At 63.0% G+C, this 112707-nt stretch carries 104 protein-coding genes (2 of these 104 only partly in view); 42 read left to right on the top strand and 62 right to left on the bottom strand.

What is annotated here, in order from left to right:
* From AC1DSJ_RS19845 to AC1DSJ_RS19830, 4 genes are all read right to left on the bottom strand, one after another.
* Nucleotides 1-658: the 5' portion of an alpha/beta fold hydrolase gene (locus AC1DSJ_RS19845; protein ID WP_441371977.1), read on the bottom strand. 230 nt of this gene lie to the left of the window's left edge; the window shows 658 of its 888 coding nt (coding positions 1-658); its start codon is at nt 656-658; the stop codon falls past the left edge of the window.
* 91 nt (nt 659-749) lie between these two features.
* Nucleotides 750-1415: a 3-isopropylmalate dehydratase small subunit gene (gene leuD, locus AC1DSJ_RS19840; protein WP_441371976.1), complete on the bottom strand. Its 666-nt coding sequence runs from the start codon at nt 1413-1415 to the stop codon at nt 750-752.
* Entirely contained in the window at nt 1412-2833 is a 1422-nt protein-coding gene (gene leuC, locus AC1DSJ_RS19835; RefSeq protein WP_441371975.1) for a 3-isopropylmalate dehydratase large subunit, read from the bottom strand. The genes leuD and leuC overlap by 4 nt, the downstream gene beginning before the upstream one ends.
* Nucleotides 2834-3018: 185 nt before the next feature.
* Complete coding sequence (locus AC1DSJ_RS19830; protein ID WP_054420735.1) at nt 3019-3999, bottom strand: tripartite tricarboxylate transporter substrate binding protein; 981 nt, start codon at nt 3997-3999, stop codon at nt 3019-3021.
* A gap of 135 nt (nt 4000-4134) precedes the next feature.
* Here AC1DSJ_RS19830 and AC1DSJ_RS19825 point away from each other — a divergent pair, with 135 nt between their 5' ends.
* Together AC1DSJ_RS19825 and AC1DSJ_RS19820 are read left to right on the top strand one after the other, a co-directional pair.
* Nucleotides 4135-5058, top strand: coding sequence for a LysR family transcriptional regulator (locus AC1DSJ_RS19825; RefSeq protein WP_441371974.1), 924 nt, complete (start codon nt 4135-4137; stop codon nt 5056-5058).
* 174 nt (nt 5059-5232) lie between these two features.
* A complete protein-coding gene (locus AC1DSJ_RS19820) occupies nt 5233-5490 on the top strand; it encodes a helix-turn-helix domain-containing protein (protein ID WP_441371973.1) in 258 nt (85 codons plus the stop codon).
* A gap of 178 nt (nt 5491-5668) precedes the next feature.
* Here the strand turns inward: AC1DSJ_RS19820 and AC1DSJ_RS19815 are convergent, their stop codons facing one another.
* The 3 genes from AC1DSJ_RS19815 to AC1DSJ_RS19805 form a co-directional block, all read right to left on the bottom strand.
* On the bottom strand, nt 5669-6310 hold the full coding sequence (locus tag AC1DSJ_RS19815; RefSeq protein ID WP_342066378.1) for a flavin reductase family protein: 642 nt from the start codon (nt 6308-6310) through the stop codon (nt 5669-5671).
* Between the two features lies 1 nt (nt 6311).
* Nucleotides 6312-7118 carry a GntR family transcriptional regulator gene (locus AC1DSJ_RS19810; protein WP_441371972.1) on the bottom strand — a complete coding sequence of 269 codons (807 nt, stop codon included), beginning with the start codon at nt 7116-7118 and terminating at the stop codon, nt 6312-6314.
* A 155-nt stretch (nt 7119-7273) separates the two neighbouring features.
* The gene (locus AC1DSJ_RS19805) at nt 7274-8203 is read right to left on the bottom strand and encodes a polysaccharide deacetylase family protein (RefSeq protein WP_441371971.1); all 930 of its coding nucleotides are present in this window, start codon (nt 8201-8203) and stop codon (nt 7274-7276) included.
* A 359-nt stretch (nt 8204-8562) separates the two neighbouring features.
* Here AC1DSJ_RS19805 and AC1DSJ_RS19800 point away from each other — a divergent pair, with 359 nt between their 5' ends.
* The 3 genes from AC1DSJ_RS19800 to AC1DSJ_RS19790 are packed head-to-tail and all read left to right on the top strand — an operon-like array spanning nt 8563 to nt 13148.
* Nucleotides 8563-9753: an ABC transporter substrate-binding protein gene (locus AC1DSJ_RS19800; protein WP_054420740.1), complete on the top strand. Its 1191-nt coding sequence runs from the start codon at nt 8563-8565 to the stop codon at nt 9751-9753.
* A gap of 27 nt (nt 9754-9780) precedes the next feature.
* Complete coding sequence (locus tag AC1DSJ_RS19795) at nt 9781-10659, top strand: branched-chain amino acid ABC transporter permease (RefSeq protein WP_476760372.1); 879 nt, start codon at nt 9781-9783, stop codon at nt 10657-10659.
* Nucleotides 10659-13148 carry a branched-chain amino acid ABC transporter ATP-binding protein/permease gene (locus AC1DSJ_RS19790; protein ID WP_441371970.1) on the top strand — a complete coding sequence of 830 codons (2490 nt, stop codon included), beginning with the start codon at nt 10659-10661 and terminating at the stop codon, nt 13146-13148. The genes AC1DSJ_RS19795 and AC1DSJ_RS19790 overlap by 1 nt, the downstream gene beginning before the upstream one ends.
* 86 nt (nt 13149-13234) lie before the next feature.
* On the opposite strand, the gene AC1DSJ_RS19785 is transcribed toward AC1DSJ_RS19790, so the two are convergent.
* Entirely contained in the window at nt 13235-14239 is a 1005-nt protein-coding gene (locus tag AC1DSJ_RS19785; RefSeq protein WP_427944966.1) for an Lrp/AsnC family transcriptional regulator, read from the bottom strand.
* Nucleotides 14240-14321: 82 nt separating this feature from the next.
* Between AC1DSJ_RS19785 and AC1DSJ_RS19780 the strand changes: the two genes are divergently transcribed.
* Nucleotides 14322-15641 carry an MFS transporter gene (locus tag AC1DSJ_RS19780; protein WP_054420744.1) on the top strand — a complete coding sequence of 440 codons (1320 nt, stop codon included), beginning with the start codon at nt 14322-14324 and terminating at the stop codon, nt 15639-15641.
* A gap of 75 nt (nt 15642-15716) precedes the next feature.
* Nucleotides 15717-17147, top strand: coding sequence for an amidase (locus tag AC1DSJ_RS19775; RefSeq protein WP_441371969.1), 1431 nt, complete (start codon nt 15717-15719; stop codon nt 17145-17147).
* A gap of 82 nt (nt 17148-17229) precedes the next feature.
* Here the strand turns inward: AC1DSJ_RS19775 and metK are convergent, their stop codons facing one another.
* On the bottom strand, nt 17230-18393 hold the full coding sequence (gene metK / locus AC1DSJ_RS19770; protein WP_054420746.1) for a methionine adenosyltransferase: 1164 nt from the start codon (nt 18391-18393) through the stop codon (nt 17230-17232).
* 275 nt (nt 18394-18668) lie between these two features.
* On the opposite strand from metK, the gene AC1DSJ_RS19765 reads away from it, so the two are divergent.
* The 5 genes from AC1DSJ_RS19765 to xerC are packed head-to-tail and all read left to right on the top strand — an operon-like array spanning nt 18669 to nt 23140.
* Nucleotides 18669-19541, top strand: coding sequence for a lysophospholipid acyltransferase family protein (locus tag AC1DSJ_RS19765; protein ID WP_054420747.1), 873 nt, complete (start codon nt 18669-18671; stop codon nt 19539-19541).
* Nucleotides 19542-19573: 32 nt separating this feature from the next.
* Nucleotides 19574-20464: a lysophospholipid acyltransferase family protein gene (locus tag AC1DSJ_RS19760; RefSeq protein ID WP_175170345.1), complete on the top strand. Its 891-nt coding sequence runs from the start codon at nt 19574-19576 to the stop codon at nt 20462-20464.
* Nucleotides 20465-20496: 32 nt separating this feature from the next.
* Nucleotides 20497-21408 carry a diaminopimelate epimerase gene (dapF, locus tag AC1DSJ_RS19755; RefSeq protein WP_441371968.1) on the top strand — a complete coding sequence of 304 codons (912 nt, stop codon included), beginning with the start codon at nt 20497-20499 and terminating at the stop codon, nt 21406-21408.
* A 4-nt stretch (nt 21409-21412) separates the two neighbouring features.
* Entirely contained in the window at nt 21413-22090 is a 678-nt protein-coding gene (locus AC1DSJ_RS19750; RefSeq protein ID WP_441371967.1) for a DUF484 family protein, read from the top strand.
* A 60-nt stretch (nt 22091-22150) separates the two neighbouring features.
* Nucleotides 22151-23140, top strand: coding sequence for a tyrosine recombinase XerC (gene xerC / locus AC1DSJ_RS19745; RefSeq protein WP_427944957.1), 990 nt, complete (start codon nt 22151-22153; stop codon nt 23138-23140).
* Between the two features lie 4 nt (nt 23141-23144).
* Here the strand turns inward: xerC and AC1DSJ_RS19740 are convergent, their stop codons facing one another.
* From AC1DSJ_RS19740 to AC1DSJ_RS19720, 5 genes are read right to left on the bottom strand one after another with little or no spacing between them, the layout of a single operon-like run.
* Nucleotides 23145-24233: a nickel/cobalt transporter gene (locus AC1DSJ_RS19740; RefSeq protein WP_441371966.1), complete on the bottom strand. Its 1089-nt coding sequence runs from the start codon at nt 24231-24233 to the stop codon at nt 23145-23147.
* Nucleotides 24224-24907, bottom strand: coding sequence for a DUF1007 family protein (locus tag AC1DSJ_RS19735; RefSeq protein WP_427944955.1), 684 nt, complete (start codon nt 24905-24907; stop codon nt 24224-24226). Before AC1DSJ_RS19735 ends, AC1DSJ_RS19740 begins: the two co-directional genes overlap by 10 nt.
* Nucleotides 24868-25920 carry a metal ABC transporter substrate-binding protein gene (locus tag AC1DSJ_RS19730; RefSeq protein WP_441371965.1) on the bottom strand — a complete coding sequence of 351 codons (1053 nt, stop codon included), beginning with the start codon at nt 25918-25920 and terminating at the stop codon, nt 24868-24870. Before AC1DSJ_RS19730 ends, AC1DSJ_RS19735 begins: the two co-directional genes overlap by 40 nt.
* 19 nt (nt 25921-25939) lie before the next feature.
* Nucleotides 25940-26806: a metal ABC transporter permease gene (locus AC1DSJ_RS19725; protein WP_054420754.1), complete on the bottom strand. Its 867-nt coding sequence runs from the start codon at nt 26804-26806 to the stop codon at nt 25940-25942.
* Nucleotides 26803-27525 carry a metal ABC transporter ATP-binding protein gene (locus tag AC1DSJ_RS19720; RefSeq protein WP_054420755.1) on the bottom strand — a complete coding sequence of 241 codons (723 nt, stop codon included), beginning with the start codon at nt 27523-27525 and terminating at the stop codon, nt 26803-26805. Before AC1DSJ_RS19720 ends, AC1DSJ_RS19725 begins: the two co-directional genes overlap by 4 nt.
* A gap of 438 nt (nt 27526-27963) precedes the next feature.
* Between AC1DSJ_RS19720 and AC1DSJ_RS19715 the strand changes: the two genes are divergently transcribed.
* From AC1DSJ_RS19715 to hslU, 5 genes are all read left to right on the top strand, one after another.
* Nucleotides 27964-28467, top strand: coding sequence for a Fur family transcriptional regulator (locus AC1DSJ_RS19715; protein WP_342066390.1), 504 nt, complete (start codon nt 27964-27966; stop codon nt 28465-28467).
* 363 nt (nt 28468-28830) lie between these two features.
* Nucleotides 28831-29952, top strand: coding sequence for a CobW family GTP-binding protein (locus tag AC1DSJ_RS19710; protein WP_175170351.1), 1122 nt, complete (start codon nt 28831-28833; stop codon nt 29950-29952).
* 125 nt (nt 29953-30077) lie between these two features.
* Nucleotides 30078-30542, top strand: a complete 465-nt coding sequence (dksA, locus tag AC1DSJ_RS19705; RefSeq protein WP_006216410.1) for an RNA polymerase-binding protein DksA — start codon at nt 30078-30080, stop codon at nt 30540-30542.
* A 132-nt stretch (nt 30543-30674) separates the two neighbouring features.
* Nucleotides 30675-31214 carry an ATP-dependent protease subunit HslV gene (gene hslV, locus AC1DSJ_RS19700; protein ID WP_006216412.1) on the top strand — a complete coding sequence of 180 codons (540 nt, stop codon included), beginning with the start codon at nt 30675-30677 and terminating at the stop codon, nt 31212-31214.
* A gap of 82 nt (nt 31215-31296) precedes the next feature.
* The gene (hslU, locus tag AC1DSJ_RS19695; protein ID WP_441371964.1) at nt 31297-32631 is read left to right on the top strand and encodes an ATP-dependent protease ATPase subunit HslU; all 1335 of its coding nucleotides are present in this window, start codon (nt 31297-31299) and stop codon (nt 32629-32631) included.
* A gap of 267 nt (nt 32632-32898) precedes the next feature.
* Here the strand turns inward: hslU and AC1DSJ_RS19690 are convergent, their stop codons facing one another.
* Nucleotides 32899-33204 carry a copper-binding protein gene (locus tag AC1DSJ_RS19690; RefSeq protein WP_006216414.1) on the bottom strand — a complete coding sequence of 102 codons (306 nt, stop codon included), beginning with the start codon at nt 33202-33204 and terminating at the stop codon, nt 32899-32901.
* Nucleotides 33205-33416: 212 nt separating this feature from the next.
* Between AC1DSJ_RS19690 and AC1DSJ_RS19685 the strand changes: the two genes are divergently transcribed.
* The 5 genes from AC1DSJ_RS19685 to rfbC are packed head-to-tail and all read left to right on the top strand — an operon-like array spanning nt 33417 to nt 37414.
* Nucleotides 33417-33971 carry a cob(I)yrinic acid a,c-diamide adenosyltransferase gene (locus tag AC1DSJ_RS19685; RefSeq protein WP_441371963.1) on the top strand — a complete coding sequence of 185 codons (555 nt, stop codon included), beginning with the start codon at nt 33417-33419 and terminating at the stop codon, nt 33969-33971.
* 48 nt (nt 33972-34019) lie between these two features.
* The gene (rfbB, locus tag AC1DSJ_RS19680) at nt 34020-35081 is read left to right on the top strand and encodes a dTDP-glucose 4,6-dehydratase (RefSeq protein ID WP_054420761.1); all 1062 of its coding nucleotides are present in this window, start codon (nt 34020-34022) and stop codon (nt 35079-35081) included.
* Between the two features lies 1 nt (nt 35082).
* Complete coding sequence (gene rfbD, locus AC1DSJ_RS19675) at nt 35083-35991, top strand: dTDP-4-dehydrorhamnose reductase (RefSeq protein WP_441371962.1); 909 nt, start codon at nt 35083-35085, stop codon at nt 35989-35991.
* The gene (rfbA, locus tag AC1DSJ_RS19670) at nt 35988-36872 is read left to right on the top strand and encodes a glucose-1-phosphate thymidylyltransferase RfbA (protein ID WP_054420763.1); all 885 of its coding nucleotides are present in this window, start codon (nt 35988-35990) and stop codon (nt 36870-36872) included. The genes rfbD and rfbA overlap by 4 nt, the downstream gene beginning before the upstream one ends.
* Complete coding sequence (gene rfbC / locus AC1DSJ_RS19665) at nt 36872-37414, top strand: dTDP-4-dehydrorhamnose 3,5-epimerase (protein ID WP_175170354.1); 543 nt, start codon at nt 36872-36874, stop codon at nt 37412-37414. Before rfbA ends, rfbC begins: the two co-directional genes overlap by 1 nt.
* Here the strand turns inward: rfbC and lipA are convergent, their stop codons facing one another.
* Complete coding sequence (lipA, locus tag AC1DSJ_RS19660) at nt 37415-38425, bottom strand: lipoyl synthase (RefSeq protein WP_342066395.1); 1011 nt, start codon at nt 38423-38425, stop codon at nt 37415-37417.
* A gap of 327 nt (nt 38426-38752) precedes the next feature.
* Here lipA and AC1DSJ_RS19655 point away from each other — a divergent pair, with 327 nt between their 5' ends.
* Entirely contained in the window at nt 38753-39565 is an 813-nt protein-coding gene (locus AC1DSJ_RS19655) for a substrate-binding domain-containing protein (RefSeq protein ID WP_441371961.1), read from the top strand.
* A gap of 76 nt (nt 39566-39641) precedes the next feature.
* Here the strand turns inward: AC1DSJ_RS19655 and AC1DSJ_RS19650 are convergent, their stop codons facing one another.
* From AC1DSJ_RS19650 to AC1DSJ_RS19605, 10 genes are all read right to left on the bottom strand, one after another.
* Nucleotides 39642-40361, bottom strand: coding sequence for a tetratricopeptide repeat protein (locus AC1DSJ_RS19650; RefSeq protein ID WP_441371960.1), 720 nt, complete (start codon nt 40359-40361; stop codon nt 39642-39644).
* Nucleotides 40348-41115 carry a lipoyl(octanoyl) transferase LipB gene (gene lipB, locus AC1DSJ_RS19645; RefSeq protein ID WP_441371959.1) on the bottom strand — a complete coding sequence of 256 codons (768 nt, stop codon included), beginning with the start codon at nt 41113-41115 and terminating at the stop codon, nt 40348-40350. Before lipB ends, AC1DSJ_RS19650 begins: the two co-directional genes overlap by 14 nt.
* 11 nt (nt 41116-41126) lie before the next feature.
* Complete coding sequence (locus tag AC1DSJ_RS19640; RefSeq protein WP_006216435.1) at nt 41127-41399, bottom strand: YbeD family protein; 273 nt, start codon at nt 41397-41399, stop codon at nt 41127-41129.
* 161 nt (nt 41400-41560) lie between these two features.
* Nucleotides 41561-42427 (bottom strand): D-amino acid aminotransferase, encoded by an 867-nt coding sequence (locus tag AC1DSJ_RS19635; protein WP_427946061.1) that lies wholly within the window; start codon nt 42425-42427, stop codon nt 41561-41563.
* A gap of 130 nt (nt 42428-42557) precedes the next feature.
* Nucleotides 42558-43820, bottom strand: coding sequence for a D-alanyl-D-alanine carboxypeptidase family protein (locus AC1DSJ_RS19630; RefSeq protein WP_156336314.1), 1263 nt, complete (start codon nt 43818-43820; stop codon nt 42558-42560).
* Between the two features lie 153 nt (nt 43821-43973).
* Nucleotides 43974-44630 carry an alpha/beta hydrolase gene (locus AC1DSJ_RS19625; protein WP_054420769.1) on the bottom strand — a complete coding sequence of 219 codons (657 nt, stop codon included), beginning with the start codon at nt 44628-44630 and terminating at the stop codon, nt 43974-43976.
* Nucleotides 44631-44664: 34 nt separating this feature from the next.
* Complete coding sequence (locus AC1DSJ_RS19620; protein ID WP_441371958.1) at nt 44665-45366, bottom strand: ABC-type transport auxiliary lipoprotein family protein; 702 nt, start codon at nt 45364-45366, stop codon at nt 44665-44667.
* On the bottom strand, nt 45363-46319 hold the full coding sequence (locus tag AC1DSJ_RS19615) for an MlaD family protein (RefSeq protein ID WP_054420771.1): 957 nt from the start codon (nt 46317-46319) through the stop codon (nt 45363-45365). The genes AC1DSJ_RS19620 and AC1DSJ_RS19615 overlap by 4 nt, the downstream gene beginning before the upstream one ends.
* Entirely contained in the window at nt 46306-47145 is an 840-nt protein-coding gene (locus tag AC1DSJ_RS19610; RefSeq protein WP_054420772.1) for an ABC transporter ATP-binding protein, read from the bottom strand. The genes AC1DSJ_RS19615 and AC1DSJ_RS19610 overlap by 14 nt, the downstream gene beginning before the upstream one ends.
* Complete coding sequence (locus AC1DSJ_RS19605; RefSeq protein WP_441371957.1) at nt 47145-48275, bottom strand: MlaE family ABC transporter permease; 1131 nt, start codon at nt 48273-48275, stop codon at nt 47145-47147. The genes AC1DSJ_RS19610 and AC1DSJ_RS19605 overlap by 1 nt, the downstream gene beginning before the upstream one ends.
* A gap of 95 nt (nt 48276-48370) precedes the next feature.
* Between AC1DSJ_RS19605 and AC1DSJ_RS19600 the strand changes: the two genes are divergently transcribed.
* Genes AC1DSJ_RS19600 through AC1DSJ_RS19590 form a run of 3 tightly spaced genes read left to right on the top strand, consistent with a single transcriptional unit; the run spans nt 48371 to nt 50202 of the window.
* Nucleotides 48371-49222 (top strand): biotin--[acetyl-CoA-carboxylase] ligase, encoded by an 852-nt coding sequence (locus tag AC1DSJ_RS19600; RefSeq protein ID WP_054420774.1) that lies wholly within the window; start codon nt 48371-48373, stop codon nt 49220-49222.
* The gene (locus AC1DSJ_RS19595) at nt 49219-50025 is read left to right on the top strand and encodes a type III pantothenate kinase (RefSeq protein ID WP_054420775.1); all 807 of its coding nucleotides are present in this window, start codon (nt 49219-49221) and stop codon (nt 50023-50025) included. The genes AC1DSJ_RS19600 and AC1DSJ_RS19595 overlap by 4 nt, the downstream gene beginning before the upstream one ends.
* 12 nt (nt 50026-50037) lie before the next feature.
* Nucleotides 50038-50202, top strand: a complete 165-nt coding sequence (locus AC1DSJ_RS19590; protein WP_346552598.1) for a hypothetical protein — start codon at nt 50038-50040, stop codon at nt 50200-50202.
* Nucleotides 50203-50281: 79 nt separating this feature from the next.
* On the opposite strand, the gene AC1DSJ_RS19585 is transcribed toward AC1DSJ_RS19590, so the two are convergent.
* Nucleotides 50282-51574: a 3-deoxy-D-manno-octulosonic acid transferase gene (locus AC1DSJ_RS19585; protein WP_441371956.1), complete on the bottom strand. Its 1293-nt coding sequence runs from the start codon at nt 51572-51574 to the stop codon at nt 50282-50284.
* A gap of 1 nt (nt 51575) precedes the next feature.
* Nucleotides 51576-52613, bottom strand: coding sequence for a lipopolysaccharide heptosyltransferase I (gene waaC / locus AC1DSJ_RS19580; RefSeq protein ID WP_054420777.1), 1038 nt, complete (start codon nt 52611-52613; stop codon nt 51576-51578).
* 300 nt (nt 52614-52913) lie between these two features.
* Between waaC and wecB the strand changes: the two genes are divergently transcribed.
* Nucleotides 52914-54035, top strand: a complete 1122-nt coding sequence (wecB, locus tag AC1DSJ_RS19575) for a non-hydrolyzing UDP-N-acetylglucosamine 2-epimerase (protein ID WP_441371955.1) — start codon at nt 52914-52916, stop codon at nt 54033-54035.
* A gap of 68 nt (nt 54036-54103) precedes the next feature.
* Here wecB and AC1DSJ_RS19570 read toward each other — a convergent pair whose 3' ends face one another.
* The 11 genes from AC1DSJ_RS19570 to AC1DSJ_RS19520 all read right to left on the bottom strand — a co-directional run bounded on the left by AC1DSJ_RS19570 (nt 54104) and on the right by AC1DSJ_RS19520 (nt 67769).
* Entirely contained in the window at nt 54104-56761 is a 2658-nt protein-coding gene (locus AC1DSJ_RS19570) for a glycosyltransferase (RefSeq protein WP_441371954.1), read from the bottom strand.
* Nucleotides 56762-57024: 263 nt separating this feature from the next.
* On the bottom strand, nt 57025-58065 hold the full coding sequence (gene galE / locus AC1DSJ_RS19565) for a UDP-glucose 4-epimerase GalE (protein WP_441371953.1): 1041 nt from the start codon (nt 58063-58065) through the stop codon (nt 57025-57027).
* 31 nt (nt 58066-58096) lie between these two features.
* The gene (locus AC1DSJ_RS19560) at nt 58097-59182 is read right to left on the bottom strand and encodes a glycosyltransferase family A protein (protein WP_441371952.1); all 1086 of its coding nucleotides are present in this window, start codon (nt 59180-59182) and stop codon (nt 58097-58099) included.
* The gene (glf, locus tag AC1DSJ_RS19555; protein WP_441371951.1) at nt 59179-60357 is read right to left on the bottom strand and encodes a UDP-galactopyranose mutase; all 1179 of its coding nucleotides are present in this window, start codon (nt 60355-60357) and stop codon (nt 59179-59181) included. The genes AC1DSJ_RS19560 and glf overlap by 4 nt, the downstream gene beginning before the upstream one ends.
* 4 nt (nt 60358-60361) lie before the next feature.
* A complete protein-coding gene (locus tag AC1DSJ_RS19550; RefSeq protein ID WP_441371950.1) occupies nt 60362-61549 on the bottom strand; it encodes a glycosyltransferase family protein in 1188 nt (395 codons plus the stop codon).
* A 92-nt stretch (nt 61550-61641) separates the two neighbouring features.
* Nucleotides 61642-62613 carry a class I SAM-dependent methyltransferase gene (locus AC1DSJ_RS19545; RefSeq protein WP_441371949.1) on the bottom strand — a complete coding sequence of 324 codons (972 nt, stop codon included), beginning with the start codon at nt 62611-62613 and terminating at the stop codon, nt 61642-61644.
* On the bottom strand, nt 62610-63920 hold the full coding sequence (locus AC1DSJ_RS19540; protein WP_441371948.1) for an ABC transporter ATP-binding protein: 1311 nt from the start codon (nt 63918-63920) through the stop codon (nt 62610-62612). The genes AC1DSJ_RS19545 and AC1DSJ_RS19540 overlap by 4 nt, the downstream gene beginning before the upstream one ends.
* The gene (locus AC1DSJ_RS19535; RefSeq protein WP_441371947.1) at nt 63910-64737 is read right to left on the bottom strand and encodes an ABC transporter permease; all 828 of its coding nucleotides are present in this window, start codon (nt 64735-64737) and stop codon (nt 63910-63912) included. The genes AC1DSJ_RS19540 and AC1DSJ_RS19535 overlap by 11 nt, the downstream gene beginning before the upstream one ends.
* 23 nt (nt 64738-64760) lie before the next feature.
* A complete protein-coding gene (locus AC1DSJ_RS19530; RefSeq protein ID WP_441371946.1) occupies nt 64761-65534 on the bottom strand; it encodes a glycosyltransferase family 2 protein in 774 nt (257 codons plus the stop codon).
* A 1-nt stretch (nt 65535) separates the two neighbouring features.
* Nucleotides 65536-66699, bottom strand: a complete 1164-nt coding sequence (locus tag AC1DSJ_RS19525) for a glycosyltransferase family protein (protein WP_441371945.1) — start codon at nt 66697-66699, stop codon at nt 65536-65538.
* Nucleotides 66642-67769: an MraY family glycosyltransferase gene (locus AC1DSJ_RS19520; RefSeq protein WP_441371944.1), complete on the bottom strand. Its 1128-nt coding sequence runs from the start codon at nt 67767-67769 to the stop codon at nt 66642-66644. The genes AC1DSJ_RS19525 and AC1DSJ_RS19520 overlap by 58 nt, the downstream gene beginning before the upstream one ends.
* A 544-nt stretch (nt 67770-68313) precedes the next feature.
* Between AC1DSJ_RS19520 and AC1DSJ_RS19515 the strand changes: the two genes are divergently transcribed.
* The 3 genes from AC1DSJ_RS19515 (at nt 68314) to AC1DSJ_RS19505 (ending at nt 71254) form a co-directional block, all read left to right on the top strand.
* Nucleotides 68314-68883 (top strand): SRPBCC family protein, encoded by a 570-nt coding sequence (locus AC1DSJ_RS19515; protein WP_391565088.1) that lies wholly within the window; start codon nt 68314-68316, stop codon nt 68881-68883.
* Between the two features lie 98 nt (nt 68884-68981).
* Nucleotides 68982-70334, top strand: a complete 1353-nt coding sequence (locus AC1DSJ_RS19510; RefSeq protein ID WP_054420795.1) for an MFS transporter — start codon at nt 68982-68984, stop codon at nt 70332-70334.
* A 47-nt stretch (nt 70335-70381) separates the two neighbouring features.
* The gene (locus AC1DSJ_RS19505; RefSeq protein WP_175170378.1) at nt 70382-71254 is read left to right on the top strand and encodes a DMT family transporter; all 873 of its coding nucleotides are present in this window, start codon (nt 70382-70384) and stop codon (nt 71252-71254) included.
* Here AC1DSJ_RS19505 and clsB read toward each other — a convergent pair.
* The 12 genes from clsB to AC1DSJ_RS19445 form a co-directional block, all read right to left on the bottom strand.
* On the bottom strand, nt 71251-72462 hold the full coding sequence (clsB, locus tag AC1DSJ_RS19500) for a cardiolipin synthase ClsB (RefSeq protein WP_441371943.1): 1212 nt from the start codon (nt 72460-72462) through the stop codon (nt 71251-71253). The two genes, AC1DSJ_RS19505 and clsB, sit on opposite strands and share 4 nt — an antisense overlap.
* Nucleotides 72459-73325 carry an endonuclease/exonuclease/phosphatase family protein gene (locus tag AC1DSJ_RS19495; protein WP_054420798.1) on the bottom strand — a complete coding sequence of 289 codons (867 nt, stop codon included), beginning with the start codon at nt 73323-73325 and terminating at the stop codon, nt 72459-72461. The genes clsB and AC1DSJ_RS19495 overlap by 4 nt, the downstream gene beginning before the upstream one ends.
* Before the next feature lie 114 nt (nt 73326-73439).
* Nucleotides 73440-75227, bottom strand: coding sequence for an aspartate--tRNA ligase (gene aspS / locus AC1DSJ_RS19490; protein ID WP_054420799.1), 1788 nt, complete (start codon nt 75225-75227; stop codon nt 73440-73442).
* Between the two features lie 40 nt (nt 75228-75267).
* Nucleotides 75268-75933, bottom strand: coding sequence for a DUF502 domain-containing protein (locus AC1DSJ_RS19485; RefSeq protein ID WP_054420800.1), 666 nt, complete (start codon nt 75931-75933; stop codon nt 75268-75270).
* A gap of 15 nt (nt 75934-75948) precedes the next feature.
* Nucleotides 75949-76266 carry an FmdB family zinc ribbon protein gene (locus tag AC1DSJ_RS19480; protein ID WP_441371942.1) on the bottom strand — a complete coding sequence of 106 codons (318 nt, stop codon included), beginning with the start codon at nt 76264-76266 and terminating at the stop codon, nt 75949-75951.
* 211 nt (nt 76267-76477) lie between these two features.
* Nucleotides 76478-77761 (bottom strand): putative Na+/H+ antiporter, encoded by a 1284-nt coding sequence (locus AC1DSJ_RS19475; protein WP_054420802.1) that lies wholly within the window; start codon nt 77759-77761, stop codon nt 76478-76480.
* Nucleotides 77762-77918: 157 nt separating this feature from the next.
* Nucleotides 77919-78815, bottom strand: a complete 897-nt coding sequence (locus AC1DSJ_RS19470) for a DUF6999 family protein (RefSeq protein WP_054420803.1) — start codon at nt 78813-78815, stop codon at nt 77919-77921.
* A complete protein-coding gene (locus AC1DSJ_RS19465) occupies nt 78812-80803 on the bottom strand; it encodes an iron-containing redox enzyme family protein (protein ID WP_441371941.1) in 1992 nt (663 codons plus the stop codon). The genes AC1DSJ_RS19470 and AC1DSJ_RS19465 overlap by 4 nt, the downstream gene beginning before the upstream one ends.
* A 33-nt stretch (nt 80804-80836) precedes the next feature.
* Complete coding sequence (locus tag AC1DSJ_RS19460) at nt 80837-81742, bottom strand: fatty acid desaturase (RefSeq protein ID WP_082386896.1); 906 nt, start codon at nt 81740-81742, stop codon at nt 80837-80839.
* On the bottom strand, nt 81726-82502 hold the full coding sequence (locus tag AC1DSJ_RS19455) for a sterol desaturase family protein (protein WP_054420806.1): 777 nt from the start codon (nt 82500-82502) through the stop codon (nt 81726-81728). The genes AC1DSJ_RS19460 and AC1DSJ_RS19455 overlap by 17 nt, the downstream gene beginning before the upstream one ends.
* Before the next feature lie 134 nt (nt 82503-82636).
* Complete coding sequence (gene dapA, locus AC1DSJ_RS19450) at nt 82637-83530, bottom strand: 4-hydroxy-tetrahydrodipicolinate synthase (RefSeq protein WP_441371940.1); 894 nt, start codon at nt 83528-83530, stop codon at nt 82637-82639.
* Between the two features lie 384 nt (nt 83531-83914).
* Nucleotides 83915-84400: a GAF domain-containing protein gene (locus tag AC1DSJ_RS19445; RefSeq protein ID WP_054420808.1), complete on the bottom strand. Its 486-nt coding sequence runs from the start codon at nt 84398-84400 to the stop codon at nt 83915-83917.
* Between the two features lie 158 nt (nt 84401-84558).
* Here AC1DSJ_RS19445 and AC1DSJ_RS19440 point away from each other — a divergent pair, with 158 nt between their 5' ends.
* From AC1DSJ_RS19440 to AC1DSJ_RS19420, 5 genes are all read left to right on the top strand, one after another.
* Entirely contained in the window at nt 84559-85761 is a 1203-nt protein-coding gene (locus tag AC1DSJ_RS19440) for an aminotransferase-like domain-containing protein (RefSeq protein WP_054420809.1), read from the top strand.
* A 133-nt stretch (nt 85762-85894) separates the two neighbouring features.
* Complete coding sequence (ubiA, locus tag AC1DSJ_RS19435; protein ID WP_054421359.1) at nt 85895-86821, top strand: 4-hydroxybenzoate octaprenyltransferase; 927 nt, start codon at nt 85895-85897, stop codon at nt 86819-86821.
* 242 nt (nt 86822-87063) lie between these two features.
* On the top strand, nt 87064-87468 hold the full coding sequence (locus AC1DSJ_RS19430; RefSeq protein ID WP_441371939.1) for a DUF1090 domain-containing protein: 405 nt from the start codon (nt 87064-87066) through the stop codon (nt 87466-87468).
* A 316-nt stretch (nt 87469-87784) separates the two neighbouring features.
* Nucleotides 87785-88177 (top strand): DUF4148 domain-containing protein, encoded by a 393-nt coding sequence (locus tag AC1DSJ_RS19425; RefSeq protein WP_082386897.1) that lies wholly within the window; start codon nt 87785-87787, stop codon nt 88175-88177.
* Between the two features lie 200 nt (nt 88178-88377).
* A complete protein-coding gene (locus tag AC1DSJ_RS19420; protein ID WP_175170383.1) occupies nt 88378-89496 on the top strand; it encodes a saccharopine dehydrogenase family protein in 1119 nt (372 codons plus the stop codon).
* A 73-nt stretch (nt 89497-89569) separates the two neighbouring features.
* Here AC1DSJ_RS19420 and glcC read toward each other — a convergent pair whose 3' ends face one another.
* Nucleotides 89570-90334 (bottom strand): transcriptional regulator GlcC, encoded by a 765-nt coding sequence (glcC, locus tag AC1DSJ_RS19415; RefSeq protein ID WP_054420813.1) that lies wholly within the window; start codon nt 90332-90334, stop codon nt 89570-89572.
* Between the two features lie 239 nt (nt 90335-90573).
* Between glcC and AC1DSJ_RS19410 the strand changes: the two genes are divergently transcribed.
* The 3 genes from AC1DSJ_RS19410 (at nt 90574) to AC1DSJ_RS19400 (ending at nt 94596) form a co-directional block, all read left to right on the top strand.
* The gene (locus AC1DSJ_RS19410; protein ID WP_441371938.1) at nt 90574-92748 is read left to right on the top strand and encodes a malate synthase G; all 2175 of its coding nucleotides are present in this window, start codon (nt 90574-90576) and stop codon (nt 92746-92748) included.
* A 127-nt stretch (nt 92749-92875) separates the two neighbouring features.
* On the top strand, nt 92876-93493 hold the full coding sequence (locus tag AC1DSJ_RS19405; RefSeq protein ID WP_054421360.1) for a TetR/AcrR family transcriptional regulator: 618 nt from the start codon (nt 92876-92878) through the stop codon (nt 93491-93493).
* 245 nt (nt 93494-93738) lie between these two features.
* Nucleotides 93739-94596: a cysteine hydrolase family protein gene (locus tag AC1DSJ_RS19400; protein WP_441371937.1), complete on the top strand. Its 858-nt coding sequence runs from the start codon at nt 93739-93741 to the stop codon at nt 94594-94596.
* Nucleotides 94597-94686: 90 nt separating this feature from the next.
* Here AC1DSJ_RS19400 and AC1DSJ_RS19395 read toward each other — a convergent pair whose 3' ends face one another.
* From AC1DSJ_RS19395 to AC1DSJ_RS19375, 5 genes are all read right to left on the bottom strand, one after another.
* Nucleotides 94687-95289 (bottom strand): TetR/AcrR family transcriptional regulator, encoded by a 603-nt coding sequence (locus tag AC1DSJ_RS19395; RefSeq protein ID WP_342066409.1) that lies wholly within the window; start codon nt 95287-95289, stop codon nt 94687-94689.
* Between the two features lie 128 nt (nt 95290-95417).
* The gene (locus AC1DSJ_RS19390; RefSeq protein ID WP_054420817.1) at nt 95418-95726 is read right to left on the bottom strand and encodes a DUF4148 domain-containing protein; all 309 of its coding nucleotides are present in this window, start codon (nt 95724-95726) and stop codon (nt 95418-95420) included.
* 102 nt (nt 95727-95828) lie between these two features.
* Nucleotides 95829-96137, bottom strand: coding sequence for a DUF4148 domain-containing protein (locus AC1DSJ_RS19385; protein ID WP_054420818.1), 309 nt, complete (start codon nt 96135-96137; stop codon nt 95829-95831).
* Nucleotides 96138-96493: 356 nt separating this feature from the next.
* Nucleotides 96494-97225: a class I SAM-dependent methyltransferase gene (locus tag AC1DSJ_RS19380; RefSeq protein WP_441371936.1), complete on the bottom strand. Its 732-nt coding sequence runs from the start codon at nt 97223-97225 to the stop codon at nt 96494-96496.
* Between the two features lie 51 nt (nt 97226-97276).
* Complete coding sequence (locus tag AC1DSJ_RS19375) at nt 97277-98254, bottom strand: helix-turn-helix domain-containing protein (RefSeq protein ID WP_054420820.1); 978 nt, start codon at nt 98252-98254, stop codon at nt 97277-97279.
* Between the two features lie 245 nt (nt 98255-98499).
* Between AC1DSJ_RS19375 and AC1DSJ_RS19370 the strand changes: the two genes are divergently transcribed.
* Nucleotides 98500-100722, top strand: coding sequence for a TonB-dependent siderophore receptor (locus AC1DSJ_RS19370; protein WP_441371935.1), 2223 nt, complete (start codon nt 98500-98502; stop codon nt 100720-100722).
* 62 nt (nt 100723-100784) lie between these two features.
* Here the strand turns inward: AC1DSJ_RS19370 and AC1DSJ_RS19365 are convergent, their stop codons facing one another.
* On the bottom strand, nt 100785-101951 hold the full coding sequence (locus AC1DSJ_RS19365; RefSeq protein WP_476760371.1) for a mandelate racemase/muconate lactonizing enzyme family protein: 1167 nt from the start codon (nt 101949-101951) through the stop codon (nt 100785-100787).
* A gap of 112 nt (nt 101952-102063) precedes the next feature.
* On the opposite strand from AC1DSJ_RS19365, the gene AC1DSJ_RS19360 reads away from it, so the two are divergent.
* Nucleotides 102064-102963 (top strand): LysR family transcriptional regulator, encoded by a 900-nt coding sequence (locus tag AC1DSJ_RS19360; RefSeq protein WP_441371933.1) that lies wholly within the window; start codon nt 102064-102066, stop codon nt 102961-102963.
* Nucleotide 102964: 1 nt separating this feature from the next.
* On the opposite strand, the gene AC1DSJ_RS19355 is transcribed toward AC1DSJ_RS19360, so the two are convergent.
* From AC1DSJ_RS19355 to AC1DSJ_RS19345, 3 genes are all read right to left on the bottom strand, one after another.
* Entirely contained in the window at nt 102965-105772 is a 2808-nt protein-coding gene (locus AC1DSJ_RS19355) for a two-partner secretion domain-containing protein (RefSeq protein WP_441371932.1), read from the bottom strand.
* Nucleotides 105773-105978: 206 nt separating this feature from the next.
* The gene (ssb, locus tag AC1DSJ_RS19350; protein WP_046802916.1) at nt 105979-106500 is read right to left on the bottom strand and encodes a single-stranded DNA-binding protein; all 522 of its coding nucleotides are present in this window, start codon (nt 106498-106500) and stop codon (nt 105979-105981) included.
* 325 nt (nt 106501-106825) lie between these two features.
* On the bottom strand, nt 106826-108010 hold the full coding sequence (locus tag AC1DSJ_RS19345; RefSeq protein ID WP_441371931.1) for an MFS transporter: 1185 nt from the start codon (nt 108008-108010) through the stop codon (nt 106826-106828).
* Between the two features lie 179 nt (nt 108011-108189).
* Here AC1DSJ_RS19345 and uvrA point away from each other — a divergent pair, with 179 nt between their 5' ends.
* Both uvrA and AC1DSJ_RS19335 read left to right on the top strand, forming a co-directional pair.
* Nucleotides 108190-111048, top strand: a complete 2859-nt coding sequence (uvrA, locus tag AC1DSJ_RS19340) for an excinuclease ABC subunit UvrA (protein ID WP_346552560.1) — start codon at nt 108190-108192, stop codon at nt 111046-111048.
* Between the two features lie 120 nt (nt 111049-111168).
* The gene (locus AC1DSJ_RS19335; protein ID WP_054420827.1) at nt 111169-111831 is read left to right on the top strand and encodes a glutathione S-transferase family protein; all 663 of its coding nucleotides are present in this window, start codon (nt 111169-111171) and stop codon (nt 111829-111831) included.
* Nucleotides 111832-111864: 33 nt separating this feature from the next.
* On the opposite strand, the gene AC1DSJ_RS19330 is transcribed toward AC1DSJ_RS19335, so the two are convergent.
* Nucleotides 111865-112707: the 3' portion of a deoxyguanosinetriphosphate triphosphohydrolase gene (locus AC1DSJ_RS19330; RefSeq protein ID WP_175170406.1), read on the bottom strand. Its footprint extends 285 nt past the window's final position; only the last 843 of its 1128 coding nucleotides appear in the window; its start codon lies off the right edge, out of view; it ends in the stop codon at nt 111865-111867.

The raw sequence follows: 112707 nt of genomic DNA, 5'->3' as shown, positions 1-112707 counted from the left end.
CCAGCGTGGCGGACGCGCGGTAATCTTCGCAGATGCCGGTTGCCCAGCCGGGCAATTGCGCCGCGCGTTCATATTCCGCCATCGCCTCCGCGGAAAAATGCGCCAGGCCGCCGGGCCGGCCGCCCATTACCGAACGCAGGTAGAACACCGGATCATGCTCGATCATCGTTTCCGGGCCGGGCGCGGGCTGGATCAGCCAGAACCAATGGAAGTACGCCTGCGCGAATGCGCGCGTCGTGCCTTCGTACATGTCCAGCGTGGGCGCGATGTCCAGCAGCATCATGCGCGACACGGCGCTGGCATGGTCCAGCGCCATCCGATGCGCCACGCGCGCACCGCGATCATGCGCCAGCACGTCGAAGCGTTCGTGGCCCAGCGCACGCATCAGCCCGACCATGTCGGCCGCCATCTCGCGCTTGGAATGCGCCGCGTGGTCCGGCGAGGCGGCGGGCTTGGTGCTGTCGCCATAGCCGCGCAGATCCGCCGCGATGCACGTGCGATGCCGCGTCAGTTCGGGCCACACGCGGTGCCAGATGGCATGCGTTTGCGGATGGCCGTGCAACAACAGCAGCGGCGGCCCCGACCCGTCGATGCGCGCGGCGATGTCCATGCCATTGGCCGGAATGCGGCGCACGGGCAAGTCGAAGAATGCGGTCATGGGGGAAGTCTCCTTGTGCGTCAGGGGCGCGCAGCGTTCAGGGTTGTACGGCGTCAGTGTCGTGCAGCGTGAAGGTCGTGCAGCGTCAGGGTCATGCGGCATTCAGGCGGTCGCGCACCGTGCGCGCCACATCCTTCATCCACGGGTGGCGCGCCCAGTGGGCGGCTTCGAAGCGTTCCACTTCGGGCAGTTGCAGCAGCGACGCGCCCACCATGTCCTGGCCTTGGGCGAACATGCGGCGATGGCGCTCGGGCAACGCAAAGCTTGCCGTCCAGCCATCCGCCGCACGAATCTGCCCTGCCATCACGTCGATGGCCACGCGGTTGCCAGCCGGTTGTTGAGAATCAGACACCCCGACATTGGACACCCGCTCGAGCAAGGCGTCGACCTCGGCGGCGGGCAGGCTCACCAGCAGCAGGCCATTATTCACCGCATTGAAGTAGAAGATCTCGCCGAAGCTGGGCGCGATCACGGCGCGGATGCCGAACTGCTGCAAGCCCCACACCGCGTGCTCGCGGCTGGAACCGCAGCCGAAGTTAGGCCCCGCCACCAGCACGGACGTGCCGGCATACGCGGCCTGATTCAGTACGAAGCCGGGGCGCGGCGCGCCGTGCTCGTCAAAGCGCAAGTCGTACAGCAGGCCACGGTCCAGCCCCGCCTTGTCGATGATGCGCAGAAACTGCTTGGGCATGATCTGGTCAGTATCCAGATTGGAAAACGGCAGCGGCGCGGCGATGCCTTCGATCAACGGATTCATTTGGCTTGCTCCCATTCACGGACATCGACGATGCGGCCGGCCAACGCGGCGGCGGCGGCCATCGCCGGGCTCATCAAATGCGTGCGCCCTGCCCGCCCCTGACGGCCTTCGAAATTGCGGTTGGTGGTGGACGCGCAGCGTTCGCCGGGGCGCAGCACGTCGTCGTTCATGGCCAGGCACATCGAACAGCCCGGCTGGCGCCATTCGAAGCCCGCTTCCATCAACACGGCCGCCAGCCCTTCCGCTTCGGCCTGCGCCCGCACCGCGCCCGAGCCCGGCACGATCATCGCGCGCACGCCCGCCGCCACCTTCCTGCCGCGCGCCAGCCCCGCCACCACGCGCAAGTCTTCAATGCGGCCATTGGTGCAAGAGCCAATGAACACGCGGTCAATCGGCACGCCGGCAATCGGCGCGCCGGGCGCAAGGCCGATATAGTCCATCGCCTTTTCCAACGCCAGCCGGGCCAGTTGATCGGGCTCGGCCTGCGGGTCCGGCACGTGGCCCGTCACCGGCATGGCCTGATCGGGGCTCGTGCCCCAGGTAACGAACGGCGCGATGTCCGTGGCGTTAAACACGTGTTCCACATCAAAGGATGCATTCGCATCGGTGCGCAGCGTGGCCCAATACGCGCGCGCCTGCGCCAGCAGTTCGCCATGCAGCTGCGGCGCGTGCGCGGTGACGTAGGCGTCGGTGGTCGTGTCCGGCGCGATCAGCGCGGCGCGCGCGCCCGCTTCCACCGTCATGTTGCACAGGGTCATGCGGCCTTCAGCGGACAGGGCGTCGATGGCGTCCCCACAGAACTCCACCGCATGCCCGCGCGCGCCCTGCGCGCCGATTCGATGCACAACATAAATGACGAGGTCTTTGGCCGACATGCCCGCCCCCAACGCGCCGTCCACGCGGATGCGCATGTTGCGCGCCACGCGATACACGAGCGTCTGCGTGGCCAGGATGTGCTCCACCTCGGACGTGCCGATGCCGAAACCCAGCGCGCCCAACGCGCCATACGTCGTCGTATGGCTGTCGCCGCACAGCACCACCATGCCGGGCAAGATCATGCCGTGCTCGGGCGCGATCACATGCTCGATGCCTTGCAGCGGGTCGGTCGTGTCGAACAGCGCGATGTGCTGCGCGTCGCAATTGCGTTTCAGGTTCACGGCCTGGCGCGCTGAGGCATCGTCCGCAATCACGCGCAGCGCGGGCGCCACCGGATGCGTGGGAATGATGTGGTCCACCACCGCCATCTGCTGGCCTGGGCGCAGCACGTTCCTGCCGCGCGCAGCCAGGCCGCTGAAGGCTTGCGGGCTGGTGTATTCATTCATGATGTGCAGATCGACGTACAGCAGAATGTGCTCGTCATCGATGCGGGCCACCTCATGGCTGGCCACCAGTTTGTCGTACAGCGTCATGCCGGGCATGTCTTGCTTCCTTGAATGGGGCGCCCGCGGCGGCGGCGGGCGGTCTTTCGGTTGCTGGTTGCGGCTGTTGCTGCCGTCGCTTGTTGCGGTTGCTTATTGCGATTGCTTTGTGCGGTTGCTTGTTGCGATCACTCGTTGCCGTCGCTTATTTGCGATTGCCTGTCGCGGTTGCGCCGCCGCTCCGCTTAGTTCGCCTGGATGCCAGCATCCTTCACGACGCCCGCCCAGCGCGTCATTTCAGCGGCCACCATGTCGTCCGTTTTGGCGGGGGTGGAGATCAGCGGATCGAAACCTTCCTGCTGCATGCGCGCCTTCAGCGCAGGCGACTGCAACGCTTCGGCCAGCTTCGTGTTCAACGTGTCGATCACCGCTTGCGGCGTACCGGCAGGCGCGCTGACGACAAACCACGTGTTGAACTCGTAGCCCGGCAAGCCGGACTCCGCGATGGTCGGCACGTCCGGCAGCAAGGGCGAACGCGTCGTGCCCGTTACGCCCAGCGCCCGCAGCTTCTTGCCATCCACCTGCGGCTTGGCGGCGGACAGCACGGGAAAGCTCATCTGCACTTGCCCGCTGATGGTGTCGACCATGGCGGGGCCGCCGCCCTTGTACGGCACGTGCAGAATCTGCGTCTTCGAGACCGACTTGAACAATTCCGCAGCCATGTGGAACGTGCTGCCCGTGCCAGCGGAACCGAAGCTCAGCTCATTGGCGGGCCGCGCGCGCACATAGGAAAGCAGTTCGCTCACATTGGCGACGGGCAACGCGTTCGTCACCGTCAGCACGTGTTGCGACGTGCCGACCGTGCCCACCGAACGCAGATCCTTCGTCGTGTCGAACGGCATGTCCTTGAACAGCGCCGGGTTGATCGCCAATGACATCGTGTTGATCGCCAGCGTGTAGCCATTGGGCTGGGCGCGCGCCACGGCGGCCATGCCGATGTTGCCGGACGCGCCCGCGCGGTTCTCGACGATCACGCTTTGGCCCAACGCACGGCCCCACGCTTCCGAGATCAGCCGCGCGGCAATGTCCACGCTACCGCCGGGCGCAAAAGGCACGACGAGCGTGACTGCACGTTCGGGAAAATTGTTCGCGGCGGCTGCCGGTACGGCCCAACAGGATGCGGCGACGGCCGCGCAGAACGCGCGGGCCAAGGGTTTGATCTTCATGGTTCGGGTCTCCTCGGTTGGCCACGTGGATGTGGCTCTATATCGGTGAACCCAGTGTATAAGCGGGTTTAATTCTTATAATTCCCGTTCAAACTAAATCTTTATTAAATTAGATTTATCAATCAGGCTTGCGCCATGGATGCCCTTTCCGATCTCGCCTTCTTCGCGCTCGTGGTCAAACACGGCAACCTGTCGGCCACCGCGCGCGAACTCGGCCTGACGCCGCCCGCCATCAGCGCGCGGCTGGCCCGGCTGGAGCAGCGCCTGGGCGTGCGCCTCTTGAACCGCACCACGCGCCGCGTCAGCGTCACCCAGGAAGGCGAGCTGTATCTGGCGGAAGGCGGACGCATCCTGGCGGATCTGGAAGCGCTGGAACGGTCGGTCTCAAGCGCCCGTGCCCAACCCCAGGGGCTGCTGCGGCTGAACGCCACTTTCGGCTTCGGCCGTGCGCACATCGTGCCGGCCGTCTCGGACTTCGCGCGCCAATATCCTGACGTGGAAGTGCTGATGCGCTTAACCGACCGGCCGCTGAACCTGATCGAAGAAGGCTTCGACGTGGCCGTGCGCTTCGGCGACCTGCCCGACGCCCGCCTGACCGCCCGAAAAATTGCCTCCAACCGGCGGCTGCTGTGCGCATCGCCCCGCTACCTGGACACCTATGGCGAACCGCGCACGCCCAGTGATCTGCAACGCCATCGCTGCATCGTCGTACGCGAGAACGACGTCGCCTACGGCACCTGGCGGCTGGAATCCGGCCAACGCGCCGAGACGGTCAAGGTGCGCGGCCCCGTCAGTTCCAACGACGGCCAAAGCGCACTGGAATGGGCGCTGGACGGCCACGGCATCGTCATGCGATCCGAATGGGAAACCGCCGCCTATTTGCGCGAGGGCCGGCTGCGCGAAGTGCTGACCGATTGGCGCACACCCCCCGCCGACATCCACGCGCTCTATCCCGAACGATTGAATCTACCGGCCAAGACGGTGGCGTTCGTGGAGTTCCTGTCCCAACGCTTCGCGCGGCATCTCAGGGCGCCGGGCGGGTCGGGGGGGATGTGGTGATGATCAGGGGAATTTTTGTAGCCTTTGGGCCTCAAAACTAATGTATTTTCTGTTTTTGGTGGCCTTTGGGACACAAATCGAGCCCTTCATGTCGTCTTAGATTTCAACGCGATTGTGTCCCACGGGCCACAAAAATAGTAGACTCAACACATATTGATGCCCAAGGGCTACAAAATGACCACACTTGGCGACGTTGCGGAGATGCTGAGGTCGGCCCGAAAGGAAAGCGGCCTGACCCAGGAAGAAATGGCCCGGCGCGCGGACGTCGCCCGGACGACGCTGGCGCGCATGGAGAACCTGGCCCGCAACGACATGAGCGTGTCGGCGCTTGTCCGGCTGCTCGAGGCGGCGGGCTACGACATCAAAGTCGTTAAGGCTGGACATCAGCGCACCTTGGACGACATCCTGGCTGAACAGCGGCGCGGGGACTAAGCCATGAAACTCGATGTGCATGTGCTGGGCCGTCAAAGCTCGACGAACGATGCCGTGGACTCGATGCCGCGATCGCCAACGCTGGATATGAAGCGGCGGACGCCCCGATGGACACCGTGCGAGTCATCGGGCGATCTGAAGGGCTAGCCGCGCCAAAACGCGCATGGCCCCCCGCGTCTTAAATCTCATCAATCGCCGTACTCGCCGTCGCGCCCGCCGGCGCGTCCCCTGCGCCGATCGCGTAGCGGTCGCGCGTGGTGACGTAGAAGCTGGCGCCGAAGCGGCCCACTGGAAAGTAATCCTGTAGACGCACGCGCCAGGTTTCCGTGTCGATCAGGCCGTCGCGCGCGTGCAGCCAGCGCACCTGGCCGATGAAGATCTGGCGGCTGGCGGTTTCCATGGTTTCGTAGAGCGTGCATTCGAATGCCACGGGCGCTTGCACGATGCGCGGCGGCTTGACGTGGTGGCTGGGCGCGGCGTCCAGGCCCGCGTGGGCCAGTTCGCTGACGTCCGCCGGCAGGCGGTCGCCGCAGCGGTGCATTTTTTCCGCCATGGCTTCGTCGGTCAGGTGCACCACGAATTCCTTGTCGCGGGCGATGTTGCGCGCCGTGTCCTTCAGGCCGCCGTCTTCCAGCCGGTTGATGCTGACCATGACAATCGGCGGGTCTTCGCCCAGCATGTTGAACATGCTGAAGGGCGCCGCGTTGACCACGCCGGTTTCCGACAAGGTGGTGATCAGCGCGATCGGGCGGGGCACGATCAGGCTGGCCATCAGCTTGTAGCGCTGGTATTCGGTGATTGCGTCGAAGTCGATTTCCATATCAGGCCAGTCCCAGCATCTGGGCAAGGGTTTGCGCGGGTTGCGGGCGTTCAAGGCTGATACGCCGCTCCAGGTCCGCAAGGTGGTTGTCATTGATCTTCACGGCCTCGGCCACGTCGCCGCGTTCCATCAGGTCGACGATCAGCACGTGCTCGCCGTGTTCGCAGGCGGCGTTGCCGGGCGGCTCGTACAGCGCCACGATGAGCGAGCAGCGCGACACCAGTTCGGCCAGATAGCCGTGCAAAATGGCGTTGCCCGACAGCTCGCCCAGCCGCACATGAAAGGCGCTGGCCTGACGCGCCCATGCGGGTTGGCCGGCGCGATGCAGCAAGGCATGTTCGTCGCGCAACTGCTTGCGCAGCGACGCGTAGTCGGCCTTGGTGGCGCGCGCCACGGCCAGCGGCAGCAGCGCCGCTTCCAGCGCACGGCGCGCCTGGAAGATCTGGCGCGTGTCTTCGGGCGTGGGCTCGGCCACCACGGCGCCACGGTTGTGATGCAGGTCCACCACGTGCTCGTGCGCCAGACGTTGCAAGGCCTTGCGCGCCACGGATCGCGACACGCCAAACAAGTCGCAGATGGCGGCCTCGGGCAGCTTTGTGCCGGGGGTCAGCCGCTGGCTCATCACGCTTTCGTAGACGGCCTCGCAGATGCGGCGCTCCATGTCGCTGTCGGGCGTGCCGTCGGCGGGGCCGGCGTCGCGCGGGGCAGCGGACGCGACGCTGGTGCGTTCCATAACGGCAGACTCCACGGCGATCTTGCTGCGGGGGGCAGGCTTGGCGCGGGGTTTGGCGGGGCTTCGGCTGGGCATGCTGAACTCGAAAAGGTTAAACGGGTGCGGCGGTTAAACGGGTGCGGCAGTGAGACGGGTACGGCTGTTGAACGGGTAAGGCAGTTAACCGGGTAAGACAGTTAACCGGGTACGGCGGCGGGATCGTTCGGCGCCGGCCGGGTAGCGGCCAGGCCTCATAGCGCAGCAATCACGCCCGCTGGCAGGCTGTCGACATGACGGCAGATCTCACCCGGCGTGGTGAACCAGATCTCGCCCCGGTCGCGCGCGGCGGCCAGTGGCGCCAGCGCGCGGCGCAGGTGCCGCAAGCGGTACGGCTGCCCGACGATATACGGATGCAGCGCAATGCCCATGACCAGCGGCTGGCGGGTGGCCTGCACGCGCATCTCTTCGAACTGGTCAAGAATCATATCGGCAAAGTCGCGCGCGTCCATCTTGCGCCCCATGATCATCGGGATGTCGTTGAGCTCTTGCGGATACGGAATGGCCCAGAGGTCGCCCGCGCGGGTGCGCATGCGCATCGGCTGGTCGTCATGGCACCAATTCAGCGTGTAGCGGTAGCCGGCTTCGGCCAAGAGATCGGGCGTGGCTCGGCTTTCCGAAATCCATGGCGACAGCCAGCCGGCGGGCGCGCCACCCGTGTGCTGACGGATACGGTCGCGGCAATGCGCAAGCAGCGCGCTTTCCTCGGCCTCGGGCAGGCCGCCCTGCCGGTGCGCGTTGCTGTAGCCGTGGCCGATCAATTCATCACCGCGCGCGAGGAAGGCGTCCATCAGGCCGGGGCAGTGGTCATACAAAGCGGTGTTGATCAGCACGCCCGCGGGCAGGCGCAATTCGTCGAACAGTTCCAGGCAGCGCCACGCGCCCACGCGGTTGCCGTATTCGCGCCAGGCGTAGTTCAGCACGTCGGGATGCGGGGATGCCGGCCCCAGCTCGGCGCCCAGCCCTTCGCCAAACGCGAAGTGTTCGATGTTGAACCCCAGGTACACGGCCAGACGCGCGCCGTTCGGCCAGGTGTAGTCGGCCCGGCCAGAGATGGGCTGGTAGGCGAAGCGGCCATGGCAGGCCAGGGGCTCGGGCGTCCAGGCGGAGCCGGGTGCGGACATTGCCCCGGGAATCGACCCGGGAATCGACCCGGGCATAGACCCGGGCATAGACCCAGCCATCGAGGTGGACATCGCCCCGGACGCATCGGCACGCCCCGGATTAGTGCTTGAAAGCAAGGATGGATTCATTTTGGTGCAAATCCTGATGCATGATTGTTAACAAAATTTCTGCTGCTTTGAAAACAAAATTTGGCGTTGACGCACACAAAGTGCAGGCAAAACACGCCGCATCCCCCTGGTAACGCCGTGATCGCCGCAACCTGCGGCCGGGCCGGATCAGGTGGCATGGATCTTGCATGGGGTAGGCAAGCAGCACTTAACCCCATGCAAGATCCGTTCCACTTTTCCAGGAGTGCCCGATGGTCCCGACCCGCCGTTCCTTTCTGCTTCGCGCCACCGCCGCCGCCCTCTTCACGGCCGGCCTCGCCCTGCAACCGGCGCTTGCCGCCGACCCCATCAAGATCGGCTTGATCACCGCGCTGTCGGGCGAGTCGGCCCGCGCGGGCGAAGCGCTGACGCGCGGCATGACCATCGCCATCGACGAAATCAACGCCAAGGGCGGGCTGTTGGGTGGCCGCCAGATCGTGCTGGTGCGGCGCGACGACGAAGGCAACCCCGCCAAGGGCATGGCCGCCGCGCGCGAACTGATCTTCAAGGAAAAAGTGGCCGTGCTGTTTGGCGGCCTGGACACGCCGGTGTCGATGGCCATCGTGCCCATCGTGAATCAGGAGAAGGTGCCTTTCATGGGTCCGTGGGCGGCCGGCACGGCCATCACGCAGAACAAGGGCAACCCGAACTTCGTGTTCCGCGTGTCGGCCATGGACGAGATCGTCGACAGCGCCATGGTTCAGTACGCGCAAAAGACGTTCCAAACCGCCAAGCCCGGCATGATTCTGGTGAACAACCCCTGGGGCGAATCCAACGAGAAAGGCCTGAACGCCGCGCTTGCAGCCGCCAAGGTCACGCCCGCAGGCGTTGAAAAATTCCAGCCCAACGACCTGGACGTGGTGCCGCAGCTAAGCCGCCTGAAGGCCGCAGGTGCGGACACGCTGTTCCTGGTGGGCAACGTGGGCCCGTCGGCGCAAGTGGTGAAGTCGTTGGACCGCATGGGCTGGAAGGTGCCGATCGTGTCGCACTGGGGTCCTGCGGGCGGCCGCTTTACTGAGCTTGCCGGCCCCAACGCCAAGAACGTGCACTTCGTGCAGACCTACAGCTTCTTCGGCAAGCAAGGGCCGGTGGGCGACAAGGTGATGCAAGCGCTGAAGACCAAGTATTCGGACATCAAAGGCCCGCAAGACATCACGCCCGCCGTCGGCGTGGCCAACGCGTATGACGGCATGCAGCTGGCGGCGCTGGCCATCGCGCAGGCCGGCTCGACCGATGGCGACGCGGTGCGCCAGGGCTTCTACAAGATCGGCAAGTACGACGGCCTGATCAAGACGTATGAGCAGCCCTTCACGCCGGCCTCGCACGATGCGCTGCGCGAGAACGACTATGTGTGGACGCAGTTCATCGACAACCGCATCCTGCCCGTCAAGGGCGCGCAGTAAATCAGCTGAATCACGCGGGAGACGCGCATGTTGTTGATGTCCGCCATCGTCAGCGGCCTGGGTCTGGGAAGCATGTACGGACTGATGGCCCTGGGCTTTTACCTGACCTACGCCGTATCAGGCACGGTGAACTTCGCCCAGGGCAGTTCCATGATGCTGGGCGCCGTACTGACCTACACGTTCGCGCAGACGCTGGGCTGGCCGCTTGCGCCCGCCTTGCTGGTGGCGCTGGCGCTGTGCGGCGTGTATGGGCTGGTGGTTGAGCGGCTGGCCGTGCGGCCATTCGCCAGCCGTGGCTCAAATGCGTGGCTGATGTCCACGGTGGCGCTTGGCATCGTGCTGGACAACGTCGTGATGTTCACCTTCGGCAAGGAACCGCGCAGCCTGCCGTCGCCGCTTGCGCAAGCGCCGCTTGAAATCGGCGGCCTGGGGCTGGGCATCTACCCGCTGCAACTGCTGATTCCGATCGTAGGCCYGGTGCTGGCGGCGGCGCTGCATACCTTGTCGCGCCGCACGCGCTGGGGCGTGGCGCTGCTGGCGGTAGTGCAGAACCCGAACGCGGCGCGGCTGATGGGCATTCCCGTGCGCCACGCCATCATGGCCGCCTTTGCCGTGTCCACGCTGTTTGCAGGCGTGGCGGGCGCGCTGGTTGCGCCGCTGTTCAACGTGCAAGCGGACATGGGCACGCTGTTCGGGCTGAAGGCCTTTGTGGTCGCCATTCTGGGCGGCATCACCAGCGCCTGGGGCGTGATGATCGCGGGCCTGCTGTTTGGCGTGGTCGAAGCGCTGATCACCGTTGCCCTGGGCTCCGGATACACCCAGATCATCAGCTTCACGCTGGTGATCGTCATGTTGGCCGTGCGTCCGAATGGACTGTTCGGACGCGCCGATGTCAGGAAGGTCTGATGAATAAGCGACTTGCATCACGCTGGCTGCCGCTGGCGATTTACGCGCTGCTGGCCGTGGCGGGCCTGGCCCTGGCGGCCACCGTCAACGGCTATTACGTGTTCGTGCTGGGCAACGTGGCGCTGCTGGCGCTGGCCGGCATCGGGCTGAATGTGCTGCTGGGGCTGACCGGGCAGATGTCATTCGGCCACGCGGGCTTCTACGCCATCGGCGCCTATACCGTCGCCATTCTGACGGGGCAGGCGGGCTGGAGTTTCTGGCTGGCCTGGCCCGCAGCCGCATTGGTGGCGGGCGCGTTTGGCTTGCTGCTGGCGCTGCCCGCGCTGCGCGTGAAAGGGCCGTACCTGGCGATGATCACCATCGCGTTCGGCTTCATCGTCGAGCACGCGCTGATTGAAGGCGGTGACGTCACCGGCGGACAGAACGGGCTGATGGGCATCGTGCAGCCAGAATTCGCGGGCATTGGCGGCGATCGCGGCGTGGCGATGCTGGCCATCGTGGCCGTGTTCGTGGCGCTGGCGGCGTACGCGCTGCTGTCGCGTGGCACGTGGGGCGCGGCGATGCGCGCCGTGAAAGACAGCGAGACGGCCAGCGAATCCATCGGCATCAATCCGCTGACGGTCAAGGCCGTGGCGTTCATGGTGTCGGCGGCGGTGGTGGGCTTGGCGGGCGGGCTCTACGCACCGCAGGCCGGCATGATCACGCCGCACAACTTCAACTTCATGCAGTCCATCCTGTTCGTGCTGGCGGTGACGCTGGGCGGCGCGGGATCGCTCGCCGGTCCCTTGCTGGGCGCGGTGGTGGTGGGGCTGCTGCCGGAAATGCTGTCCAGCCTGGAGGAATACCGGCTGCTGTTTTTCGGCGCTTTTTTGCTGGTGGTGCTGTGGGCTGCGCCGGATGGCGTGGCCGGCTTGTTGTCGCGGTGGCGGCGCTACTCGGACACACATGCGCTGGCGCCACGCCAAGGCGGCATGGCCATGGGCGCACGCCCCCGCGGCGTGTTGCGCGCCGATGCCTTGACCATGACGTTTGGCGGCGTACGCGCGGTGCAGTCGGTGTCGTTCAGCGTGCCGCCCGCTGCCGTGACAGCGTTGATTGGCCCGAACGGTGCGGGCAAGTCCACCGTCATCAACATGCTTAGCGGCTACTACCAGCCCACCAGCGGCGCGGTGGCGCTGGGCGACGCGCCCTTGGCCGCACTGCCCGCTTACCGGGTTGCGCGCAGCGGCATCGCCCGCACCTATCAAACGTCGCAACTGTTCGACACGCTAAGCGTGGAAGACAACGTGGCGCTGGGCATGGTGCGCGGCCGGCTGGGCGGGCTGCTGGCGTCGCGCCGCTTTCTGGCGCCGGACGTGCGCGAACGCGCGCGCGCCCTGCTGGCGTTCTGCGGCTATGAAGGCGCGCTGGACACGCCCGCCGCCGACCTGCCCCATGTGGACCGCCGGCTGGTGGAAATTGCGCGCGCGCTGGCCACCGATGCCGACATTCTGCTGATGGACGAGCCCGCCGCCGGCCTGTCGCGCGAAGACAAAACGCGCCTGGCCGGCCTGCTGCGGCGCATCGCCGAGGCGGGTGCGGGCGTGCTGCTGGTAGAGCACGACATGGCGCTGGTGATGGGCGTGTCGGATCACATCGTCGCCATTGATGCCGGGCGCGAATTGGCGCAAGGCACCCCCGCCGAGATTCAACAATCGGCCGCCGTTCGTCAGGCGTATCTGGGCGATGAAAGCGCCCGGCGCGCGCCCGCCGCGCGGCAACGTGCGGCAGGAACGGCCATCGCGCCCGAGGTGCTGGGGGTGGGCAACCTGGTGACCGGCTATGGCGCGAACCCCGTGCTGCACGGCATCGACCTGCAAGTGCGCCAGGGCGAAATGGTGGCGCTGCTGGGCGCCAATGGCGCGGGCAAGTCGACGTTGATGCGCACGCTGGCGGGGCTGCATCGGCCCGTGCAAGGCGGCATGCATTTGCAGGGCTTGGAACTGAATGGTCTTGCCGCCGACCGCATCGTGGGGCGTGGGCTGGTGCTGGTGCCGGAAGGCCGGCAGGTGTTCCCGGGCTTGAGCGTGCTGGACAACATCCGGCTGGGCGCCTTCCTGCATCCCCAAGACCGCGAGGCGCGCGTCGAAGAAATGCTGACGCGCTTTCCGCGCTTGCGCGAACGGCTGCATCAACGCGCGGGCTTGTTGTCGGGGGGTGAACAGCAGATGCTGGCGATTGCGCGCGGGCTGATGTCCAAGCCTGTAATCCTGCTGCTGGACGAACCGTCGCTGGGGCTGGCGCCGAAGATCATCGATGAATTGTTCGAAGCGCTGGACCGCTTGCGCGCCGAGTCGATGACGATCTTGCTGGTGGACCAGATGGCCGCGCTGGCGCTGTCGCTGGCCGACCGCGCGTATGTGCTGGAATCGGGCCGTGTGGCGGCGCAAGGCACGGCGGAAGAGATCGCGCAGGACGGGGCGCTGGCGCGGGCGTATCTGGGGGCATGAGATCGGGGCGCTGTCCCCTAAGCATTGCGCCCCTAAGCATTGCGCCCCAAGCATTGCCCCCCAAGCATCGCCCCCATCAGCGCACATCAGCCCTCGTCCGCGCCCAGCCGCGCGCCGGCGCGCACGATGCCGCAACGCTTGTGGGCGCGCATCACCACGCCGACTTCGCTGTTGAGCACGCCGTCCAGCTCGCCCAGACGGCGCGTCACCACTTCCCACAAGTGCAGGCTGTCGCGGCACAGCACGTGCCAGAACAATTGCGACGCGCCGCTGGTGCCGAACAGGCAGCGCGTGTGCGGGTCCAGCGCCAGATGCGCGGCCAGCGCATCCACCGCTTGCGGGCGCACCTGCACCGAGATCACGGCTTCCACGGGAAAGCCGACCAGCGCGGGTTCGACTTCCACACGAAAGCTCAACGCGCGACGCTCCACCAGATGCTGCAACAGCCGCTGCGCAGTCGGTTCGCTGACGTTGGCCTGCTCGGCCAATTCCGCGAGGCTGGCGCGCCCATCGCGCATCAGATGCGCCACCATGCGCTGCTCGGGCTCGGTCAGCGCGACGGGTGGCGACGCGGATGGCGTCTCGACCACAGCGTCCGGTTGCGCCTGAATGCGCCATTGCCCGGCGCGGCGAAACGGCCGCAAGACGAGGCGCGCTTCCACATGCTCGACCCCATCAATCGACGGCAGCACGCGGGTCACGACGTCGGGCAGGTCGGCCGCGTCCGCCAAGGTCAGCTCGGCCATCAGATCGGCGGTGCCGGCCAGCGTGACGACCAGTTGGCAGATGTCCAGCCGCGCCAGTTGATCGGCCACATCCGGCACGCGGCCTGACCGGCAGCGCACCCACGCATGCAGCACCACGCCCTGGCCCATGGCCAGCGGATCAGGTTCGGCAATGACGCGCAGCGCGTCGGCGTCCATCAGGCGGCGGATGCGGCGCGCCACGGTCCGCTCGGCAATGCCGGTGGCCGCGCCCAGCTCGCGCCAGGAAGCGCGGGGGTCTGACTGCAACGCAATCAGACAGGCCAGATCGGTGTCATCGAGCGCTGGCATTAGGGGCTTACCCTTACTTGACGTGACCATATTCATTAATCTAACGTTCGCGCATTGATAAAAACACAAAATTAAACGGTCTTTTTGACCAAAAATAAATTCTTATTTTGAGGACGTCATGAGCAGCCCATCCGCGACCTTGCGCAGCAAGCAAGGGGCAAGCGCCGCGCCCGCCAGCGCTGCGCCCGTATCCCGCGCCCGCACCATCCTGGCCGGTAGTGTAGGCAATGCGGTCGAGTGGTTCGATTGGACCATCTACGCCTCGTTCGCCATCTTCTTCTCAAGCCAGTTCTTCCCGCCGGGCAACGAAACCACCGCACTGCTGGCCACGTTCGGCATCTTCGCCGTGGGCTTCTTCATGCGGCCGGTTGGCGGCTGGGTGCTGGGCATTTTCTCTGACCGCTACGGCCGCAAAGCCGCGCTGGGCCTGACGATTCTGATGATGGCGGGCGGTTCGCTCATCATCGCCATCACCCCCACCTACGCCACGATCGGCCTGGCCGCCCCGCTGCTGCTGACCGGCGCACGCCTGTTGCAAGGCCTGTCGCTGGGCGGAGAGTATGCCTCGGCCACGACCTTTCTGGCGGAAATGGCGCCGCCTGAGAAGCGCGGTTTCTATTCCAGCTTTGTGTTCTTCAGCGCCGCCGTCGGCATTCTGGCCGCGTCCGCCGTGGGCTGGATTCTGACGTCGACGCTCACCAAGGCCGACATGGCGTCCTGGGGCTGGCGCATTCCGTTCCTGCTGGGCGCCTTGGGCGGCCTGGCCGGCATGTGGATTCGCCGCGCCATCCCGGAAACCGAAGCGTTCTCGCACGCCAAGAAGGCCGGCGTCGAAAAGCAGCCGCTGCGCACGCTGCTGCGCGACCACCCGCGTGAAGTGCTGCGCATCGTGGGCTTCTCGGTGCTGACCACGTTCGCGTTCTACATCTTCGTGGCCTACGTGCCCACCTACGCCATCCGCCAGGTAGGCGCCGACCCCAAGACCGCGTTCGCCGCCAACACCGTCGCGCTGATCGTCTTCATGGTGGTGCAGCCGCTGTTCGGCATCTTGTCCGACCGCATCGGGCGCAAGCCGCAGCTGATTTTCTTTGCCGCTGGCTACCTGGTGTTCTTCTATCCGGTGATGACGACGCTTGGGCCGTCCTTCGGTTCGATCCTGGCGGTGGAATTGTTCGGCCTGGTGCTCTACGCCATGTACACGGCGATTGCGCCGGCCATCATGTCGGAGCAGTTCCCCACCAGCGTGCGCGCCGTCGGTATCGGCACGCCGTACAACCTGGTTGTTGCGCTGCTGGGCGGCACCACGCCCTACCTGCTGACCTGGCTGCAAAGCAAGGGCATGGAGCGCTGGTTCTTCTACTACGTGCTGGCGGGCGCCGTGATCACGCTGATCACCTTCATCCGCATGCCCGAAACGAAGGGCCAGACGCTGAAGTAAAACGATCAAGCACCCCGTGTAAACGCTTTCCGGCTGCGCCACGGCCGGAAGGCTTTTTCTTTTTCCATGAGATCCATGCCAGAACAAGACCACACCGCCCTGCATTTCCGAGACGCCCGCGAACTTGCCCGCGCCATCCGCCAACGCGAACTGACATCGCGCCAGGTCACCACGCACTTTCTGGACCGCATCGAACGTGCGGCCCCGCTTGCCGCCTACAGCGAGATCACCGCGGAACGCGCGCTGGCGCAGGCCGACGCCGCCGACCGCCTGCAAGACGCGGGCCTGTTGATGGGGCCGTTGCACGGCGTGCCGGTGGCGGTGAAGGACAGCATTCAATGGCAAGGCACGCCCACCACCGGCGGCTCGCAGACCCGGCGCGGCGTCATCAGCGGTGAAACGTCGACGGCGGTGCGCGCCTTGTCGGCCCAGGGCATGGTGATTCTGGGCAAGACGCGCATGACGGAGTTCGCGTTCGGGCTGTCGGGCCAGAATCCCACCCAAGGCACGGCGCGCAATCCCTGGGATGCGAAGGTCGCCCGCGCGCCGGGCGGGTCTTCCAGCGGCGCGGGCGTGGCCGTGGCGGCCGGCCTTGCGCCGATTGCGCTGGGCGGCGATACCGGCGGTTCGGTACGCGCGCCGGCGGCCTTGAACGGACTGGTCGGCTACAAACCGTCGTCCGGGTTGATCAGCCGCGCGGGCTGCCTGCCGCTGTCAGACACGCTGGACGTGCTGGGCCCGATTGCCCGCAACGTGGCCGATGCCCGCCTGCTGGCGCAATTGCTGGCCGGCCCCGATGTGGACGACGCGGCCACCTTGGCCTTGCCCGCCGCCCGCTTCACCGCGCTTCGGCATCCTGCCGCCCGCCGGCCGAATGCGGTCGCCGTGCTGGCGCCGGAAGCCTGGCCCGCAGCGCTGACCGAAGCGGGCCTGCAAACCTGGCACCAGGCGCAAGAACAGCTGGCAGCGGCCGGGCTCACGCCCACCGCGTGGCACCCGCCCGCCGGTCTGTCGTTCTCGCGCATGGCCGACGACAACTCGCTGGTGCTGGCCTACGAGGCCTATCGCTACTACGGCGCGCTGGCGGAAAACCCCGCCGCGCCCTTGTGGGAAGTGGTGCGGGCGCGCATCGCGGCGGGCGGCCGGATCGCGCAAGCCGATTACGAAGCGGCGCTGCTGCGGCGCGCAGCCGACATGGCTGCCTTCGCCAGCGCCATGCAGGGGCAGGACGCCTTGCTGATGCCCGCGTGCGACCAGGCCGCGCAAGCGCTGGACGAAGACGATGTGCGCCATGTGGGTCTGGGCAAATTGCTGCGCCCGGCCAATTTCCTGGGCGCGGCCGCCATCGCGTTGCCTGCGGGATTCGACGCCGAAGGCATGCCCGTGTCGGTGCAACTGCTGGCCCCCGCGGGAGGCGACGCCGCCTTGCTGGATTGCGCGGCGGTGCTGGAACCCGTGCTCGCGCCAGTGGCGCGCGTGCCGGATCTGTCGTCGTGGGGGTTGTGAACACTCCGGCGCTATAAAAAAAGCCCCTGCAAAAATTTTGCAGGGGCTTTTTGCCGTGAAGACTCGCCTTGCGGCGCCTTCTTTACAGCGCTTTCTTCAGTTCCTGAACCTTGTCCGTGGCTTCCCACGAGAATTCCGGCTCGGAACGGCCAAAGTGGCCGTAGGCGGCGGTCTTGGCGTAGATCGGGCGCAGCAGATCCAGCATGTTCACGATGCCCTTCGGACGCAGGTCGAAGTGTTCGCGAACCAGCTTGGCGATCTGGTCGTCAGGGATGACGCCGGTGCCTTCCGTGTACACGGTGATGTTGATGGGTTCGGCCACGCCGATGGCGTAGCTGACCTGCACCTGGCACTGACGCGCCAGGCCGGCGGCCACGATGTTCTTGGCCACGTAGCGGGCGGCGTAGGCGGCCGAACGGTCAACCTTGGACGGGTCCTTGCCCGAGAACGCGCCGCCACCGTGGGGGCATGCGCCGCCGTAGGTGTCGACGATGATCTTGCGGCCGGTCAGGCCGCAATCGCCTTGCGGGCCGCCGATAACGAAGCGGCCGGTCGGGTTGACCAGGAACTTCGTGTTCGGCGTGATCAGGCCTTCGGGGAAGCTCGGCTTGATGATGTCTTCGATCACCGCTTCGCGGATGGTGTCCTGCGTGACTTCCGGCGCGTGCTGGGTCGACAGCACCACGGTGTCGACTTCCGCCGGGCGGCCGTCGATGTAGCGGAAGGTCACTTGCGACTTGGCGTCCGGGCGCAGCCACGGCAGGCGGCCGTCTTTGCGCAGTTCGCTCTGGCGCTGCACGAGGCGGTGCGCGTACCAGATCGGAGCCGGCATCAGGTCGGGCGTTTCATCGCACGCGTAGCCGAACATCAGGCCTTGGTCGCCCGCGCCCTGGTTCAGATAGTCTTCCGAGCTGCGGTCCACGCCTTGGGCGATGTCCGGCGATTGCTTGTCATAAGCAACCAGCACGGCGCAACCCTTGTAGTCGATCCCGTACTCGGTGTTGTCGTACCCGATGCGGCGGATGGTGTCCCGCGCAACCTGGATGTAGTCGACGTTGGCGGTAGTGGTGATTTCACCGGCCAGAACGACCAAGCCCGTGTTGCACAGCGTTTCGGCTGCGACACGCGCGTTGGGGTCCTGCGTGAAGATGGCGTCCAGAATCGAGTCGGAAATCTGATCGGCAACCTTGTCGGGGTGCCCTTCAGAGACGGATTCGGAAGTGAAGAGAAAATCGTTATTGGCCACAGATGCGTCCTTAGTGTCCGGCTTGACCGGCTCATAGGTTCACGAGGCGCGTTGCACCCCGGAATGCATGTCATACGCTATCTGGGTGCGACGCTTTAGCGGATTTGGCATGGGCCGCGCATAGCGCTGTGCCCTTGCCGTCGCCCCGCAAGTTGTCGGTTAACTCGGCGACTGAGCGGATTTTAAGCGAAAATGCCGGTCTTATGCTCGCGCCGGGGGTGTAAACATATTCCTGAACACCGGCATGACCCTGCCCGTCCTTATCCATTTGCCGCATGCTGCTCGCTCTGTTCCGCCTTTTTGCCGCCTTGCCGCTACCCGTTGCGCACGCCATCGGGCGCGCGGCCGGGCTTGCCGTGTACGCCTGGCCGGGCAAGTACCGGCGCAGGCTTCAGGCCAATGCGGCGCAGGCCGGCTACCCGGGCGCGGCGTTCGCCCGCCATGCAGCGGCCGAAACCGGCGCGATGATTCTTGAGAACCCGCGCGTCTGGTTCAAGAACGAGCAAAGCCTGGCCCAAGTGGTGTCGGACGATAACGACGTGGTCGCGTCCGCCCGGGCCGAAGGCCGCGGCATTCTGTTTTTGACGCCGCACCTGGGCTGCTTCGAGATCACCGCCCGCTACCTGGCCCGCCAGATGCCCATGACGGTGATGTTCCGCCCCCCGCGCAAGGACGTGCTGGCGCCACTGCTTGAGACGGCGCGCAACAGTTCGGCCGTCAACGCCGTGCCGGCCACCATGCAGGGCGTACGCGAATTCGTGCGGGCGCTGCGCCGGGGCGAGTCAGTCGGCATGCTGCCCGACCAGGCGCCCAGCGTGGGCGACGGCGTGTGGGCGCCGTTTTTCGGCCGTCTGGCCTACACGATGACGCTGCCCAGCAAACTGGCGACGCAAACCAATGTGCCAATCATCCTGACCGCCGGCGAACGCCTGCCCAAGGGCCGGGGCTGGCGCATCCATTACGTCCGGGTGCCGGAACCGCTGCCGGCCGAGCCTGAAGCCCAAGCCGCCCTGATCAACGCCGCAATGGAAACGCTGATCCGCCGCTGCCCCGAGCAATACCTGTGGAGCTACAACCGCTACAAGACCCCGCGCGGCGCGCCCCCGGCGCCCGACACCGCCCCGGCTTCACCGCCCCCGGCCCCCTGACGCCACGGCCGCCCGGTCTTTTTCCCCACACGATGAACAATTCAAAAACTCGCACGCTGGTCACTCTGTTGAAATGGTTCGGCCGCATCAAGCCGTCCACGCGTCTGCGCATCGGCGCCGTCCTGGGGTGGCTTGCCCCGCGGCTGGCCAAGTCCCGCGCGCGCATCGTGCGCCGCAATCTTGAACTCTGCTTTCCCGATCAGCCCGAATCCGTGCGTGAGAAATGGGTAGCGGACCATTTCCGCGCGCTGGCGCAGTCCATCGTCGACCGGGGCGTGCTCTGGTACGGCACCCCCGAGGCCGTCAAGGACATGGTCACGCAGACCGGGGCCGACCGCATCAATGCGCTGATCGCCGAGGGCCGCCGGGTGATTCTGCTGGCGCCGCACTTTATCGCGATGGACGCCGCCGGCACCCGCCTGACCATGGAAGTGCCCAGCTCCGCCTCCATGTACACCCCGCAAAGCGACCCGCACATTGATGCCGTCGTGGCGGCCGGACGCGCCCGTTTCAACGAAGTGTTCCTGGTCAGCCGCAAGGACGGCGTGCGCGACCTGATCCGCCATCTGCGCGCGCCCCGCCCGGTGTATTACCTGCCCGACATGGACTTCGGCCGCCAGGGTTCGGTGTTCGTGCCGTTCTTCGGCGTGCAGGCGGCCACGTTGCTGGCCACCGCCCAGCTCGCCAAGAAATGGGACGCCGCCGTGCTGCCCATCGTGGGTTTCTGGAACCCGGATACCGGCCGCTACCATATCGATGTGTTGCCGCCGCTTGAGAACTTCCCGGGCGATGCGTCGCTGGAAGACGCCACAGCGCGTCTGAACCGCGAGCTGGAATCCTGGGTGCGCCGCTGCCCCAGCCAGTACTACTGGGTGCACCGCCGCTTCAAGACCCGTCCCCCGGGCGAACCCAAACTCTATTGAGGCCTGGCGCTCGGCCGCCGGCCGCCCAAATAATGGGCGATAATCGCCGGATGAACTGGAACTTCACCAAAATGCATGGCGCGGGCAACGACTTTGTCGTGCTCGACGGGGTCCGCCAGACCATCGACATGACGCCCGAACGGGCGCGCGCCTTGGGCGACCGGCACTTCGGCATTGGCGCCGACCAGATCCTGCTGGTCGAACGCGCCACCCGTCCAGACGCTGATTTCCGCTATCGCATTTTCAATTCCGACGGCAGCGAAGTCGAACACTGCGGCAACGGCGCGCGCTGCTTCGTGCGCTTCGTGCACGAGCAAGGCCTGTCAGACCGCAACCCGCTGCGCGCCGAAATCGCCACCGGCATCCTCGTCCTGGACGAAGGCGACGACGAACAGGTCACCGTTGAAATGGGCAGCACCCGCTTCGACCCCGCCGCGCTGCCATTCGACACCACCGGCCTGGCCTCGCAACGCGAAGGCGAAGACACGCTCTGGGAGCTGGACCTTGACGCGCCCGCGGGCGTCGCCAACAAGGTGCTGCTGTCCGCCGTGGCCATTTCCAATCCGCACGCGGTGCAGGTCGTCGACAACGTCGACACCGCGCCTGTCGGCATCCAGGGCCCGCTGATCGAAACCCATCCGCGCTTTGCGCGCCGCGTCAACGCGGGCTTCATGCAAATCGTTGACCGCCACAACATCCGCCTGCGCGTCTTCGAACGCGGTGCGGGCGAAACGCTGGCCTGCGGCACGGGCGCCTGCGCCGCGGTGGCTGCCGGCATCCGCCGCGGCCTGCTGGAATCGCCCGTGCGCGTGCAAACGCGCGGCGGCGTGCTCACCATTGCCTGGAACGGCGAACAACTGCGCATGACCGGCCCGGCCGAATCCGTGTTCACGGGGCAGGTCGACATCGACAAGCTCGTCTTCTCCATGGCGCTGAATCGCTGACCCTATGACTGATACCACCTTCACCGCCCAGGACATCGCCGCTTTCCTGCAAGACCACCCCGGCTTCTTCGACGAACACGCCGACGTGTTCGCCGCCATGCAGGTGCCGCATCCGCACGGCACGCGCGCCATCTCGCTGGGCGAGCGCCAGATTCTGACGCTGCGCGAACGCAACCGCGAACTGGAATGGCGCCTGCAAGAACTCGTGCGCAACGCCACCGCCAATGAAAGCATCGGCACGCATGTGGCCAAATGGTGCAGCCGCCTGCTGTCTGAAAACGACCCGCAGCGCGTGCCGGGCGAAATCGCACTGGGTCTGGCCGAACAATTCGAACTGAACCACGTGGCGCTGCGCCTGTGGGACTTGTCGGAATTGCCCGCCACCGGCTACGGCGAACCCGTCTCGCAAGACGTGCGCACGTTCACCGACAGCCTGAAGACGCCTTACGTCGGCACCGACACCGACTTCGAAGCGGCCGGCTGGCTCGACAGCAAGCCGAGGTCGCTGGCGCTGGTGCCGTTGCGCCTGGAAGCGGACGGCGCGGCCGTCGGCCTGCTGGTGCTGGGTTCTGACGATCCCGAGCGCTTCACGCCCGAAATGGGCACGGCGTTTCTGGAATCCATCGGCCAACTGGCCTCCGCAGCGCTGCATCGTTTGAACCCGGCCTCGCCGAAGGTCTGACGCAGCAGCATCTATCGCATCGGATCTCTCCCAACGGGTCTACCTCAACGACGAGCGGACATGAACCAGGCACCGGACAGCACTACTCAAGACGCCACGCCGCTGCCTGATCCAATGCACGCCTGGCTGCGTCATCTGGAAACCAACCGCCGTTATTCGCCCCACACGTTGGACGGCTATCGGCGCGAGCTGCATTTCCTGCGCGACCTTGCCGACCGCGCCCGCCTGCCGCTGGACAAGATCGCCAACGGCCACATCCGGCAATTCGTGGCGCGCCTGCACGCGCAGGGCCGCGGCCCGCGCAGCCTGGCCCGAACGCTGGCCGCCTGGCGCGGCTTCTATCAATGGTGGGCGCCATCCATCGACCTGGCAGGCAACCCCGTGGCAGGCGTGCGTGCCCCCAAGGCACCGCGCGGCTTGCCCAAGGCGTTGTCCGTGGAACAGACGCAGGCGCTGCTGGACCGGCCGCCCGCCAAGGTCGCCAACGAACCCGCCGCGCTGCGCGATCAGGCGATGCTTGAATTGCTGTATTCCAGCGGCTTGCGGCTGTCGGAACTGGTGGGGCTGGACTTGCGCTACACACGGTCGGCCGACTATGAATCGCGCGGCTGGTTAAAGCTGGACGAAGCCGAGGTCGAAGTGCTGGGCAAGGGCGGCAAGCGCCGCTCGGTGCCGGTGGGTCAGGCAGCCATTGCCGCCTTGCAGAAGTGGATCGCGGTGCGGCCACAGCTGGCGCCGCCCAACCCCGCCCCGCAAGATGCCGCCGCGCTGTTCCTGGGCGCGCGCGGCAAACGCATTTCGCCACGCGTGGTGCAGCTGCAATTGGCGCAGATCGCGCAACAGGCGGGGCTGCCCACCCACGTGCATCCCCACGTTTTGCGCCACAGCTTCGCCAGCCATGTGCTGCAATCGGCGCAAGATCTGCGCGCGGTGCAAGAGATGCTGGGCCACGCCAATATTTCTACCACTCAGGTCTACACCCGGCTGGACTTCCAGCATCTGGCGAAGGCTTACGACCAGGCGCATCCGCGCGCCGGCCGCAAATCCTGAGCGCCTAGCCGCCCCCGGCCACCATGCCGCCCAGCAGCATGACGCCCAACAACAGCACCGCCAACGCCGCCAGCGCCTCAACGCCATAACGCAAGCGCGCCGCGCCCGCGCTGGACAAGCGGTTGCCGATACGCGTGGCCGCGCCGCCCGCGGCCACCGCCAGACAAGCCAGCGCCGCCACCGTCAACCCGGTGCCCAGCCCCATCGCCAACGCCGACGCAACGCCCGCCAGAAAAAAGCCTTGCGACAAGGCGAACACCAGCACGATCAGCGCGCCACTGCACGGACGCAATCCCACCGCCAGAATGGCCGACCCGGCGCGGCGCCAATTCAAGGCGCCCGCCACCTGATCAGGGGCGGGCACATGCGCATGGCCGCAACCGCAATCGTGATCGTGATCGTGATTGTGATGGTGTTGATGGTGGTGATGAATATGTGCATGCGGCGTAGGCGCATGCACGGCAATCGCACGCAACGCCGCGGCGCCCTTCAACGCCGGCTCTGCGGCGGGCGTCGCCGCAACCGGCTCACGCCGGCGGCGCAGCAACGGCCGAATCGCCTTGATCCACACCAGCCACGCACCCAGCAACGTCACCAATGCATAGGACGCCAGCTCCAGCCAACGCGTGGCCTGGTTCATCGTGGCAGCGGTGGCGTTGAACACCACCGCCAGCACCGCCACCATTGCAATCGCCACCAGCGCCTGGATCAGCGCGGACGCCAAGGCCAGCAGCGCACCGTTGCGCGCCGTCTGCCGGTTGGCCAGCACGTAGGAAGAGATCACCGCCTTGCCGTGCCCGGGTCCCAGCGCATGAAACACGCCATACGCGAATGACAGGCCGATCAACGTCCACGCCGCGCCGCCTTCCGCTTGCCAGGCACGCACCGCGCCCGTCAGCTGGCGATAGAAATGGCTTTGCCAGACTGACACTTGCCCGAAGAAGCTGGCCAGCCAGCCCGGGCCACCCATACCCGCGCTGCTTTCCGGCACGCCAAAAGGATGCGCACCTTGCGCCGCCGCCGCGCCCATGCCGCCCAGCAGCAGCACCGCCGCCAGCCACAGCATCGCGGGATGACGCCGCGCTACGGGCATCGCACCTCGATGCGGTGCGTCAGCCCCTTGGTGATGGCAAAGAGTTCGTCCGGCAACGCGTCCGGATCGGCCGGGATCGCGGCCAATTGCTGCATGGTCTTCCAATCCAGTTCCTTGGGCTTGCGGTAGGCGGACGTGCACGCGGCGGCCTCCGGGCCGCCCAGCGACACCGCGCCCTTTTCATCAAAGGCGTACGCCACGAAATAGGTGGGATCGTAAATATCCACCTGCGCGCCGTCCGCGCCCGGCGCCACGGGCGTGGCCAAGGGCAAGGTGAACGACAGCGTCAAGCGCGTGGTCTTCGGATTCCAGTCAACACGCGCATCGCGCGGCGCGGCAAACGCGGCCATCTTGCCGTCGACCGTCACGCGGGTGAAGTAATGCGAAATCGGTTCACCCAGCGCCGTCATCCAGTCGTTCGCCATGCCCTTGAGCGTATCGGCGGACAAGGAGCCGTCCTTGCCCTTCTTCAGGCCTTGCGTGGCGTAGGCGCCGAACATTTCATCAAATAGCCAGACCTGGCGCACGGCCGTGATGCGGTGCTGCGCATCGACGTCGATAACCGCGCGGGCGTCGATCCACATATGCGGGTGCGCGCTGGCGGCACCGGCCGCCAGCAGTGCCGTCGCGGCGGTCAGGGCTGCAAGGCCGCGGCGAGCTGACGTACGTTCCATTCAAACATTTCCAGATAGGTAGCGCCGGGCTGTCCGGGCTTGGACAGCGCATCGGAATAAAGCGTACCACCCACCTTGGCGCCGGTCTCGCGTGCAATCTGCTGCACCAGTTTCGGGCTGGTGATGTTCTCGATGAACACCGCCGGCACCTTGTCACGCTTGACCTGTTCGATGATGCGCGCGACTTCGCCGGCAGACGGTTCGGCGTCCGTTGACACGCCCATCGCCGAAATGAACGTCACCCCATACGCATCGCCGAAATACCCGAAGGCGTCGTGGGACGTCACGACCTTGCGGCGCTCGGCGGGAATGGCGCCGAACGTCTGTTTTGCGCGGGCATCCAGCGCTTCAAGTTTGGCGATGTAGGTGGTGGCGCGCTGGCGGTACGCGTCGGCGTGCGCGGGGTCGGCAGCGGCCAGACCCTCGGCCACGTTGCGCGCGTAGATCACGCCGTTGGCCAACGATTGCCAGGCATGCGGGTCCGCGTCGCCGTGGTGATGATGGCCGTCTTGCTGACCGTCTTTGTGGCCGTCTTTGGGGCCGTCCTTGGGGCCGTCTTTGTGATCCTCTTTGTGATCATGATCATGATCATGATCGTGGCCGTGATCATGGTCATGCTCGTCGTGCTTGTCGCCATGCCCATCGCCCGCGAACTTGCGCGGCGTGATGCCTTGCGAGGCCACCACGGTCTGGCCCGCAAAGCCCGATGCCTTCGTCAGCTTGGGCAGCCAGGTTTCAAACTCCAGCCCATTCACGAACAGCACGCGCGCGGCGGACAGCTTCTTCGCGTCGCCCGGCGTGGGTTCGTATTCGTGCGCGTCGCCGTCCGGCCCCACCAGCGTCGTCAGGCTCACGTCGTTGCCTCCCACCTCGCGCACGATGTCGCCCAGGATGGAAAAACTGGCCACGGCCTTCAGCGGCTCGGCGGCATGCGACACGCCGAACACGGCCGACAGGCACACGCCAGCCATGGCCAGCAACGCGCGCCGGCGCAGCGGCAGATTGGAACGCATAACGAATCTCCTTGGGAAGTCAGGCCGGACGCATGCCGCGCCGGGCCCGCAGCAGCCCGCCTTGCGGGCCGCCAACGATGGAAAACAGATAGCAGACGCCGGCCGCCAAAATGATCGACGGCGAGGCCGGCACGTTGAAGTGATAGGACACAAGCAACCCGCTCGCGGACGCCAGCACGCCGAAACTGGCCGCCAGCGGAATCTGGCGAGCCGCCGACCGCACCCAGAACCGGGCGGCCGCGGCGGGCAGCATCATGATCCCGACGACCATCAAAGTGCCCAGCACCTGGAAGCCCGCCACCAGATTGACAACCACCAGCACCAGGAAGCCCATGTGCACCCACCCGCCCCCGCCGCCGCTTGCGCGCAAGAAGCCCGGGTCCAGGCATTCGGCGACCAGCAGCCGGTAGATGGCCGCCAGCACTACCAAGGTCACGCTTGCCGTGATGGTCACCAGCAGCAGCGACGCGTCATCCAGGCCCAGCACCGTGCCGAACAGCACATGCAACAGATCCATGTTCGAGCCGCGCAACGACACCAGCAGCACGCCCAGCCCCAGCGAGATCAAATAGAAGGCCGCGAAACTGGCGTCTTCACGCAGCGGCGTCAGCCGTGCGACCAAGCCGGCCAGCAGCGCGACCGCCAGGCCGGTGGCGATGCCGCCCAGCATCATCGCGCCCAGCGACAAGCCCGACAGCAGGAACCCCGCCGCCACCCCCGGCAAGATCGCGTGCGACATCGCGTCGCCCATCAGGCTCATGCGCCGAAGCACCAAAAACACGCCCAGCGGCGCGGCGCCCAGCGACAAGGCGCACGCGCCCGCCAGCGCGCGCCGCATGAAGCCGTAATCCAGAAAGGGCGAGACCACCCATTGCGCCAAGCTCATGCGTAAGCCCTCGCGTGCCATTGCCGCGCGGTCTTCAGATGCGCGTCGTTCAAGGTATCGGCCGTGCCGCCCCAGGCCACGACCGAGCCGGACAGCAACAGGCAATCGGGGAAGTGATCCCGCACCAGATCCAGGTCGTGCAGCACGGCGATCACGGTGCGGCCCTGGCCGTGCAAGCCGCACAGCAGGGCCATCAAGTCGTCGGCGGTATGGCTGTCGACCGCGGCGAAGGGTTCGTCCAGCAGCAGCACGGGCGCATCCTGCACCAGCATCCGCGCGAACAACGTGCGCTGCATCTGCCCGCCCGACAGCGTGTCCACGCCGCGCGCGGCGGCATCGGCAAGACCAACGGTTTCCAGCGCATCCATGCAGCGGTCGAGTTCATCGTTGCGATACCGGCGCCATCCGCCCACGCGGCGCCACGCGCCCATGGCGACCAGGTCCAGCACCGAAACGGGAAACGACCGGTCCAGCTCCGCCGCCTGCGGCAGCCATGCCAGCTCCGACCGCCCCGCGCCGCTGATGCGCACGCTGCCGGTCATGGGGCGCAGCACACCCATGATGCCTTTGATCAACGTGGATTTGCCCGCCCCGTTGGGCCCCACCACGGCCGTCATTCCACCGGCGGCGAAGCGCCCCGACACCGACTTCAGTGCGGGGTGACCGTGCCAGCCGAACGAGGCGTCCGACAGTTCAATCGTGACTGGCGACGCGCTCATCGCGGCCACCAGTCCAAGGCCCAGCCGGTCAGCGCCCACAGCGAAGCGGCCGCCACCAGGGCAAAAGCCATGCGGCGCCAGGCGGAAACCAGAAAAGCGGAACGGGGCGCGGTGTGACGAGGCGCCGTGCAACGAGGCGGGGTGCTTTGCCGGGAAGCGGCGCCGGGCCGCGCAGGCAGAAGCGAGAAATGAGACATGGAAAACGTAACGACGAAAGGCGAGGGACGAAGGGGGGAAGACAAGAAACCAAGATCGAAGACGAAGGCCGAAACCCGAAGGAATGCGACGGCGCCGACGCTCGGAATCGCAGTTTTAATATGTTATATCATAACTAATTGCGCTTGAATCCGCCCACCTCGCCCGCATATCCATGTTTTCTGCTACCTTCCAGGCATCTCGCGCGCGTCGCGCGCGTCTTCCATTCAGATAAAGCCCGCCATGCCCGCTCCGCCCCGTTCCCCCCGCAGCGACACCGTCGGCGCCCAGCTCAGCGTCGCCGAGACGTTGTGCGAACAGCGCGGACGCCGCCTGACGCCCATCCGCCGCAAGGTGCTTGAGCTGCTGCTGCGCCACGGGCGCAGCCTGAAGGCCTATGAATTGCTGGACGCCATGCGCGCAGTGCACCCCGGCGCCGCGCCCCCTACCGTGTACCGCGCGCTGGACTTCCTGATGGACGAAGGCCTGATCCACCGCCTGGACGCCGTCAACGCCTGGAGCGCCTGTCACGACGCAGGCGGTGCACCGCACGATCTGCTGGTGGTCTGCACCGGCTGCGGCGCCGTGGCCGAAGTGTCCGACCCCGCCATGAGCCGCCAATTGGCCGAACGCGTCGCCCAAACGGGTTACGCCCTGGCCACGCACGAAACCGAAATTCGCGCGTTGTGTCCCCAATGCCAGCAGAAGCAACCCGCTGACGCCGGCCATCAGCACCATCATCACTAAGTCCTGATCCGCCGGACGGGTGTGTCCGCCGGCGCATCATCCGGATTTCAAAACCGTCATTCCATCGCCGTCATGCGCCCGCCTGACCCCGGCGCATGACGCTCTTGAAATCCGGCAGACCGCCCCAAAATAGTGATATCGCCCGATACTTGACGGTGTACAGCCGCGATCCGGACGGCTATGGCCCCTGGGTTGACCCGGGGTTTGCCCCCTGCCCCCGACTGTGCTGTAATCCTGCGTCCGGCCGCTATTGGCGGCCTTCGCAGCCTGTGGCAAACCTCATCCTGCACGGGAAAATCCCCTGTCAGGCCTGTGGGTTGAATGCCTAGACTTCAGCCTTGACCTCACGCTAGCAGCTTCGCCATGAACACCCCGCGCAGTTTGGACAAAATGGTTCCCGTCACCATCCTCACCGGCTTTCTCGGTGCGGGCAAGACCACCCTGCTCAAACGCATCCTGACCGAATTCCACGGCCGCCGCGTTGCGGTCATCGAAAACGAATTCGGACCGGAAAGCATCGACAACGACCTGCTCGTGCAAGACAGCGATGAAGAAATCATCGAACTGTCCAACGGTTGCGTCTGCTGCACGGTGCGTGGCGACCTGATGCGCACCCTGTCCGAGCTGCGCGTCAAGCGCGAAGCTGGCGAACTGAATTTCGAACGCGTCATTCTTGAGACGACCGGCATGGCCAACCCTGGCCCCGTCTGCCAGACGTTCTTCATGGATGACGACATCGCCGAGTACTACCGCCTGGATGCGGTGGTGACCGTGGTCGACGCCAAGCACGGCATGTCCACGCTCGACGAACAGCCTGAAGCCCAGAAGCAAGTCGGTTTCGCCGACCGCATCCTGATCTCCAAGCGCGATCTGGTCAACGAAGCTGACTACGAAGCGCTGCGCCACCGCCTGGTTCACATGAACCCGCGCGCGCCGATCACGCCGGTCAATTTCGGCGAAGTCGACCTGAAGTCGATCATCGACATCAGCGGCTTCAACCTGAATTCCATTTTGGACATCGACCCGGAATTCCTGGCCGATGAACACCCCGACGCCGCCCACTCGCACGAGCATGGGCACGACCACGGACACGATCACGGCCATGGCCACGATCACGACCATGATCACGACGGCGATTGCGGGGCGCATTGCAATCATGCCCACCATCACCACCACCAGCACGACGACGAAATTGGCGCGTTCGTGTTCCGTTCCAACAAGCCGTTCGATCCCGCGCGCCTTGAGGAATTCCTGGGCGGCGTGGTTCAGGTCTATGGCCCCGACCTGATGCGCTACAAGGGCATCCTGTACATGAAGGGCATCAACCGCCGCATGTTGTTCCAGGGTGTGCACATGATGATGGGCGCCGAACCCGGCAAGCCGTGGACCGCGGCCGAAAAACCGTCCACCAAGATGGTGTTCATTGGACGTAAGCTGCCCCAGGAGATTTTCACCCGGGGCTTGGAGCAGTGCCTGGCGGGGTAATCCCCCTTCCTGACGTGACGCGATGCGACGAAGGCAGTACTGTGAGGTACGAATAGCGTAAGCAACCAGCAACACGACCGGGAAAGGACGCCCGCGCCAGGATCGATTCATAGTGGAGTGTTTTCATGGCTACCAAGGCAGCAACCAAAAAATCAAGCAAGTCGACGAGCGATACGGCGATTGATCTGCCCAGCGAGAAGGAATTGCTGGCCATGCCCGAGTCCGACTATATGAACGAACGCCAATTGGCTTTCTTCAAGGAACGGCTCAAACAACTCGAACAGGACATCCTGGCCAACGCCGGCGAGACCACTGAGCACCTGCGCGAAACGCAGTTCGTGCCCGATCCCGCCGACCGCGCCACCATCGAGGAAGAACATGCCCTGGAGCTGCGCACCCGTGACCGCGAGCGCAAGCTGCTGAAAAAGGTGCAACAGTCCATCGCCCGCATCGACAGCGGCGAATACGGCTGGTGTGAAGAAACCGGCGAACCGATTGGCGTACCCCGCCTGTTGGCCCGCCCCACGGCCACCCTGTCGCTTGAAGCGCAGGAACGCCGTGAAATGCGCCAAAAGCTGTACGGCGACTGATCCGTCCCGTTATTCGCGCCATGCCCTGAAAGGCTATGCTGGTTTCCAGCATGGCCTTTTTTACTTGCGGTCACCCGCCCGCTTGATTTCCCTGGATCTGCCCCCAGCTAGTCCTTTCAAAGGAAGGAACGCATGGAACAATTTCACGCCACCACCATCGTGTGTGTGCGCCGCGGCAACCGCGTCGCGCTCGGAGGCGATGGCCAGGTCACCCTGGGCAACATCGTCGTCAAGGGCACGGCCCGCAAAATCCGCCGCCTGTACCACGACAAGATCCTGGCCGGTTTCGCCGGCGCCACCGCCGACGCATTCACGTTGCAGGAGCGCTTCGAAGCCAAACTTGAAAAGCATCAGGGCAACCTGATGCGCGCTGCGGTTGAACTCACCCGCGACTGGCGCACCGACCGCGTCCTGCGCCGCCTGGAAGCCATGCTGATCGTGGCCGACACCGAGCACACGCTGGTGCTCACCGGCAACGGCGACGTCCTGGAACCCGAACACGGCCTGGCCGCCATCGGCTCCGGCGGCGCGTATGCCCAGTCAGCCGCGCTGGCGCTGTTGCGCAACACCGAGCTGTCGCCCGAGGCCGTCGTCAAGCAATCGCTGGAAATCGCCGGCGACCTCTGCATCTACACCAATCAGAACCACGTCATCGAAACGCTGGGCGACTGACGCCCGCCACGCGGCACGCGGGGCACGCCCCTCGCGCCGCGGCCGCTTCCCCAGCCCGCTCTAGCTTCAAGGATTCGCCCTCATGTCCGCATCCAACATGACGCCCGGAGAGATCGTCTCCGAACTCGACAAATACATCGTCGGCCAGAACCGCGCCAAGCGCGCGGTGGCGGTCGCCCTGCGCAACCGCTGGCGCCGCCAGCAGATCGCGGAACCGCTGCGCCACGAAATCCACCCCAAGAACATCCTGATGATCGGCCCCACCGGCGTGGGCAAGACCGAAATCGCCCGCCGCCTGGCCAAGCTGGCCAACGCGCCCTTCATCAAGATCGAAGCCACCAAGTTCACGGAAGTGGGCTATGTGGGCCGCGACGTCGACACCATCATCCGCGACCTGACCGAATACTCGATCAAGCAAACGCGTGAACTGGAAATGCGCCGCGTGCGCACCCAGGCTGAAGACGCCGCTGAAGACCGCATCCTGGACGCCCTGGTCCCGCCCGCCCGCAGCGCCTCTGGCGAACCGGAACGTGGCGAAGACAACAGCGCCCGCCAGACCTTCCGCAAGCGCCTGCGCGAAGGCAAGATCGACGATCTGGAAATTGAGATCGAAATCGCCCAAGCCGCGCCGCAAATGGACGTCATGACGCCCCCCGGCATGGAAGAAATGGCCGAGCAGCTGCGCGGCATGTTCGCGGGCATGGCTCGCGACAAGAAGAAATCCAAGAAGATGAAGGTGCGTGAAGCCTTCAAACTGATCGTCGACGAAGAAGCCGCCAAGCGCGTCAACGAAGAAGACCTGCGCACCGTCGCGATCAACAACGTTGAACAGAACGGCATCGTCTTCCTGGACGAAATCGACAAGATCGCGGCCCGCCAGGAATCGGGCGGCGCCGACGTGTCGCGCCAAGGCGTGCAACGCGACCTGCTGCCGCTGGTTGAAGGCACGACGGTCAACACGCGCTACGGCATGGTCCGCACGGACCACATCCTGTTCATCGCGTCGGGCGCCTTCCACCTGGCCCGCCCGTCGGATTTGATCCCGGAATTGCAAGGCCGCTTCCCGATTCGCGTCGAACTGGAATCGCTGACTGCCGAAGACTTCGTGCGCATCCTGTCCGACACGGACGCCTCGTTGACCAAGCAGTACACCGCCTTGATGGCGACGGAAGACGTGCAGCTGGAATTCACGGATGAAGGCGTGCGCCGCCTGGCCGAACTGGCCTACGACGTCAACGAAACCACCGAGAACATCGGCGCCCGCCGCCTGTACACGGTGATGGAGAAGCTGCTGGACGAGTTGTCGTTCGACGCCACCTCCAGCCAGGCCAAGCACGTCACCATCGACGCGGCCTACGTCAATTCGCAATTGGCCGAAGCCGCCAGCAGCCAGGATCTGGCGCGCTACGTGCTGTAAGCCGGGATGGGCACGGGGCCGGGTCTTACGATTCAATCAGCCCCGACCCTGCATCGGCAAAAAGCCGCTTGCCGCGTGATTGCGGTAAGCGGCTTTTTTATGGGAGCGGGGTCAGGTCGCGGTCTTCAGGTCGTCGATGTTTAGGTCGTCGTTTTTAGTTCGTCGCTTTTAGGTCGCCGTTCTCAGGTCGTCGTTTTCAGGTCGCCGTTTTCAGGTCGTAATCTTCAGACCGATATCTTCAGGACCGCGAGCCCCAATTTGTGATCTTCAGTTCGTGATCGCCGTCACCACGTACTTGCCATCCTTGCGCGTCGCGGTGAAGCGCACCTTGTCGCCCGCCTTGATCTTGGCCAGCAAGGCCGGATCGGCGTCGTACACCAGCGTCATGGCCGGCAGGTCCAGCGCCTTGATCTCATCGTGCTTGATCGTCACCTTGCCCGCCGCCGGGTCCACGCGCCGCACTTCCCCGCTGGCGTCGGCCTGCTGCGCAAACGCCAGCGGCGTCGCCAGCGACACAACGGCCATCGCGGTCGCGACAGCCATGGGCATTGCATATTTGCGGTCAAAAGCCATACAGGCATCCTCCATTGACAGCGAAAGCCAAAGAGCCGGAACACACCGCCCTTCCCGCTTTCCACAATGCTAGGATACCGCCGTTATGAAACAGTTCCTGCGGCAGAACGCAACAATCCTGACGGTTGATTGCGAACCGGCCCCCTCTCTCCTGGGCGCCCGCTTACCGCTGGACGCAACCCCCCACATTTATCCAATTCAGGACGTTTCCCATGGCCAACCGCTTATCTGTCATTGCCACCCGCACGGGAGACGACGGCACCACCGGGCTGGGGGACGGATCACGCACTCCCAAGGACGCGCCGCGCATCGCTGCGTTGGGTGATGTGGATGAGCTGAACAGCGTCATCGGCGTGCTGCTGGCGGAACCGCTGCCGCCCGAGATCTCGATTGATCTGATGGCGATCCAGCACGACCTGTTCGACATGGGCGCGGAACTTTGCATCCCGGGGCACACGGCTGTCAGCGACGACCAGGTCGCCCGCCTGGACGCGCGCCTGGCGCATTACAACGGGTCGCTGACACCCTTGCGCGAGTTCATCCTGCCCGGCGGCACGCGGGCCGCGGCGCAGGCGCATGTTGCGCGGACGGTGTGCCGAAGAGCCGAACGGGCCGTGGTGGCGTTAGCGGGAGTTGAAACGGTGAACCCGCCGGTGCGGCAATATTTGAACCGGCTGTCGGATCTGATGTTTGTGTTGGCGAGATGTATAAACCAACATGCGGGACAAAAAGATACGTTCTGGGCAAGCGCTCAGGCGCGCCGATAGGTTGCGGCCGGCATACGCCGGACGCCATCGGCCAAGGGTTTGAGGCATATGAGCATTATTGTCACCGGCGGGGCCGGCTTCATTGGGTCCAATTTCGTCTTGGATTGGCTCGCGCGCAGCGACGAACCCGTCATCACCCTGGATAAACTGACCTACGCCGGCAATCTGGACAATTTGGCCTCATTGGCGGGTGACCCTCGCCATCGCTTCGTCCACGGCGACATCGCCGATCAGACAGCCGTCCTGAATCTGCTGTATACGCATCGCCCACGGGCGCTGATCAATTTCGCCGCCGAAACCCATGTCGACCGGTCCATCGCCGATCCGGAGGCATTCATCCAAGCCAATGTGCTGGGCACCTTCCATCTATTGGAAGCCACGCGCAGCTACTGGTCCACCTTGGATGCAGCAGGCAGGAATGAATTCCGCTTCCTGCATGTCTCGACCGACGAAGTCTATGGCTCGCTGGAAGACGACGGTACGCCATTCACCGAACAGACCCGCTACGCGCCCAATAGCCCGTATTCCGCCAGCAAGGCCGCCAGCGATCACTTCGTTCGCGCCTATCATCAGACCTACGGTCTGCCCGTACTGACGTCCAATTGCTCCAACAATTACGGCCCTCGGCAGTTTCCGGAAAAACTGATCCCGCTGATCATCCACCATGCCTTCGCCGGCAAACCCCTGCCGATCTATGGAGATGGCTTGCAGCGGCGGGATTGGTTGTACGTCTCCGATCATTGCGACGCCATCCGCAGAATGCTCGAGGCTGGCACGCCCGGCGCCACGTACAACGTGGGCGGGTGGAATGAAATGACCAATCTGGACCTGGTGCGCGGACTTTGCCGGCGTCTGGACGAATTGCGGCCGCGAGCCGATGGAAAGCCTTATGCGGATCAACTCGTCCTCGTCCCCGATCGGGCGGGTCACGATCGCCGTTACGCGGTCGATGCCTCGCGACTGCAACGCGAACTAGGTTGGATGCCGGCAGAAACATTCGAGTCAGGCATCGAAAAGACGGTGCAGTGGTATCTGCAAGAGACTCAGTGGGTCGCCAATGTCGCCAGTGGCGCCTATCGCAAGTTCCCTGTGCCTTGCAACGGGAGCTAGCGTGAAGATCCTGTTGCTGGGCAAGGCGGGGCAGATTGGCCGGGAATTGCGGCGCACCTTGCCCGCCCTGGGGGAGTTCGTGTCTCTGGGACGCGAAGATGTTGATTTGTGCAATCAGCAAGCCCTTCGCAACGCGATGTCGGCCCACCAGCCTGATGTCATCGTCAACGCGGCGGGCTACACCGCCGTTGATCTGGCGGAATCGCATCGGGGAACTGCCGATTTGGTCAATGCCCAGGCCGTCGCCACGCTGGCCCGCTACGCCAAAGACGCGAGCGCCCTGCTGGTTCACTATTCCACCGACTATGTGTTCGACGGCGCCAGCACTGCGGCTTATACCGAGACCGACACGCCATCGCCCCTAAATGTGTATGGCGTCACCAAGCTTGCCGGGGAAGCCGCCATCGCGGCCAGCACATGCGATGCGCTGATTTTGCGCTGCAGCTGGGTCTATGCGATGCACGGTCAGAATTTCCCGAACACGATCTTGCGCCTCGCGCGCGAGCGCGACAGGCTGGAGGTCGTTGCGGATCAAATCGGCACACCCACATCTGCGGCACTCATCGCGGCCATCACCCAGCGCGCCATCGAAGGGCGTCGCCGAAATGTGCTGGCAAGTGGCATCTATCACCTGGCGGCAAGCGGCGCGACAAGCTGGCACGCTTACGCACAGTACCTGGTTGCGGGCGCAGCCGCACGCGGGATGCCGTTACGGCTGTCACCCGACAGCATCCGCGCCGTCACGTCGGCAGACTACCGTGCCGCAGCAACCCGCCCTCATAATTCCCGGCTGAACACCTCCCTGCTTACCGGCGCGCTAGGCCTGCAATTACCGGACTGGACGCAAGGGGTTGACGGCTTGTTGGATCAACTTTCAGAACGAGCAAAATGCGGCGCACACAACCCATGACACGCAAAGGCATCGTCCTGGCAGGCGGTTCCGGCGCCCGCCTGCATCCGGCTACGCTCGCGATCAGCAAACAATTGCTGCCCGTCTTCGACAAGCCAATGATCTACTACCCGCTCACCACCCTAATGCTGGCAGGCGTGCGCGATATTTTGATCATCTCCACCCCGCAGGACACCCCTCGTTTTCAGCAACTGCTGCAAGATGGGTCGCAATGGGGTTTGAACCTGCAATATGCCGTCCAGCCGTCGCCTGAGGGCCTGGCCCAGGCTTTTCTGATCGGTGCCTCTTTCATTGGCCAAGGGCCTTGCGCGCTGGTATTGGGCGACAACATTTTCTATGGCCACGAACTGCCCAAACTGCTGCAACGCGCCAATGCGCGAACGGAAGGCGCAACCGTATTCACCTACCATGTCCAGGACCCGCAACGCTATGGCGTGGCCGAGTTCAACCAGGATGGCAAGGTACTGTCCATTGAAGAAAAACCTGCCCAGCCGCGTTCCAACTACGCCGTGACCGGCCTATATTTCTACGACAACCATGTGATCGATATCGCCCGCAGCATCCGGCCATCCGCGCGCGGCGAGCTCGAAATCACCGACGTGAACCAGCGCTACCTTGAACAGGGCTCGCTCGCCGTGGAAATCATGGGCCGCGGCTTCGCCTGGCTGGATACGGGCACGCACGAATCGTTGCTGGAAGCCAGCCAGTTCATTGCGACCCTTGAGCACCGCCAAGGGTTGAAAGTGGCATGCCCGGAAGAAATCGCCTATCGGCAGCAATGGATTACCGCCGAGGCGCTGGCGAGGCTAGCTGCGCCGTTATCGAAAAGCGGCTACGGCGAATACCTGAATCGCGTCCTCAAGGACAAGGTGGTGTTCTGATGAAAGCCTTCCCGCAAGCGCTGCCAGAGGTCTTGCTACTGGAACCCCGTGTGTTCAGCGACGAACGTGGTTTTTTCTTCGAGAGCTTCAATGAGCGAGCGTTCGAAGCCGCCACGGGGTTGCAGCGCCACTTCGTGCAGGACAATCACTCACGTTCGATTCGAGGCGTACTGCGCGGCTTGCACTATCAGCTTGAACAGCCGCAGGGAAAACTCGTGCGTGTCTGCGTGGGAGAGATCTTTGATGTTGCGGTAGACGTGCGGCGCGGGTCGCCCACGTTCGGGCAATGGGCCGGCGCGTATCTTAGCGCCGAGAACAAGCGCCAGTTGTGGATACCCGAAGGGTACGCACACGGCTTTCTGACGTTGTCGGAATCTGCCGAAGTGCTATACCGGGCCACGAACTACTATGCTCCGGAATTTGAACGCTGCATCCGCTGGGATGACCCCGATCTGGCTATCGCGTGGCCCGGCAGCGAAACGCCGCTGCTGTCCCAAAAGGACCGCCACGGCGTATCGCTGAAAAATGCCCAACTGGGCTGATCAATTCACCCCAGCCGCATGCGCCTGTTCATCCGCATGGTACGAAGACCGCACCATCGCCCCCACCGCCGCATGCGAGAACCCCATCGCATACGCCTCACGTTCAAACATCGCGAACGTATCCGGGTGCACATACCGCAGCACCGGTAAATGATGCTCCGACGGCTGCAGATACTGACCGATCGTCAGCATATCCACGTTGTGTTCGCGCATATCCCGCATCACTTGCAGGATTTCCTCATCCGTTTCACCCAGGCCCAGCATCAGCCCTGACTTGGTGGCGACTTCAGGATGCAGCTTCTTGAACTCGGCCAGCAGCTTCAGGGAGTGCATGTAGTCCGAACCCGGGCGTGCCTGCTTGTACAGACGCGGCACGGTTTCCAGGTTGTGGTTCATGACGTCCGGGGGGCCGGCGTTCAGGATGGTCAGTGCGCGGTCCAGGCGGCCGCGGAAGTCGGGTACCAGGACTTCAATACGGGTCGTGGGCGACAGTTCGCGGATGTGCGTGATGCAGTCCACGAAGTGGCCGGCGCCGCCGTCGCGCAGGTCGTCGCGGTCAACCGAGGTGATGACCACATACGACAGCTTCAGCGCGGCGATAGTGCGCGCGAGATTCTCGGGTTCTTTGGTGTCCAGCGGGTCGGGGCGGCCATGGCCCACATCACAGAACGGGCAACGGCGGGTGCACTTGTCGCCCATGATCATGAACGTGGCAGTGCCCTTGCCGAAGCATTCGCCGATGTTCGGGCAGGACGCTTCTTCGCACACCGTGTGCAGGTTGTGCTCGCGCAGGATGCGCTTGATGTCGTAGAAGCGCGAGCCGGGCGCGGCGGCCTTCACGCGAATCCACTCAGGCTTCTTCAGGCGCTCGGCCGGAACGATCTTGATGGGGATGCGTGCCGTCTTGGCCTGCGATTTCTGTTTTTGCGTCGGATCGTAGACGGCTTCCGCGGGAGCGGCCGCAGCGGCGGATTCGTTCGAGGGGACAGGAGACTCGGCGAGCGTGGACATTGGGCACCTTCAAAACCGGTGCGCAGAGCGGCCCGGTCTGAGACAAAAAAGGCATTTTACCCTTCACCGCCCGAGTACGTCCGAAGGCGTGGGGCGTGGGGTCCGGAGCTCGGAGCTCGGAGCTTGGGGCTTGGAGCTTGGGGCTTGGGGCTTGGGGCGTGGGGCCTGGGGTCCGGAGCTAGGGGCTAGGGGCGTAAGGCGATGCGCGACGGGCTAGGGGCTACGGGCGCTGGGCGCCCGACGTGCACCCAGCGTCGGCGTCCCCCGCAGGCTGGGTTATCGTCTTGCCTGACCAATCCGCTGAAATCCCCCCTCTTGTCCGATCTGATGTCTCTTCTCCCCCCGCCCCGCCTCGTCGCCCTGATCGCCCCCCGCCTGGATACCGGCCCCATGAGCCGGGCCATTCAGGCCTGTGCGGAACGGTTGGCGCCCGAGGGCTATTTCCTGGCGGCGGGCCCCTGGCACGACCCCGCCACGCTGCCGCAGCTGGCCGCCTTGCAACCGGCCGCCGCACTCGTCATGGGTCCGCTGGACGAGCCGGCCTTGCGCGCCGGACTGGCTGCGCTGGAAATACCGGTGGTGGAAACCTGGAACGCCTCGGCGCATCCGCTGGACACCGCGGTTGTCATCGACAACGAAGAGGCGGGCCGGGCCGCTGCGCGCCATCTGGCCGAAAAGCGGCACGCCATGGTGGCTTGCATCAGCGCTGACAATCCGTGGGAACGCGCGCGGCGCCAGGGTTTCATCAGCGCGGCGGCCGGGCTGGGGCTGGATCGGGTGGCGGATATCGTGCAGCCCGAAGTGCTGCAGATGAATGACGGCCGCATGGCCTTCTTGCGCTTGCTGGCCACCAACACGATCTTCGACGCGGTGTTTTGCACGTCGGACCTGCTGGCCGCGGCCGCGGTGTCAGAGGCGCACAACCGCGACTTGCACGTGCCGCAAGACCTGGCGGTGTTGGGGTTTACGGACGACGGCAGCGCGGCGCAATGGGCGCAGGGGCTGACGACGCTGGGTGTGGATGCCGCCGAGCTAGGCCGGCGTGCGGCGCAAGTGCTGCTGGACCGCCTGCAGGGCGAACTGGCGCCCGGCCAGCATCAAACGCTGGATATCACGTTTGAGACGCGGCTAAGCACGTAATTGAACGCGGCTGAGCGCCTAATCTGATACGCGGCTAAGCGCGTGAGCGCCCACCCCCTCACACCCGCCCGCCCCCTCACACCTCATACAAGGCCGGAAAGCCGCAATCCTGCAGCATCCTATTCGCCTCGTTCAAAAACGCCGGCGTTGACGTTTCCGGGACTCGAACCAGCCACTGCACGGCTTCTTCCTTCTTGCCGCGCAGCAGCAACAGCCGCCCCAGATGGAACATGCCGCGGAAGTCGCCGCCTTCGGCACAGCGCTGGTAGCAGTCGAACGCGCGTTGCATGTCTTGCTCGACCACGTCGCCCGCTTCGTAGAAGCGTCCGACCACGCCAATGGACTTCACGTGGCCCATCTGCGCGGCCTGCTGGTACAGCGCCAGCGCGGCGGCCTTGTTCTGCGTGACGCCGCCCCGGCCGCTGCGCAGCATGTGCGCGTAGTTGTACATGCCCCAGTCCAGGCCGCGGTCGGCAGCCAAGCGGAACCAGTAGGCGGCGACGGTATCGTCGGCGGGCACGCCCCAGCCGTTTTCGTAACAACGGCCCACCATGTTGATGGCCATCGCGTGGTCTTTATTGGCGGCGCGCTTGAACCAAGCCAGGCCTTCCGCGGGCTGGCGGTCAACGCCCACGCCGTCGAGCAGCATCTGACCATAAATGGTTTGCGCCTCGACCAGCCCGAGCTCGGCCGCAGCATGTATCCAAGCGGCGTAGTCTTCAGCCGGCCCCTCGCGCAAGCGGGCCAGCTGTTCGGGCGAGGTCGCGGCGACGTCCGCCGCGCTATACGTTTTCATATTGATTCCCTCTGCGGCGCCAGGCATCCGCCAGATTCCGGGCCAGCGCATCGCCCACGTCGGTGGGCGTGCGCGTGACGCCACAGGCCGCCATATCGACGGTGCGCAGCCCTTCGTAACCACAGGGGTTGATGCCCAGAAAAGGCGTCAGATCCATCTGCACGTTCAGCGACACGCCGTGATAGGCGCGGCCGTTGCGGATCTTGATGCCCAGCGCGGCGATTTTCGCCAGCTCGCCACGGTGAGGATTCGAGGCGGGGTCCGAGGTGGGGTCCGAGGTGGGGTCCGAGGTGGGGTCCAAGGTGGGGTCCAAGGAGGGGTCCAAGGAGGGGTCCAACGCGGCGTTCAACGGGCGATCCACGGCAGGGTCCGGCACATACACGCCCGGCGCGCCGGGCTTGCGGCAAGCGCCCGCCACGCCATGCTGGGTCAAGGTGTCGATGACCGCGTCCTCCAGCAGCGTGACGTATTCCTTCACATACATATCCGCGCGCCGCAGGTCGAACAGCGCGTACGCCATCACTTGCCCGGGGCCGTGATACGTCACCTGGCCGCCGCGGTCGCAATGAACGATGGGAATATTGCCGGGGTTGAGCACATGCTGCGGCAAGCCAGCCTGGCCCAGCGTGTAGACCGGCGCGTGCTCGCACAGCCAGATTTCATCAGGCGTATCGGCGCCACGCTGGTTGGTGTAGGCCTGCATGTCCTGCCAGACCGGCAGGTAGTCCGCCGGCCGAGCGAGCCACTTGATCACGGCAATTCCGATTACAGAACGATGGACACCATCGGATGGCCGTGCAGGGCCTTGTACAGGTTGTCCAGCTGCTCGCGCGAAGTGGCGCGCACGATGAACGTCAGGCCCATGTAGTTGCCACCCTTGCTGGGGCGCATCTCGACGGTCGCGGCGTCAAAGCCGGGGTCGAATTGCAGCACGACGTCAGTCAGCGTCTGCGCAAACTCGGGATGCTGCTTGCCCATGACCTTGATGGGAAAGTCGCTGGGATATTCGATAAGCGATTCTTCGGGCGGAATATGCATGAGATTTACCTAGGGAAGTGGTTGCCCCTGAACGTTCTTATATGGGGGCAAGCTGCGCTCAGGCAAGTGCCGCCGGAACGACGGGCGGCGGTGATACCAGCCGCCCGGTGACTCGAACAACGGCGTCGCCTTGGCAGCGTCGCTTATCGGTTGCTGAGGGGTTACAGCGCCGCAATCCGGGCATCATAACCCGCTCGCAATTGCTGAAAAACAGGGCCGGGCTTGCCGGAACCGACCGGTTTGCCGTCCAGCGAAAAAATCGCCAGCACTTCCTTGGTGGCTGACGACAGCATCAGCTCGTCGGCGGATTCCACCTCTGCCTGCGTGATGCGGCGCGCCTCGAACGGGATGCCGGCCTCGGCGGCCAGCTCGCCCATCAAGCCGTAGCGGATGCCTTCCAGGATCAGGTTGTTCTTGGGCGGCGCCAGCAGCTTGCCACCGGACACGACCCAGATATTGGTCGACGAACCTTCAGTCAGATAGCCATCGCGGAACTGCACGACTTCGTCGGCATCGGCATCCACCGCCTGCTGCTTGGCCAGCACATTGCCCAGCAGCGACACGGATTTGATCTCGCAGTGCAGCCAGCGTTCATCGGGAATGCTGATGGCGGCAAGACCTTGCGTGCGCTGCTCGGCAGAGGGCGGCGACCATGCCGAAATCATGCCGAACACGGTGGGCGTGACCGGCGTCGCCGGGAACTGGTGGTCGCGTTTGGCCACGCCACGCGTCACTTGCAGGTACACGATGCAGGTGTCGAGATTCGTGCGGGCCAGCAACTGCTCGATCAGGTTGATCCAGCCCTCGCGGTCAAACGGCTGCGCGATCCGCAACGCGGCCAGGCTGCGGTCCAGGCGGTTCAAGTGTTCGGCCATGCGGAACGCATTGCCTTGGTACACGGGCACGACTTCGTAAATGCCATCGCCGAAAATGAAGCCGCGGTCGAGGACGGATACTTTGGCCTCGTCTACACGCAGGAACTCACCATTGAGATACACCTGGCTTTCGCCCGGTACGCCCGGAATCATGAGGCACTCCTGAATTTTCAAAAGTAAGGGACGAACCGCCCGGTCCGCCCCAGAATGGAAAACGGGCGTTTCGCGCACGAAACGCCCGTTGCTAGCTTACACCTGCGGCGGCGCGCGTGGCGCGCTCCGCTTACTGGAACCAGCGCTTGACGGTGTCGACCATGCGGCCGAAGAAGCCGGCGCGTTCGACGGCGTCTTGCACCACCAGCGGTTCGGTGCGCAGCACCTTGCCATCCAGCGTGAATTGCAGCGTGCCCACTTGCTGGCCCTTGGCCAGCGGCGCGATCAGCGGGTCAGTGCGCTGCGCCACCGGCTTCAAGTCGCCAGCCTTGCCACGCGGCACCGCAATCGACACCGGCTTCGGCGGACCCAGCTTGACGTTTTCAGCGGTGCCTTCCCAGACGCGTGCGTCGATACCCGGCTGGCTCTTGTCGAACAGCTTCACGGTGTCGAAGTTCTGGAAGCTCCAGTTCAAAAGCTTCAGGCTTTCTTCGGCGCGCGTGGCTTCGCTGTCGGTGCCCACGACAACGACCAGGATGCGGCGGTCGCCGCGCACGGCGGTCGACACCAGGCAGTAGCCGGCCGAATCGGTGTGACCCGTCTTCATGCCGTCAACGGACGGGTCAGCCCACAGCAAGCGGTTGCGGTTGGGCTGCGTGATCTTGTTGTACGTGTAGCTCTTCTGCTTGTAGTAGTGGAAGAAGTCCGGGTGATCGGTGATCAGGTGCGACGACAGCGTGGCCAGATCGCGCGTGGACGTCATGTGCTGCGGGTCCGGCAGGCCGGTCGCGTTCATGAAGTGCGTGTTCTTCATACCCAGGCGTTCGGCTTCCTGGTTCATCAGCGAGGCGAAGGCGGATTCGCTGCCGCCGACGGCTTCGGCCAACGCCACGGACGCGTCGTTACCCGATTGCACGATCATGCCCTGGTTGAGCTCATCTACCGTGACGGGCTTGCGCGGTTCGATGAACATGCGCGAGCCGCCGGTGCGCCAGGCGTGTTCGGACACCGGAACGGTCTGCTCCAGCGTCAGGCGCTTTTCTTCCAGCGCGTTGAACACGACGTAGGCCGTCATGATCTTGGTCAGCGAGGCCGGCTCAACCTTCATGTCGGGGTTGGACGCGGCCAGCGTCTGACCGCTGTTCACGTCGATGACGATCCACGCCTTGGCTGCGATGGTGGGCGCCGGCACCGCCGACACATCACCCACCGGCACCGCCCCCGAGGCCGTCGGCGCGGGCGCCGTGGCGCCTGCGGCGGCCGGAGCGGCTGCGGGCGCCGTTTGCGCCCAGACCGGCATGGAAGCCGCGAGCATCGCTGACAGCACCGCGCCAGACAACAGGCGGCGGGCAAACACAGCGGGGGATTGAGCGGAGTAAGGCAAATTCTTCATCGGCAACGTGGGTCCAGGAAAGACGCCCGCCGGCGCGGGGCTAATGGCTGACAATTATAGGCAGGCCATTGGACCGCCCCGGCCCGCCGGGGGTTCCTGCCGCATTTAAATCATGCAACCTGATGCAACCTGCGGCCTGGCCGCAACGCGGGTTCAGTCCAGCGCGACCTTCAGGCGGGCTTGCACCAGCTGGCGCAGCACCAGCAGCTTGCCGTGGAAAAAGTGGGATGCGCCCGGCACCACCACCACCGGAATCGAACGCGGACGCGCCCAGTCCATGGCTTCGGACAGCGGCACGACTTCGTCTTCTTCGCCGTGCACCATCAGCGTATCGTCAGGAACCTGCACCTCGTGCGACTGGAAACGGTTCACCGCCGGACCCATCAGCATCAGCGCGGACGGCAACACGGCATCGCCCGCCTCGGCCAGCGCCGCGTAGGTTTGCGCTGCGACCGCGGTACCGAACGAAAAGCCCGCCAGCACCCACGGGGCCGCAGCCAGTTCCGGATGCAGCTCGCGCATTTGCGCGACCACCGCCAGCATGTCCTGCGTTTCGCCTACCGATTTATCGAACTCGCCTTCCGACTGGCCGACGCCACGAAAGTTGGGGCGCACCGCCACCAGGCCATGCTGCACGCAAGCGCGCGACAGCGTGGTGACGACCTTGTTTTCGCGCGCGCCGCCTTGCAGCGGATGCGGATGCAAGACCAGGGCCCAGCCTCGCGGTGTGCCGGCAGGCCAGTCGACAGCGCAATCAATGCGGCCGGCGGCCCCGGTAAAGGCGTGGGTATCAGTACGAGCGGAGGACATGGCAGGACTCAACGTGCAAAAAAGGAAATCGAAATTAATTGGCGGACCGCGGGGCGGCGGAGGATTTGGCGGGAGTATCGAACGCCGGCTCGTATGAAGGCCCGGGCCGGGGGCCGAATCCGCGTCGAGATGTGGATTCCGGTGCGCCTTGCACCACCCCGGCCAGCCATTGCGCCAGCTGATCGGCGGCCTCATCCGTGGCTTGCCGCAGCGCTGCAACGCCGCCGGCCGCGTCTTGCGTGGGCGCGGGCGCCTGCACCTGGATGCGCTTCTGGTCAACAACCGCACGGCCGTTGAGCAGCACCGCCTGCAACACGACGCGGCCTTCGCTGGACTGGCCGTCTTCGGCAAACACCTGTTCGAACTGCATCAACGACAGCTGCAACTGCGGCATCTGAAGGTTGACGCGATCAGCCAGTACCGGCCCCTGGCGCGACAGACGGTCGGTGATGCGCTGGCGCACCAGCTCCGTCGGCGACGAGGCCCAGCGGACCGTCGCGTACGCCTTGGGCGCGGCGCTGTCGCCCACGCGCCAGATCATGCTGGTGTCCGACAGAGCGGGCGCGGCTTGCAGGCTCATGGCGATTGGCGCGCGTGCGGGCAACGCAGGCACAGGCTTGGCGTCCAACCCCAGGTCGAACACCGAGGGCGGCGCGTTAACGCGGCCAATGCTGCAGCCCGCCAGGGCCGAGGTCATTGTCAGGGTCAAGATCAGTACGGCGCGGCGCATCTTCATTTGGGCTGTCTCCCGAAACCGGCAAATCCGGCTTCGCCGGGTCCGGGCGCAACGGGCGCCGGGCCGAACAAGAACGATTGCGGCGTGCTGTCCACACGGCGCAGGGTGTTGGTGGCGCCACGCGCGGCTGCGCTGACGTTGGCGGCCATGTTGGTGACGGCGGGCAGGGTCTCGCCATCGAGCCGGGCCGCGGCCAGCGCGATGTCGTTCAAGCTGCGCGTGGCCACCGACAAGGGGCCATCAGGCGCATTCAACCGCGCCAGCGCTTGCCGCGACTGCTGCGCCAGGTCAGCGATTTCGCGCGCGGCGCGATCGGCCTGGCGCGACGTGCTGCCCAGCGAATCCACCAAAGGCCCAAGCTTGGCCAGCGTGGGCCCCAGATTGCGGCTGGCCTCGCGCAGCGACTGCGAGATGTCAGTCGCGTTTTGCAGAGTGGCCGTCAGCGCCTGCACGTTCTGCTCGCTCAACACGCGGCGCAATTGTTCGGTGGCTTCTTCCACGTTAGATATCAGCTTGCCGCCGCGTTGCTCGATACGGTCCAGAAAGCCCGGGCGCAGCGGAATGGCGGCCGGGTGCTCGGCCGACGACGCCAGCCGCTTGAGCGACGAGCCATCATCGCGCAGTTCCACGTTGGCCATGCCGGTCACGCCCTGCACGCCAAGTTCCGCCCACGTCGATTCGGTGATCGGCGTATTGGGCGCCACGCCGATGCGGATGCGCACCTGGCCCGGCTTGTCGGGGTTCAGCGCCAGCGACTGCACCTTGCCAACGGGCACGCCTTGATAGCGCACGGCCGACTGCGGGTTCAGCCCGCTGACCGCCGTGGCCGAGATGATTTCGTACGGTTGCAGCTTGGTCCGGTCCCGTCCGATCCAGACGGCCACCAACGCGGCGGCGGCCAGCAAGACCAGCGTGAAGATACCGGCCATGAGCGCATGACTACGGTTTTCCATGATGCAATCCCTTCGGCGCCAGATCCCCAAGCGCGCGCAAACCGCGTTCGCCCAGGAAGAATGTGTGAATGAACGGGTGGTCGACCTTCAATACTTCCGGCACCGTGTCGCACACGATCACCCGCTTGTCCGCCAGCACGGCAACACGCGTGGCCAACGCCAGCAGCGTGTCCAGATCGTGCGTCACCATGACGACGGTAAATCCCAACTGCCGGTGCAGGCTGCGCACCAGGTCCACGAATTCATCCGAGCGCAGCGGGTCCAGACCGGCCGTGGGCTCGTCCAAAAACACCAGTTCCGGGTCCAGCGACAGCGCGCGCGCCAGCGCCACGCGCTTGACCATGCCGCCAGACAAGTCCGACGGCCGCTTGTCGGCATCTTTCGCCGTCAGCCCCACCATGGCCAGCCGGCACATGACAACGTCGCACACCAAATCTTCAGGCACCGTGCGCAATTCGCGCAGCGGCAAGGCCACATTGTCGAACACCGACAGCGCCGAGAACAGCGCCCCCGCCTGAAACAGCATGCCCCAGCGGTACGACAGGCGCCGGCGTTCACTGGGCGACAGGTCAAACAGCGAATGCCCCAGCACCTTCACCATGCCGGCCGCGGGCCGGTCCAGGCCGATGATCTGGCGCAGCAGCACCGTCTTGCCCGTGCCCGATCCGCCCACTAGCACCAGGATTTCTCCGGGGAAGACGGTCAGGTCCAGATTGTCGTGAACCACGTGGTCGCCGAACGCCGTGCGCAGTCCACGCACCGAAATCACGGGTTCAACCGTGACGCTATCTTCATTAAACAGGCGGTTCTGGGCGGCGTTGCTCATCAAATGCCCACCGAGCTGAAGATGATGGCGTACAGCGCGTCCAGCAGGATCACGCCGGTAATCGAGGTCACGACCGACGTGGTGGTTCCGCGCCCCAGGCTTTCGGTATTGGGCTGAATGCGCAAGCCGAAGTGGCACGCGATCAGCGCAATCAGGATGCCGAAGGTCACGCCCTTCAGGATGCCGATCCAGTAATTGGTCAGTGAAATGGCGTCGGGCAGCGACGTCAAGAACCATTGCGCGGACACGCCCAGCTGCATCTGCGCGGCCAGCATGCCGCCCAGGATGGCCATGGCGTCCGTCCACAACACCAGCAGCGGCATGGTGACGGCAAGCGCCACCACGCGCGGCAGAATCAGCCGTTGCCCGTGCGAAATGCCCATGACGAGCATGGCGTCCAATTCCTGCGTGACCCGCATCACGCCGATCTGCGCAGTGATGGCCGAGCCGGACCGCCCCGCCACCAGAATGGCGGCCAGAACCGGGCCCAGTTCGCGCACGATGGACACGCCCAGCAGCCGCACGATGAAGCGGTCAGCGCCAATCATCTGTAGTTGCTGCGCGGAAAGATAAGACAGCACCACGCCAATCAGAAAGCCCACCAGCGCCGTGATGCCTAGCGCCTGCGCGCCGGTGCGGTACACCTGCGCGGAAATCTCGCGCCACGGCCCCAGACGCGGACGGCGCAGCATGCCGCCAAAGTCCAGAATCAGCTGGCCCAGCATGATGAGCAGCGCGCGCCCGTTTTCGGCGGCCTGCAAGATGGCGCGGCCCAACGCGCGGACCCAGCCGAAGGATTCTGCCTTCGGCGGGGCCGCCTGCATCTCGCCCTTGTTCAGGGCCAGCGCGTTGAACACGTCTTGCTGGCCGGCCGACCAACGCACGCGCTCGGGCAGCTTTTCGCCCCAGGCTTGCCAGATCAGCAAGGCGCCGATGGTGTCCAGCCGGCTGATGCCGTGCAAGTCCCAGCGCGCGCCATCCTGGGCAGCGCGGGCCATCGCCGTGCGGCGGCGTTCGACTTCGCCGGCCTCGGCCAGGGCCAGAACGCTCCAGTCGCCCGCCACATGGCAGACGTTCCCGTCCTGACGGAACGGGGCGGCGGCGGACGCGCGTGAAGCGGAATGCGGCATGAAGGCGGGACACCGATGCAAAATGTATCGCCAATGATAAACGCTTGAGGGCCGAAAGACCGCGAGGTCTGGCCGCGTGCCCTACAATCGCCGCCATGCCCGATCACGTCCGCCCTATCGACCTGCCCGCGCCGGAAACCCTGGCCCGGGAGCTAGGTTCCCGCCTGCCTGCCTTCCAAGACATCGCCTGGACCCGCAGCACCGGCTCGACCAACGCCGACCTGCTGGCCCGTGCCCGCTCGGGCGCCACGGCCGGCAAACCCTGGCTGCTGGGCACCCATCTTCAAGAAACCGGCCGCGGACGCGCCGGCCGCCCCTGGCAGAACAGAGAGGGGTCGACGTTGATGTTTTCGTGCGCGTTTGACGTGCATCTGCCCGCCGTGCAACTGCCCGCGCTGTCGCCCTTGGCGGGCGTGGCCGCCTGCGAGGCGCTGCGCGCCGTCGCCGGCCCGCAAGCGGCGGGCCTGTGCATGAAATGGCCCAACGACGTGCAATGGCACGACGCCAAGCTGGCGGGCGTGCTGGTCGAGACGACCCGCAACCCCGGCGGCCGCGAGGCCGGCTACACCGTCGTCATCGGCATGGGCGTGAACCTGACCGACGCCGCCGAGCTGTCCCGCTCGCTGGGCCGCGACGTGGCTGACTGGCAGCAGGTGCAAGCGCTATCCGACCGCCAAACCACCGCTGCCGACTTGATCTGCGCCAGCGCCACCGCCTGGCATGACGCCGTTCAAACACTGGAACGCGAGGGGTTCGCCGCATTCCGACACCGCTTTGATCAGGTGGACGCGCTGGCGGGCCGCCTGGTCAACGTGCTGGAAAAAGGCGATATCCTACTGAGCGGCCCCGCCTGTGGCGTGGACGAACAAGGCCGCCTGCTGGTGCAAACGCCCGAGGGCGCCACACCGATCTCGGTCGGTGAAATTTCGATTCGACGCCAAGCATGATTATTCTTATCGACTCCGGCAACAGCCGTCTCAAGGTGGGTTGGCTGGACGCCAGCAACCCCGACATGCCGCGCGAACCGGCGGCAGTCGCCTTCGACGGACTGGATCTGGATGCGCTGGATGGCTGGCTGACCGCCCTGCCGCGCCGCCCCTTGCGCGCGCTAGGTGTGAACGTGGCGGGCGAAGCCCGTGGCACGGCCATCGCCGCCATTCTGCAAAAACATGGTTGCGCCGTCACCTGGTCGCCGTCGCAGGCGACAACGCTGGGGCTGGTCAACAGCTACCGCGTGCCGACGCAACTGGGCGCCGACCGCTGGGCCTCGCTGCTGGGCGTGCTGTCGCGCCTGCCCGGCGCGCACCCGCCCTTCGTCCTGGCCAGTTTCGGCACCGCGACCACCATCGACACCGTCGGCCCCGACAACGTGTTCGCGGGCGGCCTGATCCTGCCGGGCCCCGCGATGATGCGCAACGCGCTGGCCCACGGCACCGCCAACCTGCCGATCGCCAACGGCCAGGTCGTGGCCTACCCCGTAGACACGCACGAGGCCATTGCCTCGGGCATTGCCGCGGCCCAGGCGGGCGCAGTGGTGCGCCAATGGCTGGCCGGCCGCCAACGCTACGGCCAAACGCCGCAGATCTATGCGGCGGGCGGCGGATGGCCCGAAGTGCATCAGGAAATTGAACGCTTGCTGGCAGACGCCGGCGGCGCATTCGGCGCCGCGCCCGTGCCGGTCTACCTGGATCACCCCGTCCTGGACGGCCTGGCCGCCGTCGCGCGCGCCACCCTGGACGCCAACCCCTGAGCAAGGCCCGCCATGCGAGTGCTCTTCATCCTGATCCTGCTGGCAAATTTATGGGTGCTGGCCCTGGGCCAAGGCTGGATCGGCGTACGCCCGGAAGATGAAGGCCGGGATACGCGGCGGTTCAGTCAGGAATTGAACCCGGATGCGGTGAAGCTGGTGCCGCGGGCGGCGCCTTAGCCGAGTGCCCGGGCGCCGCGCTTGCGGCCCCTTGCCCTTGCCGTCTTGAGCAGCCCATCCCGCACGACTGGCACGGTGATCAGCCTAACCAGGGAGCCAGCGCGTCCATCGTCCGACGGGTCGCACCGGCATGCAATTCAAACCACGCACGCGCCGCGCGGCTCGCGCGTTCGCGACTGACCTCATCCCGCGACCAGGCCAGCGCAGCATCCACGGCCTGCGCTGGATCGGGTTCCCGCAACGCTGCGCCCGCCGCAATCGCGTCGTCAGCCGCTTGCAGGAAATTAAACGTGTGCGGCCCCACGATGACGGGCACTCCCGCCGCACACGCTTCGATCAGATTCTGGCCGCCCAGCGGCGCAAAGCTGCCTGCCACGATGGCCACGTCTGACGCCGCGTAGTAGAAGGCCATCTCCCCCAGCGTGTCGCCAAGCAGCACCGACGTTTGCGCCTCGGGTTCGCTGCCGCTGCTACGCCGGACAAACGGCAATTGCGCGTCGCTCAGCTGTTGAGCCGCCTCGTCAAAACGTTGCGGGTGGCGCGGAATCAGCACGAACAGCGGGGCGCCCGGCTGGCCGCTACGGCGTTTAATGGCCTCGATGAAGAGCGCGTCCTCGCCCTCGCGCGTGCTGGCGATCGCGATCACCTGGCGGCCCAGATGGGTGCGCCATGCCTTACCCGCCTGGACCTGCGCCGCGGGCAACATCAAGTCGAATTTCAGGTTTCCGGTGACGATGGGCTCGGGCGCGCCCGCCTGCTTCAGGCGCCCCGCGTCTTCGGCGGTCTGCGCCAACACCAGATCCAGCCCGGCCAGCGCTTCGCGCATCACGCTGCCCATGCGCCCCGCCTGCCGCAATGACGACGCGGAATAGCGGGCGCTGACCAGCGCCATGGGAACTTGTGCGCGGCGAGCGGCGGCCAACAGGTTCGGCCAGATCTCGCGTTCGATGAGCAAGCCGCAGCGCGGTGCGTGACTCCGCATGAAGCGACGAGTTGCGCCAGGAAAATCGTAAGGCAGCCAGACCTGACGCAACTGTCCACTGGAAATGACGTCGGCAAACAGGCGCTGACCTTCGGCGCGTCCGGTCGCCGTCATGTGGGTCAGCAGCACCGGCAGACCACGGTCTAGCAGAGCCTGCAGCAACGGCTGTGCGGCGCGCGTCTCGCCCAGACTGACGGCATGCACCCAGACCGGCGCCGTCCAGGCGAATCCGGAGGAAGCGTCGGAAGGAGTCGGATCAGACGGATAACCGAAGCGTTCTCGGGAAAAAACTTCCCATTTTCCACCCGCACGTTTGGCCCGGCGCGCCATCCAAATCCAGAGCAACGGCGCCAACGCCCGTAATGCCAGCGTGTAGACGCCGCGGTTCATGTCACTGGGCCGCCAGTGCCTGTTCGACAGAGGCCATGACCGCCTCGCGCGATGGCGAGGCGCCTCGATCGCCCAGGCTGGCGGTGTAGTTCGAGCCCACCAGTGGGGTGCGGACCGGCGTGGAGGCGCGGTAGATGCCGATGGTCGGGCGGCCCAAGGCGGCCGACAGGTGAGTCAGGCCACTGTCCAGGCCCACCATCAGACGCGAGCCGGCAAGCAATCGAGCGACAGAGGTCAGATCCATGCGGGGCATCACCTCGGCCCCATCCATGCCAGCTACAAGCAAAGCGGCACGCTCGGCTTCGGAATCATTGCCCGCCAATAGCTTCAGCGTGCAGCCAGCCTCGCGCAGGCGACGGAACACCGCGCGCCAATCCTCCTCGGGCCAAAGCTTGTCGTCGCGGCTGGCCGACGGCATGATCACTGCGTAGCCGCGGTCGGCGTCCACGTGGTGCAGGCGCGGCATCTCGGTAGCGTTCAGTCCGCCGCTGCCGACTTCCAGGACAGGTTCAGCCGCCTGCCCGGCTTGGCGCACAAAGTTCTGCAAGCCGAAATCCGGCAGGCCAGCATGCTGGTAGCCAAAGGTCAGTCCAGCCAGCTTGCGCTGACGAATCACGGCCGGCTGCCAAAACTCCACGCGATGGCGCACGTTATAGAACAGCGAAGCCAGCGGCTCGCGCGCCGAGCGCCAGTCCAGACCGTGCCGCACGCCGCGCGCCTGGCGCACCAGCCACGCAGACTTCAGCAATGCCTGCATGTCCAGCACGATGTCGTACTGCGTGGAACGCAAGCGCGCTTTCAGCGCCTTGCGTTCGGCACGCACCTGCGACGACCACCAGGATTTACGCCAGCGGCGATGCGCGACCTTGATGATTTCGTTGACGGCCGGGTGCCAGGAAGGAATCTCTGCGAATGCTTCCTCGACGATCCAGTCGATCTGTGCGTCAGGGACGTGCCGAGCTATGTCGGTGATAGCCGGCAACATATGGACGAGGTCGCCCAGAGAGGACGTGCGAACGATGAGAATGCGGGTGGGCATCAAAACACGAGAATGATCGGTTCAAAGAACTAGTTCGCGAATTTACACCACATCCAGCATCGGGGGGGTTCAGGTCAATCGCGGCCCAAGTTCCCCAAGCCCGAAGAAGTTTGATCAACTCTTTAAGAAGGGGACATACGAAGGCTCACCAAGAGGCGCGGCGATTCCAGGGTATTTCTTGCTATCGTTACGCTTTACATGCGCAGATATCGCCGCCATCCACGTTGGCACCTCGCCGGGCAAACCCTGATCCCGAAAATTCTCAGGCTTGACGAACAGATCGCCTTTTATTGATACCGTATGAAAATTCTCACTGTATTCGGCACCCGCCCCGAAGCCATCAAAATGGCCCCCCTCGTCCAGGCGCTGGCGAGCAATCCCGCAATCGAATCCAAGGTCTGCGTTACCGCCCAACACCGCGAGATGCTGGATCAGGTATTGGCGCTGTTCGAAATCAAGCCGGATTATGACCTTAACGTCATGCGGCCTGGCCAGGATATGACGGCAGTTACCACCAGTATTCTTTCCGGCATGCAAGACGTGTTGACAGAGTTTCGACCCAATTACGTCCTGGTGCACGGGGATACCGCCACCACGTTTGCCTCGTCACTGGCCGCCTACTACCAGAAGATTCCGGTAGGCCATGTAGAAGCAGGGCTGCGCACGGGCGATCTGTATTCACCGTGGCCGGAAGAAGCGAACCGCAAGCTGACTGGCGCATTAGCGCAATTGCACTTCGCCCCAACCGACACTTCCAAAGCCAATCTGTTGAACGAAGGCGTACCTACTGCCAATATCATTGTCACAGGCAATACCGTTATTGATGCGCTGCTGGTCATCAAGAAGAAGATTGAAACCGATGACGCACTGCGTGCTCACCTGGAATCCAGCTTCCCGTATTTGAACGCGGATCGCCGCGTCATCTTGATCACCGGGCACCGGCGTGAGAGCTTTGGCGCTGGATTCGAACGTATTTGCGCGAGCATAGCCGCGGCCGCCGCAGAATTTCCTGACGAAGATTTCGTTTACCCAGTGCACTTGAATCCCAATGTGCGTGAACCGGTGAATCGTCTGTTAAGCCACCTCAAGAACGTGTTTCTCGTCGAACCGCTGGATTATCTGCCCTTTGTCTATCTAATGACTCGGTCGCACATCATCCTGACGGACTCTGGCGGCATTCAGGAAGAAGCGCCGTCCCTGGGCAAACCCGTGCTAGTGATGCGCGACACGACAGAACGCCCGGAAGCCGTTGAAGCGGGCACGGTGCGGCTGGTGGGCACGGACGAGTCGATGATTACGGGCCAGCTTCGCCTCCTGCTTTCGGACGTCTCGGAGTATCAGAAGATGAGCTTCTCGCATAACCCCTATGGCGACGGGCACGCGAGCGAGCGGATCGTGCAATCCTTGCTAGACCGCCAGTAAAGAAATCGGCAAGGCTGGCGGTCAGAGATTCCGACCGCCAGCCTTTCATGATCCCGCCTTGGAGGAAATCAATCGGACAATATGACCGACTTGATGACCTCTGCCCAACGGCGCTCCCAGGCATCCTTGGAGAATGCTTCTGCGGTATTCAATCCATTCGTGGCCAGTTTCCCGGCCAGTAGCCGATCGGAAATAAGGGTCTCCGCGGCTTGCACGAGATCCCAGACGTTCGGACGAATCAACAACCCGTTGTAGCCATTGACAATCAGGTTGGGCAAGCCCCCGACATTGGTGGAAATCACGGCATTGTTCGTAGCCAACGCTTCGATGCAAGACAGCGACGTTCCTTCCGACTCTGAAGTGGGTACGAGCACCACATGGCTGTCTTCATACGCCAGGTGCATGTCCTCCATATCGTGCTCGATCCACGTCACCCGGCCCGGATGACGGGCGATGAAGTTATTGGTCGCCGTCACGTCGTCACCAACCGCCTGCCCGCAGAAGATGAGGCGGATATTGTCATGGCGATCAAACAGGGCATCGAATGCGTCGATGGTCAGATACAAGCCCCGCGGTTCATACAAACGCCGCGGATAAAGGAAACACAGCGGTTCCGCATTGAAATCCTTTTTGTAGGGCTTGAACTGTTTGAGATCCACATAATTAGGCACGTACGACAGCGAATTGGCAAGCTGCCAATCATAAGTCCGCATCCAATTGATGAAATTGGTATCCACACACACGCAGCTGTCGCTGTTCTTGACTGCATCCAAAATCAGATTGTAGCGTGAACGATCATAATGATCGACGCGGTTATTTTTTCCATCCCAGTGAATTCCGTGATTAATAGATAGCACTTTCTTGCTATTGGGAAGGCGACAAGCCAACTCCGCAGGTGACGCAATAAGCGCATCGCTATCGCGGCAGTACGATGCGTATGCGATCGACAGATATTCAAGGTCAAGTTGCGAAGTCGCCCCGATTCCAAGCACCGGTATGCCCTTGAACATACGTTCGAAGGGCTTATGGGAATTCTGCAGGATGCGAACTTCGCAGCCCAATTCTTTCAGCAATACTGCAAGATCGTATACATAGCGCTCTGCACCGCCCTTGAACACCACCTCACCGTTCCAGTCATAGAAATTGACGTTAACGATGTCAACCTTTGGACGATCCCGGCCAGGGGAAGCGACCTGCGCGGAAGCGCGAGAAGCCACGAACTCTCGCAGTGGACGATGCAATTCGCTCCATTCGTGCGATGCTGCCAATTGGGCAGAAGCTGGCGTGAAAGACTGCCTCCAGGCGCCGGTGGCGATTGCGTCGACGAACTGCTTGCCCGACGCCACCATGATGGCGTCCTCATAGTTGCGCATTGTCCGCGTCGGCGTACCGATAACCGGCTTGCCCGCGGCGAGATACTCGAATAGCTTGAGCGGCGAAACCGAGTCCGTCTTCACATTGACATGGAATGGGACGATCCCGACGTCAATCCACGCCAGATAATGCTTAAGCTCCGAATAGTTCTTCGGCCCCAGATGAATGAATCTACTACCAGCATCGCGAGCGAGACGCGTCATCCGCCGCTTCACCTCATCCAGGTTTTCCGGCTCAAATGCCGCAACAGGGCCCACAAATAGAAGCACCACTTCCGGCAACGCGGCAATGGCATCAATGAGGTCGAAATCAATCAGCTCGGAAATCACGCCGTGATAACCGACCACCGTTTTCGTCAAATCGATGAGCGAATCACCGGGCAGCTTACATAATTCGCGCACGCCATGCGAAAAATGGCTAGCGTAAACCCCATTTTCGTAAAGGATGCCGTTCGAAGTATGGTCTTTATTATTGTCCAACAGCTTCTTCGCCGAAAACAGCGAAATATCTGCTTTGTCGAGTAACACTTCGTGGTCCAGCCGCATGGTGTCGGACGGATTCGCGAAAACAGTCAAGTCATCCAGCACATCATAGATCACCAGTGCATTCGAACAGAGTTGTGAAAAATGAAGAAAACCCGGCCAATGCAAATACAACACGAACGATTTTTTATGCAACAAGGCAAAGAAATCGCCGGCCATATTGGACACATAATGGCCTTCGCTGCGCCGCCTCAAAACCGGCGGCCCTACATTAAATTCAAGCTGGATGCAAAGATATCCATCCTTCTCAAACTCGGCCATGATGTGGTCAGGCCGCTGCTTGAGGTCTAGGTCATAGGCAACCGGGCATAGGACGATTCCCTTGCGATTCGGGTGCCGAGCCAGCAACGACAGAATCTCTCGACGATTTTGCCGTGAATAATGCTGAATATAGTTCTGAAAATACTCAGCTTGAGCGCGCGTGTGAGCTTTATACGCAGGATACGCCTCGTCGGCTTCGCCAACTGGCTGCCTTTGGGCAACAGCGGTCGTTTTGGAAATTGCCGCGTGACGCGCTTCCTGGCGCTGTTTGACAAGCCGGATCAGCTTTTGCAAGCGCCACCAAGCTGCCTGTAGTCGCCAACCACCCCGCATGGTCAGAATCCTGCGCTTGACCCTTTGCATCGGCGACAAACGCGAAAAGGCCATCGCGGCAAGCTCGCGGTGCGCTTTTTGCAACTGGTATTCAAGCTGGGACACTTCGCCACGCGCGTGCTGCAGAGCTGCCCGCAACTCCACATCGGTCCGACTGTCTGCGTTCTCGGCAGACGTTGCCGGACTGGTTGCCGGCTTCTGGTCATTGTTGCTCAATTGGATACCGCTCGTGATAGTTAAACTTAAACGGGATGAACACCGGGCTAAGGTCAGAAGCCGCAACACGTGCGCGCAACTGGCTCATTCAAAGGTGAAAATTGTACCTTGTTACGCTACGATGACACTCGCGTAAATGAGGGAACGAACCCGTGCACGGAAAGGTCTCCCGCCTCTGGAATAAGAGGAACGAGCATGCGCAACGCCGGGGAACACCTTAGGCCGCTGCCTACGGCGTCCTCCGGCTCCCGCGAAGGAAGCAGTTAATTATCGTATCCGTTGGGATTTCCCAACTGCCAATTCCAGCCATCTCGACACATATCCTCAATGGACCGCTCGGCCTTCCACTGCAGATCGGTGCTGGCGGCAGTCACGTCCGCCCAGGCCTCTGCGATATCGCCATCACGCCGCGGATGGACGGCGTAGGGAATACTTACGCCATTTACCGTCTCGAAAGCCTTGATCAGCTGCAATACAGACGTACCCCGTCCCGTGCCAAGATTGAACGCACGGAAGCCTTCGCCGCGTCCTTCGGTCAACCAATCGATCGCCTTCACGTGCCCGCACGCCAGATCTGAGACGTGAATGTAGTCACGGACGCCGGTGCCATCGACCGTATCGTAATCAACGCCAAAAACCGGCAACGCTGGCAAACTTCGGATGGCTGCTCTCGTGATGTAAGGAAACAGGTTATTGGGGATACCGTGCGGATAATCTCCTAGCCTCCCACTTTCATGCGCCCCGATTGGATTGAAGTAACGCAAGGCGACCACCGAAAATTGGGGCTCCGATTTGCAAATATCCTGGAGAACCTGCTCGACGATGGCCTTGGTAAAACCATAGGGGTTGGACGGCCCGATTTCGTGATCTTCAGAATAAGGCAATTCGCCAACGGGGCGATAAACCGTGGCCGATGAACTGAAAACCATGCGCTTGACTTTTGCGGCTTGCATCGCAGAAAGTAAACTCAACGTACCCGACACATTCACGTCGTAATATCGCAGAGGCAGGCTGACCGACTCACCCACGGATTTTAACGCAGCCAGGTGTAGCACACAGGAAACCGGCTCGCCCCGGGCAGCGGCGTCTAGAAAAAGCGCCTCTAGCAACTCACCATCTCTGACGTCACCTTCTACGCAACGGATTTTCACCCCCGTTATTTCCTCGACGCGATTCAAGGCTTGGGGGCTGCTGTTCGAGAAATTGTCGAGCACCAGCACCTTGTAGCCTGCCTCAAGCAGGCATACCAAGGTATGAACGCCAATGAACCCAGCGCCGCCCGTTACGAAAACTGTAGTCTGCATACGTGCTAATTAATTCCACATTCCTGATGCTTCACGCGCCCGCAAACCGGCGTGCACGGCGTTTGAAGAATCGATATCCCCGCAGAGGTGACTCCAGAACCTTCTCAATGCCTCTATCCACACGGACTGCGCCCGAGACCAGCTTCCAGAAAATAACAATCGGATAGTAATTGAACATCCGAGCGATCTTTACGCCTTTCTGCACACGCGGCCCAAATGATTCAGCAATAATTCCACTGTTGATCCAATCGCTGCCGAAGTATTTGTCGGCAACGCTGAATATCTCACGCAACGCCTTGAGGCGGCTGTAACCATTTAGTGTCTTCACCTTCGTAATCCAGGCCGCACAATGCCTGGCCACGTACCACATCAGGTGGTCCCGGTTGGCCTCGAATTCGCCCTTCTTTCTATAGAAAGCCAGCATATCCTCAAGCACAGGCACGATATTGAGGATGCGCTTGTCCGTCTGCTTCATCGATTGCGTGGGTCGGGTGATGTCGTAGTTGTAGAGCTCCTTGTCCACGTAGTAAATTTTCTTGGCGACCAGATAACTCTTCGGAACGAAGTTAGCGTCCGCGAATATTACTCCCGCAAGCAGCCTCACATCAGGATCCGCGAATATCGAGCGATGATAGATGCGACCGCAAGGCGTCGCCCAGTTTCTATAGAGCTGGTCGCGGTCTGTGCCAATCAGCTCACGTTCGCCTTCAAACGGCAAGGGCTTGAAGGGCGCGGTACGGCCGGTGTAGCAGTAAAGCAGGTTACCAATCAGCAGATCAGCACCGATGCTTTGCGCCTTGTGGTACATGAACTCAGACGTATCCGCATCAAGGAAGTCGTCACCGTCCACGATCATGATGTACTCACCCGTGGCACGCTCGATACCGAAATTGCAGGCAGCCCCGTGACCGCCATTCGGCTTCATGAACGACTTGAAGCGATCCGGCCGGCGCTCAACGTACTCGTCAATAATAAGTTGGCTGTCGTCCGTGCCGCCATCGTTCACGACCAAGACCTCAATACCCTCCAGAGTCTGGTTCTCAAGCGAACTCAAGCATCGTTCGATATAAAACTCCAGGTTATATACCGGAACGACAATGCTTATCTTGGGAGTCATTTCAATGCGCCGCCCTTGAATTCTTTCTCGTATACGTCCAATGCGCGTTCGATAATGTTGTTCATGTCGTAATAGCGATACTCCGCCAATCGGCCAACGAGCATCAACTGAGGAAACTGACGCGTCAGTTCCAGATACTTGTCATAAAGAGCCGCGTTACTGTCCTTAGGAATAGGATAGTAAGGAATACTCTGCGCGGGAATATTCCTGTCATACGACTGGGGATACTCCTTCATGATGGTGGTCTTGGCGGGTGAGTCCGCCATCAGGTGCTTGTACTCGGTAATGCGGGTGTACAGCTCAGTGTTCGGGTAATTGACCGTCGCACACGGTTGGTACAGATCCATATCGTGCGACTCCAAGTCAAAGCGCAGGGAACGATACGGCAGCTCTCCAAACTTGAAGTTGAAAAGCTCGTCGATCGGTCCGGTATAGATGAGACCGCCTTCGAGAGGAGCCCCCAAGTAAAGCACCCTGCCAGTCCTTTCATCAAAAGACAGCACGTCCTTTGCCTTGACGCCCAGGCGCACCTCAATCAATGGGTTGCCCAGCATCCGCTCGAACATCTTCGTGTAGCCCTCCTTGGGAAGAGCTTGATGCTGTTCCTGGAAATATCGATCGTCGTAGGATATGTGGACCGGGACACGAGCAGTAATGGTTTCAAAGTCCAGATTCTCGGGTTTATCACCCCACTGCTTCGTCGTGTAATTCAAATAGACGTTTTCAAAGACGTATTCCCCAAACTCGCGAATGCGCGCATCCGCATGATTGCGCAGTACCGAGACAGACACTTTCACATCCATTCCGAATTCGGCGATCAACATCGCTTTGAGCTGCTCGGCGCTGTCTGGAAGCAGACGCTCGATCGATGTCAAATTGAAGGGCACCGGAATTAGTTGATCCTGAACATTGGCCAAGACACGGTGCTGATAGGGATGCCAGTCAGTGAATTGAGAAATGTAGCTCAGAACACGCGGGCTATTGGTACGGAACAGGTGAGGGCCATACTTGTGAACCAGTACGCCATTTTCATCGTAATAGTCGTACATATTACCGGCGATATGGTCCCGCTGCTCGATCAGCAGTACGCGCTTGCCGTTCTGCGATGCGAGGCGTTCGGCCAAAATCGTGCCGGCGAATCCGGCTCCGACAATAATAAAGTCGTAGTTATCCATGATCTTAACCTTTCAAAATCTCTCTGATCGCGCCATCCATACGGGGCGCAATGGCATCGATGGAGTATTGCTCATAAACGCTGATATCTGGGTTTACCTTGCCATCCAGATAACGCTTCATCACGTATGCAATACGATCCACTCGTAGATCGGCCGTCAGATTGCCGCTCCGGTTCATGATATCCGCAGTAGGCCCCACCGGCATGGTGATCGCCGCGATTGGCTTCTTCGCACCCATGTAATCAGCGAGCTTCCCCGGGAAAAATGGGTTGGCTTTGATACCATCCTCATTTTCCGAAAACATACCATCAATAAGCAATAGCGCATTGGCTCTTTGCATCAGCTGCAGGCTTTCGAAATAGGAAACTGCGGATTCAAACCTTACGTGTTCGCGGTACCTCATCCGCTGGTGCTCATCCACATCATTGGGATACGGCGAACCGCCGTAAAAGCGTACCTCAAATTTATTCTTATACGCGGGATAGATCTCCACGAGCCGATCCACCGCTTGCATAACTGGGGTAGCGGTACGTTTTACATGGTATAGCGTACCCAGGTGTGCAAAGACGAACTTGTCGAAGCCTTCAACGGGCTGCCCTTCATACATTGCCGGATCATAGCAATGCGGTATCACGACTGCCTTGTGCGCATACTGCGCGAAATCGCCAGAGAACATCAATTCTCGTTGATATTCGTTGTTCAAGATGATCAGATCCGCATTACGCAGCGTCTCCTGTTCGATCAAGGTATCTTCCGACACCAGGGGATATCCCCGCATGTGTGCGATATAGGGGTTCCGGGCGAATAAATCGCCAAAGTAGGCGACCCATGGCAATGACGTGTTCTTCTCTTTGATGCGACCCGCTGCCTCGTGAGAGATGAGCTCGTTGGAATGCGAAATGATGAAGTCAAACTGGCGGCCGGAACCCTCGAAAATTCGTACGACTTCGTCAACGAATTTCTTGCGCACCGGCGCTGTCCTGGGGTTATTGTGATCCAGCTTGATCTCAACCCTTTCGAAGTCCGCTTTCCCTGCAGTGCGCAACAGGCGAGCATCTCGGTGATCACGCGCCACCTGCGCGACCAGATAAGACACGTCCGTGTTCTTTATCCGTTTGTAGAAGTCGGTATCCGCCGATCCTACGTAGGGGGCGAAGAACCAGGACACGGCAAAGCCGTTGAGCTTTTTCATAGAATTCGTCGGGCGATAAGCCCGACCATATTGATATGGACTGCCAAATTTAAGAAAGGTGCAGACGAGTCTTGGTCAACCGCGAGCCGAGTTCAATTCTTGAACTTCTTCCGCAGATTCCGCATCGGACTCATCATGCGCCAAGAATTACTACTCTTGATCTCCGACAACTCCTTGGCCATTGCATCCCGCTCCGCAGCGAGCTGGCGTCGCTCTTCGTCCAGTCGTTGGACATCCGCCTCCCGTGCCTGATTCAACGCCGCCTGCTGACTGAAATGCTGCTCCAATTGGACCTTGAGTGCGGACAGTTCATCCGCCAAAAGCGCGTTTTCACTGCGCAGCAAATCGATCTTTGCAGACGTGAGATCTTCGAGAGGCAAAGGAGGAGTTTCCGCACCCAGCAAACCATCAGCGAGCGCGAGCTTCTTGGCTTGCGCCCAGGCGCGATTCACGTAGACAAGAATCACCTGGTCTCCGTGCCAATAAGTTGGTTCCATGGGCCGGCAGTCGACCGCTCGCGCGTGCGCCAGCACCCAGTCCTCGTCCGCGACCAGGGGAATGTTCTCCGGCGTGAAGGTGAAGAAATGCTCGGAGATCCGGCTCAACTCGCGATACGGCAGGGCTAAAACTACACAATGTTCCGCATGATTGAAGAGCTTGGACAACACGGTGAACGGATCATGAAAATGTTCAAGCGTGTTTGACGAAAAAATCATGCTGAATTTTTCGTTCACGTCGTCGTGGGCGATCCAATCCTGCGCTTCGAACCGTACGCTAGGGTAGGCGGCGCGGGCCTTTTCGACCGCAGCCTCCGCAAAATCAACCCCTATCACATGCTCGCGAGAAAAATAGCTCGCCATCACATCGGTGCCGTCGCCCTGCGCGCAACCCCAGTCGCACACCGTCCAACCGTCCTGATTCGCAGCCGATCGCAACCAGGCCGGCAGATTGTCCAAGGCGACCCTGGCAAAGAAGCGCGATTGCTCTTTCCCCAGATTGGATTCCCAGTCCGTCTCAAACCGGCCGTTCCAGTAATCTTGGCTGTTGATATCCGTAGAGGTCAAAGTGCGCCTCCCGAAATTGTCGTGGCCACATTTGGGCGGAAGACACCCATGTATCTGTGCGATGAGACCACGGAAAAAAAATGCGCGCCTTCCAAGTATTCAAAATAGGACATTTCTGCCGAACTTCCATCTTCAAGAGCGGCGACCAGGATGTACTTGCCTGGCACCAGGTAGTTGTCAAAGCGAAATTCCACTTGAACCATGCCTTGATCCAACGGAATTCGCAGCTTCGCATCTTCCTGAGTACTCGTGACAAAAAGATCGACGCCCTTCTCATTCTTAATGGAAAAGGCGACCCCAACCCTATCCACATCGACGCCTACTGGCGGCCGGAACGCGATCTTTACGCTGAGGCTTTCTCCCCAGTCAAAAACGTCCTTGCGTGCTCCCATATTGCCATGCACGGCGGCGTGGCTGATGAGCCCGGTCTGCTTGCCCCAATGCGAGGCGGGCTTGGTCTCGAGATGCATCGCCTCCGCCACCGCGACGTCTTCATCCGGTAAGACGGAGTCCGCCTGGAGAATTTCCTCCACGGGCTCGGCCGGGGCGGGAGCGCTACCGTTCTCGTCCTGATACATGAACTCGGCGTACTTGCTGGTCACGCTGGCCACTTCCCCGGCCATGCGCAACGAACCCTTGTCCAGCCAGACCGCGCGTTGGCACAAGGTCCGCACCGAACCGACATCGTGACTGACAAACAATACCGCCGCGCCTGCGTTCTGTATATCCTTCAGGCGGCGCATGCATTTGTACTGAAACCGGGCGTCGCCGACGGCCAGCGCTTCGTCGACGATCAAGACATCTGGCGTGGAGTTGATAGCAACCGCGAACGCCAGGCGCACGTACATACCACTCGAATAGACCTTCACCGGCTGGTCGATAAAGCTCCCGATATCGGCAAAAGCGGCGATGTCCTCAAACCGCTCGTCAGTCTCCCGCCTGGTCAGTCCCAATATTGACGCGTTCAGGTAGACGTTTTCGCGGCCAGTGAATTCAGGGTTGAAGCCTGCTCCCAATTCAAGCAGCGCAGCGATCCGCCCTCGAGTCCAGATTTCTCCGGAGGTTGGGGTCAAGGTTCCGCAGATCATCTGCAACAGCGTCGATTTTCCCGAGCCGTTGCGACCAACGATGCCTACGGTCTCGCCGCGCTGGACTTCAAACGACAAATCACGCAATGCCCAGAATTCGCGGTAATACTGCTTGCGGCCGAAAGAGCCCATCTGCAGGAGCCGATCCCGGGGCTTGTCGTAGAGATGAAAGCACTTGCTCAGATTCTTGACCGAAATTGCCAGCGTATCAGAGGACATCTGCAAAACCCTTCCTGGTACGTTGAAACCACGCGTATCCCAGCGCCGCAATTACGAAAGACGCGGCCGTGTAAATCAACCACATTCCCCAATCAATACCCTTCCCCCAGAAGAGCACATTGCGCGCCTGCTCTACGACCACTGTGAGCGGGCTGATGTGGAGAAAAGGCTGATACTTATCAGGGAGTATGGATGCGGAGTAGAAGATCGGCGACATGAACATCAGCACGGTCGTAACAATGCCGATGAATTGCGAAACGTCACGCAAAAACACGCCCAATGCCGATAAAAACCAGCCCAGCCCCAACACTAGGATCACCAGCGGAAACAGAACGAATGGAAACAGGAGGATGGTGACGTGCGGGACGCCGTAGAAGACCAGATAGAAGACGACCCAGACCACCAAACTGATAAGTAGGTGGAAAAATGCGGACCCGACCGCCACGCAAGGAAGAATTTCCAGCGGAAAGACGACTTTTTTTACGTAATTGACATTTGACAGAACCAGAGAAGGCGCGCGATTCACGCACTCGGCGAAAAAATTGAACAGCATCAACCCCGCGAAGAGTACCAGCGCAAATTCAGTCTTCGACTCCGAGCCTCCCGGCCACCGCGCCTTGAACACCACGCTGAACACGAAGGTGTAAACCAAGAGCATGAAAACGGGATTGAAGAATGACCAAAGCAGGCCAAAAGCGGAACCCCGATAACGACCGACCACCTCCCGCTTGACTAGGCCGCCAATCAAAGCCCTGTATTTAAACAGGGACCTGAATAGGGAAACTGGCGAGGTTGGATGTTTATGCAAACCACTCACGATATAGAAAACCCATTATATATTCAACGACCGGACAGGAAATTGCTGCGCTTGCGCACGGCATTGAAAATGTAAAATGAAAAATAGTAAGAGCTTCGCACCAGAGAAAGGTTTAAAACCTTTCGATATATTCTCCATTGCCACCGCATCGCCTTCTTCTTATCAGAAGACAGTGAATTATCTAAAACTCTATAATGCGCCAGCGGCGTACCAGGCAGGGTCGCTTGTATCTCGCCGGCAATTTTAACCGCGCGCAGCCAAAATACATAGTCCTCATGCCCCCCCGCTTCGAAGCGCAAGACCGGAAAGCGGCTCTTCCGGTATATGCCTGTCAAGTGCCCGATAAAATTCGACTTCAGCATGTCACTGTAGCCAAGCTTACAGGGAACGTTGACAGTGGCCATGGGCCGTCCGTCAGCCGCTATCCGCAAGTAAGTGCCGTAGGTGATGTCGCATCCGGAATCCAATAGCTGCACCTGAGCCTCTAGTTTGAATGGCAGCCACACATCGTCGCTATCGAGAAACGCAATATATTCGCCTCTGGCCTCATCAATCGCGCGATTCCGGCTACGCGCCACCCCGGAATTCTGATCATTCTTCAAATATCGAATTCTCGGGTCCGAATAAGAGCGCACGCATTGTGCGGTCGTATCAGCTGAACAATCATCAACAATGATCAATTCCCAACTGGCGAAAGTTTGCGCGATCGCAGAATCAATGGCTTTCTCAATATAAGCCACTGCGTTATATGCGGGCATGACTATCGAAACGCGAGGAATGGTTTCAGGCGCGCTCACTTTATTTCTCTAGCAGTTCTTTTATACAAGTGACGTAGAGGCCCTGATAATGCGTCAGGTAATACGACGAAAATTTCTCGTCCCACACCCGACCGGCTTGCCATCCCGCAGCGAGAATCTGGATTTCATCCAGGCTATCCAACCAACTCGCGATTGCTGCCGTTCCCTCGCCAATGGCCCACCCGCTCCCTTGGGCCACAATTTTTGCCGCTGGTGGCGTACCCGCCGTGCTGAGCATACCTCGACGCAACTTCAGGTGTTCATAGTATTTGTTAGGCGATGCGAAGGCATGATTCGGCACCGTCAGGTAGTACATACCTACCAGAACGTCCATCTTCGCCATCAGGGCGAGTCCCTCGCTGCTCTGCATTGCGCCGTAAAAGCTAACGTTTTGAAATTTCCTGGCGGCCGCTTCAAATGTATCGGCGAGGCTGCCATATCCTGCTACATGGAGCTCAACTTCCGACCGTCCAGCGCAGGCCGCGAGCAGGTCTTCCAAACCCCGATGGCGCCGCTCAAGCACACCGAAGTAACCTATTTGCCAAGGCGGAGCCGAATGTGCGCGATCGGTAACCTCGACCAGTATGGTCGCCGGCACATTTTCCAAAATGCGGACATTCTTCTGTGCAGGGGTGAACCCATGCTGCACAAATCGATCCTCACTCACAATCAGCGTCAGATCGGCAGATTTGCCGATAGATCTTTCGACCGTGTCCAAGACCTTCCCGGCAAACCCGGAAATATTACGAACCGCCGTGTATTTATCATAGATATCAAACACCAGGCGCTTGCGAAAAATCTTGCAGAATGCCCAGCTGGTGACGGCGCAATCCAGGTCGACGGCGTGCACGACTTGCACGCTCCGCCGCGCTCGCCACAGTGCACAAAACAAGAAAACGTTGAATCTCAACAGCGCGACAGCGTTGCGCCAGCCTCCGCCCAACGCTGCTTTCAGCGGGAAGAGAGTCTGACGCCCGATATCCGCCCCGGCGGAACCGTCTTTGTTCCAGCCAATGAAATGGTAAGCCAGGCCCGCCGCATCCAGCGCAGCGAAATACTTGCTCAGTCGCCCATCAAGATCAGCAACAAAAGAGCGGGCAAAAAAAATCATTTTTCCTTGATTCCACGCCGATACTTTTTGCCGCGTTTCTTGATCACTAGCCATTTCGGCATGCGAAACAACACGAGCCTTCTGTATAAAATAATGTACGTTGCGGAAAATACCGCCACGAAAAACATCAGCAAATATTCATTCTGCCAGAACAAAACTGCTGGAATGACAGCGAACGAGCTCAGTAACCACAGGTAAGGGGAAGTCATGGCATTACGCTGCGTCTTGTGTCGCACGTCGCTGGAACCGATTGCCCAACGCACCAGTCGCTTGTAGATGAGCATGTGCAGATGTACGCCGTCGGGCATTCCAGGAGACTGGCCCCTGAGAAACTTCTTGCGATAGATCGAGAATAGGGTCTCGAATACGGGATAGATGCACAGCAATAACGGAAACCATGCCGAGACATTCGGGTGACGGGCGATCATCAGCACGGAAATGACGCCGATCATGAAGCCGATGAAATAGGCGCCACCATCTCCCAGAAAAATATGGCCCCGCGGGTAATTCCATACAAGGAACCCAACGACTGCACCAATCATGCCCACCGCCGAAATAAGCAACAGGCGGTCGCCCAGATAATAGGAAACGTAGGCAAATCCGGCAAATATCATGGCCGATATCACGGCGGCCAGGCCGTTATATCCATCAATAATATTTATTGCATTTGCTGCGCCAGCAATCGCGACCATCGTACAGACGAGCGATATCGCACCAAACTGCAGCAACCAATCGACGCCGATTATATCCAGGCGCGTCAGCGTGGCACCACAAAAATAATAGGCCGCGGCGCCAGAGACCATCGCAAGCCCGAGCCGCACTAGTACGCGGACCCTTTTGGAAATGTCTTCGGCCAGCCCGCCGATGAATGCGGGCATGGCTACTGCCATCAGGGTCAATATGGCAGGGCCTTCCGCACTCTCGCGTATCGAAACCAGTATGCAGATCGCAAACATTGCGACGACGAGCGAAACCCCGCCGACCCGTGGAACGGGTCGTGCATGATATTTTTGAACACTAGTTACATCATGGTCCGAAGTATATTTTCCATGCAACGAGTTATATCGGACCAATAATGACGTAACAACCAAGGAAACCAGAAAGGCTATAAGGACGTAAAGCATGAAACGCACCGGCAGGAAAGTCACGCAATTTTAATATGTAAGCGCATGCCAAAACCGAGGTTTAGATCTTTAACCTCATTTGGCCTAGGCCGCTTATTTTGATGCTTGCCGCGAGACAATGAGCAACGGATCAGAGCGCAGCCATTGATCACATCTGCCTGGGCGGATTTCCTAGAATTGCTCCCTGTTCTGCCCGGCTATAGTAGCCTAACGGCCTTGCCTGCCCCCCTATTTTTTCCCCTAGCTGGGCCCACAGCGGCGCATGCCGTTGTGAAGTCGCTACTTGGTGCTTCGACGTCCCTCCGTCGAAGCGTAAGTGATTCTCTGTACGGGTATCCTCCGGTGTTGTTCACTAACACTTTGCATATCCCAGATAGATAAGTGACGCCAAACCACTCTGCCGACAATTCTGATTATTCGAGCAACCGACCGACGTGCCCTTCGTTTCGCGGGATCGGTCAGATAGCGCCCGAAACGGATAGGAGGTAGCCAAAACTATCAAACAGAGCAAGAATGACCACATAACTCTTCTAAGGAGACAGCCATGCGCATTGCCGATGCCCAATGGATTCCTTCGACGCAGCACCAGACATGGGATGCGTTGACCGACCCGAGAGTCTTGCAGAAATGCATTCCGGGCTGCGTGGAAGTTGCGATGCGCAGCCCGACCGAATACGCCGTCACCCTGCGGGCCAACATCGCGGGGATCGACACCGACTACGAGGGTGAAATTCTGCTCTCTGACGTCAACGCCCCCGACAGTTGCACCCTAGTGTTCGAAGGCAAGGGCCGCGCCGCCTGCCTGGCCATCGGCACCGCCCAGGTCAATCTCACCACCAAGGACCAGGGCACGCGCGTCGCCTATACGGTAGCGGGTATGGCCGGCGGCAAGCTGGCTGAGTGTGGCGAAGGCCTGCTGCTGAAAGCCGGCGACAAAATCATTCAGAAATTCTTCGCGGCCTTCATCGACCACATGGCGGTGCAGCCCCGCCTTGCTCCGCCGCCGCCACCGCCCGAACCCGAACCTCGCGGCTTGTCCAATTCCCGCTGGTCATGGGCGCTAGTGGTTCTAGTCATCGCGGTGTTCTGGGGATACCACTCGTTTTACAAGTGAAAACCCTAGTGGGCTGGTGATATCCTTGGCGGATGACTCCGCCACCGCCACCAGCCTCGCCATCAACTGACCCCGCCCACTCTCGACGGGACCTGTTGATGGCCATGGCGGGGGTGTCCGCCACGGTGGTTCTGGCGGCGCTGGACTCCACCATCATCAGCACTACGCTGCCGCGCGTGGCCGAGGCGCTGGACGGCATGGCGCTCTATGCCTGGGTCGGTACGGGCTATCTGCTGGCCACCGCGGCCTCTATCCTCATCTTCGGCCGGCTGGGCGACATGTTCGGCCGCAAGCCTCTGATGCTCGTGTCCGTGTTGATCATCGCGCTCGGTTCCATTGCCTGCGGACTGGCGCAGTCCATGACCCAATTGATCGTGTTCCGCACCCTGCAAGGGGTGGGCGGCGGCATGATGATTGCGACTGCTTTCGCGGCCCCGGCCGACCTGTTCCCGGACGCCAAGCAGCGGGTGCGATGGATGGCGCTGGTGTCGGCAGCATTTGCCATGGCCAGCGGCATCGGCCCGGTGCTGGGCGGCGCGGCGACGCAGGCGCTGGGCTGGCGCGCGGCATTCTTCATTTCGCCTATCGCAGCCGCCGGCGCCTTCTTTCTGCTGGCGCGCTACTTTCCCCGCATCCGGCCCATGCATGACGGCAGCCGCAAGATTGATTGGGTGGGCGCCATTCTGCTGGTGCTGGCCGTGGGCGCGCCGCTGGCCGCGCTGGAGCTGGCCTTCGCCCGCGGTGAACATGCGCACCCGCTGCTGGGCGGCATGCTGGCCTTGATTGGCGTGGCCGCCATCGCCATCCTGATTCCTACCGAACGCCGGGTGAAGTCGCCCATCTTTCCGCTGCGCGTGCTGTCGGGCCGCGATTCCCGCCTGCTGAATCTGTCGGCGATGATGGTCGGCGCGGTAATGTTTGTGCTGATCTTCTACAGCCCGCTGTTGTTGCAGCAGGTACTGGGTTACACCCCCAGCGAGGCCGGGCTGCTGCTGACGCCCCTGGTAGCGGCGATTTCGGTGGGCAGCATCATCAACGGCCGGCTGTTTCCCAAGCAGACCGAGCCGCAGCGCCTGATGGTGTTCGGCGGCCTGTTGCTGGCAGGCGGCAGCCTGATGGTGCTGCTGATTTCGCCCGGCACATCGGCCTGGTGGATTCTTGCCGCCTTCTTCGTCAATGGCTGCGCGTTGGGCTTCCTGTTACCCAACCTGACGCTCTTCATGCAGATGCTGAGCGAGCGCCGCGACGTCGGCGTGGCGTCCGCGCTGGTGCAGACGACCCGCGCCATCGGCAGCGCGCTGGGTACGGCCGTGGTGGGCATCATCATTTCGCACAGCACGGTACTAAACGGAGTGCGGACCGGCCTCGGCCTATGTATTGTGCTGTCGCTGACCTGTGCGTTGCTGGCGCATCGGGTCAAGATGAAGAACCTCGTCACCAGCCGCAAATAAGCCACCGCCAAGAATAAGAAACCGGCCGAAGGGTCATCGAGACAATCATGCGTCAACGCAATTTGCTGGACTTGCTGCTGCTGGCAGCGGTCTGGGGCGGCTCTTTCCTGTTCATGCGGGTCGCCGTCAAGGAGTTCGGCCCCATCGCCCTGATCGAATTGCGCGTGGGTCTGGCCGCGCTGTTCTTGCTGCCCGCCGCCTTGTGGCGCGGCAAGCTGCCAGTGATCGCGCGGCACTGGAAGGCGCTGCTGGTCGTTGGCACGCTGAACGCCGCCATCCCGTTCCTGCTCTATGCCTACGCCGCCCAATCGCTGGGCGCGGGCTTCCTGTCGGTGGCCAATGCCGTGACGCCGGTGTGGGGCGCCGTGGTGGGATGGCTGTGGCTGAAAGACCGGCTGCCCTGGATGCGGTCGCTGGGGTTGTTGATCGGGTTCCTGGGCATCATCGTGCTGGTGTGGGACAAGCTGAATTTCCAGGCCGGCGGCACTGGCCCCGCCGTGTTGGCGGCGGTATCGGCGCCTGTCTTCTACGGCATCGCCGCAAACTGGACGAAGCGTTTTCTGACAGGTGTGGATGCCCTGGCCAGCGCCACGGGCAGCATGATTGCGGCGTCGCTGGTGCTGCTGCCGCTGGCCATTTCGGCCTGGCCAGACGCCCCGGCATCGATGGCGGCGTGGATCTCGACCATTTTGCTGGCCGTCGTCTGCACCGGCGCGGCGTACATCATCTTCTTCCGCCTGATCGCCAATGTCGGCCCCACTGCGGCCGTCAGCGTCACGTTTCTGGTGCCGATCTTTGGTGTTGTGTGGGGCGGGTGGTTCCTGGATGAAAGCATCACGCCATCCATCGCGATCGGCGCCGCCATCATTCTGGTGGGCACCGCCTTGGCGCTGGGGCTGGTCAAGCGCCGACGCGCTTAGTACTTATCCGACGTACCCGTCAACGCCACGCCAATGCGCAGCAGCGTGTACGACACCGCGTCCACCCAGCGCCGCACCCATCCGCGGCGGTGATATTCCAGCGGGCGGATGAAGCGGCCGCCTTCGCGGATGGCCGTCTCCAGGCGCTCTTGCAAGTCCCACGCAAAGGGCTGGTCGTCCACGACCACATTGGCCTCGCGCGCCAGCAGCAGGCTGAAGGGGTCCAGGTTGGACGAGCCCACCGTCGCCACGTTATCAATCACCGCCACCTTGGCGTGCAGATAGCTCGGCATGTACTCGTAGATCTCGATACCGTCACGCAGCAGCTGGTCATACAGCGAACGCGTGGCGTGGTACTGCATGCGGTATTCGACCTTGCCTTGCAAGAGCAAGCGCACCTTCACGCCGCGCGCCGCGGCTTTTGCCAGGGCGCGGCGGAACTGGCGCCCCGGGAAGAAATACGCGTTGGCGATCAGGATGTCGCGGCGCGCCTGCGTGATGCCGTACAGATACGCGCGTTCGAACGTCTGCCGATACCGCAGGTTGTCGCGCAGCACCAGCGCGGCGCGCAATGTGCCGCAAGGTTCAACGTATGCATGATGCGGCTTGGTCAAGCGCATGCGGCTCCAGTCGCGCGGATGGCGCCGCAGCCGCGCCCAGTTCAAGCGCACCCACAGCAAGTCCTGCGCATAGGCTGCTTCGGTGACGAGCGGGCCTTCCACCTGCACCGCGAAATCAAAGCGCGGCGCGGAGATGCCGTCCGTGGGGTCCAGGTCATCGTAGTCGTCGATGATGTTGATGCCGCCGATGAACGCGATGCGTCCATCCACAATCGTGACCTTGCGATGCAGCCGTCGCAGCCGACTGCGCGACGGAATAAAGCGCGCGAACCAGCGCGGCTCAGGCCGGAAGATGCGGCATTGGGCGCCTGCGTCCAGCAGCATTGCGCGCACATGCTCAACGCTCATGGCGCTGCCGAAACCATCCAGCACCACCCGCACTTTCACGCCACGCCGCGCCGCCGCCGTCAGGCATTCCAGCACCTGCGAGCCGGTGCGGTCCACCATGAAAATGTAGGTTTCCAGATGCACGCTGACTTGCGCGGCATCGATGGCCTCGCACAGCGCGGGAAAGAAGTCGGACCCATTCTGCAACAAGCGGATGTTGTTGCCGTCCGTCCATTCAAGCTTGACCTGCTCGGCCTTCACGGGAGTTCCAGCTCGGCCAGCAAGGGAGAGTGATCGGACAAGCGCGCCCATTCCCGGCCGCGCAACACGCGCGCGCTGCGCACGGCAAAGCCGCGCTGATAGATGCGGTCCAGACGAAACCACGGGAACACGGCAGGGAACGTGCGCGGCGGCGGCAGCAGCAGGCGCGAGCTGCCTTCCATGCCCAGCTGATTGGTGCGTTCCATCACCGACAAGCCGCCGTTGGGCAGCCCGCGCAGCGCGTTGCTTAGCCGTTTGACGGAATCGCGCAGGCGCGGCAGTTCGCCGCCATGGCTGCGCGGGGCGTGGGAAAACACTTCATACAGACCCAGCTGCTGCACGAACAGCGGCGCCAGGCGGTCGTTCCAATCGTTGAAATCCCCTGCGATCAGAATGGGCTCGCCGTCCGGCACCATGCGCCGGATGCGCTCGGTCAGCGCCAGCACCTGGCGGGTGCGGCTACCGGCGAACAGACCCAGATGCACGACAAAGCAATGCACCGCGCGGCCATCGAGTTCGATGCGCGCATGCAGCAGGCCGCGTTGCTCCAGCCGGTGGTCGGAGATGTCCAGGTTTTCGTGGTCAAGAATGGGATAGCGCGACAGCAGCGCGTTGCCGTGGTCCGTCGCATGACGGATGGCGTTGCGGCCATAAGCCACATCCAGCCGCAGGGCGGCGGCAAGCGATTCGTGTTGAGCGTCGAGCAGGGATTTCTGCTCGTTGCGGCCTTGAACTTCCTGCAGGAAGACAAGATCAGGGCGCAGGCCGTAAAGACCTAAGCGCAGTTCATTCAAGGAGTCGCGCCGGCCTAATGCCGAACGGCCCTTGTGAATGTTGTAGCTGACGACACGGATAAGCGACATAGAGGATATGGCGCCTTTCGACATCGGGGAAACGCCAAACTTCTGGCGTGCCCCCCGAGAGGATTGGCTGGCTGAGCACCGCCGCGACAAGCGGCGGCGCTACGCCAGATTACTTCATTTCGGCTCGACGTTACGCAACCGAATGTGCAATTCGCGCAGTTGCTTTTCGTCGACTTCCGACGGCGCTTGCGTCAGCAGATCCTGAGCGCGCTGCGTCTTCGGGAAGGCGATCACGTCGCGAATCGATTCAGCGCCGGTCATCATCGTCACGATGCGGTCCAGGCCGAAAGCGATGCCGCCGTGCGGAGGCGCGCCGTATTGCAGCGCGTCCAGCAGGTAGCCGAACTTTTCCTGCGCTTCCTCGGCGCCAATCTTCAGCGCGCGGAACACCTTGCTCTGCACTTCTTCGCGGTGAATACGGACCGAGCCGCCGCCGATTTCCCAACCGTTCAGCACCATGTCGTAAGCCTTGGCGAACGCCTTGCTGGGATCGGTTTCCAGGAAGTCTTCGTGGCCATCCTTCGGGCTGGTGAACGGGTGGTGAGCGGCGGTGTAGCGGCCGTCTTCCTCGTCGTATTCGAACATCGGGAAGTCAACCACCCATAGCGGCTGCCAACCGGCTTCGAACAGGCCGGTCTTCTTGCCGAATTCGCTGTGGCCGATCTTCACGCGCAGCGCGCCGATGGCGTCGTTGACGACCTTCTCGCGATCCGCGCCGAAGAAAATGATGTCGCCGTCTTGCGCGCCGGTACGCTTGACCAGTTCGGCCAGGGCAGCGTCGTGCAGGTTCTTGACGATGGGCGATTGCAGGCCGTCGCGGCCCTTGGCCACTTCGTTGACCTTGATGTAGGCCAGGCCCTTGGCGCCGTAGATGCCGACGAATTGCGTGTAGCCGTCGATTTCGCTACGCGACATTTCAGCACCGCCCGGCACGCGCAAGGCGACCACGCGGCTGCCGGGCGCCGTGGCGGCGGCGGCAAACACCTTGAAGTCCACATCGCGCATCACGTCGGTGATGTCGGTGAATTCGAGCTTCACGCGCAGGTCCGGCTTGTCCGAACCGTAACGGCGCATCGCTTCCGTCCACGGCATGATCGGGAACGGCTGGGCCAGATCAACGCCCTGCACCACCTTGAACACGTGGCGGATCAGGTTTTCAAAGATTTCACGGATCTCGAATTCGTTCAGGAACGAGGTTTCGCAGTCGATCTGGGTGAATTCGGGCTGACGGTCAGCGCGCAGGTCTTCGTCGCGGAAGCACTTGGTGATCTGGTAGTAACGGTCAAAGCCCGACACCATCAGCATCTGCTTGAACAGCTGCGGCGATTGCGGCAGCGCGAAGAAGTGGCCGGCGTTCACACGCGAGGGCACGAGATAGTCGCGCGCGCCTTCGGGCGTGCTCTTGGCCAGCATCGGGGTTTCGATATCGATGAAGCCCAACTGATCCAGGAACTTGCGCGTTTCGATCGACACGCGGTAGCGCAGCATCAGGTTGCGCTGCATCTGCGGGCGGCGCAGGTCCAGCACGCGGTGCGTCAGGCGGGTCGTTTCCGACAGGTTGTCGTCATCCAGCTGGAACGGCGGGGTGACCGACGCGTTCAGGATTTCGACTTCCTTGCACAGCACTTCGATTTCGCCCGAGGCCAGTTCGCTGTTCGCGGTGCCAGCCGGACGCTCGCGCACCAGGCCGGTGACGCGGACGCAGAATTCGTTGCGCAGGCGCTCGGCGGTGGCGAAGGCGGCATTGTCCGGATCGAACACGATCTGAGCCAGGCCCGCGCGGTCGCGCAAGTCGATGAAGATGACCCCGCCGTGGTCGCGGCGGCGGTTCACCCAGCCGTACAGGGTGACGGTCTGGCCGAGATGGTCACGGCAAACCTGGCCGGTGTAGCAGGTACGCATGCGGGATGACTCCGTTGTGTGCTTAGTTTGAGCGTAAGGGTTACGAATCGGCGCGCGGCGCGTCTTGCGCGCCAGCCGCCGGAGAGAGCGGGGCCGGCCGGTCCTCGGGCGCAAGCGCCTGGGCCGGGGCGACCACGCCCATGGAAACGATGTACTTCAAAGCCGCGTCCACGCTCATCTGAAGATCAATCACATCAGCGCGAGGCATCATCAGGAAGAAGCCGGACGTGGGGTTCGGCGTCGTCGGCACATACACGCTGATGTGGTCGCCTGGCATCAGGCTGGCCACTTCACCGCTAGGCGTGCCGGTGACAAAAGCAATGGTCCAGGAACCCGCGCGCGGATACTGCACCAGCACCGCGCGGCGAAACGCCTGTCCGTTCGGGGCAAGCACGGTATCGCTGACCTGCTTGACCGAGTTGTAGATGGAGCGCACGAGCGGGATGCGGCCCAGCAGGTTTTCCCACTGGTCCACCATCGTACGGCCGATCAGGTTGGCCGCGAAGACGCCCGTCAACAGTACCACCACGATGACCAGGACGAAGCGGAAGCCGGGGATGTCGATACCGAACAGCGATTCGGACGACAGAAAGCCAGGCACGAACCCTTCCAGGGTGGCGACCAGCAAACCCAGCACCCACACCGTGATGACCAGGGGAACCCAGATCAGCAGGCCAGTGATGAAGTACTTTTTGATCAGGCGCATCCGCATCGCGTAGGCCTAGGTGGCGGACGTTCCGCCAGCCGACGCGGGGGTGGCGGGGGCTGCCGCAGGAGCCGAAGCCGCCGGCGCCGCGGCGGGCGCAGCGCTGTCCGACGACGCGGCCGTGCTGGCGGGCGCAGCGCCGCCAGAACCGTTACCGCGAAAATCGGTGACGTACCAGCCGGAACCCTTGAGCTGGAATCCAGCCGCGGTCACCTGCTTGGAAAACGTGCTTTCACCGCATTCGGGGCAAACCGAAAGCGGCGCATCGGAAATCTTCTGCAAGACGTCTTTGGCGTGGCCGCAGGCGCTGCACTTATAAGCGTAGATGGGCATCAGGGGCTCCCAGGCGCGGGCCCGGAAAAATCAAAAGCCGTCGGTCGCCGGGCGCAAGGGTCCGGGGCGGCGGTCGGGCAAGGCCGGAAAAAAATACGGGAAAGTCTTGAATTTTAGCGGTTTTTCATGAACCGTCGGTGTCGTGTCCGTCGAGGCGGCCCCGGGGCCGATCCGAGGGGCGCCGCCCCCCGGTCCGCCAGGGCGGGTCAGCTCAAACCGGCAGCAGGAACATCACCGCCGCCACCAGCGTCGGCCCCAGGGCCGACAGGAACAAACGGCCCGACGAAATGCTGCCGTCCGGGAAGTGGTTCTTCAGGATAGCGAAACCCGCCGGGTTGGGCGCGTTGGCAATCACGGTCAACCCGCCGCCCGTCACGGCGCCCGCCACCAGCATGTAGCGCCAGGCTTCGTTGGTGCCTTCGACCAGCGACCCCAGGTAGGTCAGCGCGGCGTTGTCCGTAATGGCCGTCAGTGCGGTGGCGCCCCAGAACAGCACGAAGGGTTCCAGTCCGCCCAGCAAGTCCTGCAACCACCACTTCTGCAGGCCGCCCAGCACCACAAGACCCGCCAGAAAGAAGCCCACCATCAGGCCTTCCTTGATCAGCAGGCGGTTCTGATGGCGCTTGTACGCTTCCGAAAAGCCGATGAACATCATCAGCAGACCCATGAAGATCGCAGGATGGTGCGCGGTCAGCACCACGGCCACCAGAAAAACCATGTGCACCAGGATGACGATGGCCGGCACTGGCGGGCGCGCATCCGCCCCTTCCGGCGCATCCACACCACCGCCCGTACCCACCGAGCGCTCCATCAGCGCCTTGCGGCAGATGAAGGTCAAAAGACCGGCATTCAGGCAGACGGCAATGGCCGCGCGCCAGCCGAAGTGCTGCACCATGAAGGTCGAATCCCAGCCGAAGGTAGACGCCACCATCAGCACCGGCGGCGCGGCGTAGGACGTCAGCACCCCGCCAATCGACACGTTCACAAACAGCACACCCAGCGTCAGGTACTTGAAGCCCGCGCGGCCGCTCGTGCGAAAGTAGGCGTCGCGCAGCAGGATGGCGGCCAGCGTCATGGCGGCCGGCTCGGTGATGAACGAACCGCCCAGCGGCACCAGCGCCATCACCACGAAAAACGTGGCCAGTTCTCGCGGCAGCGGCAGCCCGCGCGCCACGATGCGCACGATCAGCCCCACCATTTCCAGAATCGGCCGGCTGGCCGCCACCACCATGATCACGAAGACGAACAGCGGCTCGGTGAAGTTGCGCGTGTCCATGTAGTTGACGGCGCTGGCCGGGCCCGACAGCGCGGCCATGGCCACGATCAGCGCAAAGGCCCACACGCCGAACACGGCTTCAACTTCAGAAAACAGATGCCAGAAGCCCGCATGCGGTCCGCCACGATGCGCCAGACGCGCAAAAAATGGCACCGAGAACGTGTGAAGAACCGCCACGGCGAACAAAATGGTGGCGATGACTTCAATAGGCTGAGGCATAAGAGGCACTTCCGGAATCAAGACTCACGCAACGGAGAATCACGCGATGCGAACGCGGCCCGGCGCGGCTCGCCGAACAAGGGACGCAATATAACGCAGGCTTTTTTCCGTGTAACGCAGGGTCTACACCAAGTTGTGCCCTGTCCTGACCGCTTTGCTATGCAATCGGCGCAGGCGGCTCCGCGCCCTGTTGCGCCGCCTTCATCTCCATCAGCAGGCTGTGCAGCATTTCCGTCGACAAGCCATGCAGCACCAGCCGGTAACCCGCGCGCAAGGTCGACAGCGGCACCAGCGGATGGCTGTTGTTCACCAGAATCAGATGCTGCGGCGCGCCCAGCAGCTTGGCCGCGTAGATGCCGATGGTCTCGTCCAGTTGCAGCGAATTGCACGCGCGCCAGAAGTCGTTATCGGTCAGCATCAGCTGATACAGCGGCGTGAACAGTTCGATGGCGCTTTGCAGGTCCAGGAAGTTCAGCTTGCCCTGCGGCATGTCTTCAAGCTTGAGCGGCGGGTCCTGGATCATCGAGAAATCCACCGTCTGGGGCGCATGCATTTCCACGCCCGCTTCGCGCAGCGCCTGATTCAGACGGATGACGAAGTTGAACAGGTTCAGGTCATGTTTGACGAAGAGCTCGTCCTTCAGGTCATCAATCTCCATCGGCTCAAGCGGCGTCGTCGTGATGGGCACCGGCGAATTCGCAGCGATGAAGGCCAGCGCCTGCGCGCCCAGATGGAAGTGGCGCAGGATCAGCCAATTCGCTTCCGGCGACACGAAGCGCTTCAGGCCCCACGCCAGGATGCGATGCAGCAGCTTGGAATGCGACCAGCGGCGCGGCAAAAAGGTCTTCACCACCTGGATCAGGATGATGAAAGCGCGCGCCAGCGGCCGCAGGAACGGCAGCAGGTACTGGCGCGACGCGCAGCTGGAATCCGTCAGCCAGGCTTTTTTCACCTTGTCCGGCAGCGGCGTGCTGCGGTCCAGGTACAAAGCCAGCCACGGGCTGGGGTCGGCCGGGTCGTGCGGCTTGGACAGGAATTCGGGTTCCGTGCTCATGCCGCATCGCCCTCCATCACATGGTGGAACTGCATCAGGTACAGCGCGGCCGTGCGGCGCGCGGTGTCGACGATGCGTTGTTCGGCGCGGCCGTCTTCATCGCAGTCCAGCGCCAGTTCCACGGCCGACAGCCAGCGCGCCAAGTGATGCTCGTCGTTATGGCCGTGGTATTCCAGGAAGCGGAAGGCGTCAGGCGGCAACGACAGGCTGGCCTTGAGCAGCGGCAACAGCGCGGGCACGATGCGCTGGCCGGTGCCTTCGATGATGTAGATCGCGCCCAGCAAGCCGATGGGGTCACGCGTGGCGGCCAGGCTGTGCAGATAGGCGTTCAGCGCTTCGCCGCCCGGGTTGCGGCGCAGCGCGTCGATGCTGTCCACCGTGCCCCCGGCGTTGCGGTAGTCCTGGAACAGGATCTGGAAATCGTTCTGCTCTTCGCCGGCATGCATGTCGATCAGCCCGGCCAGCGGCGCGTATTGCTCGGACAGTGACGCCGCGCCTTCGCGCATCCACTTGCTGCCTTCGCGCACCTGCGGAATCCAGTTCTCCATCCAGTTCAGGTAGTCGGCCGTCTGGAACTGGCGGTTGCGCAAGCGGCGCACCACCGGCGTGCGCCACACGCGGGAACGATAGTCGTGCCAGATCGCCGCAAGTTCGGTCAGCAACTGGCCCAGGCCTTGCGGCGCCATGTCGGGATCATGCGGCGGCGCGATGGCGTCGGCGTCTTCGCTTTGCGCGTCGAGTCGTGGCGAGGGGGTGGCCGGGGTTGCAGCGGAAGACCCAGCGGAAACCGCAGCTGGGGTCGCAGTTGGGGTCGCCGCCGCGCCCGCCGCAGAAAGCCCCGCCGGCGCCGCGTGCACCGCTTCGGCCTCCAGCAGCATGTACGCCGCCATGAAGCGGCCCGACTCGGGGATGTAGCAGAAGATCTGCTCGCCCGGTTTCACCTCACGCGTTTCCAGGAATTCGGCCAGCATGATCAGGATGGACGCCGCGCCCGTATTGCCGCGCCACGCCAGGTTGCTGAACCAGCGCTCGCGCGGAATCACCAGGCCAGCCTTCTCCATCAGGTCTTCCACCACCGGGATGAATTTTTCCGACGAGTAATGGCACAGGAAATGGTCCACGTTGTCGGGGTCCAGCCAGCCATCGCGCACCAGCTTGGCGTACTCGTGGATGCCGATGTCGAACAGGTGCGGCAGCAGGCGGATGTCCTGGCGCAACGACAGCGCGCCATCGGCCTCGGCCTCGTTCCACGACGGGTAATCCAGGTGCCCCTTGTTGCGGTCCGCCGACAGGCCCAGCTGCATGCACACCGGGTAGTCACCCGAGAACGAACGCTGGTGCACCCACTTCAGTTTCAGGCGCACGCCGCTTGATGCGCCCGGCAGCGCGCGGCCGCTGTTGCCCAGCAGCAGCGCGCCCGCGCCGTCGGAAAGCATCCAGCGCAGGAAGTGCGCATCGAAGTCCGCATCGTAGCCACGCGCCGCAAAGCGCGACCGCTTGAACAGGCGCGACGGCAGTTCGCTGGCCACGGCCAACGCGCTGGCGTGCCCGCCCATTTCCACGCCCTGCGCCGCCACCTGAATGGCCGACACACCGGCTGCGCAAATGCCATGCACGGACAGCGTCTCCATCGGCTGCGCGGCAAGCTCGCCCTGGATCATGTTCGAAAAGCCAGGCATCAACGCGTCTCCGCCCGACGAGCCGCTGGTCAGCAGGGACACGGCAGACAGGTCACTGTCGTGGCGGCGCAGGCAATCGCGAATGGCGTTGGCGGCCAGTTGCGCGTTGGTGAACACCGTCTGGCCTTCGGGGTCGATGGCGTAGTAGCGCTGCTTGATGCCGTTCTCGGCCAGGATGCGGCTCTTGATGCGGCTGGACATCCGGTTCAGCGGCGCAATGTAGCTGTCCATGGCGTCGTTGGACACGGGCTCGCCCGGCATGAAGTAGCCGGCGCTCTCCAGATAGACACGATTGAACGCGATAGGCATGGGCGGGTCTCTAGTGGAAGGTGAATGGCGGCGCTAGCGAATGTGCTCGGGCGCCATGCATGAACGGCTGCGAAAGCGCGGCACCACCGCGCCCAGCACGAAGACGCGGAACATGTAGGGCGTCAGCCCCGCTTCGTTCAGCGCCGGATTGACGTGGTGGCGGTAGTGCTCGCGATGCAGACGGGTCAGTTCGGACCAATGCGCGCGCGGATGCTCGTGATGCGCGGTATGCAGGCCGATGTTGAACAGCAGCGGGTTGACCAGCCCTTCGAAATTGCGCGCGTAATTCAGCCCGGCGACGTGGCGGGGGCCGCCGTCGGCATGCGCGTGTTGCAGGTAATTCGTAGCCAGCAGCCAGTGCAATCCGTGCAGCTGCGGCACGATCACGAACACCAGCGCCTTCACGGGGTTCAAGGCAATCAGCCCGCCCCACAATCCCAGCCACACGCCGTACTGCGCCATGCAGTAGCGCCATGCGCCCGGCCAATGGCGGCGCAAGCGGCCAAGCCACGCGAAGAACATCGGATACAGCACCCAGCCGGCCTGGAACGGGTGCAAAACATAGCCCCACAGATGATTCGTATCGCCGCCAAAACGATAAGTGCGCGCGGCATCGCGTGCGCCATGCTTGAAGCGATGGTGGTTCGCCACATGCGCGGGGTAGAACACGAACGTGGGATGCCCTTGCAGCAGCGTGATCCAGAAGTCGGTGGCGCGGTTGGTCCACCGGCCGCGCCACATTCTGATGTGCGTGTGGTTGTGGTGAATGACCCCGATGCCTAGTGTCAAAAACAGCATCAACGCGTACAGCGGCCACCAGAATCCGTAGACCCATTGCCAGGCCGCCAGCGCAGGCAGCGCGGCCAGATACGCCAGGCTTTGCCAGTCGCGACGATTGCGCAGCGACGGCAGCCGGAAGCGGCTAGGCCCGTCCGCCAAGCGATTCTCTGCGCTGGAAAGCATCAAGCTGCGGGCCCGCCGCTTCGGCTTTCAGCCGCGTGCGGAACAGGCGGTCCATGAACGTGAACTGGAAGCCGTAATTGCCGTTGTAGCAAGCGTGGTGCAGGTGATGGCGGCGACTGGCCGCGAACCAATGCGCGTACGACACCTTGGGAAAGAAATCGTAGTTGGCATGCCCGATGCAATTGAAGAACAGGCTGAACAGCGGCACCGAGGCCAGCGCCCAGAAACTGAAATCGTGCAGCACCATGGGCAGCATGATCACGTTGCCCAGCATCAGCGCTTCGATGGGGTGAAAGCTATAGGTGGAGAACGGCGTGGTCACCACCGACCGATGATGCGGCAGATGGAAGCGGCGCAGCGGCTTGGTGTGCAGCAGCCGGTGGTTGATCCAGAAGTGCACGTCGTTCCAGGCCACCAGCACCAGGATTTCAACCACCACTTTTTGCCAGCTGGGGTCCGGGTCCAGATGCGCCCAGCCCAGCTTCAACAGGCCCCACGGGAAGATCATGCCGGTGCCGAACAACAGAATGGACAGCCCCGACTGCGCAAACTCGCGCCGCAGCTGACCCGGCGCCAAGGGGCGCGGGTCCAGCGGCCGGCCTAGCCCCAACGCCGGCAACACATGCTGCGTCAGCAGCCACGTCGCCGCGCCGAAGACCAGATAGATGCCGCCGAAGAACAGCAGCCCCGCCAGCATCACCTGCCAGGCGGATAAGGCTTCAAAAGCTTGGGCCATGAACGTTTGATTTCACCCCGAAGAATGGCCGCATCATAAGCAATCCGTCAGCTTCCCGGTAAGCCATTTATTACTAAATGATTCCGAGCAACACAAAGGGTGGGACGCCACGTTGATCACGGCTTAACTTCCGGCTACTGGCAGGGAAACTGGCGGTTCAAGCCCGCAACCGCCGCATCCAGGCGCGCGGCTAACGCGGCGCTGGCAACGGGCATCGGCATGCGCAGCTCTTCGGACAGCAAGCCCTGGCGGCCCAGTTGCGCCTTCAGCGGGCCGGGATTCGGCTCTTCGAACGCCAGCCGGATCACGGGCACCAAGGCCTGGAACAAGCGCCGGGCCAAGTCGAGCTGTTGCGCGCGCACAGCCTGATGCATCGCCACGAACAGATCGGGCCGGATGTGGGCCGCCGCGGCGATCATGCCGGTGCCGCCCAGGCACAGCACGGACAGCGATTGCAGATCTTCGCCCGCCAGCACGTTCATCTGGTCATCGGCGATCAGCGCCAGCGTCTTCTCCAGCGACCCGCCGCAATCCTTGATGGCGGCGATGTTCGGATGCGCGGCCAGCGACAACAAGGTCGATGTCTCCAGCGTTGTGCCCGTGCGATAGGGAATGTCGTAGAGCACCAGGGGAAAGCGCGACGCATCGGCCAGGCAGCGGAAATAGGCGGCGGCGCCCTCTTGGCCGGCACGCACGTAGTACGGCGCGGGCGCCAGGATGCCGGCCAGCGGGCGCGTGGCAAACGCCGACAGGCGCTGCAACACATGGCCTTGATGGTTGCCGGCCAGGCCCATGATCACGGGCAGCCGGCCGGCTTCGGTCAGCACGGCGTCCAGCACGGCCAGTTGCTCGGCGTCATCCAGCGACGCGGCCTCGCCGGTGCTGCCGCACACGACCAGCCCGTCCACGCCGGCCGCGGCGTAATGGCGCACCAGTCTGCGCAAGGCGCCGCCATCCACGGCGCCGCCGGAAAACGGCGTCACCAGCGGCACCCAGACGCCCTGGAAAAGAGATTGTTGAGTCGACATGAGAGAACACTCCTTCGGTGTAACGACCGTGGTTGGACCGTACAGAAGTGCTCGGGATATCAGGGGTGCGCGCAGAGGCGCTGATGCGCCGCCAAGAGGCCGCTGTTCCGTCGCCCATCTGACGGAACAGCATGCTCCGGTCAGATGAGCGGCTGTTTTTTGGATTTCAGGCCGACGGCAGCCAGCACCACGCACAGGGCGCGGAGGCAGGAAGCGGTTTGGTTGGCCTGAAGGTTCATGAATGAATGAGTCGAACGCGTGATTGGCCACGCGAGATGAAGCGACGGATGCGGAAATCTACCGGGCGCGCGCCGCGGTGTCAACGGCCGCCACGGGCCGTCACTCACGGCGCAGGGCGGCCCAGAGCCGCCAGCACGCGCAGCGTCAGCGCAGGCTGGCCAGGAACACCGCGCACAGGGCTTCCATACCCTGGCGGTCGTCTTCGTCGAAACGATCCGGCACGGGGCTGTCCACATCCCACACGCCGATCAATTCGCCTTGATGCACCAGCGGCACAACGATCTCGGAACGCGACGCGGCATCGCACGCGATATGGCCGGGAAAGGCATGCACGTCCGGCACCAGCTGCGTCTGGCGCTGGCTGGCGGCTGCACCGCACACGCCGCGATTCAGCGGAATGCGCACGCAGGCCGGCTTGCCCTGGAAGGGTCCCAGCACGAGTTCGGTGCCATCAAAGAAATAGAAGCCCGCCCAGTTCAGATCGGGCAAGGCCTGATAGGCCAGCGCGCTCAGGTTGGCGGCGTTGGCGATGCGGTCGGGCTCGCCTTCGAGCAGGGCGCGCGCTTGCGCGGCCAGTTCGGCGTACAGGGCGGCCTTGGAGTCGGCGACGATCGGAGCGGCTTCAAACATAGCGGTAAATGTAACTGTACAGGCGGTTTTCGATGCAGGTGATTTTAGGGGTTCCGCGCGTTAAAGGGGCCGGGCTGCTACCGTATGGGACAATACTTTTTTGTTGCAGTCCCCCCTACCGCCTCTTCCTTTTACCCTTCTTCTTCAAGAAGCAATCCATGGACAAGCCTCTCGAACCTGCGTTTTCCTTTTCGGAACGCGCTCAGCAACTTACCAGCTCCGCCATCCGCGAGATCCTCAAGGTCACCGAGCGCCCCGAAGTCATTTCGTTCGCTGGCGGCCTGCCGGCGCCCGGCGGCTTCCCGGTAGAAGTGGTACGTGCTGCATTCGACAAGGTATTGGCCACCAACGGCCGCGCGGCCCTGCAATACGGCCCGACCGAAGGCTATGCGCCGCTGCGCCAATGGGTTGCCGACGATCTGAACCGCGCAGGCGCCAACGTCGCCCCCGATCAAATCCTGATCGTCTCGGGTTCGCAGCAAGCGCTGGACCTGTTGGGCAAGGTGCTGATCGACAAAGACAGCAAGGTGCTGGTCGAAGACCCGAGCTACCTGGGCGCGCTCCAATCGTTCAGCCTGTACCAGCCGAAGTTCGTGCCGGTGCCCACCGACGAAGGCGGCTTGATTCCTGAAGCCATCACGCCTGAACTGGCCGACGGCGCACGCTTCCTGTACGCGCTGCCCAACTTCCAGAACCCCACCGGACGCACGCTGAACCTGGAACGCCGCATCGCGCTGGTTAAGCGCGCCGCCGAGCTCAACCTGACCATCATCGAAGACGATCCCTACGGCGAACTGCGCTACGCAGGCGAGCCGCAGCCGGGCCTGATCGCGCTGGCCGCCGAATACGGCGCCAACGTCGTGCGCCTGGGCACGTTCTCGAAGGTGCTGGCCCCCGGCCTGCGCCTGGGCTACATCGCTGGCGGCCGCGCGCTGATCAACAAGCTGGTGCAAGCCAAGCAAGCCACTGACCTGCACACGCCCACGCTGACGCAAATGGCCGTCTACGAAATCGTCAAAGACGGCTTCCTGGAAGAGCACCTGCCCAACGTGCGCGAAATCTATCGTGCGCAAGGCAGCTGCATGCTGGAAGCGATCAAGCAGGAATTCCCGTCCACCGTCACCTGGACCAAGCCGGAAGGCGGCATGTTCATCTGGCTGACTCTGCCCGAGCACATCGACAGCACCAAGCTGCTGGAAAAGGCCATCGCGCAGAACGTGGCCTTCGTGCCGGGCGCGCCGTTCTACAGCGGCGCGGGCCGCGCGAACACGCTGCGCCTGAGCTTTGCCACCGTGCCGGAAGACAAGATCCGCACCGGCATCGCCATCCTGGGCAAGCTGCTCAAGGAATACACGGCCTAAGCAAGCCGTGGCCAGCAGGGCAATGCGGCCTGAAAACCGCGCCCTGAACGGCGAGTGACCTTCCACGGCCGGGCGCAATGCCCGGCCGTTGTTTTATGCTGTCGGCTTTCCCGACCTTTTTCTGACCGTGACAGTGAGCGCCTCGCAACAACCTCCCGTCGACCTAAGCGACATCGTCTTCACCGACTGGGTCGAACGCTGGCTCCCGAAGTCGTGGCGGCCCTACGCCCGCCTGTGCCGCCTGGACCGCCCCATCGGCACTTGGCTGACACTGCTGCCGGCCATTGCCGCGCTGGTCCAGACGGCAGGCGGGCTGCCCGACCTGCAACGCCTGATCGTCTTCTCGCTGGGCGCGCTGTTGATGCGCGGCATCGGCTGCACCGTCAACGACATGTGCGACCGCAACTTCGACAAGCACGTCGAGCGCACGCGTTTCCGTCCGCTGACCAGCGGCCAGTTGTCGATGAAGAACGCCGTCTGGTTCCTGCTGGGCCAGTTGCTTGTCTGCGGATCGCTGCTGTTCTTCCTGAACGACATGAGCCGCTGGCTCGCGGTGGCCGTGCTGCCCTTTGTGTTCATCTATCCGCTGTGCAAGCGCGTCACGTACTGGCCGCAAGTGGTGCTGGGCATCTGCTTTAACTGGGGCATGCTCATGGCCTGGTCCGACACGCAGAATCACGTGCCGTTGGCCGCCATTGCCATGTGGGCAGGCGCCGTGCTCTGGCAGGTGGGCTACGACAGCATCTACGCGTATGTGGACGTGCGCGACGACCGCAGCCTGGGCCTGCATTCCACCGCCATGCGCTTTGGTGACCAAGGCAAGCTGTGGATCGGCGGCTTCTATCTGGCCACCGTCGTGCTGTGGTCCTGGGGCGGTTACGCCATGGGCTTGTCGTGGGCGTATCAGGTCGGCATCGCCGCCGTGGCGCTGCATCTGGCGTGGCAGTTGAAGGTGTTCGACATCCAGCGTCCCGACCGCAATTTCATGCTGTTCCGCGCCAACCTGTGGCTGGGCGCGCTGCTGGTGGCCGCCGCGCTGGCGGGTACGCTCATCCGGTGACCTGTGGATCGTCCGCGGTAGTCCCGCGGACCGCTCACTGTTGAACGGCTCACTGTTGAACGGCTCACTGTTGAACAGCTCACTGTTGCACCGCCTACCGTTGAACCGATCACTGTTGAACCGATCACTGTTGAACCGTTGCTGATCGAACCAGCAGGCCGCTGCTGATTGATCCTGCGCATTGCAGCCATGGCAGGTTCAGGCGATCATGGCATTCCCGCCACGCCTTACGGAGACACCGCATGCCCTCGTTGATCAAATCCCTCGCGGCCACCGCCGCCGTATGCGCGCTGTTCGGCATCGCGCCCGCTCAGGCCGCCACCGACTGCTCGGCCCAGCGCGGTTGCGCCGCCAAGTTCTGCGAAATCGAAAACGACATCGCCGCAGCCAAGGCGCAGAACAACACCCGCCGCGAAGCTGGCTTGCGCAAAGCCCTGGCCGAAGCCAAGGCCCACTGCACCGACAGCCGCCTGCAATCGCAGCGCGAAGCCGATGTCCGCGAGAAGCAGACCAAGGTGTCTGAACGCGAACAAGAGTTGAAAGAAGCGCGCGCCAAGGGCAGGCAAGACAAGATCGACAAGGCCCAGCGCAAGCTCGAGGAAGCGCAGTCGGAATACAACGCCGCGCTGGTTGAGCTGAACCGCTGATCTTCCCGAATTTCCCTCGCCGCATCGCAATCGCCCCGGGCCCGTCCCGGGGCGTTGTGTTTTTGCGCCGGGCGTGCGGCGTCGGCCCGACCACCATCTATTGCGTCATCAGATGGAAATATCGCCACCCATGGTGCCAACCGGAAGAATTCAAATCGATTAGTACGGATTTTGGAAAGATGTTTTCAGGGAATAAGGGTTTATCCCGAGGTTGTTTGAGCACAGAATGCATCTCATCGGGACCACAGCAAGCGAACCCCCGGCAATGACGCCAGACGGTTCGGATCCCAAGCTCACAAGACACCGGAGGTCTGCTATGAAAACCCTTGCAACCGCATTGATGTTGTCCATGTCCGTTCTGGCTGCCGGCGCTCAAGCCGCCGAAGCCGACCAAGGCCCGTCGCGCGCCCAGGTCCAAGCCGAACTGCAACAAGCCAAAGTTTCGGGCCAATACACGTTTGGCGAAGAAGGCTACCCCGCCGCCATCCCCCAGAAGTCCAGCCTGACCTCGCAACAAGTGCAAGCTGAACTGGCTCAAGCCAAGAACGCCGGCGAAGTCACGTTCGGCAACCTGGACTACCCGCCCGTCGCCGCTGCTGAAAGCGCCACGTCGCTGACCCGCGCCCAAGTGGAATCGCAACTGGCGCAAGCCAAGGCAGAAGGTCTGGTCACTTTCGGCAACATGGACTACCCGCCCAAGGCCAGCTGATTCACCGGCCGAAAGGCCGTGACAGCCCCTTCAAAAGCCCCTCGGCCACAAGCCGAGGGGCTTTGTTTTTGACGTTTCGACATCTATATAAGTCATAACGACGTTAACTTAAACCGTTACGACACTTTCAGATCTACAAATCGACAGCGCTCACGCATAGGATGAGGCCAACCCATCCCCCTCATCGCAGGAGCAGCACCATGTCCACCACCCCTCGTCCGATCGTTTTGCTGGGCGCCGGAAAAATCGGTTTCGCCATTGCCCTGATGCTGGAACGCAGCGGCGACTATGCCGTGTTGGTCGCCGACCAGGACCCCGCCCGCTTGGGCGTGCTGGCTGAGCTGGGCTGCGAAACGCGGCAGATCAGTGACGACGAATCGGTTGCGCGTTGCATCGAAGGCGCCTACGCCGTGGTCAACGCCCTGCCGTTCCATCGCGCCACCGCCGTGGCGGGTTTGTGCGCGAAAGCCGGCGTGCACTATTTCGACCTGACGGAAGATGTGGCCAGCACCCACGCCATCCAGGCGCTGGCGCAAGATGTGCGCAGCGTGCTGATGCCGCAGTGCGGCCTGGCGCCGGGTTTCATCGGAATCGTCGGCAATGCGCTCGCCCGCCGCTTCGACACCTTGCTGGACTTGCGCATGCGCGTAGGCGCCCTGCCGCGCTACCCTTCCAACAGCCTGCGCTACAACCTGACGTGGAGCACCGAGGGGCTGATCAACGAATACTGCAACCCGTGCGAAGCGATTGTCGACGGGCAACTGACCAGCGTGCCGGCGCTTGAAGGCTACGAAACCTTTGCACTGGACGGCGTCGAATACGAGGCCTTCAACACCTCGGGCGGCCTGGGCACGCTGCCCACCACCCTGCTTGGCCGCGCGCGCAACGTGGACTACAAATCGGTGCGCTACCCGGGCCACTGCAACATCATGAAGCTGCTGCTCAATGACCTGCGCCTGCGTGATCGCCGCGATCTGCTGAAGGATATTTTCGAATCGGCCATTCCCACCACCGAGCAGGACGTGATTGTCATCCAGGCCTCGGCATCGGGTCATCGCCACGGCCGCCTGGAAGAAGAGTCCTACCCGATCCGCGTGTTCGGCGCGGACGTGGATGGCCACCGCTTGAGCGCCATCCAGCTGTCGACCGCCGCCGGCATCTGCGCCGCGCTGGATCTGGTGGCGCAGGGTGTGTTGCCGCAACAGGGCTTCGTCGGCCAGGAAGCCATTGATCTGGACGCGTTGCTGAACAACCGTTTCGGCCGCGTCTACGCGGGCAAGCCGCTGGCGTTGGCTGGCTGCGCCACGGCTGACCGTTAAACCAATGCGCTAAGGCCGTCCGCCAAGCCTTCGTAACCGGACGGCCACGTAGCACCGCGTAAATCTTGCGGCCCTACGTCCAGCCTTCCAGGCGTAGCGTCGCGCGCACCAGACGTTGCTCTTCCTGTTCGATGTCGGACAGGCTCTGGCGCACGCTGTCCACGTGGTCCGCCGCGGCCTTGCGCGCGAGCTCTGCCTGCCGCCCCGTCACCGCATTGAACAAACGCGTGTGCTGGCGGTCGATCTGCCGCTTTTCGGGTTCGCGGTGATACAGGTTGTTGACGCACGCGAACACCGACCCCAGCAGCAGATCCGTCAGCGATTGCAGCGTATGCACCAGCACCGGGTTGTGCGAGGCTTCGCAGATTGCCAGGTGAAATGCATGATCAAGATGCGCATGCGTGGCCGTATCGGTGGCCGTGCCTTGCGCCGCCACCATCTCGTCATAGCGGCGGCGGATCATGATGAAATCCGCTTCCGTGCCGCGAATGGCCGCCAGCCGTGCCGACTCGGCCTCAAGCAGCGAACGCACCTCCAGCAAGTCGTACAGCGTGCGCGGCTGCGAATTGAACAGGTGCATCAGCGGGCCGGCATCCACCTTCGAGATATGCGCCACGAACGAGCCCTTGCCCTGCGACGTATGAATAATTTCGCGCGCGCGCAGCAGCTTCAACCCTTCGCGCAGCGCGGTGCGCGACACGCCCAGCTTTTCCGTCAAGCGCCGCTCCGACGGCAGCGCCTGCCCGGCCTTGAGCACCCCGTCGAGGATCAAACGTTCGATTCGCTCGGCGACTTCGTCCGCCACCTGGCGGGGTTTCTCTTCTGTTTCCGCGTACATGCATTCTCCGGACCAGTGGTATGACCAAGCACGCGCCGAATTCGGCCGCGCAGCGCCTACCCCCGTAAGTAGCTGATATAAAACCATAAAAAATGCAGGCTTGTCAGATCAGGGCTGAATAAACTGGTATGACCAGTGGGTTTTGATATGGACATTGGCGCAGGTGCGAACGATGATGTCAGGACAGATTCGCCCGGTGCCCCGGCGCCGGCCAGCCCTTCTTACCGCTAGAGACCCGCATGACTCAACGCATCCAGCACCACGGCCTGCAAGTGGCGGCCAATCTCAATCAATTCATCGAACAGGAAGCCCTGCCCGGCACCGGCCTGGATGCAGACGGTTTCTGGCAAGGGTTTGCGGCCCTGGTACACGACCTGGCGCCCAAGAACCGCGCGCTGCTGGCTGATCGCGATCGCCTGCAGGCCGAACTCGACGGCTGGCACCGCGCCAACCCCGGCCCCATCGCCGATCCGGCTGCGTACCGCAAGTTCCTGGAAAGCATCGGCTACCTGCTGCCGCAGCCGGCCAGCGTGCAAGCCACCACTGACAACGTCGACACCGAAATCTCGCAGCAAGCCGGCCCGCAATTGGTCGTGCCGATGTCGAACTCGCGCTACGCCCTGAACGCCGCCAACGCGCGCTGGGGCAGCCTGTACGACGCGCTCTACGGCACCGACGCCATTCCCGCCACGCCGGGCGACACGGGCAAGGGCTACAACCCCGAACGCGGCGCCGCCGTCATCGCGCGCGCCCGCAGCTTCCTGGACACGGCCGCCCCGCTTGCCAATGGCTCGCACGCCGACGCACGCGGCTACACGGTTGAAGGCGATCAACTCCGCGTGGCGCTGGCCAACGGCGTCACCGGCCTGAAGTTCGGCTCGCAGTTTGCCGGCTACCAGGGCGACGCGTCCGCCCCCACGGCCATCTTGCTGAAGAACAACGGCCTGCACTTCGAAATCCAGATCGACCGCACCCACACCATCGGCAGCACCGACGCCGCTGGCGTGAAAGACGTGCTGGTTGAAGCCGCGCTCACCACCATCATGGACTGCGAAGATTCGGTTGCCGCCGTGGATGCCGACGACAAGGTCCACATCTACCGCAACTGGCTCGGCCTGATGAAGGGCGACCTGACCGAAGCCGTCACCAAGGGCGGCAAAACCTTCACCCGCAAGCTCAACGCCGACCGCGTCTACACGCGCCCGGACGGCAGCTCGCTGAAGCTGCATGGCCGCTCGCTGATGTTCGTGCGCAACGTGGGCCACCTGATGACCAACCCGGCCATCCTGGACCGCGACGGCCTGGAAATTCCCGAAGGCATCCTGGATGCCGTCGTCACCAGCCTGGCTGCGCTGCAAGACCGCAAGAACAAGCTGAACTCGCGCATCGGGTCGGTGTACATCGTGAAGCCCAAGATGCACGGCCCCGTTGAAGCCGCCTTCGCCAGCGAACTTTTCGATCGCGTTGAAGACCTGATCAAGGTGCCGCGCAACGCCCTGAAAATGGGCATCATGGATGAAGAACGCCGCACCAGCATCAACCTGAAAGCGTGCATTGGCGCGGCCGCCTCACGCGTGGCCTTCATCAACACGGGCTTTTTGGACCGCACCGGCGACGAAATGCACTCCAGCATGGAAGCCGGCCCGATGCTGCGCAAGGGCGACATGAAGTCCACCGCCTGGATCACCGCCTACGAACGCAACAACGTGCTGGTCGGCCTGGACACGGGCTTGCGCGGCCGCGCTCAGATCGGCAAGGGCATGTGGGCCATGCCCGACCTGATGGCCGCCATGCTGGAACAGAAAATCGCGCACCCCAAGGCCGGCGCCAACACCGCGTGGGTGCCGTCGCCCACCGCCGCCACGCTGCACGCGCTGCACTATCACCAGGTCGATGTGCAATCGGTTCAAAAGGAACTGGAACGCACCAAGCTGGACAGCGTGCGCGACGACCTGCTCGGCGGCCTGTTGACCGTGCCGGTCGGCGACCCGTCCAAGTGGTCCGCCGCCGACATCCAGCAAGAACTGGACAACAACGTCCAAGGCATCCTGGGTTATGTGGTGCGCTGGGTCGACCAGGGCGTGGGTTGCTCAAAGGTGCCCGACATCCACAACGTGGGCCTGATGGAAGACCGCGCCACGCTGCGCATTTCCAGCCAGCACATCGCCAACTGGCTGCGCCATGGCGTCACCAATAAAGATCAGGTGATGGAAACCTTCAAGCGCATGGCCAAGGTGGTGGATGGCCAAAATGCGGGCGATGCGCTCTACCAGCCCATGGCCGGCAACTTCGATACGTCTTTGGCATTCAAGGCGGCGTGCGCGCTGGTCTTTGAAGGCCTGACGCAGCCCAACGGCTACACCGAGCCGCTGCTGCACAAGTACCGTTTGGAGTTCAAGGCCGCGCAAGGCTAAACGGCCACACCGCGTCAAACCCCGAACCGGACAGCTTGGCTGTCCGGTTTTTTTTTGGATGTACCCCTCTCCCGGAAAATTGAAACAACCCCCGCACTTTTCGCACGACCGTGCTAAATTTGCCCGCATGACTGCCAAAACCGAGAAAAGCGAACTGACCTTTGCGGCCATTGTGGACGCGGCCGTGGACATGGCTGCGGCGCAAGGCATGGAAAGCCTGTCGCTCGGCCAGGTCGCCAAGCATCTGGGCATCAGCAAAAGCGGCGTGTTCTCGCGTGTGGGTTCGCTCGAAGCGTTGCAGCAGGCCGTGCTGGATGAGTACGACCGCCGCTTCGTCGCTGCCGTCTTTACACCTGCCATGGCGTATCCGCGGGGCCTGCCCCGGCTGAACGCGCTGGTGTCGCTGTGGGTAGACCGCGCCAGCAACGTCGAACTGCTGACGGGCTGCATCTACGTGGCCGGGGCGTTTGAATACGACGACGTCGAATCGCCCCTGCGCGCCGTGCTGGAAAGCAACTTGCGGCGTTGGCGCGCGTCCATGGTGCGCACCGTCAACCAGGCGTTGGAAGCCGGCCATCTGCGGCCAGATACCGACCCTGAGCAACTGGTGTTCGAGGTCTACAGCCTGATGATCGGTTTGATGCACGACGCTCGCTTCTTGCGAGACCCCAACGCCCCCGCCCGTGTTCGGGCCGCGTATGACCGGCTGATCTCTACGTACCGCAGCTTCACCTACCTTGAATAACTGACCCGCGCCGGCTGATGCCGGCGTTTCTTGACGCTAATTTCGCACGGTCGTGCGAATATTTTATCTGGAGCAAGCCATGTGGATTCTGATCGCAGCCCTCGCCGCCGGCGTCCTGGCGCATCTGTGGCGCCAATGGCGCGCGCTGCTACGCCAACTGCCCGACTGCGCCGAACATCTGGTGCTGTTCTAGTGAACTACCGGCATCCCGGTCTATATTCCGCATAGTCCCTTCGAATTCCGCCATGCCGCGTTCCGTCCACTTACTGATCGTCGATCCGCAGAACGATTTCTGCGACCTGCCCCAGGCTTACCTGCCCACCGATCCCTTGACCGGCCACTCCATGCAGCCGGCGCTGCCGGTGGCGGGCGCGCATGCCGACATGCAACGGCTGGCGCGCTTCATCGACGCCACCGCGCACGCGCTGACTTCCATCACCTTGACGTTGGATTCGCACCACCGGCTGGATGTGGCGCACCCCACGTTCTGGCGCACGGGCGACAGCCAGCCGGTCTTGCCCTTCACGCCGATCACGGCGGCAGACGTACGCGCGGGCCGTTTCCATCCGCGCCACATCGACGACCTGCCACGCACGTTGACCTATCTGGACGAGCTGGAAGCGCGCGGGCGCTACACCTTGATGGTGTGGCCCGTGCATTGCGAAATCGGCACATGGGGCCACAACGTGCATGCGGACGTGCGCGCGGCGTATAGCCGCTGGGAAGATGCCGACCAGTTCATCGTGCGCAAGGTGCCAAAGGGTACGAACCCATGGACCGAACACTACAGCGCGCTGATGGCCGAAGTGCCAGACCCCGATGACCCTCGCAGCCAACTGAACCGCAGCCTGCTGGGCTCGCTGGACCGCTCGGACCTGATCATCATCGGCGGCGAAGCCGGCAGCCATTGCGTGCGCGCCACCGTGGAACATCTGGCCGAACACCTGCCCGGCGGCAACCTGTCGCGCATTGTGCTGCTGACCGATTGCATGAGCCCCGTCGCGGGATTCGCCGACGCGCAAACCGCGTTTCTTCAACGCATGCGCGATCTGGGCATGCAAGAACGCACCAGCGTCGACATGGCGCGAGCACTGCAAGCCTGACTCTCCAACGACAATGGCCGCCTGCTTGCGCAAGGCGGCCATTTCTTTTGTAGCAGCAATGTCAGGGCGGCAAGCAAACAAGCGCCAGCGTTATGCATCCGCCGCAAGTTTGCCCGCCTTGTCGCAAACCACATACAAGGCGCTGATCGCCTCGCACAGCGCGGGCGGCTGCTGGAACAGGCGTGCCACCAGCAGGCAGCCTTGCACCGTGGCGAACACCGCGCGGCCGGCGGCCTCGGCGGTGCCATTGAATTTCAACGTGCCCTGCGCGGCGCCTTCGGCCAGCACGCGGGCCAGCCACGCTTCGTGCGCACGGAAAAAACCCTGCAATGCGCCACGCACGCGATCTGACAACGTCATGATGTCGGCGGCCAACATGCCGCCCAAACAGAGTTCGCCAGCGCCGCAAGCGCGCGATTCCATCATCGACAGGTATTGCTCCAGCTGCGCTTGCGCGGGTTGCGTGGTGTCGATGGCGCGCACATTACCCAGCGCGCGGGCGCTATAGGCCTCGACCGCTTCGTAAAGCAGATCGTCCTTGCCCGGGAAGTAGTAGTGAATGCTGGACGTCTTTACGCCCACATGCTCCGCCAGGTCGCGGTAGCTGAAACCATTGCACCCGCGCGTGCGGATGAGCTTCTCGGCGTGCGCCAGCAGCAGGTCTCGGGTGGTGTTGGGGGTCGGAGTGTCCATGGCTGAATATTACCTACTAATAGGTTGGTCCGTCATCGGGAGCCGCCCTAGTCTGTGGTCCAAAGCCCGTGCGAACCCCGGCCGGGAAACATCCCGCCCCCCGGGGTCCGCATGTGCCGGCATCCTGCTTAGCCTTGGACGGGCGGGTAATCCAGCTCGCCGCTTTCAGTCAGGCCTTGTGCGCGGGCGGCGGCCAGTTCTTGCGTCACTTGGGCGCGGGTCTTGTCGCTGCCGGTCGAAGCGAACGCGGTGGCGGCGTAGCCTTCTTCGCCAGAGACCAGTTCACCGTTAGCGCGCGCGGCGGCCAATTCTTGCTGCACTTGGGCGCGGGTGACCGTGCTTTGGGTGTTCAGGGCGGGCGGATAGTCCAACTCGCCAGCTTGAGCAGCGCCGATGAACGAGGCGGACAAAATCAGGGCGGATACGAGGGTCTTCATGGTTGATCTCCAGTAAGGATCAGTACGGCAACAGGGGTTTGAATACTGCGGGTTCGACTTTTTGCGCTATCTATCACTAGATAGATAACCGTGTAAAAATGCTCAGCCTTGAACGGGCGGGTAGTCCAGTTCACCGCTTTCCGTCAGGCCTTGGGCACGGGCGGCAGCCAGCTCTTGCTTCACTTGGGCGCGGGTCTTGTCAGCGCCAGTCGAAGCGAACGCGGTAGCGGCGTAGCCTTCTTCGCCAGAGACCAGTTCACCGTTGGCGCGAGCGGCGGCCAATTCTTGCTGCACTTGGGCGCGGGTGACGGTGCTTGCGGTGTTCAGGGCGGGCGGATAGTCCAGCTCGCCAGCTTGGGCGGCGCCGATGAAGGACGCGGACAGAATCAGGGCGGATACGAGGGTCTTCATGGTTGATCTCCAGATCAGGGTTTCGATAAAAATTTCGATTTAGGTTTAAGCTTCGGTTTCGTTGAGCTATCTACTTATAGATAGATAACGAGGGAAATAAAAAAGCGGTCCTACTGTATTTCTGGTTTCGGCGGCGGCGGGTTGTTGGGTTCGCTGCGTCGATGGATGAATCTTACCTACTACTAGATAGACAGCGCAAGCCGGTTTTGTGAAACCAGATATTTCATGATGCGGGGCGGCAACACGTCCGCCCCCTATACGCCCTATACGCCCTATACGCCCTATACGCCCTATACGCCCTATACGCCCTATACGCCCCTATACGCCCCTACCCGCCCCAGGCCGCCCTAGTCCGCCTAGGACCGGCTCGCCGATACCAGCACCATCATCGGCCTGTCCTGCTCTTCGGCCAGCGCGGGCTGCGCCGCCAGTTGCTCTGGCGTCGGCGCCCACTCTTCCACATGCCGGATCGTGAAGCCCGTCTGGATCAGCAGGTTCAGGTAGGCGCCCAACGTGCGATGCTGCTTGACCACGCCCTTGGCCAACCAATCTGTGGTGCGCGGTCCTTGCAATGCATATTGGTTCAGGGGCCAGATACGCCTGCCCGACGCGTCCTGCACAAACCCCGGTTGCGCCGGCGCGGTGTAGATCGGATGCTCGGCCGAAAACACGAAGTGTCCGCCCGGCGTCAACGCACGGTGAACGGTGGCGAACAGGTCGGCCAGATGCTCGATGTAGTGCAGCGTCAGCGAGCTATAGGCCAGGTCATACCCGCTCACCGGCAATTGCAGGCGCTCAAGATCAGCGCGCTCGTAGTGAATGCGGGGCGACTGCGTGGTGGCCCGCGCCCGGTCCAGCATGTTCTGCGACACATCCAGGCCCCGCACCTCGGCTGCGCCCTGCTCATCGGCCCAGCGGCAAAACCAGCCGAAGCCGCAACCCAGGTCGATGACGCGACGGCCGCGCACGTCGGGCATCAAGGCACGCAACGCCGGCCACTCGGGCGCGCCGGCCAGGCCGTGCACCGACCGCGCCATCTGGCTATAGCCTTCGAAGAATTCGGGGGTGTCGTAGATGTTCTGCGTCATGCTGCGGTTCCTGGCAAATGCCTGCGGCAAGCATGCCACGCAGGGCCGACCTTACCAAGACCGTGGCGACACGCCATACCGCGCTTTGAAGATTTTGCTGAAATGGCTCAGGCTGGAAATCCCGACGTCGCCCGCGGCCTGCGTCACGCTCATGCCGGCGGCAAGCAAGTCCGACGCGCGCTCAAGCCGCATATCGCTCAGGTACGCATGCACCGACCGGCCCATGCTGTCGCGCATCAACTGCTGCAAGCGCTTCTCCGACAGCCCAACCGTTTTCGCCAACAGCCCGGGCGGCCAATGCTCGGCATAGCGTTCGCGCAGCAGCGCGCAGGCCTGATGCACCCGCGAAAGCTCGTCGGCCGCTGGCCCGTTCAGCGCATCCGGCAGCGACAGCAATTGCACAAACCCCGACAGCATCTCCAATGATTTGGCGCGATACCAAAGCCGCCGCGCCTCGGCGGCGGGTGGCGGATCGCGAGTCAGGCTGCTGGCCAGCGCCAACAGGCTGGCGGGCGCGTCCAGCGCGGCGACCAACGAGCCGTGCGCCGGCACGCTGACGTCCTGCCGGAACCGCTGCCGCAATAGCGTCACGGGCCCGGTGTCGCCCGCACGCGCCAACGCCTCGGGTGTGTAGCGGATATCCACCATTCGCACCCGCTGATTCGCGGGCAAATGCGTGGCCCAGCCCACCGGCCGTTCATGGTTGAACAACAGCGCCGCGCCTGCGGCCACTCGCAAGGGTTCACCGCCTTCGAGCGCCAACGTGGCTTCGCCTTCCTGCCAGACCTGCATGCCAAAGACGGGCGCCCCCGGTGCGGGAATCGTCAAGGAACGCTTGGGGCTGCCATCCAGCACCACCAGGCTCACGCCGTCGTCGACGCGCAACACGCATTCGATGATGGCTTCCCAATCGTCGGTGGCAGGCACCGTCGGCAAGGTACCCCGCCACCATTCATGCGGCTTCGCGCGCGTGGTGTTGGGGTCAGGCAGAGACGGAAGGGACAAGGGCGCGGTGGCGCGGGCGGACATAGGGGAGGCGGGCGGGAGAAAGGCGAAACCACAAAGAGAAAGCGAAACGCGAAAGCCAAGAACCGAGGGCCAAGGCACTGAAGAACACGGCCCCAAAGACAACGCAGACCGCGCAGAAAAACGGGGGGGCAGCAAAACCGTTAATCGACGCCGAAAAAACGTCAGACAGGCGGCGAGACTTCTGGAATCATGCCGACGCACAGGAATGATTCTTGTTAATTATAAATTGCCCCAGGGGAAATACCGTGTCCTTTTCCGTCAAGCCGCTGCCGTTGGCGCTGCTGGCTGCCCTTGCCGCGTCGGTCCCCGCCGCCGCCCAGACCACTCAAACCGGCCAAGCTGCCCCAGCGGCGGCCACTGGCGTGACCACGCTCGCCCCCGTGCTGGTGCAAGGCGCACGTGACGCCTCGCCCACGTCCGGCGCCGACTACGTTGCGACGCGCAGCCGCTCGGGCACCAAATCGGACGCGGCGCTGATCGACACCCCGCAAACCATCAACGTCATCACCCGCAATGAAATGGACGAGCGCGGCGTGACCTCCGTCGCCCAGGCCGTCCGCTACACCCCCGGCGTGTTCGCTCAATACGGCGACAACGACGTGCGCTATGACTGGCTGACCGTGCGCGGTTTCACGCCATCGCGGTATCTGGATGGGCTGCTGCTGCCGTTTGGCGCGCGCGGCTATTCGCAACCGCGCATCGACACCTATGGCCTTGAGCGCATCGAAATCCTGAAAGGCCCGTCGTCGGGACTGTATGGACAAAGCGCGCCCGGCGGTCTGGTCAACATGACCAGCAAGCGTCCCACGGCCGAACCCTTCAATGAAGTGGTGGTGCAAGCGGGCAGCTTCAACCGCTATCAAGGCGCGTTCGACTTCTCTGGCCCGGCCGACGAAGAAGGCAAATTCCTATACCGCCTGACCGGCACGCTGCGCGACAGCGACACGCAGTACCAGCACGTGGACGACGAACGCCAATTCATCGCACCCAGCTTCACGTGGCGCCCGTCGTCTGACACCAGCTTGAACCTCAGCGCGCAGTATCAGAAGATCACCAGCCACGGCGGCGGCGGCGCGCCCGTGCTGCCCGTCATCGGCACGCTGGAAAAGAGCGCCACCGCGGGCTACATCCCGCGCGACCGCTTCGTGGGCGAGCCGGGCTACGACATCTTCACCAACGAACAAGCGATGGTCGGCTACACGCTGGACCACCGTATGAACGACACGTGGAGCCTGCGCCAAAGCGCCCGCTACACCAATGTCGATACCAACACGCGCCGCGTGCAGATCGGCGCAATGCTGTCGGACACTCAAGCCGTCCGCTACGCCTGGGCCTTTCCGGAAACGTCGCACACCTTCCAGATCGACAACCAGTTGAACGCCAAATTCAACGCCGGCCCCACGCGCCATGACGTCACCTTCGGCCTGGACTACCTGCGCGAAAAATCCCGCTACAACGAGAGCAGCCTGGGCCTGATGCTGCCGCCGGCCTCGCCGCTGTTCAACGTGTTCGACCCGGACTACGGCACGCCCGTGACGCGCCCCGCCACGGCCAACAAGATCAACATGACGCGCAGCCAGCTGGGCCTGTACGCGCAAGACCAGATCGAACTTGACCGTCTGCGCTTCACCTTCGCCGGCCGCTACGACTGGACCGAAGGCACCACCAACAACGGCGTCGCGGGCAGCGGCGGCCAATGGGCGTGGACATCGCGCACTGCCGATGCCGACCGCTTCACCGGCCGCGCGGGTGTGACCTATCGCTTCGACAACGGCATCGCGCCTTACTTCAGCTACTCCACATCGTTCCAGCCGATGACGGGCATCACGCGCGACGGCTCGCCGCTCAAACCCACCACCGGCGAACAATACGAAGCCGGCGTGAAGTACCAGCCCGACGGCTACGCCAGCTTCGTCACGCTGTCGGCCTTCCAGATCACGCAGAAAAACGTCAGCACGCCGGACCCGGTCAACACCAGCTTTGTCGTGCAGACGGGCGAAGCGCAGGTGCAGGGCATCGAACTTGAAGGCAAGGCCAGCTTTGACAATGGCCTGGACCTGACGATGTCATACGCGCTGAGTGATAGCGAAGTCACGAAAACCAATGTCGCCGCCCAGCGCGGCAATCAAATGATCTTCGTGCCGCGCCATCAGGCCGCGCTGTGGGCCGACTACACCTTGCGCGACGGCCCGCTGCAAGGCGTGGGGGTGGGCGCAGGCGTCACGTATCGCGGGGGCTTCTACGGCGACTTGAACAACCGCTACGCCATCCCCGCCGTCACGCTGGTGGATGCCGCCATCCGCTACGATCTGGGCCGCGCCAGCCCGTCGCTTGCCGGCGCGCAAGTCGCGCTGAACGTCTCCAACCTGTTCGACAAACGCTACGTCGCCAACTGCCTGGGCACGGCCGTCAGTTGCTACTGGGGCGCGGAACGCACGGTGATGGCGACGTTGCGGTATCGCTGGTGATGGGCGGGTAATGAGCGGGTGAAGGGCGGGTGAAGGGCGACTAAACCCCGCGCGGTCATGGCCTATGCCGACAATTCCCGCATGACGGCAATCAGGTCCGACTTGCCTTCGAAACCAATGCCGGGCAAGTCCGGCATCGTGACGTAGCCGCCGTCAACCTTCACCCCATCGGGGAATCCGCCAAACGGCAGGAACAGGTCGGGATAGCTTTCATTGCCGCCCAGCCCCAAGCCCGCTGCAATGTTCAACGACATCTGGTGGCCGCCRTGCGGAATGCAGCGGCTGGSCGACCAGCCATGCTCGCGCAGCATGTCCAGCGTGCGCAAATACTCCACCAGCCCGTAGCTCAGCGCGCAATCAAATTGCAGCCAATCGCGGTCGGGGCGCATACCGCCGTAGCGGATCAGGTTGCGCGCATCCTGCATCGAAAACAGGTTTTCGCCCGTCGCCATCGGGTTCGCGTAGTAGTTGCGCAAGGTCGCCTGCAACTCGTAATCCAGCGGATCGCCCGCCTCTTCATACCAAAACAGGTCGTACTGCGACAGCGCCTTGGCGTACTGAATGGCCGTATCCAGATCGAAGCGGCCATTGGCGTCCACCGCCAGCTTCTGCCCGTCTTGCAGCACGCTCAAGATGGAATCGATGCGGCGCAGATCTTCGTCCAGCGACGCGCCGCCAATCTTCTTCTTCACCACCGTATAGCCACGGTCGATATAGCTGCGCATTTCGTCTTTGAGCTTGCCGTGGTCCTGGCCCGGGTAGTAATAGCCGCCAGCCGCATAGACGAACACGCGGCGGTCGGCCTGGCCGTTGCCGTAGCGGTCGGCCAGCAGCTGGAACAACGGCTTGCCTTCTATCTTCGCCACCGCATCCCACACCGCCATATCGATCGTGCCAATCGCCACCGAACGCTCGCCATGGCCGCCCGGTTTTTCGTTCGTGAACATGGCGTTCCAGATCTTGTGCGGGTCCAGATTCTTGCCCGTCGCGTCCAGCAACGACTCCGGGTCGGCTTCCATGATGCGCGGGATGAAACGCTCGCGCATCAGCTTGCCCTGGCCGTACCGGCCATTCGAATTGAAGCCATAGCCCACCACCGGCTTGCCGTCGCGGATCACATCGGTGATTACAGCGACGAGACTCAGCGTCATCTTGCTGAAATCGATATACGCGTTGCGAATGGGCGAGCTGATGGGAAGGGTCTGTTCGCGGATCTCGACGATTTTCATGAGGGGTCTCCTGATGCGCCGACTGTGGCGGCGTTGTGGGTGCGGAACCCCTAGCGTAGGGGCGATCACCCGCACTAAGATTCACTCATATTCATTTGATTATTAACTTTCAGTGAAAACCGACATCGCGTCCGAACTGGAATTTTTCATCCACCTGGCCCGGCTAGGCAGCCTGTCCGCCGCCGCGCGCGAGCTGGATCTGACACCGCCCGCCGCCACCAAGCGGCTGGCGCTGATGGAACGGCGGTTGGGCGTGCGGCTGGTCAACCGCAGCACGCGCAGCATCAGTCTGACCAGCGAAGGCGAAACGTATCTGTCCCACGCGTTGAAGATCCTGGCGGACTTGCGCGACATGGAAGACGCGGTTTCCAGCAGCGGCGCCACGCCACGCGGCGTGCTGAAAGTGAACGCCACGCTGGGTTTTGGCCGCACGACCATCGCCCCGCTGGTGTCGGACTTCGCCAAGCGGTACCCCGACGTGCAGGTGCAGCTAGAGGTCACGGACCGGCCCGTTGATCTGGTGGAAAGCGGATTCGATCTGGCGATCCGGTTCGGCGAACTGCCCGATAAACGCCTCAGCGCCCGGCGCGTAATGTCCAACGGCCGCTTCCTATGCGCTTCCCCCCGTTATCTGGACAAGCACGGCACGCCCGCCACGCTGGCCGATCTGGCCTCGCACCGCTGCATCCTGCATACGCAAAACGATGAAGCGCACGGCGTGTGGCGGTTCACGCACGCAGGCGAAAGCGTGGCCATCAAAGTGGACGGCGCGTTGTCCAGTAATGACGGCGATATCGTGCTGGGTTGGGCACTGGATGGCCACGGCATTTTGATCCGCTCGGAATGGGATCTGGCCAAGTATTTGAAAAGCGGACGGCTGCGGGTGGTGTTACCCGACTACACACTGCCATCCGCGGATCTTTTTGTTTATTACCCGCAACGCAGAAATCAAACAGCGCGGGCGCGAGCGTTTATTGATTATCTGGTTGAGGTGTTTCAGCGGCCGAGTTGAATCACCATTCGAATTTCCCTTGGTCGAGCCCAACCTGGCGGCCGTCATCGCCGTTGACGGTGCCGGAACCCTGGGATTGGCGGATCTCACTCTCGGTTCTGTACGCGTCAGGGTGAAGATTCCATCCCACAAGGCTGCCCAGGATGCCCCTGCCGTAGGCGCTGCCACTGGATGCAGACCGTTCAATGACGCCCGTATTCATGCCTACCAACCCGCCCACTGCATCTTGATCGTCACGGCCGACCGCATTGCCGCTGGCATAGGAATCAATGATCAGGGCAGTCCTTCCGTTCGCGCTGGCATTCGTTCCTACCAATCCCCCCACACTGCCCGTCGGATGCCCAGGGCTGTGACTCCCGGCTATCGCCGAGCCGGTAGCCGAAGACTGGCGAATAATCCCCCCGCGGTTCCTTCCTACTAACCCGCCGACGGCATTATCCCCACTGCCCGTTATGTCACCCGATGCGTGGCCGCGAAGAATTATCCCGTTGTTCTCGCCTACCAAACCGCCCACGCCGCTAAAGTAAGAACGCGCCACCACATGCCCTGATGCGCGCGAATCCGTAATGGTTCCGGTCCAGCCATTCAGCCCAACCAGCCCGCCCGTTTGATAGGCGCTGGCGATAAGACCCGTCGCGTGGCTATTACTGATGGACCCGTAGTTGGCGCCAACCAAGCCGCCCGTATAGAACTCGCCGTTGGCGCCGCCCGTCGCGTAGGCATGTTCAATGCTCCCGTTTTTTTCGTTTTTGCCGACCAATCCTCCAGCAACTGAAACGCCTGCGCGAATGACTGTCGTCGAGTAGGCGTGCGCGATACGCCCCTGGTTCGAGCCAACCAAGCCGCCTAATTCACCCACCGAGGCACCCCCGCCTGCAACGCCGAGCACGCCTCCACGGGAGTGTGAATTCAAAACGTCGCCATAATTCACGCCGACCAACCCGCCCAACGAGTCATTGGATTGCGTCGTACGGATTTCGCCCCAGGCGTAGGCATACTTCACCACCCCACCGTTGACTCCCACCAATCCACCCGCGACATTATGGCGACCAGGCTGGTTAACGGAAATGCTCAGTTGCCGCAACCCGATGTTCCTGAGCACGCCGTGCGAATTGCTGAATAGTCCTACGTGCCCCGTTGGGTTTGACGAGTCGGCCTTAATCTTCAGGCTATCGACCGCATGCCCCATGCCAGTCAATACGCCTTCGAATTTTTGCGTCGAGCTCGAGTAATCTCCACCAATGGGCCGAAAGCCCGCGCGCGCATTCCACGAACCCGTTTCGTGGGCATCAATGGCATTCGCCAGTGCATAGGCGCCGCTCAGATTATTCTCGATGGCTTGCAGCTCATGCACATTTCGGATCAGTTGATAATCCTGCCCATTAATGCGCAAGCTGGCTTGTGACCCAGGCAACGTCACCGTGACGTCCTTGCCCAAGATATAGTCGGCGTCGGCGCCATGGTTCATCACGAACCCGGCCTTATCCCCGCTTGCCTCGACATTCGCATTCAGGCGCACAGACTTCTTTGCGTCCAAGCTCAGCGTCGTATGCGCATCCCAAGCAGTCTCTTCAAGAACGCGAAGGTCTCCTTGCGTGGACGTCAGCGCGATATTGTTTTTAGACAGCTGCCGGCTCAGATGCTCGCCGCTGATGCCGCTGACCAACGGCACTTCTTGCGTTGTGACGCTGATTTGATCGGCTTCAAGCGTCAGCCATCCGCCATTGCCCAGCGCCGCGCGCGTATCAGCCTGCGCGCTGGCTTCCATCTGCACTTGCCGGCCCTGAACCAGAACGTTGCCGCCGTCACCTTGGCTACCGGCCGTGGCCAACAGATTGCCGCGCACGTCCACGCGTTGGCCTTGCACCGTGATATCGCCAGCGTTACCGCTGAACGCGCTGCTGTCCAACGTGCCTGCGGCCACTACCGCTCCTTGCGAGCCGCCATCCAGCACGATCTTGCCCGAGCGGCCATTCAGCGTTTGCGCTTCGATCAAGCCCTGGTTGTTCACGACCGCGTGCGCCACGGCGTTGCTGGCTCGGGCGTGCAACGTCACCTGGCCGCCCTGCGCCGTCAGCGCATTATGGTTGCTGACCAGCGCATTCAACGCCGCCTGATCAATCTCTACGTTGAGCAGCCCATCGTCGGAAAGGCCAAGCGTAATGCGCTGCCCTGAAGCCAACGCGATGGCGCCCTGTTTGACGCGGATGACGCCCTTGTTCTCCACCTGTCCGCCCAGCAACGCAATCGTTCCGCCGTCTGCGGCAATCAACACGCCTTCGTTGATAACGCCTGCCGGCGTCGCACGGCCATCGCCGGCAAATCGGAATCGGCCTTCTTGAAGGTCTTCATTGCTCAGATTCAATGTGGACGCCACCAAGCCGCCTACGTTGACCTTCGCTGTCTTGCCGAACAGCACGCCGTTCGCGTTGATGATGAAGACACGCCCGTTGGCGTTCAGCTGACCCATGATCTTGCTGCCTTCGGTGCCGGCAACCCGGTTCAAGGCAATGGAGTTGGCGTCGGGCTGCTGAAAATCCACGCGGCTACCCGAGGCGATATGGAAACTGTTCCAGTCGATGGACAGCTTGGAGCTGGCCTGCTGAATTTTCTTTGATAAGCGGTTGGGCTCCGAGATACTGCCTTGGCCGCTGGTGATCTTGCCGCCTACGGGCAGGCTCTGAGCGTAGGCTGAACCGGCAAGCAGCAATGCACACGACGAGACGCCCCCTAACACGATTAATTTCCGTAACGCGCGACGTTCACGTCGTTCTGCTTTATTTTCGGAAACCCGGCGGCGATGGTTCATTTCCCTCTCCTCGTCTGAATTATTAGAAATGATTGAGACGAGGCTAGCACGGCACATAAAGCCGAATACCGATTAAAAATTGCGCGGCAAAATAATGATTATTAATGCCGCCTTTTTAGTAATCCTCTGATTGATTTAATGACTTAAAAATGAAAAGCCCCCGCATTTGCGGGGGCTTTTAATAACAACTTACTCGTTCAGAAATATCAGAACGGAATATCGTCGTCCATATCCGCCAGATTCGCGCCGCTGCTGGCCGGGGCCGCTGCGGGGGCCGGGCGCTGTTGCGGCGCCGGGCGTTGCGCCGGGGCGCGTTGCTGTTGCGGGCGCGACGGGGCGTCGTCGTAGCCGCCACCACCACCGTAGCTAGCGCCGCCGCCGCCGCCGTCTTCACGGCCGCCCAGCATTTGCATCTGGTCGGCGACGACTTCGGTGCTGTAGCGATCAGCGCCGGTGTCCTTGTCTTGCCACTTGCGCGTCTTCAGACGGCCTTCGATGTAGACCGAGCGGCCCTTCTTCAGGTATTCGCCGGCGATTTCAGCCAGGCGGTTGTACATGACGACGCGGTGCCATTCGGTTTCTTCGCGGCGCTCGCCGGAAGCCTTGTCCTTCCAGGTGGAGGTCGTGGCGATGGACATATTGCAGATTGCAGCCCCTTCCGGGCTGTAGCGGACTTCCGGGTCGCGCCCCAGATTGCCCACGAGAATGACTTTGTTAACCGATGCCATGCCGATGTCCCTCAGTTGTTGACAGCCTGCGCCTGTGCGTTGCCGCGAGCGCGCCGGCAACAACATAAAAAGCGATGTTGAAGACCGGCTTCATGAAACACGCCGGTCATCATGACAATGACCGGCGACGCCTGGGAGCCCGAAGGCGGACCCGAATTCTTGAAGCCCTAATTTGGTACGTATTATCGACGAAAAGCGCCTGCCGCGCCAAACGCCAATGGTGACAAAGCGATCCTGGTGGTGATCCGAATTGCGATCCGTTGAGCGCCGTTCACAGCGCGATCAACGACTTTCCCAGGCTTTCGGGGACGCATCCCCGCGACCCCTAAGCCAGCGGCCGCAACGCCCAGGTTACGGCCAGCCAGACGGCCGACAGGATAGCCGCGCCGATGAAAACCGCGCTTGCGCCCGAATGCGACGCCAGCCAGCCGCCCAGCGCGCCGCCCGCAAACAGGCCAGCCGCCTGGGCGGTGTTGTAGAAGCCCAGCGCCAAGCCTTTGTAGGCTTGCGGGGCCACGCGGGACACCAGCGACGGCTGCAAGGCTTCCAGCACGTTGAAGGCGACGAAGAAGCCGGTCAGCGCCACGGCCAGCGTGTAGAAGCCATGGCTGGCCGCCGGCAGCAAGGCGCAGACCAGCACCAGCCCGGCGACAGCTGCGCGCAGGGCGCCGCGATGAGCGCGGCGCTTTTCCGCCACGAACACCACCGGCACCATCAGCACGAACGACACCAGGATGACGGGCAGATAGACCTTCCACAGGTCTCGCGCGTCCAGCCCGCCGACCTTGGCCAGCATGGCAGGCACCACGACAAACAACGACACCTGGATCAAATGCAGTACGAACACGCCGAAGTTCAGGCGCAGCAGATCGCGGTGGGTCAGCACTTCACGCGGATTGGCCGACTGCATCGTCCGGGCTTGCGTGCGAGGCACCACCGGCACGACAAAGCGCGCCACGGCCAGGCAGATCACGCCCAGGCAGGCGATGGTCCAGAACAGGCCGGACAGCCCCCACCACCCCACCAGCACGGGCGACAAGACGAGTGACACCGCGAAAGACAGGCCGATCGATCCGCCCACCATGGCCATGGCGCGCGTGCGCACTTCGTCGCGGGTGGCGTCGGCCAGCCACGCGGTGACCGCGGCCGAAATGGCGCCCGCCCCCTGGATGGCGCGGCCAATGGTGATCCAGTACACATCGGTGGCCTGCGCACAGACGATGCTGCCCGCCACGAACAGCAGCAGGCCGAACAGCACGACGGGCCGCCGGCCCCAGCGGTCAGACGCCAGCCCGAAGGGAATCTGCATGAACGCCTGGGTCAGGCCATACATGCCCAGCGCCAGGCCGACGCGCGCGGGGTCGTCCCCGCCCGGCATGCCGGCGGCGGCGACGGCAAAAACCGGCAACAACAGGAACAGCCCCAGCATCCGCGCAGCGAACAAGCCGGCCAGCGCGACGCTCGCGCGGCGCTCGGAAGGGGTCAATTTCAGTTTGGTGTCTGCCGGCATGCGGAAATTTCAACAATGACAAGGGCGGTGCGCGCGCGTGGATGTCACACGCTCACGGTCTGATCTAGCGGTGCGGCGCCGGACCCGGTTCAGTCAATCTTGACGGACTGCCCCGAACGCTGAGGGATTCGGCGCGCTATAGTACCAAGTTGGCCTTTGAAACCGCTTAAAAGAGCCCGATGGACGCGATACGCATTCGGGGTGCACGCACCCACAACCTTAAGAACGTCTCGCTGGACCTGCCGCGCCACAAACTGGTGGTCGTCACCGGCTTGTCCGGCTCGGGCAAGTCTTCGCTGGCGTTCGACACGCTGTACGCGGAGGGCCAACGACGTTATGTGGAAAGCCTTTCCGCCTACGCCCGCCAATTCCTCCAACTGATGGACAAGCCGGACGTGGACCTTATCGAAGGGCTGTCGCCGGCCATTTCGATCGAGCAGAAAGCCGCAGGGCACAACCCGCGCTCCACGGTCGGCACCATCACCGAGATCCACGACTACCTGCGCCTGCTGTACGCGCGGGTCGGCACGCCCTACTGCCCGGATCACGGCCTGCCGCTGCAAGCGCAAAGCGTCAGCCAGATGGTCGACGCGGTGCTGGGCTGGACGCCCGAAACGCGTCTGGCCGTGCTGGCGCCGATTGCTCGTGGCAAGAAGGGCAGCTTCGAAGACGAATGCGCCAGCTTGCAAGCCCAGGGTTATGTGCGGCTGCGGGTGGACGGGCAACTGGTGGAAATCGACGGCATGCCGCCGTTGAAGAAAACCGAAAAGCACGACATCGATGTCGTCATCGACCGGCTGCGCATCAAGCCGGAAAGCAAGCAGCGTCTGGCGGAAAGCTTCGAGACCGCCTTGCTGCTCGCCGATGGCCGCGCGCTGGCGCTGGACATGGATAGCGAACGGGAACAGGTGTTCTCCAGCCGCTACGCCTGCCCGGTATGCAGCCACAGCCTGCCCGAACTCGAACCGCGTCTGTTCAGCTTCAACAACCCGATGGGCGCCTGCCCCAGTTGCGACGGCATCGGACAAGTGGGCTTCTTTGACCCGAAGCGCGTCGTGGCTTTCCCGGAACTGAGCCTGGCCGCCGGCGCAATCCGCGGCTGGGACCGCCGCAACGCCTTCACGCATTCGCTGCTGACGAGCCTTGCCGCGCATTACGAATTCGATATCGAAGCGCCCTTCGAAGACTTGCCCGAAGCGCTGCGCGACAAGGTGCTCTATGGCTCTGGCGAAGAAGAAATCTCGTTCCTGTACCTGAACGAAAAAGGCCGCAGCACCGTCAAGCGCCACTCCTTCGAAGGCGTCATCCCGAACCTGGAGCGCCGCTGGCGCGAGACGGATTCGGCCACGGTGCGCGAAGAACTCGGCAAGTACCGCAATATCAAGACCTGCCCCGACTGTGCCGGTTCGCGCCTGCGCCCCGAAGCGCGCAATGTGCTGATCGGCCACGACCCGCGCGGCGGCGAGCGCCACGGCCAGGCCATCTACGAAGTCGAGGCCATGCCCTTGTCGAGCTGCCTGGCCTGGTTCCGAAACCTGAACCTGACCGGCGCCAAGCAAGAGATCGCGCAGCGCATCGTGCGCGAGATCGAAGCACGGCTCAGCTTCCTGAACAACGTCGGGTTGAATTACCTGTCGCTGGACCGTAGCGCCGACACAATTTCGGGCGGCGAGGCCCAGCGTATCCGGCTGGCCAGCCAGATCGGCTCAGGCCTGACGGGCGTGATGTACGTGCTGGACGAGCCCTCAATCGGCTTGCACCAGCGCGACAACGACCGCCTGATCGGCACCCTCCAGCACCTGCGAGACCTGGGCAACAGCGTCATCGTCGTCGAGCACGACGAAGACATGATCCGCATGGCCGATTGGGTGGTGGACATGGGCCCGGGCGCGGGCGAACACGGTGGCGAAGTCGTGGCGCAAGGCGATCCCGAAACGGTGCAGCGCGACCCGAACTCGCTGACCGGCCAATACCTGAGCGGCGCGCGCGAGATCGCCATCCCCGCCCGCCGTCCGGTCAACGACGAATTGCCCTGGCTGACCCTGACGGGCGCCAGCGGCAACAACCTGAAAGACGTCGAACTGCGCCTGCCCGGGGGCCGGCTGGTGTGCGTGACGGGCGTGTCGGGTTCCGGCAAGTCCACGCTCATCAACGACACGCTGGCGGTCGCCGTGTCGCGCCAGCTGCACCACGCGCAAAGCGAACCCGCCCCCTATGTGTCGATGCAAGGGCTGGAGAATTTCGACAAGATCATCAGCGTGGACCAAAGCCCCATCGGCCGCACGCCGCGCAGCAACCCCGCGACCTACACGGGCCTGTTCACGCCCATCCGCGAGCTTTTCGCGGGCGTGCCGGAAGCCCGCACGCGCGGCTACGACCCCGGCCGCTTCAGCTTCAACGTCAAGGGCGGCCGCTGCGAAGCCTGCCAGGGCGACGGCGTGGTCAAGGTCGAGATGCACTTCCTGCCCGACATGTACGTGCCTTGCGACGTCTGCCACGGCAAGCGCTACAACCGCGAAACGCTCGAAATTCGGTATCGCGGCCGCAACATCAGCGAAGTGCTGGAGCTGACGGTCGAACAGGCGCTGGAATATTTCGAGTCGGTGCCGGCCATTTCGCGCAAGCTGCACACGTTGATCGATGTCGGTCTGTCCTATATTCGGCTGGGCCAAAGCGCGACCACCTTGTCGGGCGGTGAAGCGCAGCGCGTGAAGCTGTCGCAAGAGCTGTCGCGCCGCAGCACCGGGCGCACGCTGTACATCCTGGACGAGCCCACCACCGGCTTGCATTTCCGCGATATCGAGCTACTGTTGCAAGTACTGAATCAATTGGTCGACAGCGGCAACACCGTGCTCATCATCGAACACAACCTGGACGTCATTAAAACGGCGGACTGGCTGATCGATATGGGTCCGGAAGGCGGCGACGGCGGCGGCTACGTGGTGGCGCAAGGCACCCCGGAAGACGTCGCGGCGACGCAAGCCAGCCACACCGGGCAATACCTGGGCAAGCTGCTGCGCCGAAACGCTGGAAGATGATCCTTCTGGAAGGTCATCCTGCAAAGGATGACCCTGCCGGAAGGTGAACCTGCCAGAAGGTGAACCTGCCGAACGGTGATTCAGCACGTCGACTTGGATAATCCCTGCGTAAGGACTGGCATGTACACCCTGATCATCGGCAATAAGAATTATTCCTCGTGGTCGTTACGGCCATGGCTGGCCCTGCGCGCAACCGGCATTGCCTTTACTGAGCAAAAGCTCGGGTTTTTCACGGAAGAGTTTTCACGCAAGGTAGGTGCGGTGTCGCCAGCCGGCCTGGTGCCCGTGCTGCTGGACCGTGATTTCGCCGTCTGGGATTCTCTGGCCATTTGCGAATACGTGGCCGAGCAGCGCCCCGAGGCGCAGTTGTGGCCGAAGGACGCGCATGCGCGTGCCCGCGCCCGTTCGCTGGCGGCGCAAATGCACAGCGGCTTCGGCGCATTGCGCAACGCCATGCCGATGAACATCGAAGCGCACCTGCCCGGCATCAAGTTCCCGGAAGCCGCGCAGCAGGATGTGTCGCGGCTGCAAGCCATCTGGCACGACACCCGCGCAGAATTCGGCCGGGGCGGCCCGTTCCTGTTCGGTGCGTTTTCCATTGCCGACGCGTTCTTTGCGCCGGTGGTGTCGCGCTTCACTACCTATGGCATCCCCGCCGCGGGTGCCGTGCGTGACTACATGGATGCGGTGCTGGCGCTGCCCGCCATGCAGGACTGGATGCGCGATGCGCGCGCCGAAGCCACGTTCGTGCCCGAAGACGAACCGTACCGCAAGCACCGCTAGCCCGCGGCGATGCCGGCGGCGGGCCGGCCGCGATCAACCCATGTCGAACAGGCGTTTATGTTCGCGGATGGCGTAGCGGTCGGTCATGCCGGCGATGTAATCGGAAATGGCGCGTGCCTGCTCATTGAAGGCGGGCCTGCGGTAATCCGGCGGCAGCAACCGCGGATCATCCAGGAACGCCGCGAACAGTTCGCGCACGATGCGGCGCGCCTTGGCCGTCATGCGCAGCACCTGATAGTGCCGGTACAGGTTGTCGAACAAGAACTTCTTCAACGCATCGGCTTCGCGGCGGATCTCGTCCGAGAACCCCGCCAACGGCGGTGAGCGGCGCACATCATCCACGCTGGCAGGTGCCGCGTCGCGGATGCGCGCAAGCGAAGTGTGCGTCAGGTCAACGATCAGCGTGTTGATCATGCGGCGGATCGTCTCGGCCACGGCGCGGCGCTGGGCCAGCCCGGGATAGCGGCTAAGCACTTCAGCGTGATGGCGTTCGAAGATCGACACGTCTTTCAGTTGCTCAAGCGTGATCAGCCCGGAACGCAGCCCATCATCAATATCGTGATTGTTGTAGGCGATCTCGTCGGCCAGGTTGGCCAACTGGGCTTCCAGCGACGGCTGCGTGCGGGAGAGGAAGCGTTCGCCCACATCACCCAGCTGACGCGCGTGCGCCACCGAGCAATGCTTCAGGATGCCTTCACGCGTTTCAAAGCAAAGATTCAAGCCGTTGAAGTCCGCATAGCGTTCTTCAAGCTCGTCCACCACGCGCAGGCTTTGCAGGTTGTGCTCGAAGCCGCCCGCCTCGGGCGCAAGCTCGCGCATGCAGGCGTTCAGCTCGTCTTGCCCGGCATGGCCGAACGGCGTGTGGCCCAAGTCATG

The sequence above is a fragment of the Achromobacter sp. 01N37 genome, from assembly GCF_056399725.1.
This window is presented reverse-complemented; position numbering and strand designations above follow the sequence as displayed.

Excerpts from the sequence above, each read along its gene's own strand:
- AC1DSJ_RS19805 (WP_441371971.1), bottom strand. The coding sequence starts at position 8,203 with ATGTCCGCACCCGGCTCCGCCTGGACGCCCGAGCCCCTGGCCTGCCAT.
- AC1DSJ_RS19740 (WP_441371966.1), bottom strand. The coding sequence starts at position 24,233 with ATGCCCGTAGCGCGGCGTCATCCCGCGATGCTGTGGCTGGCGGCGGTG.
- AC1DSJ_RS19620 (WP_441371958.1), bottom strand. The coding sequence starts at position 45,366 with ATGAAGATGCGCCGCGCCGTACTGATCTTGACCCTGACAATGACCTCG.
- hslV (WP_006216412.1), top strand. The coding sequence starts at position 30,675 with ATGGAACAATTTCACGCCACCACCATCGTGTGTGTGCGCCGCGGCAAC.
- waaC (WP_054420777.1), bottom strand. The coding sequence starts at position 52,613 with ATGCCCACCCGCATTCTCATCGTTCGCACGTCCTCTCTGGGCGACCTC.
- AC1DSJ_RS19765 (WP_054420747.1), top strand. The coding sequence starts at position 18,669 with ATGCTGCTCGCTCTGTTCCGCCTTTTTGCCGCCTTGCCGCTACCCGTT.
- dksA (WP_006216410.1), top strand. The coding sequence starts at position 30,078 with ATGGCTACCAAGGCAGCAACCAAAAAATCAAGCAAGTCGACGAGCGAT.
- dapF (WP_441371968.1), top strand. The coding sequence starts at position 20,497 with ATGGGCGATAATCGCCGGATGAACTGGAACTTCACCAAAATGCATGGC.
- AC1DSJ_RS19505 (WP_175170378.1), top strand. The coding sequence starts at position 70,382 with ATGCGTCAACGCAATTTGCTGGACTTGCTGCTGCTGGCAGCGGTCTGG.
- leuC (WP_441371975.1), bottom strand. The coding sequence starts at position 2,833 with ATGCCCGGCATGACGCTGTACGACAAACTGGTGGCCAGCCATGAGGTG.
- AC1DSJ_RS19685 (WP_441371963.1), top strand. The coding sequence starts at position 33,417 with ATGGCCAACCGCTTATCTGTCATTGCCACCCGCACGGGAGACGACGGC.
- AC1DSJ_RS19735 (WP_427944955.1), bottom strand. The coding sequence starts at position 24,907 with ATGGAACGTACGTCAGCTCGCCGCGGCCTTGCAGCCCTGACCGCCGCG.
- AC1DSJ_RS19400 (WP_441371937.1), top strand. The coding sequence starts at position 93,739 with ATGCCGCGTTCCGTCCACTTACTGATCGTCGATCCGCAGAACGATTTC.
- AC1DSJ_RS19470 (WP_054420803.1), bottom strand. The coding sequence starts at position 78,815 with ATGAGCACGGAACCCGAATTCCTGTCCAAGCCGCACGACCCGGCCGAC.
- AC1DSJ_RS19615 (WP_054420771.1), bottom strand. The coding sequence starts at position 46,319 with ATGGAAAACCGTAGTCATGCGCTCATGGCCGGTATCTTCACGCTGGTC.
- AC1DSJ_RS19760 (WP_175170345.1), top strand. The coding sequence starts at position 19,574 with ATGAACAATTCAAAAACTCGCACGCTGGTCACTCTGTTGAAATGGTTC.
- AC1DSJ_RS19595 (WP_054420775.1), top strand. The coding sequence starts at position 49,219 with ATGATTATTCTTATCGACTCCGGCAACAGCCGTCTCAAGGTGGGTTGG.
- AC1DSJ_RS19630 (WP_156336314.1), bottom strand. The coding sequence starts at position 43,820 with ATGAAGAATTTGCCTTACTCCGCTCAATCCCCCGCTGTGTTTGCCCGC.
- AC1DSJ_RS19590 (WP_346552598.1), top strand. The coding sequence starts at position 50,038 with ATGCGAGTGCTCTTCATCCTGATCCTGCTGGCAAATTTATGGGTGCTG.
- AC1DSJ_RS19815 (WP_342066378.1), bottom strand. The coding sequence starts at position 6,310 with ATGGAAATCGACTTCGACGCAATCACCGAATACCAGCGCTACAAGCTG.
- AC1DSJ_RS19715 (WP_342066390.1), top strand. The coding sequence starts at position 27,964 with ATGCCCGCTCCGCCCCGTTCCCCCCGCAGCGACACCGTCGGCGCCCAG.
- AC1DSJ_RS19410 (WP_441371938.1), top strand. The coding sequence starts at position 90,574 with ATGACTCAACGCATCCAGCACCACGGCCTGCAAGTGGCGGCCAATCTC.
- rfbB (WP_054420761.1), top strand. The coding sequence starts at position 34,020 with ATGAGCATTATTGTCACCGGCGGGGCCGGCTTCATTGGGTCCAATTTC.
- AC1DSJ_RS19800 (WP_054420740.1), top strand. The coding sequence starts at position 8,563 with ATGGTCCCGACCCGCCGTTCCTTTCTGCTTCGCGCCACCGCCGCCGCC.
- AC1DSJ_RS19640 (WP_006216435.1), bottom strand. The coding sequence starts at position 41,399 with ATGCATATTCCGCCCGAAGAATCGCTTATCGAATATCCCAGCGACTTT.
- hslU (WP_441371964.1), top strand. The coding sequence starts at position 31,297 with ATGTCCGCATCCAACATGACGCCCGGAGAGATCGTCTCCGAACTCGAC.
- aspS (WP_054420799.1), bottom strand. The coding sequence starts at position 75,227 with ATGCGTACCTGCTACACCGGCCAGGTTTGCCGTGACCATCTCGGCCAG.
- AC1DSJ_RS19830 (WP_054420735.1), bottom strand. The coding sequence starts at position 3,999 with ATGAAGATCAAACCCTTGGCCCGCGCGTTCTGCGCGGCCGTCGCCGCA.
- lipA (WP_342066395.1), bottom strand. The coding sequence starts at position 38,425 with ATGTCCACGCTCGCCGAGTCTCCTGTCCCCTCGAACGAATCCGCCGCT.
- AC1DSJ_RS19750 (WP_441371967.1), top strand. The coding sequence starts at position 21,413 with ATGACTGATACCACCTTCACCGCCCAGGACATCGCCGCTTTCCTGCAA.
- AC1DSJ_RS19605 (WP_441371957.1), bottom strand. The coding sequence starts at position 48,275 with ATGCCGCATTCCGCTTCACGCGCGTCCGCCGCCGCCCCGTTCCGTCAG.
- dapA (WP_441371940.1), bottom strand. The coding sequence starts at position 83,530 with ATGTCGACTCAACAATCTCTTTTCCAGGGCGTCTGGGTGCCGCTGGTG.
- AC1DSJ_RS19690 (WP_006216414.1), bottom strand. The coding sequence starts at position 33,204 with ATGGCTTTTGACCGCAAATATGCAATGCCCATGGCTGTCGCGACCGCG.
- xerC (WP_427944957.1), top strand. The coding sequence starts at position 22,151 with ATGAACCAGGCACCGGACAGCACTACTCAAGACGCCACGCCGCTGCCT.
- AC1DSJ_RS19485 (WP_054420800.1), bottom strand. The coding sequence starts at position 75,933 with ATGCGCCTGATCAAAAAGTACTTCATCACTGGCCTGCTGATCTGGGTT.
- AC1DSJ_RS19635 (WP_427946061.1), bottom strand. The coding sequence starts at position 42,427 with ATGATTCCGGGCGTACCGGGCGAAAGCCAGGTGTATCTCAATGGTGAG.
- AC1DSJ_RS19495 (WP_054420798.1), bottom strand. The coding sequence starts at position 73,325 with ATGTCGCTTATCCGTGTCGTCAGCTACAACATTCACAAGGGCCGTTCG.
- galE (WP_441371953.1), bottom strand. The coding sequence starts at position 58,065 with ATGCAGACTACAGTTTTCGTAACGGGCGGCGCTGGGTTCATTGGCGTT.
- uvrA (WP_346552560.1), top strand. The coding sequence starts at position 108,190 with ATGGACGCGATACGCATTCGGGGTGCACGCACCCACAACCTTAAGAAC.
- AC1DSJ_RS19480 (WP_441371942.1), bottom strand. The coding sequence starts at position 76,266 with ATGCCCATCTACGCTTATAAGTGCAGCGCCTGCGGCCACGCCAAAGAC.
- AC1DSJ_RS19440 (WP_054420809.1), top strand. The coding sequence starts at position 84,559 with ATGGACAAGCCTCTCGAACCTGCGTTTTCCTTTTCGGAACGCGCTCAG.
- AC1DSJ_RS19540 (WP_441371948.1), bottom strand. The coding sequence starts at position 63,920 with ATGTCCTCTGATACGCTGGCAATTTCGGTCAAGAATCTGAGCAAGTGC.
- AC1DSJ_RS19785 (WP_427944966.1), bottom strand. The coding sequence starts at position 14,239 with ATGAATATGGTCACGTCAAGTAAGGGTAAGCCCCTAATGCCAGCGCTC.
- AC1DSJ_RS19720 (WP_054420755.1), bottom strand. The coding sequence starts at position 27,525 with ATGAGCGCGTCGCCAGTCACGATTGAACTGTCGGACGCCTCGTTCGGC.
- AC1DSJ_RS19405 (WP_054421360.1), top strand. The coding sequence starts at position 92,876 with ATGACTGCCAAAACCGAGAAAAGCGAACTGACCTTTGCGGCCATTGTG.
- AC1DSJ_RS19335 (WP_054420827.1), top strand. The coding sequence starts at position 111,169 with ATGTACACCCTGATCATCGGCAATAAGAATTATTCCTCGTGGTCGTTA.
- AC1DSJ_RS19455 (WP_054420806.1), bottom strand. The coding sequence starts at position 82,502 with ATGGCCCAAGCTTTTGAAGCCTTATCCGCCTGGCAGGTGATGCTGGCG.
- rfbA (WP_054420763.1), top strand. The coding sequence starts at position 35,988 with ATGACACGCAAAGGCATCGTCCTGGCAGGCGGTTCCGGCGCCCGCCTG.
- AC1DSJ_RS19600 (WP_054420774.1), top strand. The coding sequence starts at position 48,371 with ATGCCCGATCACGTCCGCCCTATCGACCTGCCCGCGCCGGAAACCCTG.
- wecB (WP_441371955.1), top strand. The coding sequence starts at position 52,914 with ATGAAAATTCTCACTGTATTCGGCACCCGCCCCGAAGCCATCAAAATG.
- AC1DSJ_RS19550 (WP_441371950.1), bottom strand. The coding sequence starts at position 61,549 with ATGAAAAAGCTCAACGGCTTTGCCGTGTCCTGGTTCTTCGCCCCCTAC.
- AC1DSJ_RS19525 (WP_441371945.1), bottom strand. The coding sequence starts at position 66,699 with ATGGCTAGTGATCAAGAAACGCGGCAAAAAGTATCGGCGTGGAATCAA.
- AC1DSJ_RS19655 (WP_441371961.1), top strand. The coding sequence starts at position 38,753 with ATGTCTCTTCTCCCCCCGCCCCGCCTCGTCGCCCTGATCGCCCCCCGC.
- AC1DSJ_RS19780 (WP_054420744.1), top strand. The coding sequence starts at position 14,322 with ATGAGCAGCCCATCCGCGACCTTGCGCAGCAAGCAAGGGGCAAGCGCC.
- AC1DSJ_RS19475 (WP_054420802.1), bottom strand. The coding sequence starts at position 77,761 with ATGCCTCAGCCTATTGAAGTCATCGCCACCATTTTGTTCGCCGTGGCG.
- AC1DSJ_RS19585 (WP_441371956.1), bottom strand. The coding sequence starts at position 51,574 with ATGAACCGCGGCGTCTACACGCTGGCATTACGGGCGTTGGCGCCGTTG.
- AC1DSJ_RS19810 (WP_441371972.1), bottom strand. The coding sequence starts at position 7,118 with ATGCCCAGCCGAAGCCCCGCCAAACCCCGCGCCAAGCCTGCCCCCCGC.
- AC1DSJ_RS19650 (WP_441371960.1), bottom strand. The coding sequence starts at position 40,361 with ATGAAAACGTATAGCGCGGCGGACGTCGCCGCGACCTCGCCCGAACAG.
- leuD (WP_441371976.1), bottom strand. The coding sequence starts at position 1,415 with ATGAATCCGTTGATCGAAGGCATCGCCGCGCCGCTGCCGTTTTCCAAT.
- AC1DSJ_RS19515 (WP_391565088.1), top strand. The coding sequence starts at position 68,314 with ATGCGCATTGCCGATGCCCAATGGATTCCTTCGACGCAGCACCAGACA.
- glcC (WP_054420813.1), bottom strand. The coding sequence starts at position 90,334 with ATGTACGCGGAAACAGAAGAGAAACCCCGCCAGGTGGCGGACGAAGTC.
- AC1DSJ_RS19520 (WP_441371944.1), bottom strand. The coding sequence starts at position 67,769 with ATGCTTTACGTCCTTATAGCCTTTCTGGTTTCCTTGGTTGTTACGTCA.
- ssb (WP_046802916.1), bottom strand. The coding sequence starts at position 106,500 with ATGGCATCGGTTAACAAAGTCATTCTCGTGGGCAATCTGGGGCGCGAC.
- AC1DSJ_RS19385 (WP_054420818.1), bottom strand. The coding sequence starts at position 96,137 with ATGAAGACCCTCGTATCCGCCCTGATTCTGTCCGCGTCCTTCATCGGC.
- AC1DSJ_RS19725 (WP_054420754.1), bottom strand. The coding sequence starts at position 26,806 with ATGAGCTTGGCGCAATGGGTGGTCTCGCCCTTTCTGGATTACGGCTTC.
- glf (WP_441371951.1), bottom strand. The coding sequence starts at position 60,357 with ATGGATAACTACGACTTTATTATTGTCGGAGCCGGATTCGCCGGCACG.
- AC1DSJ_RS19430 (WP_441371939.1), top strand. The coding sequence starts at position 87,064 with ATGCCCTCGTTGATCAAATCCCTCGCGGCCACCGCCGCCGTATGCGCG.
- AC1DSJ_RS19825 (WP_441371974.1), top strand. The coding sequence starts at position 4,135 with ATGGATGCCCTTTCCGATCTCGCCTTCTTCGCGCTCGTGGTCAAACAC.
- AC1DSJ_RS19560 (WP_441371952.1), bottom strand. The coding sequence starts at position 59,182 with ATGACTCCCAAGATAAGCATTGTCGTTCCGGTATATAACCTGGAGTTT.
- AC1DSJ_RS19445 (WP_054420808.1), bottom strand. The coding sequence starts at position 84,400 with ATGTTTGAAGCCGCTCCGATCGTCGCCGACTCCAAGGCCGCCCTGTAC.
- AC1DSJ_RS19355 (WP_441371932.1), bottom strand. The coding sequence starts at position 105,772 with ATGAACCATCGCCGCCGGGTTTCCGAAAATAAAGCAGAACGACGTGAA.
- AC1DSJ_RS19820 (WP_441371973.1), top strand. The coding sequence starts at position 5,233 with ATGACCACACTTGGCGACGTTGCGGAGATGCTGAGGTCGGCCCGAAAG.
- AC1DSJ_RS19730 (WP_441371965.1), bottom strand. The coding sequence starts at position 25,920 with ATGCGTTCCAATCTGCCGCTGCGCCGGCGCGCGTTGCTGGCCATGGCT.
- rfbC (WP_175170354.1), top strand. The coding sequence starts at position 36,872 with ATGAAAGCCTTCCCGCAAGCGCTGCCAGAGGTCTTGCTACTGGAACCC.
- AC1DSJ_RS19425 (WP_082386897.1), top strand. The coding sequence starts at position 87,785 with ATGAAAACCCTTGCAACCGCATTGATGTTGTCCATGTCCGTTCTGGCT.
- AC1DSJ_RS19380 (WP_441371936.1), bottom strand. The coding sequence starts at position 97,225 with ATGACGCAGAACATCTACGACACCCCCGAATTCTTCGAAGGCTATAGC.
- AC1DSJ_RS19610 (WP_054420772.1), bottom strand. The coding sequence starts at position 47,145 with ATGAGCAACGCCGCCCAGAACCGCCTGTTTAATGAAGATAGCGTCACG.
- AC1DSJ_RS19710 (WP_175170351.1), top strand. The coding sequence starts at position 28,831 with ATGAACACCCCGCGCAGTTTGGACAAAATGGTTCCCGTCACCATCCTC.
- AC1DSJ_RS19625 (WP_054420769.1), bottom strand. The coding sequence starts at position 44,630 with ATGTCCTCCGCTCGTACTGATACCCACGCCTTTACCGGGGCCGCCGGC.
- AC1DSJ_RS19510 (WP_054420795.1), top strand. The coding sequence starts at position 68,982 with ATGGCCATGGCGGGGGTGTCCGCCACGGTGGTTCTGGCGGCGCTGGAC.
- AC1DSJ_RS19790 (WP_441371970.1), top strand. The coding sequence starts at position 10,659 with ATGAATAAGCGACTTGCATCACGCTGGCTGCCGCTGGCGATTTACGCG.
- AC1DSJ_RS19395 (WP_342066409.1), bottom strand. The coding sequence starts at position 95,289 with ATGGACACTCCGACCCCCAACACCACCCGAGACCTGCTGCTGGCGCAC.
- AC1DSJ_RS19390 (WP_054420817.1), bottom strand. The coding sequence starts at position 95,726 with ATGAAGACCCTCGTATCCGCCCTGATTTTGTCCGCCTCGTTCATCGGC.
- AC1DSJ_RS19345 (WP_441371931.1), bottom strand. The coding sequence starts at position 108,010 with ATGCCGGCAGACACCAAACTGAAATTGACCCCTTCCGAGCGCCGCGCG.
- AC1DSJ_RS19465 (WP_441371941.1), bottom strand. The coding sequence starts at position 80,803 with ATGCCTATCGCGTTCAATCGTGTCTATCTGGAGAGCGCCGGCTACTTC.
- AC1DSJ_RS19420 (WP_175170383.1), top strand. The coding sequence starts at position 88,378 with ATGTCCACCACCCCTCGTCCGATCGTTTTGCTGGGCGCCGGAAAAATC.
- AC1DSJ_RS19775 (WP_441371969.1), top strand. The coding sequence starts at position 15,717 with ATGCCAGAACAAGACCACACCGCCCTGCATTTCCGAGACGCCCGCGAA.
- AC1DSJ_RS19375 (WP_054420820.1), bottom strand. The coding sequence starts at position 98,254 with ATGTCCGCCCGCGCCACCGCGCCCTTGTCCCTTCCGTCTCTGCCTGAC.